General features: G+C 62.6%; 113 protein-coding genes, 1 tRNA gene and 2 pseudogenes. 47 read left to right on the top strand and 69 right to left on the bottom strand.

What is annotated here, in order from left to right:
- Window positions 1-121 precede the first annotated feature (121 nt).
- From NKH03_RS17505 to NKH03_RS17490, 4 genes are all read right to left on the bottom strand, one after another.
- Window positions 122-367 carry a Trm112 family protein gene (locus NKH03_RS17505; protein WP_352866488.1) on the bottom strand — a complete coding sequence of 82 codons (246 nt, stop codon included), beginning with the start codon at window positions 365-367 and terminating at the stop codon, window positions 122-124.
- Between the two features lie 209 nt (window positions 368-576).
- Complete coding sequence (locus NKH03_RS17500) at window positions 577-1248, bottom strand: LON peptidase substrate-binding domain-containing protein (RefSeq protein ID WP_352866490.1); 672 nt, start codon at window positions 1246-1248, stop codon at window positions 577-579.
- Between the two features lie 207 nt (window positions 1249-1455).
- Window positions 1456-2469, bottom strand: a complete 1014-nt coding sequence (gene trxA / locus NKH03_RS17495; RefSeq protein WP_352969520.1) for a thioredoxin — start codon at window positions 2467-2469, stop codon at window positions 1456-1458.
- Window positions 2470-2552: 83 nt separating this feature from the next.
- On the bottom strand, window positions 2553-3050 hold the full coding sequence (locus tag NKH03_RS17490; protein WP_352866495.1) for a prolyl-tRNA synthetase associated domain-containing protein: 498 nt from the start codon (window positions 3048-3050) through the stop codon (window positions 2553-2555).
- A gap of 254 nt (window positions 3051-3304) precedes the next feature.
- On the opposite strand from NKH03_RS17490, the gene NKH03_RS17485 reads away from it, so the two are divergent.
- Window positions 3305-3379, top strand: a tRNA-Gly gene (locus NKH03_RS17485).
- A gap of 92 nt (window positions 3380-3471) precedes the next feature.
- On the opposite strand, the gene NKH03_RS17480 is transcribed toward NKH03_RS17485, so the two are convergent.
- The 5 genes from NKH03_RS17480 to NKH03_RS17460 form a co-directional block, all read right to left on the bottom strand.
- Complete coding sequence (locus tag NKH03_RS17480) at window positions 3472-3720, bottom strand: hypothetical protein (protein WP_352969518.1); 249 nt, start codon at window positions 3718-3720, stop codon at window positions 3472-3474.
- Between the two features lie 13 nt (window positions 3721-3733).
- Window positions 3734-4414 carry a hypothetical protein gene (locus NKH03_RS17475; protein ID WP_352969516.1) on the bottom strand — a complete coding sequence of 227 codons (681 nt, stop codon included), beginning with the start codon at window positions 4412-4414 and terminating at the stop codon, window positions 3734-3736.
- A gap of 66 nt (window positions 4415-4480) precedes the next feature.
- Window positions 4481-5272 carry an excalibur calcium-binding domain-containing protein gene (locus NKH03_RS17470; RefSeq protein WP_352969514.1) on the bottom strand — a complete coding sequence of 264 codons (792 nt, stop codon included), beginning with the start codon at window positions 5270-5272 and terminating at the stop codon, window positions 4481-4483.
- Between the two features lies 1 nt (window position 5273).
- Window positions 5274-5660, bottom strand: coding sequence for a hypothetical protein (locus NKH03_RS17465; protein WP_352969512.1), 387 nt, complete (start codon window positions 5658-5660; stop codon window positions 5274-5276).
- A 93-nt stretch (window positions 5661-5753) separates the two neighbouring features.
- The gene (locus NKH03_RS17460; RefSeq protein WP_352969510.1) at window positions 5754-5939 is read right to left on the bottom strand and encodes a hypothetical protein; all 186 of its coding nucleotides are present in this window, start codon (window positions 5937-5939) and stop codon (window positions 5754-5756) included.
- A gap of 84 nt (window positions 5940-6023) precedes the next feature.
- Between NKH03_RS17460 and NKH03_RS17455 the strand changes: the two genes are divergently transcribed.
- The 3 genes from NKH03_RS17455 (at window position 6024) to NKH03_RS17445 (ending at window position 7714) form a co-directional block, all read left to right on the top strand.
- Entirely contained in the window at window positions 6024-6884 is an 861-nt protein-coding gene (locus NKH03_RS17455; protein ID WP_352969508.1) for an ATP-dependent DNA ligase, read from the top strand.
- 115 nt (window positions 6885-6999) lie between these two features.
- Window positions 7000-7311 (top strand): hypothetical protein, encoded by a 312-nt coding sequence (locus tag NKH03_RS17450; protein WP_352969506.1) that lies wholly within the window; start codon window positions 7000-7002, stop codon window positions 7309-7311.
- A 109-nt stretch (window positions 7312-7420) separates the two neighbouring features.
- Complete coding sequence (locus NKH03_RS17445; protein ID WP_352969504.1) at window positions 7421-7714, top strand: hypothetical protein; 294 nt, start codon at window positions 7421-7423, stop codon at window positions 7712-7714.
- Window positions 7715-8047: 333 nt separating this feature from the next.
- Here NKH03_RS17445 and NKH03_RS17440 read toward each other — a convergent pair whose 3' ends face one another.
- The 13 genes from NKH03_RS17440 to NKH03_RS17380 form a co-directional block, all read right to left on the bottom strand.
- Entirely contained in the window at window positions 8048-8878 is an 831-nt protein-coding gene (locus NKH03_RS17440) for a glycosyltransferase domain-containing protein (protein ID WP_352969502.1), read from the bottom strand.
- A gap of 345 nt (window positions 8879-9223) precedes the next feature.
- The gene (locus NKH03_RS17435) at window positions 9224-9550 is read right to left on the bottom strand and encodes a hypothetical protein (protein WP_352969500.1); all 327 of its coding nucleotides are present in this window, start codon (window positions 9548-9550) and stop codon (window positions 9224-9226) included.
- A 48-nt stretch (window positions 9551-9598) separates the two neighbouring features.
- The gene (locus NKH03_RS17430) at window positions 9599-11209 is read right to left on the bottom strand and encodes a hypothetical protein (RefSeq protein WP_352969498.1); all 1611 of its coding nucleotides are present in this window, start codon (window positions 11207-11209) and stop codon (window positions 9599-9601) included.
- A 208-nt stretch (window positions 11210-11417) separates the two neighbouring features.
- Window positions 11418-11723 (bottom strand): hypothetical protein, encoded by a 306-nt coding sequence (locus NKH03_RS17425; RefSeq protein ID WP_352969496.1) that lies wholly within the window; start codon window positions 11721-11723, stop codon window positions 11418-11420.
- 227 nt (window positions 11724-11950) lie between these two features.
- Entirely contained in the window at window positions 11951-12412 is a 462-nt protein-coding gene (locus tag NKH03_RS17420; protein WP_352969495.1) for a hypothetical protein, read from the bottom strand.
- A gap of 38 nt (window positions 12413-12450) precedes the next feature.
- Window positions 12451-13134 carry a hypothetical protein gene (locus NKH03_RS17415; protein WP_352969493.1) on the bottom strand — a complete coding sequence of 228 codons (684 nt, stop codon included), beginning with the start codon at window positions 13132-13134 and terminating at the stop codon, window positions 12451-12453.
- A complete protein-coding gene (locus tag NKH03_RS17410; RefSeq protein WP_352969491.1) occupies window positions 13134-13859 on the bottom strand; it encodes a hypothetical protein in 726 nt (241 codons plus the stop codon). The genes NKH03_RS17415 and NKH03_RS17410 overlap by 1 nt, the downstream gene beginning before the upstream one ends.
- A 103-nt stretch (window positions 13860-13962) precedes the next feature.
- Window positions 13963-14385: a hypothetical protein gene (locus tag NKH03_RS17405; RefSeq protein ID WP_352969490.1), complete on the bottom strand. Its 423-nt coding sequence runs from the start codon at window positions 14383-14385 to the stop codon at window positions 13963-13965.
- Between the two features lie 267 nt (window positions 14386-14652).
- Window positions 14653-15186, bottom strand: a complete 534-nt coding sequence (locus tag NKH03_RS17400) for a hypothetical protein (RefSeq protein WP_352969488.1) — start codon at window positions 15184-15186, stop codon at window positions 14653-14655.
- A complete protein-coding gene (locus NKH03_RS17395; RefSeq protein ID WP_352969486.1) occupies window positions 15183-15671 on the bottom strand; it encodes a hypothetical protein in 489 nt (162 codons plus the stop codon). Before NKH03_RS17395 ends, NKH03_RS17400 begins: the two co-directional genes overlap by 4 nt.
- A 211-nt stretch (window positions 15672-15882) precedes the next feature.
- The gene (locus tag NKH03_RS17390; RefSeq protein ID WP_352969484.1) at window positions 15883-16836 is read right to left on the bottom strand and encodes a hypothetical protein; all 954 of its coding nucleotides are present in this window, start codon (window positions 16834-16836) and stop codon (window positions 15883-15885) included.
- 173 nt (window positions 16837-17009) lie between these two features.
- Window positions 17010-17747 (bottom strand): hypothetical protein, encoded by a 738-nt coding sequence (locus NKH03_RS17385; protein ID WP_352969483.1) that lies wholly within the window; start codon window positions 17745-17747, stop codon window positions 17010-17012.
- A 230-nt stretch (window positions 17748-17977) separates the two neighbouring features.
- Window positions 17978-18214 (bottom strand): hypothetical protein, encoded by a 237-nt coding sequence (locus tag NKH03_RS17380; protein ID WP_352969482.1) that lies wholly within the window; start codon window positions 18212-18214, stop codon window positions 17978-17980.
- A gap of 502 nt (window positions 18215-18716) precedes the next feature.
- Between NKH03_RS17380 and NKH03_RS17375 the strand changes: the two genes are divergently transcribed.
- Window positions 18717-19070, top strand: a complete 354-nt coding sequence (locus NKH03_RS17375; protein WP_352969481.1) for a hypothetical protein — start codon at window positions 18717-18719, stop codon at window positions 19068-19070.
- Here the strand turns inward: NKH03_RS17375 and NKH03_RS17370 are convergent.
- From NKH03_RS17370 to NKH03_RS17315, 12 genes and pseudogenes are all read right to left on the bottom strand, one after another.
- On the bottom strand, window positions 19067-19411 hold the full coding sequence (locus tag NKH03_RS17370) for a hypothetical protein (RefSeq protein ID WP_352969480.1): 345 nt from the start codon (window positions 19409-19411) through the stop codon (window positions 19067-19069). The genes NKH03_RS17375 and NKH03_RS17370 overlap by 4 nt on opposite strands.
- Entirely contained in the window at window positions 19408-19986 is a 579-nt protein-coding gene (locus tag NKH03_RS17365; RefSeq protein ID WP_352969479.1) for a hypothetical protein, read from the bottom strand. The genes NKH03_RS17370 and NKH03_RS17365 overlap by 4 nt, the downstream gene beginning before the upstream one ends.
- Before the next feature lie 130 nt (window positions 19987-20116).
- On the bottom strand, window positions 20117-20260 hold the full coding sequence (locus tag NKH03_RS17360) for a hypothetical protein (protein WP_352969478.1): 144 nt from the start codon (window positions 20258-20260) through the stop codon (window positions 20117-20119).
- Window positions 20257-22911, bottom strand: a complete 2655-nt coding sequence (locus NKH03_RS17355) for an AAA family ATPase (RefSeq protein ID WP_352969477.1) — start codon at window positions 22909-22911, stop codon at window positions 20257-20259. The genes NKH03_RS17360 and NKH03_RS17355 overlap by 4 nt, the downstream gene beginning before the upstream one ends.
- A gap of 54 nt (window positions 22912-22965) precedes the next feature.
- Window positions 22966-23226 carry a hypothetical protein gene (locus NKH03_RS17350; RefSeq protein ID WP_352969476.1) on the bottom strand — a complete coding sequence of 87 codons (261 nt, stop codon included), beginning with the start codon at window positions 23224-23226 and terminating at the stop codon, window positions 22966-22968.
- A 27-nt stretch (window positions 23227-23253) separates the two neighbouring features.
- Window positions 23254-23841, bottom strand: a complete 588-nt coding sequence (locus NKH03_RS17345) for a hypothetical protein (protein ID WP_352969475.1) — start codon at window positions 23839-23841, stop codon at window positions 23254-23256.
- A gap of 292 nt (window positions 23842-24133) precedes the next feature.
- Complete coding sequence (locus NKH03_RS17340) at window positions 24134-24577, bottom strand: hypothetical protein (RefSeq protein ID WP_352969473.1); 444 nt, start codon at window positions 24575-24577, stop codon at window positions 24134-24136.
- A complete protein-coding gene (locus tag NKH03_RS17335; RefSeq protein WP_352969471.1) occupies window positions 24574-25809 on the bottom strand; it encodes a tyrosine-type recombinase/integrase in 1236 nt (411 codons plus the stop codon). The genes NKH03_RS17340 and NKH03_RS17335 overlap by 4 nt, the downstream gene beginning before the upstream one ends.
- Window positions 25810-26570: 761 nt before the next feature.
- Window positions 26571-26768: pseudogene (locus NKH03_RS17330) on the bottom strand (transposase); the annotation flags it as partial.
- Window positions 26769-26917: 149 nt separating this feature from the next.
- Entirely contained in the window at window positions 26918-27841 is a 924-nt protein-coding gene (gene kdgD, locus NKH03_RS17325; protein WP_352969469.1) for a 5-dehydro-4-deoxyglucarate dehydratase, read from the bottom strand.
- Window positions 27842-27887: 46 nt separating this feature from the next.
- Complete coding sequence (locus NKH03_RS17320; protein WP_352969522.1) at window positions 27888-28868, bottom strand: mannonate dehydratase; 981 nt, start codon at window positions 28866-28868, stop codon at window positions 27888-27890.
- Window positions 28869-28935: 67 nt separating this feature from the next.
- A complete protein-coding gene (locus tag NKH03_RS17315; protein WP_352969467.1) occupies window positions 28936-29661 on the bottom strand; it encodes a FadR/GntR family transcriptional regulator in 726 nt (241 codons plus the stop codon).
- 120 nt (window positions 29662-29781) lie between these two features.
- Here NKH03_RS17315 and NKH03_RS17310 point away from each other — a divergent pair, with 120 nt between their 5' ends.
- The 10 genes from NKH03_RS17310 (at window position 29782) to NKH03_RS17265 (ending at window position 38657) form a co-directional block, all read left to right on the top strand.
- Window positions 29782-31383, top strand: coding sequence for an ABC transporter substrate-binding protein (locus tag NKH03_RS17310; protein WP_352969465.1), 1602 nt, complete (start codon window positions 29782-29784; stop codon window positions 31381-31383).
- Between the two features lie 18 nt (window positions 31384-31401).
- Complete coding sequence (locus NKH03_RS17305; protein ID WP_352882511.1) at window positions 31402-32430, top strand: ABC transporter permease; 1029 nt, start codon at window positions 31402-31404, stop codon at window positions 32428-32430.
- Window positions 32427-33329, top strand: a complete 903-nt coding sequence (locus NKH03_RS17300; RefSeq protein ID WP_352882512.1) for an ABC transporter permease — start codon at window positions 32427-32429, stop codon at window positions 33327-33329. The genes NKH03_RS17305 and NKH03_RS17300 overlap by 4 nt, the downstream gene beginning before the upstream one ends.
- Window positions 33316-34167, top strand: a complete 852-nt coding sequence (locus tag NKH03_RS17295; protein ID WP_352969463.1) for an ABC transporter ATP-binding protein — start codon at window positions 33316-33318, stop codon at window positions 34165-34167. Before NKH03_RS17300 ends, NKH03_RS17295 begins: the two co-directional genes overlap by 14 nt.
- Window positions 34164-34901 carry an ABC transporter ATP-binding protein gene (locus NKH03_RS17290; protein WP_352969462.1) on the top strand — a complete coding sequence of 246 codons (738 nt, stop codon included), beginning with the start codon at window positions 34164-34166 and terminating at the stop codon, window positions 34899-34901. Before NKH03_RS17295 ends, NKH03_RS17290 begins: the two co-directional genes overlap by 4 nt.
- A gap of 152 nt (window positions 34902-35053) precedes the next feature.
- A complete protein-coding gene (locus NKH03_RS17285) occupies window positions 35054-35215 on the top strand; it encodes a hypothetical protein (RefSeq protein ID WP_352866515.1) in 162 nt (53 codons plus the stop codon).
- A 317-nt stretch (window positions 35216-35532) separates the two neighbouring features.
- A complete protein-coding gene (locus tag NKH03_RS17280; protein ID WP_352969460.1) occupies window positions 35533-36171 on the top strand; it encodes a DUF1326 domain-containing protein in 639 nt (212 codons plus the stop codon).
- A 60-nt stretch (window positions 36172-36231) separates the two neighbouring features.
- Window positions 36232-37041: a DUF2182 domain-containing protein gene (locus NKH03_RS17275; protein ID WP_352969458.1), complete on the top strand. Its 810-nt coding sequence runs from the start codon at window positions 36232-36234 to the stop codon at window positions 37039-37041.
- Window positions 37042-37170: 129 nt separating this feature from the next.
- Window positions 37171-37917, top strand: coding sequence for a glycosyltransferase family 25 protein (locus tag NKH03_RS17270; protein WP_352969456.1), 747 nt, complete (start codon window positions 37171-37173; stop codon window positions 37915-37917).
- A gap of 176 nt (window positions 37918-38093) precedes the next feature.
- Window positions 38094-38657, top strand: a complete 564-nt coding sequence (locus tag NKH03_RS17265; RefSeq protein WP_352866526.1) for a type 1 glutamine amidotransferase domain-containing protein — start codon at window positions 38094-38096, stop codon at window positions 38655-38657.
- Here the strand turns inward: NKH03_RS17265 and NKH03_RS17260 are convergent.
- A complete protein-coding gene (locus tag NKH03_RS17260) occupies window positions 38654-39049 on the bottom strand; it encodes a SapC family protein (RefSeq protein WP_352969454.1) in 396 nt (131 codons plus the stop codon). The genes NKH03_RS17265 and NKH03_RS17260 overlap by 4 nt on opposite strands.
- 155 nt (window positions 39050-39204) lie before the next feature.
- On the opposite strand from NKH03_RS17260, the gene NKH03_RS17255 reads away from it, so the two are divergent.
- The 4 genes from NKH03_RS17255 (at window position 39205) to NKH03_RS17240 (ending at window position 43560) form a co-directional block, all read left to right on the top strand.
- Window positions 39205-41079: an adenylate/guanylate cyclase domain-containing protein gene (locus NKH03_RS17255; protein ID WP_352866532.1), complete on the top strand. Its 1875-nt coding sequence runs from the start codon at window positions 39205-39207 to the stop codon at window positions 41077-41079.
- A 136-nt stretch (window positions 41080-41215) separates the two neighbouring features.
- Window positions 41216-42547 carry a gluzincin family metallopeptidase gene (locus NKH03_RS17250; RefSeq protein WP_352969452.1) on the top strand — a complete coding sequence of 444 codons (1332 nt, stop codon included), beginning with the start codon at window positions 41216-41218 and terminating at the stop codon, window positions 42545-42547.
- Window positions 42548-42636: 89 nt separating this feature from the next.
- Window positions 42637-43170 carry a hypothetical protein gene (locus NKH03_RS17245; RefSeq protein ID WP_352969450.1) on the top strand — a complete coding sequence of 178 codons (534 nt, stop codon included), beginning with the start codon at window positions 42637-42639 and terminating at the stop codon, window positions 43168-43170.
- A 42-nt stretch (window positions 43171-43212) separates the two neighbouring features.
- Complete coding sequence (locus NKH03_RS17240) at window positions 43213-43560, top strand: hypothetical protein (RefSeq protein ID WP_352969449.1); 348 nt, start codon at window positions 43213-43215, stop codon at window positions 43558-43560.
- Between the two features lie 26 nt (window positions 43561-43586).
- Here the strand turns inward: NKH03_RS17240 and NKH03_RS17235 are convergent, their stop codons facing one another.
- On the bottom strand, window positions 43587-43862 hold the full coding sequence (locus tag NKH03_RS17235; protein WP_352969447.1) for a hypothetical protein: 276 nt from the start codon (window positions 43860-43862) through the stop codon (window positions 43587-43589).
- A 188-nt stretch (window positions 43863-44050) separates the two neighbouring features.
- Here NKH03_RS17235 and NKH03_RS17230 point away from each other — a divergent pair, with 188 nt between their 5' ends.
- The 3 genes from NKH03_RS17230 (at window position 44051) to NKH03_RS17220 (ending at window position 48306) form a co-directional block, all read left to right on the top strand.
- Window positions 44051-45295, top strand: coding sequence for a M24 family metallopeptidase (locus tag NKH03_RS17230; RefSeq protein WP_352969445.1), 1245 nt, complete (start codon window positions 44051-44053; stop codon window positions 45293-45295).
- Window positions 45296-45441: 146 nt separating this feature from the next.
- Window positions 45442-46386, top strand: coding sequence for a MurR/RpiR family transcriptional regulator (locus NKH03_RS17225; RefSeq protein WP_352969443.1), 945 nt, complete (start codon window positions 45442-45444; stop codon window positions 46384-46386).
- 129 nt (window positions 46387-46515) lie between these two features.
- Window positions 46516-48306 (top strand): flavin-containing monooxygenase, encoded by a 1791-nt coding sequence (locus NKH03_RS17220; protein WP_352969441.1) that lies wholly within the window; start codon window positions 46516-46518, stop codon window positions 48304-48306.
- 156 nt (window positions 48307-48462) lie between these two features.
- Here NKH03_RS17220 and NKH03_RS17215 read toward each other — a convergent pair whose 3' ends face one another.
- Both NKH03_RS17215 and NKH03_RS17210 read right to left on the bottom strand, forming a co-directional pair.
- Complete coding sequence (locus tag NKH03_RS17215; protein ID WP_352969439.1) at window positions 48463-49695, bottom strand: amidohydrolase/deacetylase family metallohydrolase; 1233 nt, start codon at window positions 49693-49695, stop codon at window positions 48463-48465.
- Between the two features lie 31 nt (window positions 49696-49726).
- The gene (locus NKH03_RS17210) at window positions 49727-50092 is read right to left on the bottom strand and encodes a RidA family protein (RefSeq protein ID WP_352969437.1); all 366 of its coding nucleotides are present in this window, start codon (window positions 50090-50092) and stop codon (window positions 49727-49729) included.
- A 219-nt stretch (window positions 50093-50311) separates the two neighbouring features.
- Between NKH03_RS17210 and NKH03_RS17205 the strand changes: the two genes are divergently transcribed.
- Window positions 50312-50809 carry a hypothetical protein gene (locus NKH03_RS17205; RefSeq protein WP_352882530.1) on the top strand — a complete coding sequence of 166 codons (498 nt, stop codon included), beginning with the start codon at window positions 50312-50314 and terminating at the stop codon, window positions 50807-50809.
- Between the two features lie 171 nt (window positions 50810-50980).
- Here NKH03_RS17205 and NKH03_RS17195 read toward each other — a convergent pair whose 3' ends face one another.
- A complete protein-coding gene (locus NKH03_RS17195; protein ID WP_352866558.1) occupies window positions 50981-51409 on the bottom strand; it encodes an Lrp/AsnC family transcriptional regulator in 429 nt (142 codons plus the stop codon).
- A gap of 156 nt (window positions 51410-51565) precedes the next feature.
- Here NKH03_RS17195 and NKH03_RS17190 point away from each other — a divergent pair, with 156 nt between their 5' ends.
- Window positions 51566-52669 carry a saccharopine dehydrogenase family protein gene (locus NKH03_RS17190; protein ID WP_352969435.1) on the top strand — a complete coding sequence of 368 codons (1104 nt, stop codon included), beginning with the start codon at window positions 51566-51568 and terminating at the stop codon, window positions 52667-52669.
- Between the two features lie 41 nt (window positions 52670-52710).
- Here the strand turns inward: NKH03_RS17190 and lpdA are convergent, their stop codons facing one another.
- The 4 genes from lpdA to NKH03_RS17170 form a co-directional block, all read right to left on the bottom strand.
- Window positions 52711-54102: a dihydrolipoyl dehydrogenase gene (lpdA, locus tag NKH03_RS17185; protein ID WP_352969433.1), complete on the bottom strand. Its 1392-nt coding sequence runs from the start codon at window positions 54100-54102 to the stop codon at window positions 52711-52713.
- Window positions 54103-54358: 256 nt separating this feature from the next.
- Window positions 54359-55768, bottom strand: coding sequence for a dihydrolipoamide acetyltransferase family protein (locus tag NKH03_RS17180; protein ID WP_352969431.1), 1410 nt, complete (start codon window positions 55766-55768; stop codon window positions 54359-54361).
- Between the two features lies 1 nt (window position 55769).
- Window positions 55770-56783 carry an alpha-ketoacid dehydrogenase subunit beta gene (locus NKH03_RS17175; RefSeq protein WP_352969429.1) on the bottom strand — a complete coding sequence of 338 codons (1014 nt, stop codon included), beginning with the start codon at window positions 56781-56783 and terminating at the stop codon, window positions 55770-55772.
- A 3-nt stretch (window positions 56784-56786) separates the two neighbouring features.
- Window positions 56787-58019: a 3-methyl-2-oxobutanoate dehydrogenase (2-methylpropanoyl-transferring) subunit alpha gene (locus NKH03_RS17170; protein ID WP_352882540.1), complete on the bottom strand. Its 1233-nt coding sequence runs from the start codon at window positions 58017-58019 to the stop codon at window positions 56787-56789.
- 337 nt (window positions 58020-58356) lie between these two features.
- Between NKH03_RS17170 and holA the strand changes: the two genes are divergently transcribed.
- Window positions 58357-59400 carry a DNA polymerase III subunit delta gene (holA, locus tag NKH03_RS17165; RefSeq protein ID WP_352969427.1) on the top strand — a complete coding sequence of 348 codons (1044 nt, stop codon included), beginning with the start codon at window positions 58357-58359 and terminating at the stop codon, window positions 59398-59400.
- Between the two features lie 301 nt (window positions 59401-59701).
- Here the strand turns inward: holA and NKH03_RS17160 are convergent, their stop codons facing one another.
- From NKH03_RS17160 to mnmE, 5 genes are all read right to left on the bottom strand, one after another.
- Complete coding sequence (locus NKH03_RS17160; RefSeq protein ID WP_352882543.1) at window positions 59702-60586, bottom strand: ParB/RepB/Spo0J family partition protein; 885 nt, start codon at window positions 60584-60586, stop codon at window positions 59702-59704.
- 78 nt (window positions 60587-60664) lie between these two features.
- Window positions 60665-61465: a ParA family protein gene (locus NKH03_RS17155; RefSeq protein WP_352874015.1), complete on the bottom strand. Its 801-nt coding sequence runs from the start codon at window positions 61463-61465 to the stop codon at window positions 60665-60667.
- Between the two features lie 45 nt (window positions 61466-61510).
- Window positions 61511-62143: a 16S rRNA (guanine(527)-N(7))-methyltransferase RsmG gene (gene rsmG / locus NKH03_RS17150; protein ID WP_352874013.1), complete on the bottom strand. Its 633-nt coding sequence runs from the start codon at window positions 62141-62143 to the stop codon at window positions 61511-61513.
- Complete coding sequence (mnmG, locus tag NKH03_RS17145) at window positions 62140-64020, bottom strand: tRNA uridine-5-carboxymethylaminomethyl(34) synthesis enzyme MnmG (RefSeq protein WP_352969425.1); 1881 nt, start codon at window positions 64018-64020, stop codon at window positions 62140-62142. Before mnmG ends, rsmG begins: the two co-directional genes overlap by 4 nt.
- A gap of 410 nt (window positions 64021-64430) precedes the next feature.
- Window positions 64431-65762 (bottom strand): tRNA uridine-5-carboxymethylaminomethyl(34) synthesis GTPase MnmE, encoded by a 1332-nt coding sequence (mnmE, locus tag NKH03_RS17140; RefSeq protein WP_352969423.1) that lies wholly within the window; start codon window positions 65760-65762, stop codon window positions 64431-64433.
- A 67-nt stretch (window positions 65763-65829) separates the two neighbouring features.
- Here mnmE and NKH03_RS17135 point away from each other — a divergent pair, with 67 nt between their 5' ends.
- Window positions 65830-67848, top strand: coding sequence for a thioredoxin domain-containing protein (locus NKH03_RS17135; protein WP_352969421.1), 2019 nt, complete (start codon window positions 65830-65832; stop codon window positions 67846-67848).
- A gap of 311 nt (window positions 67849-68159) precedes the next feature.
- Here NKH03_RS17135 and rho read toward each other — a convergent pair whose 3' ends face one another.
- From rho to hemE, 3 genes are all read right to left on the bottom strand, one after another.
- Window positions 68160-69425, bottom strand: coding sequence for a transcription termination factor Rho (rho, locus tag NKH03_RS17130; protein ID WP_352873654.1), 1266 nt, complete (start codon window positions 69423-69425; stop codon window positions 68160-68162).
- Window positions 69426-69598: 173 nt separating this feature from the next.
- A complete protein-coding gene (hemJ, locus tag NKH03_RS17125; RefSeq protein ID WP_352969419.1) occupies window positions 69599-70135 on the bottom strand; it encodes a protoporphyrinogen oxidase HemJ in 537 nt (178 codons plus the stop codon).
- The gene (gene hemE, locus NKH03_RS17120; protein ID WP_352969417.1) at window positions 70135-71166 is read right to left on the bottom strand and encodes a uroporphyrinogen decarboxylase; all 1032 of its coding nucleotides are present in this window, start codon (window positions 71164-71166) and stop codon (window positions 70135-70137) included. The genes hemJ and hemE overlap by 1 nt, the downstream gene beginning before the upstream one ends.
- Window positions 71167-71571: 405 nt before the next feature.
- On the opposite strand from hemE, the gene NKH03_RS17115 reads away from it, so the two are divergent.
- From NKH03_RS17115 to dnaQ, 5 genes are all read left to right on the top strand, one after another.
- Entirely contained in the window at window positions 71572-72393 is an 822-nt protein-coding gene (locus NKH03_RS17115) for a pyruvate, water dikinase regulatory protein (protein WP_352969415.1), read from the top strand.
- A 238-nt stretch (window positions 72394-72631) separates the two neighbouring features.
- Entirely contained in the window at window positions 72632-73231 is a 600-nt protein-coding gene (locus tag NKH03_RS17110) for a Maf-like protein (RefSeq protein ID WP_352969413.1), read from the top strand.
- Window positions 73224-74066, top strand: a complete 843-nt coding sequence (locus NKH03_RS17105) for a shikimate dehydrogenase (protein ID WP_352969412.1) — start codon at window positions 73224-73226, stop codon at window positions 74064-74066. Before NKH03_RS17110 ends, NKH03_RS17105 begins: the two co-directional genes overlap by 8 nt.
- On the top strand, window positions 74063-74662 hold the full coding sequence (coaE, locus tag NKH03_RS17100) for a dephospho-CoA kinase (RefSeq protein WP_352969410.1): 600 nt from the start codon (window positions 74063-74065) through the stop codon (window positions 74660-74662). The genes NKH03_RS17105 and coaE overlap by 4 nt, the downstream gene beginning before the upstream one ends.
- A gap of 286 nt (window positions 74663-74948) precedes the next feature.
- A complete protein-coding gene (dnaQ, locus tag NKH03_RS17095) occupies window positions 74949-75653 on the top strand; it encodes a DNA polymerase III subunit epsilon (RefSeq protein ID WP_352969408.1) in 705 nt (234 codons plus the stop codon).
- 171 nt (window positions 75654-75824) lie between these two features.
- On the opposite strand, the gene NKH03_RS17090 is transcribed toward dnaQ, so the two are convergent.
- The 3 genes from NKH03_RS17090 to NKH03_RS17080 form a co-directional block, all read right to left on the bottom strand.
- Complete coding sequence (locus NKH03_RS17090; protein ID WP_352969406.1) at window positions 75825-76112, bottom strand: GIY-YIG nuclease family protein; 288 nt, start codon at window positions 76110-76112, stop codon at window positions 75825-75827.
- Between the two features lie 233 nt (window positions 76113-76345).
- Window positions 76346-76846, bottom strand: coding sequence for a protein-export chaperone SecB (gene secB / locus NKH03_RS17085; protein ID WP_352873639.1), 501 nt, complete (start codon window positions 76844-76846; stop codon window positions 76346-76348).
- Window positions 76847-76975: 129 nt separating this feature from the next.
- The gene (locus tag NKH03_RS17080) at window positions 76976-77476 is read right to left on the bottom strand and encodes an FxsA family protein (protein ID WP_352873638.1); all 501 of its coding nucleotides are present in this window, start codon (window positions 77474-77476) and stop codon (window positions 76976-76978) included.
- A 212-nt stretch (window positions 77477-77688) separates the two neighbouring features.
- Here NKH03_RS17080 and NKH03_RS17075 point away from each other — a divergent pair, with 212 nt between their 5' ends.
- The 4 genes from NKH03_RS17075 to NKH03_RS17060 are packed head-to-tail and all read left to right on the top strand — an operon-like array spanning window position 77689 to window position 80478.
- Complete coding sequence (locus NKH03_RS17075; RefSeq protein WP_352753887.1) at window positions 77689-78396, top strand: Tim44/TimA family putative adaptor protein; 708 nt, start codon at window positions 77689-77691, stop codon at window positions 78394-78396.
- A gap of 21 nt (window positions 78397-78417) precedes the next feature.
- Window positions 78418-79542, top strand: a complete 1125-nt coding sequence (gene mltA, locus NKH03_RS17070; RefSeq protein ID WP_352969405.1) for a murein transglycosylase A — start codon at window positions 78418-78420, stop codon at window positions 79540-79542.
- Window positions 79539-80084: a Smr/MutS family protein gene (locus NKH03_RS17065; RefSeq protein ID WP_352969403.1), complete on the top strand. Its 546-nt coding sequence runs from the start codon at window positions 79539-79541 to the stop codon at window positions 80082-80084. The genes mltA and NKH03_RS17065 overlap by 4 nt, the downstream gene beginning before the upstream one ends.
- A gap of 25 nt (window positions 80085-80109) precedes the next feature.
- Window positions 80110-80478, top strand: coding sequence for a helix-turn-helix domain-containing protein (locus tag NKH03_RS17060; RefSeq protein ID WP_352873632.1), 369 nt, complete (start codon window positions 80110-80112; stop codon window positions 80476-80478).
- Window positions 80479-80587: 109 nt separating this feature from the next.
- On the opposite strand, the gene NKH03_RS17055 is transcribed toward NKH03_RS17060, so the two are convergent.
- The 4 genes from NKH03_RS17055 to NKH03_RS17040 all read right to left on the bottom strand — a co-directional run bounded on the left by NKH03_RS17055 (window position 80588) and on the right by NKH03_RS17040 (window position 83946).
- Window positions 80588-80824 carry a hypothetical protein gene (locus NKH03_RS17055; protein WP_352883181.1) on the bottom strand — a complete coding sequence of 79 codons (237 nt, stop codon included), beginning with the start codon at window positions 80822-80824 and terminating at the stop codon, window positions 80588-80590.
- 401 nt (window positions 80825-81225) lie between these two features.
- Entirely contained in the window at window positions 81226-81843 is a 618-nt protein-coding gene (locus NKH03_RS17050) for a transglutaminase-like cysteine peptidase (RefSeq protein WP_352969401.1), read from the bottom strand.
- A gap of 233 nt (window positions 81844-82076) precedes the next feature.
- On the bottom strand, window positions 82077-83354 hold the full coding sequence (locus tag NKH03_RS17045) for a polyhydroxyalkanoate depolymerase (protein ID WP_352873627.1): 1278 nt from the start codon (window positions 83352-83354) through the stop codon (window positions 82077-82079).
- A 232-nt stretch (window positions 83355-83586) separates the two neighbouring features.
- Entirely contained in the window at window positions 83587-83946 is a 360-nt protein-coding gene (locus NKH03_RS17040; protein WP_352873625.1) for a septal ring lytic transglycosylase RlpA family protein, read from the bottom strand.
- 309 nt (window positions 83947-84255) lie between these two features.
- On the opposite strand from NKH03_RS17040, the gene NKH03_RS17035 reads away from it, so the two are divergent.
- Window positions 84256-84441 carry a hypothetical protein gene (locus NKH03_RS17035; protein WP_352969399.1) on the top strand — a complete coding sequence of 62 codons (186 nt, stop codon included), beginning with the start codon at window positions 84256-84258 and terminating at the stop codon, window positions 84439-84441.
- Window positions 84442-84771: 330 nt separating this feature from the next.
- Here NKH03_RS17035 and NKH03_RS17030 read toward each other — a convergent pair whose 3' ends face one another.
- From NKH03_RS17030 to NKH03_RS17015, 4 genes are all read right to left on the bottom strand, one after another.
- Window positions 84772-85563: an ATP-binding cassette domain-containing protein gene (locus NKH03_RS17030; RefSeq protein ID WP_352969397.1), complete on the bottom strand. Its 792-nt coding sequence runs from the start codon at window positions 85561-85563 to the stop codon at window positions 84772-84774.
- A 10-nt stretch (window positions 85564-85573) separates the two neighbouring features.
- Complete coding sequence (locus tag NKH03_RS17025) at window positions 85574-86350, bottom strand: ABC transporter permease subunit (RefSeq protein ID WP_352874078.1); 777 nt, start codon at window positions 86348-86350, stop codon at window positions 85574-85576.
- Window positions 86347-87510 (bottom strand): FMNH2-dependent alkanesulfonate monooxygenase, encoded by a 1164-nt coding sequence (gene ssuD, locus NKH03_RS17020; RefSeq protein WP_352969395.1) that lies wholly within the window; start codon window positions 87508-87510, stop codon window positions 86347-86349. Before ssuD ends, NKH03_RS17025 begins: the two co-directional genes overlap by 4 nt.
- Window positions 87511-87581: 71 nt before the next feature.
- Window positions 87582-88553, bottom strand: a complete 972-nt coding sequence (locus tag NKH03_RS17015; RefSeq protein ID WP_352969393.1) for a sulfonate ABC transporter substrate-binding protein — start codon at window positions 88551-88553, stop codon at window positions 87582-87584.
- 287 nt (window positions 88554-88840) lie between these two features.
- Here NKH03_RS17015 and NKH03_RS17010 point away from each other — a divergent pair, with 287 nt between their 5' ends.
- A complete protein-coding gene (locus tag NKH03_RS17010) occupies window positions 88841-89128 on the top strand; it encodes a GIY-YIG nuclease family protein (RefSeq protein ID WP_352969391.1) in 288 nt (95 codons plus the stop codon).
- 184 nt (window positions 89129-89312) lie between these two features.
- On the opposite strand, the gene NKH03_RS17005 is transcribed toward NKH03_RS17010, so the two are convergent.
- From NKH03_RS17005 to NKH03_RS16985, 5 genes and pseudogenes are all read right to left on the bottom strand, one after another.
- A complete protein-coding gene (locus tag NKH03_RS17005) occupies window positions 89313-89498 on the bottom strand; it encodes a hypothetical protein (protein ID WP_352969389.1) in 186 nt (61 codons plus the stop codon).
- 30 nt (window positions 89499-89528) lie between these two features.
- Window positions 89529-90389, bottom strand: coding sequence for an ABC transporter permease subunit (locus tag NKH03_RS17000; RefSeq protein ID WP_352969387.1), 861 nt, complete (start codon window positions 90387-90389; stop codon window positions 89529-89531).
- Window positions 90386-91159 carry a taurine ABC transporter ATP-binding protein gene (locus NKH03_RS16995; RefSeq protein ID WP_352969385.1) on the bottom strand — a complete coding sequence of 258 codons (774 nt, stop codon included), beginning with the start codon at window positions 91157-91159 and terminating at the stop codon, window positions 90386-90388. Before NKH03_RS16995 ends, NKH03_RS17000 begins: the two co-directional genes overlap by 4 nt.
- A gap of 126 nt (window positions 91160-91285) precedes the next feature.
- Window positions 91286-92300 (bottom strand): annotated as a pseudogene (tauA, locus tag NKH03_RS16990) (taurine ABC transporter substrate-binding protein).
- A gap of 588 nt (window positions 92301-92888) precedes the next feature.
- Window positions 92889-93026: a hypothetical protein gene (locus tag NKH03_RS16985; protein ID WP_352883170.1), complete on the bottom strand. Its 138-nt coding sequence runs from the start codon at window positions 93024-93026 to the stop codon at window positions 92889-92891.
- A gap of 127 nt (window positions 93027-93153) precedes the next feature.
- Here NKH03_RS16985 and NKH03_RS16980 point away from each other — a divergent pair, with 127 nt between their 5' ends.
- From NKH03_RS16980 to NKH03_RS16945, 8 genes are all read left to right on the top strand, one after another.
- Window positions 93154-93627, top strand: a complete 474-nt coding sequence (locus tag NKH03_RS16980; protein WP_352873518.1) for an RrF2 family transcriptional regulator — start codon at window positions 93154-93156, stop codon at window positions 93625-93627.
- A 31-nt stretch (window positions 93628-93658) separates the two neighbouring features.
- Window positions 93659-94993: an FAD/NAD(P)-binding protein gene (locus NKH03_RS16975; protein ID WP_352969383.1), complete on the top strand. Its 1335-nt coding sequence runs from the start codon at window positions 93659-93661 to the stop codon at window positions 94991-94993.
- Between the two features lie 339 nt (window positions 94994-95332).
- Complete coding sequence (locus NKH03_RS16970; protein WP_352969381.1) at window positions 95333-96754, top strand: pyridoxal-phosphate dependent enzyme; 1422 nt, start codon at window positions 95333-95335, stop codon at window positions 96752-96754.
- Window positions 96751-97923: a trans-sulfuration enzyme family protein gene (locus NKH03_RS16965; protein ID WP_352969379.1), complete on the top strand. Its 1173-nt coding sequence runs from the start codon at window positions 96751-96753 to the stop codon at window positions 97921-97923. Before NKH03_RS16970 ends, NKH03_RS16965 begins: the two co-directional genes overlap by 4 nt.
- 837 nt (window positions 97924-98760) lie before the next feature.
- On the top strand, window positions 98761-100065 hold the full coding sequence (locus tag NKH03_RS16960; RefSeq protein ID WP_352969377.1) for a M24 family metallopeptidase: 1305 nt from the start codon (window positions 98761-98763) through the stop codon (window positions 100063-100065).
- Window positions 100066-100411: 346 nt separating this feature from the next.
- Window positions 100412-101092, top strand: coding sequence for an isochorismatase family protein (locus tag NKH03_RS16955; RefSeq protein ID WP_352969375.1), 681 nt, complete (start codon window positions 100412-100414; stop codon window positions 101090-101092).
- A gap of 11 nt (window positions 101093-101103) precedes the next feature.
- Complete coding sequence (locus NKH03_RS16950) at window positions 101104-102051, top strand: alpha/beta hydrolase (RefSeq protein ID WP_352969373.1); 948 nt, start codon at window positions 101104-101106, stop codon at window positions 102049-102051.
- A 388-nt stretch (window positions 102052-102439) separates the two neighbouring features.
- Window positions 102440-104080, top strand: a complete 1641-nt coding sequence (locus tag NKH03_RS16945) for an ABC transporter substrate-binding protein (protein ID WP_352969371.1) — start codon at window positions 102440-102442, stop codon at window positions 104078-104080.
- A 1029-nt stretch (window positions 104081-105109) separates the two neighbouring features.
- Here the strand turns inward: NKH03_RS16945 and NKH03_RS16940 are convergent.
- Together NKH03_RS16940 and lepA are read right to left on the bottom strand one after the other, a co-directional pair.
- Window positions 105110-105622 (bottom strand): hypothetical protein, encoded by a 513-nt coding sequence (locus NKH03_RS16940; protein ID WP_352969369.1) that lies wholly within the window; start codon window positions 105620-105622, stop codon window positions 105110-105112.
- Window positions 105623-106460: 838 nt separating this feature from the next.
- On the bottom strand, window positions 106461-108266 hold the full coding sequence (lepA, locus tag NKH03_RS16935) for a translation elongation factor 4 (RefSeq protein ID WP_352969367.1): 1806 nt from the start codon (window positions 108264-108266) through the stop codon (window positions 106461-106463).
- Window positions 108267-108500: 234 nt separating this feature from the next.
- Here lepA and NKH03_RS16930 point away from each other — a divergent pair, with 234 nt between their 5' ends.
- Both NKH03_RS16930 and NKH03_RS16925 read left to right on the top strand, forming a co-directional pair.
- Window positions 108501-109673, top strand: coding sequence for a TadE/TadG family type IV pilus assembly protein (locus NKH03_RS16930; RefSeq protein WP_352969365.1), 1173 nt, complete (start codon window positions 108501-108503; stop codon window positions 109671-109673).
- A gap of 107 nt (window positions 109674-109780) precedes the next feature.
- The gene (locus tag NKH03_RS16925) at window positions 109781-110152 is read left to right on the top strand and encodes an endonuclease domain-containing protein (protein ID WP_352969363.1); all 372 of its coding nucleotides are present in this window, start codon (window positions 109781-109783) and stop codon (window positions 110150-110152) included.
- Window positions 110153-110321: the final 169 nt, after the last annotated feature.

The following is a 110321-nucleotide window of genomic DNA, read 5'->3' as shown; positions in this document are numbered from 1 at the left end:
GAACAAGTGATGCCCAAGGGGCGTAATTTTCAGTAGTGGCAAAAAACTTCGATGACAGCGGGACAGCACCCCCCTCTGGCCTGCCAGCCGCGGCAATTTCTGCGCCGCAGTGGCGCACTCTTCAACCCGGTCCGCCCAAGCGAGGCGGCGGCGGGGCCAGCACATCCTCCACGGAGAGCGTCCGCGCTTCCGAGGGCAGCATGATCGGGATGCCGTCGCGCACCGGATAGGCGAGCTTGGCAACCCGCGAGACCAGCTCACCGCGCTCCGGATCCCAGGTCAGCGGCCCCTTGGTCAGCGGGCAGGCCAGCAGCTCCAGCAGCTTGGGGTCGACATTGACCTTCTTCCCGTCACGTCCGTCCGCCATTCCGTCCGTCCTCTTTAGCCTCGGATTATCCGAACGTTGGCGCTGCCCTCACCCTACCCTTTCCCCGTGAAGAACTGGGAGAGGGGATCGCCAGCGTTGCGGCCAAGTCCCTTCTCCCCGTCCTTCACGGGGAGAAGATGCCGGCAGGCAGATGAGGGGTAGCACCGCCATTGACAATTAACCCGCTGCACTGCGTCCTTCGGCACACCTTACTGCAGGCTCGAACCAAAATCCTCATTCTCGCGCGCCAGCGCCATTTCGGTGATGGCGATCAGCGTCTCGGCCCGGGTTTTCAGGTCGGCTGCTTCGAGCAGCGCCTGTTTCTCGGCCGGCCCGTAGGGCGCCATCATCGACAGCGCGTTGACCAGCATGGCATTTTCGGCCCGGCTGACGCTTTCCCAGTCGGCCTCCAGGTCGTTGGCCTGCAGATAGGCGCGGAAAGCCTTGAGCAGCGATGGCCGGTCGATCTCGTTGGCCGCCTGATCCTCATCGAGATCGGCGAGGAAGGGCGCCAGCTTGGCCTGTCGAAACGGCGTCTTGACCGTCAATTCGCTTGCAATGCGGAACCGGCACACGCCCTGCAGGGAAATCAGATAGCGGCCGTCACCGGTCTCGGAAAAGGCGATGATGCGCCCGGCGCAGCCGACATTGCAGAGCTCCGGCTCGCCGTCGTCGCGCAAGGCTCCGTCGAGACTGGGCTGGATGACGCCGATGAGCCGCGAGCCGGTGATGGCCTCGTCCACCATCTGCAGGTAGCGCGGCTCGAAGATGTTGAGCGGCATGCGGCCTCCCGGCAGCAAAAGCGCACCTTCGAGCGGGAAGATCGGGATCGTCGACGGCAAATGCTTGGCGAGCCGGTAATGCGCGTTTCCCGCTTGCACCTCATTCCTCCGATCGCGCCACCAAGAAGCGCGTCAATTCTTTATCCCAGAGCAGCTCACCGTTTCACGGAAACGCCCAACCGCTCCATCTCTTTGTTTCATGCATGTCGTTCTCCCAAAGCCGGGACTACTTTTGGGCGACATGCATTAATCTGGCGCAGTCATCGCCGACGCCAAGCCCGTGCGGCAAAACAACCGGTAACCGGCTCAGGAAAACAGCAGCGCCGACAATTTGCGCCGCGCCGCGAGCGTCGCCTCGTCGGTCATGCCCCAGGCCTCGAACAGCTGCAGCAATTGCGTCCTGGCGCCGTCCTCGTTCCATGCGCGGTCGGCCTTGATGATGGCCAGCAGATTGTCGGCCGCCGCGGTGCGATCACCATTGGCGTTCTGGATCATGGCCAGATCGAAACGCGCCTGATGGTCGTTGGGGTTCTCAGCAAGGCGCCGCTCGAGCTCGGCCGGATTGCCAAGCGCGGCCGCTTGCGCGGCGACCGCCATCTTGGCGCGCAGGGCGGCCAGCGGCGGCGCATCCTTCTTGGCTTCCGGCGCTGTTGCCAAAAGTGCCTCGGCGCCTTGCACGTCACCAGCCTCGAACAGCAGCTCGCCCAGGCCGGCGATCGCCTCGATCGTCTCCGGCGCCTGCGCCAGGATGGCATCATAGATGTCGGCGGCACCCTGCATGTCGCCGGCCTCGCGCGCTTGCGCGGCGGCGGCCAGCGCCTCGGCCACCGGCGGCGCGCCATCGCCCTTGCCGCCGACCTTGGTGATGAATTCGGCGATCTGGCTCTCGGGGATGGCGCCCATGAAGCCGTCGACCGGCTGGCCGTCCTTGAAGGCGATGACCGCGGGAATCGACTGGATGCCGAGCTGGCCGGCGATCGAGGGATGATCGTCGATGTTCATCTTGACCAGCTTGACCCTGCCGCCGGCGGCCTTGACCGCCTTTTCCAGCTGCGGCGTAAGTTGCTTACATGGCCCGCACCAGGGCGCCCAGAAATCGACCAGCACCGGCTGGCGGCGCGATTCCTGGATGACGTCGGCGGCAAAGGCGGCGGTCGTCGTATCCTTGATGACATTGGCACCCGGGGCGCCGGTAGCAGCGGGCGCATCGCCAAGCGCGACTTTCGCCGGCGCGGGGGCGGTCCCACCATACTGCACCGATGTGGTGTACTGGCCGCCATTGCCCCCGAAGGGGCCGCCAAACGGATTGTTGTCGCTCATCTCTTTAACCCTTCCATGGCGCGGCCGGCCGGCAGCTAGACGCCACACGCTTCAGACCATCGGTTCAAGCCACCATGTGGCGATCACGCGGAGACTTTCAAGATAGCAGCATCGTGCCCGGTTGCCTCGACGAATTTGATCAGGTCGCTCGCTGCGATCGATGTCGTCGCCTCATTGGTCAGCGGATGCCCGTTGATCACCGCATGCTCCATCAAATCCTTGTCGAGCACGAGCTTGACCCTGTTTGCCGTATCGTTGATGACGCCAAAGACCGTGACGGCACCCGGCGTGACGCCGAGCAGCTCCATAAGCATCTCCGGCTTTCCGAAGGAAACGCGGCTGGCGGCGCCGATCACCTGGTGGATCTGCTTCAGGTCGACAACCGCGTCCTCGCCGACGGTGACCAGGAAGAAATTGTCCTTCTTGTCCTTCAGGAACAGGTTTTTCGTGTGCCCGCCGGCGATTTCGCCGCGCAGCGCCTGCGAATCGGCGACCGTATAGAGCGGCGGATGACGCTTCGTCGAGGCGGCAATCCCGAGTTCGGCAAGAAAGGCCATCAGGTCGGCTTCGGTCTTCGGCATCGGTTTGTCTTCGTCCCGTTTCTCAGCCCATGCCGTTTACGGCCAATGGGGCGGCCGGCACAAGACCGTCATGCGACATCGCGGTGAACGGCACCGCCTTCGCGGTGGCGGCTCCGCCACTCGCGCGCCCGCCACAGTGCCGGCGGCTTGCCGGCATCGCCCGCCGCGTTGCAAAAAAAGCCTGCGATTTCCCTGTTGCAATCGCCGCGCTCTTCAGCCATATAGGCCCGGCTTGCGGCCAAGACGCCGTGCGAGCGGGTGTAGCTCAGGGGTAGAGCACAACCTTGCCAAGGTTGGGGTCGAGCGTTCGAATCGCTTCACCCGCTCCAATTTCCTCAAAGGAAATCAAGCTTTACGAAGAAAGGCCGGACATTGATCCGGCCTTTTCGCTTTTTGGGGCAGCACCGGGGCAGCACGGCTGTCAATCGAGTGCCTGGATTTTTCTCCAACCCGCTTCCGTTAGGGCGACCGATCCTTTTGGGGTTCCGTCGACCCAAACATTCTCAAAAGCTTCATTTATACCTTCCGCCACCTCTTTGGCGCTCATATCGTAGATGGCTGAGGCGTGAAGTAGCGTCTTCTGCTGGAGAACATCGCCGGGCTTCATTCCCTGACCCTTGAATATCAACAGGATGAATTGCGCCTTCTCACGCATCGACAGTTCTTGCATTCTAAGCCTCCAATTAGACGTTAGCTATCGTCCCGCCGGTGCCTAGACCGATCCAGAACCCCAATAAGCGATCCAAATTCTGGCGTGCCGACTCTTGCTTCTTTTTGTCGGACGACCACGCATTTATCATTCCGAAATACACTGCCCCCAACACGCTCAGACCAATTGACACCCAAATTATATTCCCGGGCGTCGTAATCCACGTTTGGCTAGGCTTGGGCTTTTTAGCGGCCGCCTCAGCGGGGCTGACAAGCGACATTGAATAGTTCGGCGCCGCCAGATCCATAAAGGGACGCGCCTTGAATTTTTCAAGTACGGCCCCGAGCGATTGATTTTGCAATTCTGCTTGGCCAACGAGGGTATTGATCTGCGAAATCAGAGCCGACTTTGCCTTATCATCGGCCGTTGGAAGGGCTTCCGCTTGGGCAGAAAGTGCTCTCAGCACGGCCAACGATTGACTATTTCGAGCGTAGAGACTCGAGACGTCCTCTGTGATGAGCGAAGCGTACTGTGACTGCCCCAGCAGTGCATCTCTCAGTTCGCCTTTAGTAGGTTCCGAACTGATGACATAGCCCGTGTAGGTAGCCCAAATCAGCGAAAGCACGCCGAAAAAGATGCGCGCGCCCGTGCCGGAATCCGGTGTTCGACCGGTTGGGGCGCCGCCAGATCCCTGCTGCGATGCAATGTCAGTCATAGTGATCCCCCGCTCTTTGGGGAACGATATCCGAAATGCCGGATTTTACATCGTTCCAATGTTTTTTCAGCAAAGCGACTCGCACGGAATGCCATCCTTGTCGCGGTCGAGCTTCCCGCCCCATGGGCAGTTCTGCAGATACCAATCGGCTTCCTCGCAAGACCCAATCTGCGGACACGTCCGCCGCGGCTCGCACGAATAACCGCTCTGTGCGACCAGTCGCCGGGTGATGATGCCTAGCGGCTGGCCGGTTGTCGTCCGTACGCCGCCGTCCCCATGTCCAGCGCGCCACTCCCAGGGCGTCTGAAACGTTCCGGCCCAAAGGCCGACCTTCGCTGCCTCTGCCTTCGCTTGCTGTCCTGCGTAGGCGGCGTGGCTGTATTTCGGCCAGTCAAGCGCCTGGCCGTGCTCGACCATCCAGGCGGCCGCACTGGCGCCGTCCGCGCGCCGGCAGTCGCCCACGAATCGGTTGTAGCGTTCCCACGCGACAAAGGTGCATCTGACCGGCCTCGAGGCAGCCAAGAACCCGTCGAGCGCTGCTGCGGCCTTCGCACCGCAGCGGTAGCGAAAGCCCTTGGCGTCGTCGCATTGTTGGGCTGACTCGGGAGCGTCGATGCCGTTGAAGCGGATGCGCTGCCCGTGGATCTCAATCGTGTCGCCATCGATGACCGAAGCGACGCCGGTGATGGGCTCCGGCTTCGGCGCGATCCAGTTGGAAACGTGGAGGTCAGCCGCGACGTCACTATGCTGAACGATGAACTGCGTCACGTAGGCCGCCATCGCTGCCACCATCACGAAGACAAGGCGCAGCGGCGCGGTGGCCCTCTTTCGTTTATCGGATCTTCCGATGCGAGCCATCTTAGTCGGCTTCGTGGCCGGTTCGGCCGCCCGGTTTCGCTTCAGCGGAACGCTCGCCGCAACTTCTCCCGGCGCTGTCAGTTTGGGTTCGCAGGTCGCAGGGGTGTTCGCCGCTATCGCCTACATTCACGACCGTGCCGCCAGAAGCCGGGGGCGCCAAAGTCGTACCGCGATATCGTTGAACGACGCCGGCTATCCGCTGCCCGTCGCTTTCGATGTGGGTGTTTTTGCTATTCGAATTAAAGGGATCGACGGTCTGCAAAAGCATGTTCGCATGGTTCGCATCGCCTGCCGCGAGCGTCACCGAGTCATAGTTGTTCAAATAGTCGGCGGCGCAGCCCGAAACAAGCACCGCCAAAACAGTAGAAAAACACGAACGCCAATGCATGTAGGTATCCCCCGACACCAAATCTGACCATGCACTGTTTATGCGTTGCTGTCGAATCGCCTAGACGGCCATACCGTCGAAAGGTCGCGGGCTCTAATCCACCAGAACGAGGAGCGGCTTGTGCTTTGGCCGTTCGTGCCACATGACTTGGCGCAGGTCCCGCATGTCGACCTGTTGCCCGCAAGTCGGGCAGGTATAGAAATTGTCCAGCTCATCGGCCGGCTCGCCGCCGTGCTGCTTGCCGGGAATCGGTGGCCCAATGTCGGATAGCTTCGTCATGGCTATCAAACATTCAATTCGTCTAAAATGTTCCGGAACTATTTTAGCGGAAGCTGATTGAATCGCGGCTTGAGAGTCCAGTGCATGCGTTTGAAGTTCGTCCCGCCTTTGATGCCGACCCTTGTCGAGCAACCGCCGGAAGGTGACGACTGGATTCACGAGGTGAAGTTCGATGGCTATCGCTCGCAACTGATCATCGATGAGGACAGCACCCGAATCTACACCCGCAACGGCCACGACTGGACCGCAAAATATCGCGACTTGGTGAAAGAGGCCGACAGCCTCGGCGCCGAAAGCGCCATTTTGGATGGCGAGATCATCGTCCTGAACGACGCCGGCCTTTCCGACTTCGGGGAGTTGCGCAAGGCAATCACCCGCCGGCAGCATGATCTCTATTTCGTTGCCTTCGATCTGCTCCATCTCAACGGCCACGATCTGCGCGACATGGCGCTGGAGGAGCGGCGCGAGATCCTGGCCAGCATGATCGAGCCTGGCGGCCGGATCCAGTTCAGCGAGCCGTTGCCGGGCGAGGCCAAAGCCATCTTCCATCTGCTCGACCAAGCCGGCCTCGAGGGCATGGTGTCGAAGCGACGCGACAGCAAATACCGCAGCGGACCGTCGACCAACTGGCTGAAGGCGAAATGCTATTCGGTCGACGAATATGAGTTGCTGGGTGTCGAGCGCGAGGCGGGCAAGCCGGCCTTTGCCCTGATGGCTGACCGGGCAACCAGGCGATATGTCGGTTCGGCCTTCATCAACTCCAGCCGCGCCATCCGCGAGCGGCTATGGAAGCGCGTCCAGGAGCACGCCGGGCCGGCGCCGAAGGGCATGAAGCGGCCGGCAACGCAATGGGTCAAGCCTGGGATCATCGGCCGTGTGAAGCACTTGCGCGGCGAGGAGGATTTGCGGCACGCCTCACTTCAGGACTTCCGGGAGGAAGATTGAACGGCCGTCGCCAAGAACAAAAGGTGGGACTCGAGTTTGCAACGCCGATCTATCTTGTTGAATGTGATTTACTGCGTTAGTCTCCCGATGCGATATAATTCCAAGGGAGGATCAAATGGGGAAATCGCTTTTTCTGGCAGCCGGTCTAATCATCAGCGCTGTATCCACTTCGGATGCTATAACTTTAAAGGATTGCTCTCAGTTTAGCCAAGAAAAGAAGGTCGCCTGCCTTGGCGACAATGTCATTTCGCTTAATGATGAGTTAGATCGTGTAAGCAAAGCGCCGCCGAATCTGGGGAACGTTGTTATTCAATGGGCCGACCATTCCAATAGCTGTTTGACGTATCTGGGAAATAACTTGATACAAGTTGTCGATACTTGTACTGATCCCAACAGAAATCGATTTGTGGTCCGGCCATTCAACTGACGCCCTAGTCAAAAGTCTAGAAGGGGTGGCCGCGAGCCGCCCCTTTTTATCTGTCCGCTTCCACACAGGTAGGCTTGACGACCAAGAGAAATGTTCTTTATTCGTTCTCATGGCGCACGATCCGATCGACACGCTGGGGAAGGCGACCCGGCACAACATGTTTGTGAAAGCGGAATGCAGTTGCGGCAATGTCCGCTACTGCCGATCGGCCGATTTGATGATGGTCTACGGCGGCGGCGGCGATCCGCAGACTCTGAAGTTCGATTGCAGCCGGTGCAAACCTCAGATCAAGATCACGCTCCTCGAGGTGCACCCGGAACACTTGCCCGAACGCCTGATGATCCACAAGCCGATGAAGATCGACGGCAAAATCACTTGGTACACCGAGCGCTTCAAAGGATGACCAAGACCCTCGCTTACACGTTGGCCGCCTTGACAGGCCGCTACGTCGGCTCGGCGTCCATCACCCTGAACCGGGAGATGCGGGAACGGTATGGAAGCGCGTGCAGGAGCATGCCGGGCCAGCGCCGAAGGACCTAAAGCGGCCGGCAACGCAATGGGTCAAGCTGGGGCACCCTTCGCTGTTAGATTTCAGGGCATCAGCAGCGCCGAGATCGAGGAGGGACACCGGTAGCGTCTGCGAGGCAATTCAAGACGCGATCGTGCATCATGATGCTGGCGTGGGCGGACTGATCAGTTCTATCTTGGAGCAGGTCCAAAACTGCCAGCACCCGATTTACTCCCAACGTCTGCCCTCGGACGCTCCGTGTAGCAAATAATGCTGGCGTGGGTTCATACCGGCAGCTTTGATGTCAGGATTCAGTGCCAGATAAACGTCGTCTCGAAACTTGCGGGGCAAGCGTGGGCCTACCACGACAGGCCACTTCATAATGTCGTTGTCATGGCTATTCCCCTTCAACAGCGCCGGCTGGAAATCCCTTCGCCTGGCTACGTAGTTGAAGGACAATTGATCGCGGTAGGAGTGGGCTTGCACTTCGGCGAACCAATCCTCCATGACAGATTTGACCGTGGGGTCATTGTGTCTTCTGAACAGCGTCGATCCAGTAATTAGCCCCGCTTTCTCAGGGTGGCCGGTTGCCCGATATCGTGACATTTGGCTTTCGATCGTCGGGCGATTGTCGTAGTTCAGGGCGACCACCTCCTTGGCCTCCTCGTAAATGCAATTGCGAATGTTGTGTGCAAAACACATCATAGGCACGGCCGATGCGTCCAGCATCTCAAACAGCGTCGAAACCGGCGCCACGAGCTTGACCGTGTTGTCGATGTAAAGACTGCGTGAGTAGGTTGCGAGATAGCGGTGCGGTAATATTTTCGCTTTCTTGGAGGTTCTAACCGGACCAAGCTCAGTGGAATCCAGGTAGCGAAAGCGCCAGAAATCAGACGTGAGGCTTTTGTCATCGGTGAAACACAAGAAGTCGGTCTCATCATCTCGTTCGTAGTGGTGGTCGACGAAATGCTCGGAGTAGCCGAACAGGCACGTATAGACCACTCGGCGCGGTCTTTGCAGGCGCGCCCACGTCGCGATTTTGCCGAATAGTTTTCTCAAGGGCTGTCCATTGGTTTTGGAGTGAGCAAAGTGGCGAGGCGTCCATATTAGAGGCCGCGCATGCCCGACACCAGCCCGCCTGGGTCGCACAGTGATCCGTTGGCCTTAGAGAAACCTCTCGCCAGTTTGGCGATTGAGATGAGCCCGCGTCATCCTCTGGCGATGGCGAAAGAGATCGGCGACAAAGGTTAGGATTGAGGAGAAGATCACGCCGAAACCGAATCTCGTAAATAAACAGGGAGAGGATGGCCGGCGCCGCAAGGGCGGGTTGGGGTGCCTAGGTGGGATAGGCGCCCAGCCAAGCGGAATTTGGGTCCGCCGCAGGATGCGACGGCAAGGACGCGCTTAGTGCAGGACCTCTATCGAATAGGCTTCGATCGTGATGGTGTCCGCGCTATTCGCCAGTTCGCCGGTGATCAGCATGGTGACAGCGTTGGCCGTATTGACCACCGCAGTGGTCACGGCTGCGCCACCATTGCCAATACCATTGAAGGCGGATTGCGCACCCACCTGGCTTGACACACTGTTCCGGTTGCGGATCTCCAGAAGGCACTGGCACATGACGCCCGTCGTGATCGGCACGGCGTAGAACGTCGAGCCACCAAACTTGAAGCGGACGGTCTTCGCGTTGGCGTTGTTCGTTGCGCTCCACAGGAGCATCACCCGCGTCACGCCGATGACCGAGGTTTACATTCTGCGAAAGCCGGGGGCTACGGTTTCTTAAGTGCGCAGCAGGCCATAGCCTGCCGTCTGGTGAAGATCGTCCTTCAAGGCCTTGACTGTCTGCGACAGATCGCGGACGGCGTTCATAAGCGTCTGTATCGTCGCTTGGGTATAGGCGGCCTCAGCCGTGGCTGAATAGGTCGCGTTGGCGGTGCGCTTGGCCGTGCCGGTATCGACAGACCAGCCCGTCATGTTGCGAGGCACTGTTCCACCAAAGCCAACACCGTTGACGTTCCACATGATCTTGCTGGACGACGCGCCGTCTTGCAGCGCACCACCAGAGGTACCCTTGCCGCGTGCGATGAAGTCTATGTTGGTGTCAGAACCTGCAGTAAGCAGAACCGGCTGTACACCAGTCGCGCCGGGCTGCATCGTGAAGGAATTGACGGCACTCGCCACCCACGCGACCCGAAATAGGTTCGCACCACCAACATTCGCGATGGCGAAACCCGTGTCCGAAACCACGAAGCGCTGCTGGTTGGCTAGTGCAGACACCTCACCGTGAACGCTGAACCCAACGTTACCCAGTGCGTCACTCGTGTACCACTCAATGAGGTTCTTGTCGGGCAGGAGGATGGCGTGCTGGTAGTTGGTCGTGGCGTCCTTGGTAAGGCCATTGCGGAAGAACACGAGGCCTACGCGGAACTTAGCCCCATTGGGGCCAATTGCTTGAGCCCAGTCGGCATCATAGGGGGCCGCATTACCGCCGCCAGATGCTAGCAAGAGGCCGAAACTGCGGCTGGCCTCTGGGGTGGCCACCGGGTTAACCGGCGTGGAGTTGAGGTTTGTTATCTTAAGTTCCATGCCGTTCATGGTGCTATTCGAGCCGGGCCGCTTCACCGCCTCCACATAGAGACCCCAGCCGACACTTCCCAAGCTGGTGCCGTGGCCAGACGCGTAGAAGGATCCACCCATGAAGCTATGGTTGGTTGCACCATCTGGCGATTTGGCCGCACCGAAAATTCCAGTGCCGGCATGCCCCGCTACACCCGAAGTGACGGACGCCACTTGGGCAGAGGTCAAGAGATACGACATCGCATAGGCGGAACCGGGCGCGATTTCATCGCCAAGCCACGAGCCCATGCCGGTTGATCCCAATGTGCCGGAGTGGTCTCCCATCCACCCGGTCGCACCGAGGCCGACCAGGAGGCGATCATTGAAACGATGGTAATTTGCCCGGCTAATGCCGATGTCCTGCGCAGCTTGGGACTTCACCCAGGCGCCCCCCGATCCGTCCACAGACCCGCCGGTCTTGATGACATAGACATCCTGAAGCGGATCGCGGATCTGCTTCAGCGTGAAATTTGTCGTGCCTGTCAGATCGACTACCGGCGTTCCGGCATAAGCATTTTCCGGAGTCGCGGCGAGCTTGAAATTATCGTCATCGACCTTGATGGCGTAATAGACGGTATTCGCTGTCGCACCGTTGACGGTTGTGGTCGGCACAAGACCTGATCCGGTCGACAGCAGGTGCCCGACTTTCGTAATCGTGTCGGTGGCGCTGCTGACCGTGGCCGACGTGATGCTCTGAATGACGGTGCGCGATGACAGATCTGCGCTGCTCCACTTATACCACGCCTCGTTGCCGAAATCGGTTGTGTAAGCCAACCCGAATTTTGACGTATCAAGGCCGGGGAGAAGTGCCGGCGTCGTGTACGCGGGTGCCGTCAGGGCCAGGCTAACGTCAGCCGCGGTCTTGGCGTCGTAGGCCGTGTTGCCGGAATTACGCTGGAGGAATGTCGAAGCGACAGCCGTCGGAAAACCGCTCGCCTCCGGGCCGGTTGGCCCCGTGGCGCCTGCCGGGCCAGCGGCCCCGCTAGGCCCTGTCGGACCCGTTGCGCCGGTTCCTGCCGGGCCGGATGGCCCCCGTGGGGCCGGTTGCGCCCTCGCCCGTGATCAGCGCCAGCGTCGCCGGCGTGAGACTGTCGGGCGTGACGCTCTGGTTCTGCAGCTTGCCGTCACTGCGCCGAACGTCGGCCAGTGCGTCGATCGTCTCGTCGACCCCTTTTTTGAGATTGGCCAGGTCGTTCTTGAGTTGCGAACCGGGAAATGGGTTTTGCTGTTGTTCCTGTTGGAACGCCACGTAGTCGTAAGCGATCGGCGGCTTCTGGGGAGAAGGCATTTTGATGCACCAAAAACGTCGCTTCCAGATCGCATCGTGGCGCCGGAGCCGTGCTCCGCGCTCAGATTTCAGATGCTTGTTGGAAGTCCGTTGACGTTAGCCCCGGTGTGATCCGAAGCGGTTGGTGCAGAGGCCCGAGTTCTGCTCTGTTCCGGCGCGCACCATTGTAGAATTGTTGGTCAGAAAATGCCAGACCGTGGGCGGAAATCCTGTCTGGATAGAAATAATTAGCCGAAAGACCAATCCTCCCAACCTCGCCGACTTTTCGAGAACAAGAGCAGCAGATTACCCCGAGCAGCTTCGCGCTGGTTTGCCAATTTATTACCATCATAGCCCTCTGGAGCTTTGGAATAACCTAGCACCGCATGAGCCTTGAAATCTTCGAGGCCGTCATCAACCACGCAAAACGCCCCGATATCGAGGCCTGTAAGTCTGATTGCCCTGATGTCTTTTGCGGGAGTCCAAGCGTAGCCCTCGTCCGTTCTAGTGGCTATTTTCTCTAGCTGTTTTGCCACTATATACGCGCGGGCTTCCTCAGCACTCGCGTCCCAAGCCCGGCAGACACTAAGTTCAGACTTCTTCAAGCGCTCTTTCTTGAAGTCCTTTATTCCTCCGCCTTCGATTTGATCTGGGTCTATCAAAGCATAGACGATGGGCTCGTTATTTTTAATCAAGCCGGACGAATGCACGCTCTGAATAACCAGTTCTCTAGGACACTCATTTCTCGCTATTTCATGCTTAGGTAATTGAGGAGATCCTGCGGCAGCTTCTCTTGAGTAGCTACCTCTCCGCCAGGGAAAAACTGCCCATCCGAGTACATTGCGTAGCCAATCGCGCCATCTTCCTCGAGACTCAAGATCGCGTGGCGATCCCCCCATTTCCATTCGAAAGCAATCTCCCCCTCATCCGCCCAAACCGAAGGTGTCCTGGTGCCCGCCTCTATCGAGTTCCAAAGCATAGCTGCTCTTGCCTTAAGCTCCACAGGAGCGGCAATATTAGGAAAAGCACCAGACTGCTGAGCAGTCGTTGTCTGCCCGTAGTTCGTGTTGGCAGGAGCCAGTGCTCCGCTGCTCACCGGAACAAGCGCGAGCCGGGAGGCCCATGACTGAAAATCGGTCGCGCCTGAGGCAATCTGAAAGGGATGCAGTCCGCTCGGCTGCGGCATATAATTGGTTATAGCCACCGGGAGCGCTGTGTTATTTTTGGAATCAATCGAGTGCTCGCTCCCAAAGCCGGCCGCCCAACCCATCATGTCCGCGGCCTGTTGCAATTCGATACCGAAAGGCAAAAAGTCGAAGGGTGGCGAGCGCAACTTCGTCTCGGGCGATAGTGGAGGATTGTAGGCCCTGACTGTGGGCACGTAAAAAGGCCTTGTGCCAGCGTCGTCAAACTCCAAGGCCACAGCACTCATCACATTTCACCAATCTCAGCGTTTTCACGCGCGAGGCCTATAAGCTCATTCCATATAGGAACTACCAAATTAGAATCAAACGGGCTAGCCCTCTGCGCGCTGGTGCTGTGATCTAGTTCCAGTCGCGCCGCGAATGCCTCATCGCCGAGAATGATCGGCGGCTCTACACTCCCAAGCTTAAACGCTCCGGTTTGTATCTTCAATGATGCAAAGTTGGTTATTCTATTTATCTTTCCGCCATCAACAATACTAACAACAGGAGAATTTACCCGATAAAGTACATCTTCATATCGTTCGTTTATTTTTACAGCCTTAATATAGGTCTGAAGCAATGCATTCACTTCAGCCTCACTGGCGGCGTGTTGCAGCAGCACTGCTCCAAACGCTATACGCGTTACCGGACGAGAGAAATTGCCTAGAAACCTTGAGGTCAGTTCTTGAAATTCTTCAAGAGCGACGAGCCACTTCGCAAATACGGGGAGGCCAGGGTGGTCCGGCGTAGCGGCCTTATTCCCCAATACAACATCTACCCGACCGGGGCCAAACCCCAGCGTAAGGCGGCCAAGGCCCCACTCGCCCACGTACACTTTCCCGCCTGGTACATTCTGGCGTGTTTCAGCCTCTTCTTGTCCAGTAAGCTCGGTCCAATCTGCGTCGGTCCCCTTCGGAACTTCGCTGCTGAAAAGCGAAAACCGCAGGGACTCCACCGACCAGTCGTCGCCCATTCTGACATCCCCCACCATTCGCGCCTACCTTAGACGGTTCGGGTTGCAGCGCAATCCATGGCTAGGATAGGCAAAATAGTGCAGATTCCATGAACGCACCTTATTAGCGCGATCCCTGCGCATCGTAAAAGCCGCCAGTTTCGGCACCGGTGCGTGCCAGAGCTTCGCCAAGGCCAATCCTGGCGCCGCGGTTGTTGGCGTTTCGGATTAGCTCGACAGACTGCGGATCGATGAACATGTCGGCCAAGGCTTTGAGGTTGCTGCGTAGCGCGGCCCGCTTGGCGACATCGCCGGCTTTCACGACCGATGTGCCCAAAGACTTCACGAGGTTGACTGCCATGCCGGCGGGAGATGCGGCGCCGCCCAGGTCCGCATTCATCGATCGATTGAACTCCGTCGCGCTGCCGATCTGCTTGCGCCGTCCGGTGGCCTGGAGGACGTCCAGCAGTTCCGGCATCCTGTCGGCGGCCCGCCCACCCCGGAATTTGGCGCAGAACGGCATCGAGCACTTCTTGACGGGCGTCATTGCCGGCGACGTCCTTGTGGAACTTGGCGCCAGCGAAGTCCCGAACGCCCTCCTGCGTTTCGGTATTGGCCTTTGAAAATCGGTCGGCCAGGTTCTGCCGCACAAGAGCGGCCGTTGTCTCGGGATCTCCGGCCACCAGGCGACGGGTCGCATCCGCAGCCTCGCCACCGGAGCCGGTGAGCGGGTTCTGCGGCAGGATGGCATTACCGGCGGTCTGCGTGTCACCAGCGACGGCCACGCGCCCGACCGGGCCTTGCTCGAGCGGGTTCAACTGCGTGCGGCGTCGACGACCGCAATCGAGTTGTCGGGCATGCCTGCATAGTCCGGCGCGAGCTCGGCGTTGCCGCGCAGCCGCGCCAAGCCGGCGGCGAAGCGCGGGTCTGCGGCGATCGGAGCGAACTGCGCCTGCGGGACGACTTGCGGCGCCGTGGGGCCGGCAGGGCCGACCGGACCAGTTGCGTCGTAGAGCGGGCGCGTCTGCGCGTTGATGTCCTGGCGGGTGTTGTCGATCACATTGCCCGCGGCTTCCGCAGCGCGCGGGCCAAGCGTCGACGGCTGCGCGCTCTGCGGGGCGATCTGGTCCAGCACATTGCCGACGGCGGTATCGACCTGGCCGGGGCGCTGTGAGAAGAACGGCGCGGTGCGCGCACGCCCGTCTACCGAGCCCTCCACGACACGAAGAAGGTTCGGAAGCGCGCTCTCTCCATCAGTCGCCTGGGCGATGGCTTCTGACCCCGTGAGCCGAACGCCTGTGGTGTTGCCCTGGAGATCGAGCGCGCGCTGCCAATCGGCATCTGTCATTTCGCTGGTCGCACGCCGCACCACACTCTCCGGCGTGTTGTAGGCAGCCCGACGGCCGTCCCTGCGTTGCCGAACAGCGCGCCGAGAAAGCGTGACAACCCTTCGTACTGGGTCCCTTCGGTCGCCTGCCCGGCCGCCTCGGAAGCGACCGCCGGCATCACGACATTGCCGAACATGTCTTCCGCCATGTGGCGAGCAATCTCGCGACCGGTCCCGGCGAGCCGCGCCGCTTTGCTTGGCAAGCCGCCAGGCGTGGCGAACTCGCCGATCCTGCCGGCGTACTTTCCTGCCGTCGTTTCCGGCTTATGCAGCACTGCGTCCATGACTTCGCGCGTCCGGTCCTGCGCGTCGTAGATCCCGGCGCGCACATCTGCGTTGTCATTGCCGGTGATCGTTCGAAGGCCGTAGTTCACAGAGCCTGTGAGAGGGTTGATCAGGAAATCCTTGAACCGGTCACGCTCAGGCCCAGGCGTTGCCGGCTCCATGCCAAGCGCGGACCGCACCGGCCCCTCCGCTTTGTCGAACAGCCAACTTCCAATGCCTTCGCCAACCCGGTTGAGGGTATCGGCGTCATTGCCGTTTCAACAGCCCCCCGTGGAACACCGGATGCAAAGGAAAGGCCGACATCCTTTGCAGTGGAGTGCGTCGGCTCTGCGCTGACAGGCACACCCGGAAACCACGGCTTGCTTATGGGCTTCAGGGACGCCAGCGAGTCGGAAATCTCCGCGTCCGAGAAGTCCGCAGGGAATTCAACGCGCTGACCTTCGAATTCAATGTCTTAACACCAGGGCGAATGGCTTGTGCGGCATCTGGAAAAGCGGCCCACGGATCGCTGTTGTCGAGCGCCGCCGTGGTTTGCTTCCCGTACTTTGTCCACGGCCCTTCTGGGCTCGACAACGATTTGGCGATTTCGTCGACAGTGGCATCTTGCTGCTCTCGCGCCATCGACCGGAAACCTTCGTCGACCTCAACCTTCCGTCCGTTGATCTCGAGGATTACAGGCTGGCTGCCAGCAGTTGATCCGAATGCACCGTTGCCTACTCGCGCCCCTTTGGCAGTGGCTGGATGTGAGATGATCTTGAAGCCTGGCGGTATGTCGTCGAACTGATCGAACACGTTTTCCGTTTGCGCCTGTGCCTGCGCGCCGTAATGCTGGTCCTGCGCCTTGTGGAGCGCTTCCGCGTACATATCGGCGTGGGCTGGCGTGTCGAATTTGCCGAGGTTCTGCCCGGTCCTGCCGTATTGGTCAGCAGCGGCGCCGTCTTCGATGATCTTGCCGTCTTGCGAGACGGTCGGCACCAGGATTTCACGGCCGCTGTCGTCCCCGAACGACATCGACCGCACAGTGCTGTAGGAGCCGTCAGCGTTCTTGACGATCGGGCGCGCGTTCAGGTCAATGTTGCCCTGCTCCAGCATGCCGGGGAACGGCCCGATGGGGCTGGCCGGCGGCTGCTTCGCCGCCGGAGCGTCGAACTGGTCGAAGATGTTCGCCGCCGGCGCGTCGGGAAACTGCGCCCACGGGTCACTTGTCGGGGCTGCGTCTACCGGAACGCCAGGGAACCGAGGTTTAGCCGGCGCCGGCTGCGACACGATGCGGAAGCCGGGCGGCACGTCAGGCGTCGTCTGATATTTTTCCCAAGGACCGGCCACTGGAACACTCCGTCAATTCGAACCATCGGCGCGTGCGAGCAATGCTCTGCGGAAGTCGCGATCTGGATGTGTTCGGTTGAACTTACGGGCGAGCCCGTGGCGGAGCGGCTGCCCGAGGTCCGCGTGTGTTCCGGCGACGAAAATATACACGGATGCTGCGTCGAAAACCAGCATCAAGCGGCGACCTTCTCGGCACCAACCTGACCGATGGCCGTTGCGACCAAATCGCGAACGACCTCCTGCTGGCGCTGCGCCTTGCGCTGCTGGAGCCAGGCGTAATCCGAGATGTTGCGGAGGTCGCGTTCGAACATTCTCACGTGCAGCCAAGCGTCCTCGATCCGGTGTGGATGATGGGCCTCCTGCTGTTGCTCGTCTTCGGCCCAATGCTCGACGATGACCGCCACCGCGCTCATGCAAACGATGATGTTGCCAGGCTGATAGTTCGGAAGCCGGCGAACGACCGAGACGGCGGCGTCAGCGATTGCCTTGATCAGTTTGTCCCTGCGCTCGACGTCCAACTGGAACGGCGCCCGAAATTTGCGGAGGCAGCCCAAGACCCAGGACAGTTCGAAAGCGACGTCGACGTGTGGCAGCGTCACCTTCCAGAAGCTGAAAATAAACCGGTCGATCTGCTCATCGAACTCGATCACGTCACGGCTCGGCGGATCGCCTTCAGCGTGTCCGTCATCGGCGTAAGGAATGATGTATTCGGTCGGCATCGGCTCGGATCCAGTTGTCCGATGATGACGATACGGCGGTCCATAGCGCGGAAAAATCGGAAATATCGAGCGACTTTCGGCGAGGTTTTGCGTTCGAAGTTTGAATTGACCGCAAATTCCTGCGGCCCTCCGCCGGGGTTCTGGCCGCGCGATTGGGAGTATGCCGAGGGGTGGCACCGGGGCTGCGGCCACATGGCGGCCAGGGCGCGGCCCTGCCGCGCTCGCCAGATCGACCCTAACCCTTTTGCCTTTCGTCTGCCGTGGCGCACCTAGCCGGGGCGTGGAGTTGTCGCCCCGCCGAGAGGGTAGAGCGCTACCAACTGCATTATTGATACTGTTCGCTGGCCAATGATATCAGGGGCTTAGATTGTCGACATGGTAGCGGCTTGCAAGCAGAGCCGTGTTTTGTGCCATTTTTCGGGTCAACGCCCGTCCAGATAACGGTCGATCGCAGCTTCAACCTCGTATGAACCTACTTTTGGCTCGAGCGGCGCCAAGGCCTCCGCGAGCTTGCCGCGCTCATATTCTCGCTGCGCATCCATCCGAGCATAGCGCGCGACCTCGCGGTTCATGAAGAACGACGGCGCGAAGAATCGCCACGCCAGATAGGCCACGCACAGCCCCAGCGGCACATAAACTGTTGGTTCATCCGAGATCAACGACCTATCACCAAGATCAACATTTTTCCACTCTCATCACCCCACAAAGCATTCCCGCCAATGCTTTGCGCGAGTTGTGTGCGACGGCTTCCGTGATCAATAACGATCAACAAAATCTACGAAAAATAGCTGTTGACGGACGTTGGCCAACGGCTCGTTATTATCATCGCTAAACAAAAAAACGGAGAGAAACGATGATCACGAGTACATGCCAGAACGAAGCGATTTTGTTCTTTCAGATTGCGTCAGAGTTGCGCCGTGCTGAAAGGGAATGCGCCGATCCGGAGGCAATGGGGGAGCTAATCGATGAAGTCGACGCGATGCAGCGGCATTCGTCGAGCGCACTCATCAGGGAGCGCTGCTCCAATCTGCTTCGCCGGCACGAGAATTTGAAGGCCGGGGCCGCCAGTTAGGCGCGCCCTCGCTGAGATCAACAAGTTTCTACAGCCCGCTGCTCCCCGCAGCGGGCCTCAACGTGTGTTGTAGCGTAAGGAGTACAGAAATGCCCGAGTTGTCACGTTTCACGATGCACAAGCCCGGAACGGCTCAATGGGACATTCTTCATCCGTCCCAAATCCCCGAAACCGGGGTTCAGATGATGCTGGTGCAGCTAGTGTTCCCAGCGGAGCAGCTTCCGCGCTACCGCGCTTTGGCACGAGAGTTCAGGGCGCAGTACGCAGAAACAGCGGGGATGGATCTCGCGCGCATGTGGGACGTGAGAATCGATCACCGCTTGAACCCGCCAGGCTTGGCCTCACTCCACTTGTTCGCGATGATCTTGCCCGCATCGCTCATGGAAACGTCGATCAAGGCCTATCTGCAGGATTGGAGCATGGCCGCGTTGGAGCCAAACTAATCGAAGGCGCCGCCGGTCGGCTTTGAAGCGGCGACGGTACGCTGCCGTTTCCGCAAGACAGCTTCAGTTGCCTGTCTCAACTCGTCGCCGTCCATTTCGGACACATCCTTCACGGCGCTGGCGTTGCGGTCTGCTCGGTCGAGCATGCCGCCGATCTGCAACAGCGTGCGTTGCGACGAGGCCCTGGCGACCGCCGTCTGTGCCTTGTCGCGGCATATCTCCAGCGCGCTTTCATATGCGACCTTGATGCCTTCAACCCTCGCGCGGCGGATTATCTCAGCCCGCACGGCCTCATCGTCGCCGCCGAAATCGTCAAGCTCGTTGTCGTCGTTGTTGCTCATGCGAATGCCCCAGTTGGTTTCTGTGGATCGACGCGGCGCGCCTCGAGCTCAGCCCGCAACGCCGCTATCTGTTTTGCAAGCTCGGCAGTCTCTGCCGACGGGGCCGGCTGCGGCCGCTCCAACATGGCGCGGATCTCCGCGGCCTGTTTGCGCTCATCGCGCTTTCGCTGGCGCGCGGCCGCGCTGCCGGGTGTGCGGGCAGCGTGCCATGCGTCGTGTTGGTCCCTTTCCTCGGGCGACATTGCGGCCAGGCGCGTTGAGCGCTTCCTTGCCGCGCGCTCCCGCTCAGCCAATTTCTTCCGAAGCTTCTTTTCGGCATCAGGCGATTTTCCGTCGGGCCATTGCGTTCGATGCCACTCTTCGCCGCGCGGGGTCCGGCCGCCGTGGATGAAACACTTGCCGTTCTCCATCGCGATATGCCGGCACGGCTCGCGGTCGCTCTTCCGAGCGGCATTGCATTTCGGAAGGTTGAACCGCTTGGCGTTCCACTCGCGGATGGCCGCCGATCCGATCATCCGCCATTGCGCGGATGTTTGCCACGCCGTTGGCGCGTGTTGCGGCCGCTTTCTCTTCATGGCTGGATTTCTGCGAAGAGTGCATGAGGTATTCCGAAAACCGATCGCCTACCGTACGGGGGTCGGGCTTGTCGGTCCGACAACCCCCTACGTAGTAGCGACAAGCAAAAACAAGAAACAAGCGTTGAAATCATTGGGTTTTTCGACGTCTTGTTTCTTGTTTCCAGAAAACAAGCACCGACAAGCTGGCGACATACAGCGTAAGTGCCTGTTTCCGCTGCTTGTTTTGCTTGTCGCCGATAAGCTGGCGATAAGGACCGACAAGCATCTTCATAACGCACCAGCCTCGACCGGCTCACGGCGAACAAACCACGGCGCCGTATCGCCATCCTTCTTTTTGAACACGCGAAGTCGGACATCTTGTCCACCGCGCTGGATTACGCGTCCGGCTCCCGTAATGATTGCGGTCACGTACCCCGTAACAGCCGGCCGCTGTTTGGCCTTGATTAGGCCCTCCCGCCGAAGATGTTCGCCCAACGTCGCCCAGATGCCGGACAGATTGCACTCGTCGAAACCGGCCATCACCGAGTCGACTATCCGGGCGACAGTCAGCGCCTCGTCGTCGGAAACGTCGCGTGCGGCTCCAACACGGCTCTTCACGTCGACCAATTCTAGCACCGGGGCGAAGTCGCCCTCGGCTTTCAGCCTTTCGGCGGGATCGTCTTGAAAGAGCGCCGCCGCTGCACCCTGCGGAATATCGGACCCATTGTTCACCGGGACGCTCAGCCGGCGAAACACGGTTGGCTCTGTCGGCTTCCGATTGTGAGACACCTTGGCGTAATCGAGCCGGATCAGCTGATCGGCGGGCGACACGCCCCAGGCCTTCTCATCGTCCTCGCCAGTGACGTTGGTCAGGGTGAAGGCACTGCGTACTTTGCCGACGGCAGCAAAGGCCCCGCGGCCGGCGCCCATATCGCCCCGGTGATCGCGGCTTGCCTTGCTCGTATGGTGCAGGATCTCAATGCAGCAGCCATGCTTGGCGGCTATGTTGGCGATCTCCTGCAGAAGGGCGTTGACGTCGTCATTGCTGTTTTCGGCGCCGCCCGACATCAGACTCACCTGCGGGTCGAGAACGACCAGGAGCGGCTTGTGCTCGACAATTCTCGCCTCCAGCAGATCCGCACCTGGCGCGCGGCACAGCGGCTTACGGGCGTCCGGTCGATGCATGATCGTCAGCGTTTCGGCGTCAACACCAGACCACAGGATAATCGGGTGCTTCATGTCCTCGGGCTTCAGCCGCAGATATTGCTGGCAGGCTGCCAGTCGGCGCTCCATCTCGCTCAGCCGATCTTCGGCATTGTAGACCAAGACGGCGCCGGCCTTGTGCAGTAGTTCGTGGCATTCGCCGTTGGCGCCGCGAAGCACATCGCGCTTCCCTGTCGCTACGATCACCGCGTCACGGATGGCGAAAGTCGATTTGCTGATTCCAGGCTCGCCGACACATTGCGTGACGTCGCCGACTGGCAACCGCGGCTCAATCAAGAAGGTGCGGACCGGCAGCGACTTGGGGTCAACCAACCCTGTTACGACGCTTAGACCGCCGCGAGGGGGCTTTTCAAAGTAGAGCACGGCGAAGTCCGGCACCAGTCGATAGTCCGCGCCCCCGTGCGCCTGGCTGGCAATGTGGGGATAAGCGCCGTCGGTGTAGATGATCGCTTTGTTCCGACCGCCGCCATACTCGGGCTCGATCGGATCCGCACAAGTCTTGCGGTGGAACTCCTCAGGGTCTGCCAAGATCTCCGCGACCGTCACGCGCCGGCCATCATCAAGATTGATCTGGAAGCCGCCCATCAGGTCGGACCGCTCCAATGCAGCCAAGACGATGCGCTCTGCCGTGACGCGCGTCTCGCCAGCCGAAACGTACCGCTCAACCTCGTCGGCGCGATAGCGGCCCGCAATTGCCTTAGCCTCTGATGCGCAAGAACTCTTGATCTCGTCGACCCGCCGAGCAAACTCCGAGTCTTCTTCCGGCGAGAGCGCAGCAAATTTTCGGGTGTCCAAGAAACTGCCGTTGGGATTGATTATGCGGGGCTCGCGAGCTCCCGGCATGTAGGCAAGCCGCACGTCGTCGAGCAGCGCGTCTGCCTCATACCAAAGTCGCTCCGGTCCTTTCGTCGCCACCTTGTCGATGAGCGTGCGGACTGACACGGCGCCATTCCTCGTAATGAACGGGAAGCCAAATCCAGCGAGCACCAGCCGCGCGAAGAGCCTATCGGCAAAGGACGCGATATCAGATCCGTCGGCGACAAAAAGATACCGGTGCTGCCCGCTGTTGGCGCCCGTCGTCAGCCCGTTCTGCGAGTTAACGACCCCGGTCGATGATGAAGGCCGAAGAACCGTGCAGACTGCCCCGAACTCGGGAAACACCGACGCGAGAACGCCGGTAATTTGACTTGGCGTTGCCGCCACACGATCCCTGATCGTGGCGGGCCAGTCCTTCACATCGAAGTCGAGGCCGAGCACGGCCGGACACTCCTGGTGCACGAAGAAGCTCTTGCTTCGCGAGATCGCGTCCGACCCGGCGTCCATCATGGCCGCAGTGACAATCTGTGCGGTTTCCGCTCCCGCCGGCGGCGGAACTAGGACGAGGGCTTCGCGAGGGCCAAGGCTCCTCAACTGCTCCGCAAATGCTGTGGCGATCTCTGGCGCGCTGCCGGCAAGCGATATGCGGCGGGCATGCCCGGTTGCCACGCCGGGGCTCCGCGAACTGACAGGCTTACCCGTCGAGATATCGACGCTGAATGTTTTCGCGAGCGCGCCGCTACTCTCCAGTACCGAGAACGAAATTTCCTTTTGCTCGACGGGATCGGGAGCAGCAGGAAACAACTCTCGAATTTTGTCGTGTTGGCGGTCTGGGATCCGCGTCTTCAGGATATCGCCGAAGACACTCGGTTGCGCGGAAGGTGGCTTTTGAGCTATGTTCACGGCGCTGATACCTTCTTGGCCGGTTCCGTTGGCGCGGGGCCGGCTTTTGCTTTTCTAGGTGTTATCGACGGCCAGGTAGAGACGCGGCCCGCGCACTGGCGGCGTGGCAAGCAAAGCACTGTCAACGAGATCGACGAGGCTGCGAACGCTAACGACGAGCGGGCCGCCTGCCGTCACGCGGCAGCCGCAAAGCCTACCTTCGGCAACGCGGTTTCGAACCCAGTCGGAAGATCGGGCAACGATCTCGCCCGCCTCCGGGATTGAAACAAACGCGCGGTCGCGCCAAGGCACGTATTCGGATTTCTGGATCTGCATGATGGTCGCCTTCCTTGTTGAGGGCGATCAATTTGCCGGCGATAGTTGCGCCGAAAAAGACGCATGGCGGGTAGTCTTTTTGGCGCGAGCTCCAGCGGCTCGCTCGGCCGCCATCTTGGCGTCCAACCTCTCGAGGTCGAGGATCACGTCAAGCAGGAGTTGGGCGGGTCGCTCAACCCCGATCGCGCGCGAAAGCCCGACATGCTCATACACCCGGGCAAAGATTCGCCTGAACTTCTGGTCGCGCTTTTCGACCTTGTCTTTTGTCGCGGGCTCACCCAACCACTTCGCGGCGACTGCGGCGGGGTTTCTGATCGTGCCCCTGAAGCGGTACAGCGCCGCTGTGTAGATGATGGTTTCGAAAAGGTCTGTGCGCGGTCGCCCCTGGCTGGCTGGTTCGGAGGACTTCTGCCACTCTCTCAGCCACGGTTCGACGTCGACTTTGGCCGCATATCCGATTAGCCGCTCGACAGTTTCGGGGTCGCTCTCGAGCGCACATCCCGTGGCTTTTAACGCGGCGATGGTGATCTCTCGCACCCTGGCCGGTCCGAACAACTCGACGATGTCATCGGGGCCGCGGGGCATTTCGACTAGGGCGCGCCGCAAGAGGCTCATTGGGTGGCCCCAAGCCAAGCGCGGGCATCAGCAACGCGATAACGAGGCCGACCCTCGATGACCGTGACGTTGGGACCGCGCCGGAGGCGTGCCCATTTTTTGAAGGCTTGCTCGGTGAAGCCTGACAGTGCCGACATCTGCTTTCGGGTAAGCAGGGCATCCGCCGGCAGGGCGGCGAGATTGGGGGCATTTTGCGGCATCGATGGCATAGGGCGGTCCAGTTGATCGTTTGTTGATTGATCAAGCGTAGCCGAGAGGAACCCCCGGTAGCAGGGACAGAAACCGCCGCAAATTATGTCCCCTCCGGCGGCCGCTCCATGTAAAGCAACTGAAGGGTGGCGATCGAGCCCCACCGTTTGAATTGGCGCTTGAACCGCCTACGGGCATTGCCTTCGGCAGATGCTTTTTCGTTCTCGCCCCCGTTTACCGCGACCCATTCGCGGATTGCCTGATTAAGGCTCGCGCGGTGTAGGAGACGATATTCGATAACGAAGCGAAACAGGCGCCAGTTCAGATCGTCGTCCGGCTCGCGCCCGGGGCCTTTCTGTGAACCAGGAAGACCCAACACATCACGACATATCTTTGCCAACACATCTGACCCTGAGAGCCGCTCCAAGAGATCGGCGGGCTCAACGTCGTATCGGGCAGCCAGCGCGATCAACATATCGAATCCATCGCTCGGCGCTGGTGCTGGTAATTTCCCCTCCCCAACGATGTCGCCAAACTTCGCCGTCATCCAAAAGCTCCGGGAGAGGCCTTTGCACCTTGTATGACGCGATCGACATGGGTTGACCAGGCTTCGAACGCAGCGCGGACACGCTCCGCGCCGTTGTCCCTGTCGTAGATTTCGATCAGGTTTTCCCGAGCATGGCCCAATGACAATTCTGCCGTCTCCGTGTCGATCCCCAGATGGCTCAGACCGGTGCGGAATGTCCGGCGAAGATCGTGGAAGGTGAAGTCGACGCCGCTATCCTTCACCAGAGCGGCCGTCATCTTATTCCAACCGCTCATCGGCCCACCGGTGCGGGCAGATGGAAACATCAGGTCGGACCGCGAGTCGACTGGGCAGATAGCGAACAGCGCGTCCAACTGCTTCGACACGCCGATGGTGTGGCCGCGCCCTTGCTTCACGAATGTCGCCGGCAGATTGATGACGACCTTCTTTGGGTCCGTCCGGTCGACCATCTTCCGCTCGAGCCCTGCACCCTCGCCGCGGCGACAGCCCGTAATAATGAGGAAGCGAACGAAGCGGCCGAAAACTGTGCCCTTCTTCGCGGCGTTCCATACCCGAACGATCTCATTGTCTGATAGAGCTCGCCCGTGCCGCTGTTTGGTCAGGCGGTCCGACCTGGTGGCGCGCTGCCGGCGGTAGCCGTAGAGCGGATTGCTGTCGATCACCTTCGCCTTGACCTGGCAAAAGGCCAGGAACGCGCGGCAGCGCGAGCGGAATTCATCGGCAGCACCTTGCATGCCGGCTCGCTCCAAGGCCTCGATGATGGCTGCAAAATCGGTGCCCTTAAGCTGGGCAATGTCCTTTTCAGCATGTTTCTTCAGCCGTCTCCGCAGGACGCTCAGGACCATCTTCCAGGCGACGTAGTTGCGCCGCTTCAAGTCGGCCTCGTAGCGATCGAGCAGCTTCGACACCCGCGCCTTGTCGCGACGCTTTTCCTCCGCTCGATCTTTCGATGGATCCCCCCCCGCGGCAACCTTGCCCAAGGTTGCGAACGCAAGCTTCCGCGCGTCCGCCACGGTCCGAATAGTTTCCGGGGTGCCGAGCCTGATGCGCTTGGTGTTGACCGCCCGACCCAGGCCGGCGGGTCTATACGCAACAATGTAGGTGCGGGCGCCGCCACGGAGCCGTAGGCCAAAGCCGGTCACTTCGGTGTCCCAAATCACCGCCTCCGATCTGCCAGGAGGCAGCGCGGCGCGGGCAACAACAGCGTCGGTAAGCTTGGTCTTGGACAGCACGGCAAATCTCGGGGCAGCACGCGGGCAGCACCGATTGCGTGAACCGGCGTACCCCACTATAACCCGGAGAAACCCGTTAAGCTATTGCTTTTCTGCGAAATCGGAGGCTTTGTAAACTCCGCTATCCACCGGTTACCTTCGGAGCACACACTTGCCAAGGTTGGGGTCGAGCGTTCGAATCGCTTCACCCGCTCCAGTTTCCTCAGGGAAATCAAGCGACTAAGAGACGCCCTCCGGGGCATCTCTTGCTTACACGGCAATGCAATGTAAGCACAATGTAAGCAGCAGAGATAGCAGGCGAAGCGTTTGCCGGATGCCCCGTGCCAGACACCGGTTATCTGTATGCGGAGAAATCAATGGCTTATCGCTTTATTCTGCCAAGGTTCGGATCGCGCTACGGGAGGTGCCACGCGGGAATTGCCGGATGACATTAGGATGCGGTGATTGCAGTCGGCCGATATCTCGATGACCACGCCAAAGGCCACCGCAGTTTCGATATCTGAAGCGCTTCGTACAATCGGACGTCGCGTCGCCACATCTCGGGTCGGAGATATGTGGCTGGAGGAGCTAATCATAGGAAACGTCGCAGCCAGGCGGCTTGTCGCCTTGTTGGATAGCCATGACGATTAGCTTGCTCGGAGCAGGCATCCCGCGCCGGCTGACGACGAACGGCCATCGGCATCTTCTTGGGAAGGCGGCACGGTTGCGCCAAGAACCGACATTAGGTGCGAAGTCTCCGCCGGACAGGTGCCAGATTGTACCTAGGACATGGGTGACAACCTCGCGCCGAACGGGTTGTCGATGGTCTGCAATATCCTCTGTTCCAGATAGATATAGCCCAGATCATAATGCATGAAGCTTACGAGCCAAATGCCGTCGTCGATCTTCTTGATGCCGAGCCTTTGACCGGCCATGACGGTTGAGATGTTGATCTTCCTGCGGTGCATGCAGATTCGGCCGCGAAGCCACGCCCATCAGCGGGTCGAGGATCGACGGCCGGAACAGGGCCATCTCCGCCCGGTGGCTAACGAGAGGAAGCGGTGGCAGTCCTGCGCGTGGCCGGGGCTGAGCAGGCGGTGCAACCTTCGTCGAGGCAACTGAAAGCAGTTTACTCGGCGGCGATCTTTGCCACGTCGTTGACCTGGATCAGCCGTTCAAGCAGCTTCAGTTCTTCCGCCGTCAGGTCGGTCAGTGGCGGGCGAACCGGGCCCGGTTGCTGGCCAAGCGCTCTCAGTCCAGCCTTGATGATCGAGACGGCATAGCCCTTCTTTCGATTGCGTAGCGCAACGAATGGGAAGAAGAAATCCTTCAGGATCTGATCGACCACTGGCTGGTTCCCGGTTCGAAGCGCCTGATAGAAACGCTGGGCCAGTTCCGGCACGAAGTTGAACACCGCCGAGGAATAGGTCGTCACACCGGCTGCAAAATAGGCCTGTGCGTAGACTTCGTGCGTCGGCATGCCGCCGACATAGACCAGCCGGTCGCCGATCCGCGCGGTGATCTCGATGACCTTGTCGACATCGCCGACGCCATCCTTGAAGCCGATCAGGTTCGGGCATTCATCGCAGAGCCTGGCGATGCTGTCCGCCGTGAGAACGGCGTTGTCCCTATTATAGACGATCACGCCGATGCCGACGGACTGACACACGGCCTTGACGTGGGCGACAAGTCCAGCCTGTTCAGCAAACATCAGATAAGGCGGCAAAAGGAGCAGGCCGTCGGCGTCGGCCTTCTCGGCCGCTGTTGCAATCTCGATAGCCAGTGCCGTGCCGTAACCGGTACCCGATACGATCGGCGTCGTTCCGGCGGACGCTTTGGCGGCACGGATGACATCGGGGATTTCTGACGGCGTGAGCGAGAAGAATTCGCCGGTGCCTCCGGCGGCGAACAGTACGGACGCGTCGTAGCCGGCCAGCCATTCGACATGCTTGCGATACGCGGGCTCGTTGAATTTCAGGTCTGCAGTAAAATGCGTGATGGGAAAGGAAAGCAGTCCGTTGCCGACGGCTTTTTTGAGTTCAATCGGGTCCATGTGATATCCTTGTCTTCTTGAACCAGCGGGTGGAGAGATCGCATTTTCAGGTCGGCGACGTTTCGAGCGCCTCTAGTAGCGCGGCGATGTAGCCGTAACAAAAGGCGAAGGCGACGCCGTCCGGGTCGCGGCCGCTGATCGCAGGCACATGGTCGGGCATCACCATGTACCGGTAGCCGACCTCCTTGTAGACCTTCATCGAGCGGACCATGTCCATGTCGCCTTCATCAGGGAAGGTTTCCATGAAGGAGAGCTTGCCGCCTCGGATATTGCGGTAGTGGACATTGAAGAGCTTGCCGCGCGTCCCGAACCAGCGAATGATATCGTCGATTTCCTCGCTCGGATTGTCGAGCATCTCCCCGACGGATCCCTGACAGAAGTTCAGGCCGTGATAGGGGCTTTCCCGCATCATGACGAACTTCTTCAGGCCCTCGACGGTGCCGAGCACCCGCGTCACGCCGCGATAGCCAGGCGGCGTATAGGGATCGTGTGGATGGCAGGCGAGGCGCACGCGGTTGCTGGTCGCAACCGGCACAACGCGTTCCAGAAAATAGTCGATCCGCTCCCAGTTCTCGTCTTCGGAAAGCACGCCAGCCAGACCGGGCACTGCGTGCTGATCGGCTTTGTCCCAACGAAAGCTGGCGTTCAGGGAGCCGCCACGGCCCGGCTCGTGCGGGGTGCGCGGAATACCGATCAGATTGAGATTGTATTTCGCCGCGGGAATGCCGGCTTTCGCACAGTTCTCGATCATCCGGCAGACGGCATCAATCTGCCGGTCCCGATCCGGTCCCGCCAGCAGGATATCCGGGTAGGATGCCTTTTCTATCGGTTGAGAAGGAAGCGGAAGCTGGATCATATCGAGTATCAGGCCGAAACTTTCGACTTTGTCGCGATGGCGGTCCAGATCCTGCAACGACCAGTTCCCGGGATTGCCGGGCGGATCGGCTGAAATGTGCTTTACGCCGAGTTGGGCAAAGACTCTGTAGTCGTCATCGTCCCGTGCACCGACCTGTGTTCCCAGATACACAGCGATCTCCTTAAACAAAACTCATATCGTATGACGTAATATGAATTCTGGGACCTGTCGAGAGTATTTAATGGGTTTCTGCCAAAATCCTGTATCGCTTCTGGCTGGCCATCATGTGGGCGCGCATCGCCCGACGAGCCCGATCCGGGTCCTGATCGGCGATTGCCGACAGGATTTCCACATGCTCGGCATGGACCTTTGCGAGGTAGTCCGGATCGTTGGCGTCCGGCAGTGTCGGGAACTGCCCCCTGGGGATAGCGCGGGGCCCGAAATGGCGCAATACGTCAACATAGAACCTGTTGTTCGTGGCTGCCGCAATCGCCATATGGAAATCGAAATCAGCCTCCACCGTCGGCTTGCCCTGTTCGATCAATGTCGCCATTCTACGGTTAGCGGCGCGGATAGCTGCTTCCTGTTCGGCTGTCCGGCGGTAGGCGGCAATGGCTGCGGCCTCTCCCTCCGTGGACATTCTAAACTCGAGCAATTCAAGGGTTTCCGGGATGGTGCTGATTTCAATGGCGGTGAGCGCGAAACTCCGATGGCCCCTGGGGTCGCTGACGAACACTCCTTTTCCCTGGACCGGCTTCACATACCCTGCGGAACGCAAATCCGCGATCGCCTCCCGCACGACGGTACGGCTCACGCCAAAGCTCGCTGCCAGCTGCGGTTCGGTCGGCAGTTGATCGCCTTCCTTCAGCTTGCCCGTCTCGATCTGACCGCGCAGCTGGTCGATCAGCTGCTGCGCCAGTCGTTGCCGTTCCCGTGGTGGTGCCTGCCCGATTTCGTTTGCCATTACCCGCCTGTCTCACGTCCCGGCAAGGAGCCCTTGCCAATTCAATACAACACCTATAATCATAATACGACATACGAACGACATAGTATGTTCGGCATGATAGCGTAGGGAGGAGATTATATGAAGCATTTTTGCAAAGGGCTTTTCATCGGCGTTGCGATGGGCGTTCTGGCACTTGGCTCGCCTGCCGCCCGCGCGGAAACTCCCGAAAACCAATTGGTTATTGCAACATCGCTTGCGCAAGTCTTGTCGCTGGATCCGCAGCAGGCGACTGAGGCCAAGGCCGTCGAAATCATGGCCAATCTGTATGACCGGCTCGTTGCCACGGACCCGAGCGGCGCGGACAGGCTCGTGCCTCAGCTTGCCGAAAGCTGGGCGGTCGACGACAAGGGCGTCACCTTCAAGCTGCGCGACGCGAAATTCGCCTCCGGCAATCCTGTCACGGCAAACGATGTGGTCTATTCCCTCACGCGTCTGTTGAAGCTGGATCAGGCGGCAGCGGCAAATTTCAAGCGTATCGGCTACACTGGGGACAACATCGAAAAACTGGTCCGCGCGGAGGACGACAAGACGGTCCGCATCGATCTATCCGGCAAGGTTACCGCCGATCTGCTGCTTTTCCGTCTTGCGATGGTGGTTGCCAGCGTCGTCGACAGTGTCGAAGTGCAGGGCCATGTCGTCGACAACGATTTCGGCAATGGCTGGCTGCGCACCAAATCGGCCGGGTCGGGGCCGTTCACGCTCAGCCGCTGGACGCCGAACGAACTGGTCATCCTCGAGGCGAACCCTGATTACGCGACCGGTGCGCCGAAGATGCGCCGGGTCATCATGCGCCATGTGCCGGAAAGCCAGGTCGAGCGCCTCATGCTCGATCGTGGCGACGTCGATCTCGCTAATGCGCTGACCGCGCCGGATATTGCCACATTCAAGGACAAGAAGGGTTTTGAAATCCAGCGCATCCCTACCGGCGGCTTTTACGTCCTGTCGATGAATGCGGGCAACAAATACCTGTCCAATCCAAAGGTTCGCGAAGCCATTGCCTACGGCATTGATTACAAGGGGATGGAAACGGCGATCATGGGGCCTTATGGCAAGGTCAGGACCGTTCCGGTTCCTGAGACCTTCGAGTATGCCATTCCCAGCCCTGACTGGCAGCTGAATGTCGACAAGGCAAAGGGGCTGCTGGCAGAGGCCGGCTACAAGGACGGCTTCTCCCTCAATCTGAAGACCATCGCCCAGACGCCGCGCATCGATCTGGCGACCGCGATCCAGGCGACACTTGGGCAAATCGGCATCACCGTGAATATCCAGCAGGGCAACGGCGCGGAGATCATCGCCGCCCACCGGGCCCGCGATTTCGATCTGCTCATCCCGCAGACCGGCGCCTACATGCCGAACGTGCTCGGATCGATGGAACAGTTTTCCAGCAATCCGGACAATTCCCTGGAGGCCAACAATGCCGGCAACTTCGTCTGGCGCTCGGCCTGGGACATTCCCGAGCTGACGGATTTGACGGCCAAGGCATCGATGGAGCGGGACCCGAAAAAGCGCGGTGAACTCTATGTCGAGATGCAAAAGATGTTCGTCGATCAGAAACCGGCCGTGTTGCCCCTGTTCGAGCGGTTCGAACCGATCGTTCTCAGCACCCGTGTGAAGGGTTATGTCGGTCACCCAAGCCAGGCGACGCGCCTTGAAGGCGTGACCAAGGCAGCATCCGAATAACCTGCCAGGCATCCGATCATGAAGGAACTATCCGCAAGCGAGCTGGGACGGCGTCTTCTTCACCTGTTGCTCAGCCTGTTCATCCTGTTGTGCGTCACCTTCGTGATCGGCCGGGTTCTCCCCGCCGACCCGGTGGGCGCCATTGTCGGCGAACTTGCCGATCCTGCCGCCTACGAGGCGATGCGGACCCGCCTCGGCCTCGACCTGCCGCTGTATCAGCAGTTCTTCATCTACCTGAATAACCTGCTTCACGGCGATTTCGGAACGGCGATCCTTACCGGCAATCCGGTCTCGCAGGATCTGTCCCGGGCCTTTCCGGCCACCTTGGAGCTCGCCACCCTCGCTGTGCTGATCTCGACGTTTGTCGGCGTGCCCCTCGGGCTCGCCGCTGCGCTTTTCCGTGATACTTTCATCGACAAGATCGCCCGCGTGGTATCGCTCGTCGGTCACTCCATTCCTGTCTTCTGGTTCGGCATCGTCGGTCTTGTGGTCTTCTACGCCACGCTGAACTGGGTCGGCGGACCGGGCAGGGTGGATGTCTACTATGAGGGGATCGTCACACCAGCCACGGGCCTGTTGCTGGTCGACAGCCTGCTCGAAGGCGAGACGGAAATCTTCTGGAACGCGCTGTCGCACATCATCCTGCCGGCCATCATTCTTGCCTATGCGGCGATGGCCTACATCACACGCATGACCCGCAGCTTCACGCTGGAACAGCTCGGACAGGACTATGTGATTGCCGCGCGTGCGAAGGGCGTCGGCCCGGCGCGCACGGTCGTCAGCCACGTCCTGCCGAACATAGCCGTTCAACTGATCACGGTTCTCGCCATTTCCTACGGCAACCTGCTGGAGGGCGCTGTAGTCACGGAGATCGTCTTCTCCTGGCCCGGGATCGGCCAGTACATGACCAATGCGCTGATGATAGGCGACATGAACGCGATCCTTGCCGCCACGATCGTCGTCGGACTCGTCTTCATGCTTTTGAATTTCATCGCGGACATCGCCTCCGCGATTCTTGATCCGCGCACTCGGGAGGCCACCCGATGAGTCAGGTTCTTCACAATGACGCCATCGTCAAGCCGCCGGGCATTCTCGCTCGTCTGCAGGCATCGGCGGGCCGCACGATCCGCAAGCTTGCCGAAGAACCGCTCGGAATGGCCGGGTTCCTCATTCTGGCTATGCTGGTCGTCGTTGCGGTTTTCGCGCCGTTGATCTCGCCCTACGGCCCGAATGTCCAGATGCTCAGCGATGCGCTGAAGCCGCCGAGCCTTGCTCATCTTGCAGGGACCGACGAGTTCGGCCGTGACATCGTCAGCCGGCTGGTCTGGGGTACGCGCATCACCATCCAGACCGTGCTGTCCGTCTCTGTCATCGTCGGCCCCGTCGGCCTGATCATCGGCGTTGTCGCCGGGTTCTTCGGCGGGCGTACCGATGCGATCTTGATGCGGGCAACCGATATCGTGCTGTCCTTCCCGTCGCTGATCCTGGCCCTGGCTTTCGCCGCCGCTCTCGGCGCCGGTCTCAACACCGCCATAATCGCGATCTCACTCACCGCCTGGCCGCCGATCGCCCGTCTGGCTCGAGCTGAGTCGCTTGTCGTGCGCAATGCGGACTATGTTGCCGCCGCGCGGCTTTACGGCGCCTCGCCTGTACGCATTCTGCTTCTCTACATCGCGCCTATGTGCATTCCGTCCGTCATCGTGCGCCTGACATTGAACATGGCCGGTATCATTCTAACGGCCGCTTCCCTCGGCTTCCTCGGTCTCGGTGCCCAGCCTCCGTCGCCCGAATGGGGCGCGATGATTTCGAGCGGGCGCAAGTTCATGCTTGACTACTGGTGGGTCGCGGTCATGCCCGGCATTGCCATTCTCCTGACGAGCCTTGCCTTCAACATCGTCGGCGACACGCTGCGCGACCTTCTGGATCCCCGCCATGCCCGATCGTAATCCATCTACCATCCTGTCGGTATGTGACCTGAATGTGCGCTTTGGCAAGAATTCCATTGCCGCCGTTTCGAACGTCAGCTTCGATCTCGGCCGCGAGCGGATCGGCATCGTCGGCGAGTCCGGCTCCGGGAAATCCACCACCGGGCGCGCCATCATGCGGCTGCTTGCGCCCAGCGCCCACATCTCGGCCGAGCGCCTGGATCTGGACGGAAGTCCGCTGCTGGAAAAGACCGAACGGCAGATGGGCGCTTTACGCGGCAAGGACATGGCACTGATCATGCAAGATCCGCGCTATTCTCTGAACCCGGTTCTCAACATCGGCAGGCAGGTTGCCGAAGCAGCACGATTGCATCTCGGGTCCAGCAAGAAGCAGGCGCTCGATGCGGCCCGCGCCATGCTGCAGCGCGTCCGGATCAACGACGCGGATCGCGTCATGAAACTGTATCCACACCAGATCTCTGGCGGCATGGGTCAGCGCGTAATGACCGCCATGATGCTTCTGGCCAAGCCAAAGCTGGTCATCGCCGACGAACCCACATCGGCCCTCGATGTCAGCGTGCGAAAGGACGTGCTGATCCTGCTGGACGAATTGGTTCGCGAAAACAATTCGGGCCTGATCCTGATCAGCCACGATATCCGCATGGTCGCCGCCTTCTGCGAACGCATTCTGGTGATGTATGCCGGCCGCGTGGTCGAGACGCTGACCAGACTGGACGAGGCCGAACATGCCTATACACGCGGCTTGATCGCCGCCTTGCCCGATCCGCGAAACCCTGTCCGGCGCCTGCAGGTCCTCGACCGGCGCACGCTTGAAACGACACCGGAAGCAACGGAATGATCAAGGTCGACAAACTGGACGTAGTCTATGGTACCGGCAAGGCGCGCAACCATGCCGTCCGCGGCGTCAGCTTCTCGGTTGCCAAGGGCGAGACCCTCGGTATCGTCGGCGAATCCGGTTGCGGCAAATCCACCGTGCTGCGCTCGCTGGCAGGCATCGAGCAGGGCTGGACGGGCTCGGTCGAGTTCAATGGAAAGCCGATCGGAAAGCTGCGCTCGCGCGACGAATTGAAGCTATCGCAGATGGTATTTCAGGATCCCTACGGATCGCTTCATCCGCGCCATCGGATCGGCACGGCCTTGGCTGAACCGATCCGCTCCATGGGGCTTGGCGACGGCTGGTCGAAGGTGCCGCAAGCCCTGAAGCAGGTCGGATTGCCGGAGGATTTCGCCAATCGTTTCCCGCACGAACTATCCGGTGGTCAACGACAGCGCGTCGCCATCGCCCGCGCGCTGATCCTGTCGCCACCCATTCTCCTTCTCGATGAGCCAACCTCCGCGCTCGATGTTTCGATCCAGGCGGAAATTCTCAACCTGCTCGACGACCAGCGCGACGAACGCGGCCTGACCTTTGTCCTCGTCAGCCATGATCTGTCGGTCATCGCCCATATGTGCGACCGTGTTCTGGTGATGCAAAATGGGGTTTTTCTCGATGAGATGACGAAAGCGGATCTGCGTGCGGGAACAACCCATGCCGCCTATTCGCAAGAGTTGTTCGAAGCCAATTTTCTGTGATCGGTCGGGGCCTAAACATGGGCGGATTTGTTGACGGGGCTAACTGTCGAATTGGCCGTAGCTTCTGTCCGTCAGAGCACGCTCCTTCAAGCAACTGCCGCTGTGAGAACCGCACGGTCAGCCGCAGCAGCGGAGCCTGAACTGATGATTCGATGACGCTTTACATGCATGTCTTCGGCAAGGGCGACCCCGTCGCGCTCGCCACGGCGATACATGCCGGGTTGGCGCTGAGCAAGACACCGATGGTGAACGCCACATCTAGTGCCACACAGCCGCCAATCGCCGAGGACCAGCGTATCCGACGGCAAGCATGAGGACTTCTTAGAGCCTCTATCGTTTCGTGCCGCCGGATGCAGCGTGGATTTTCCCCAATTCCAGGCATCAAATCGACCTGAGGGCCGCGCCAGCTGAGAGGCCCGGGCTGCGCTTCCGCTGAGCGGCTACATTTCGCCACGCCGGTGTCGGTCTGGAACAGCGTCTTCACGCCTGGCGTGTCGCAAGGGTGGACGCACGTGCCATCGCAAGACCGGACTTCCGGGTTGAGCTGGAAGTCACGGAGTGACGCACGAACTGCTGGCGTGCGCCTGGCCTTCGGCGTATAAATACCCTCGAATTTCGGGAGGAAAGAGCCATGGACGCAGTGCCTCAATGGCGCCTCGCGGGCGATTGGTTCGACATCTGCAGTTGCGACATCCCTTGCCCGTGCGAGTTCGCCCAGCGGCCAACCGGCAATCACTGCCAGGGCGTGCTCGCCTGGCATGTGCGCGAGGGTCAGTATGGCGACGTGAAGCTCGACGGCCTGACTCTGGTGGCGCTCGGCGAGTTCGAAGGCAATCTATGGGCCGGCGAGGCAAAGGCCGTGATGGGCATGTACCTCGACGAGAAGGCGAACGAGTCGCAGCGCGAAGCCCTGCAGGCGATCTTCGGCGGCCACGCCGGCGGCTGGCCGGCGGGCTTTGCCGCCAATATCGGCGAGATGCGTGGCATGGAGTTTGTGCCAATCACGTTCGAGGTGGCGGGCGACCTCGCCACCTGGCGAGTCGAAATTCCCGGCCTCGTCGTCGGCCGCGCGGAAGCGCTTTCCGGTCCTACAACACCGCCCGGCAAGCGGGTGCAGACAATCAACCCGCCGGGCTCGGAGGTCGGCCCGGGCCAGGTTGCCACCTGGGGGCGTTCTGTCGAGGTGAGCACCAAGGGCTTCGGGCTGGACTGGACGGGCACGGCCCGCTCGAGCAAGCACATTCCATTCGACTGGACCGGCCCGAACTAGGGCGTGCCGATGCCCAACGCATTCCCCGGGAAAACGTGGCGGCTCGGGAATTTGCGTGGCATGCCGCTCGGCCTTCTCGCATCGCTCATCGTGCTGACAGCGGCGGCATGGGCGCTCACCCTCTACCAGACATTCAGCATGGATATGCCCATGGGCATTGCGGTGCGCGGCGGGATGGAGGGAATGGAAGGCATGGCCGGCATGGCGATGGCCGGAATTGCGGCCGACGGCTGGTCACTCGCCGGCGTCGCCGCCTTTCTCGCCGTATGGACTGTGATGATGGCCGCTATGATGCTGCCGGCCGCGGCGCCCATGATCTTTATGTTCGCGGCGGCGCAGGCCAGGCGCGGACGGCGGGTGGCCGTTCCAACCTGGATTTTCGTCGCGGGCTACATGCTCGTCTGGGCGGCGGCGGGCCTTCTCGTATATGTCCTGGTCCAGTTCGGCAGCGAGTTTGCGACGAGCCTCGATCCGCCTCGACGTTCGAAATGGGCGCCGCTCGCGCTCGGTGTCACGCTTGGCGTCGCCGGACTCTACCAATTCACGGCCCTCAAGCACATTTGCCTCAGCCATTGCCGTTCGCCGCTCGCCTTCGTTGCCCAGCACTGGCGCGACGGGCGGGTTGGCGCGCTCGGGATGGGGCTGCGCCACGGGCTGTATTGCTTCGGTTGCTGCTGGGCGCTGTTCGCCGTGCTGGTCGCGGCGGGCGTCATGAGCCTCGCCTGGATGCTGCTTTTGACACTGATCGTCTTCGTCGAGAAGCTGATGCGGCGTGGGCGACGCTTCGAAATTGCTTTGGGCATTGCGCTAATTGCCCTCGGGGTCGTCGTATCGCTCGGGGCGATCGAGATGCCTTGGACAAGCGGCTAGAGCCGGATGGCTTCAGGTCGATTCGACCTGAAATTTGAATCCGCCACTAAATCAAAGAGCTTCAGCATGGCCCCTAATAGGAAGCTGTGTCCCGTGACCGTTCAAGGGGCGTAGACTTGCAAAAAGCCGATGGGCTATACACGGCAAATGCCGACGTTTCCTGCCGACCAGGTCTATGTGCGTGTTTGCCACGTCAAGCAGGGCTATGAGGACCGCGAACAGCATATTGCAAGGCAGATCGGCCGCCATGGTATCCCGGCCACCTGGTATCTTCACTGGGATGTTGCAGATATTACCGATGAAGAGGTCGAAAGGCTTACCGTGCCAGGCGCTCTCAAACTGGCGGAACTGTCCTGCTCCTTAAAACACATCGGGATCTGGCGTGATTTCCTGAAGACCGATAAGCCCTATTGTCTGGTGCTTGAGGACGACGTCTTCCTGGCCGCCAATTTCAATACAAAATTCAACGCGGCTCTGGCGGAACTCGGCGATCCAAACCGCAAAGCCGCCATCTATATCGGCAATGCCGGCACCTATTACATTTCGGCGTTCAAGTTGAAGCGCGGACAGCATCTCTATCCAGCCCCTCACGGCAGATCCACCGATTCCTATATCATTACCCGCTCCGTGGCAGCCGAGAGGTGCGCCTGGTTTGATGCACGCAAGATGTCCGCGCCGATCGGCCATGAGATCGACCGTGCGGATGCGGCGCTCGGGGTGGAGGTGCTTTGGTTCGAGAGACCCTTTGTTGAGCAGGGCACGCACAACGGGGCCTTCTTGACGTCGATAAATCCCGACAGTCAAAGGCCGCTTTGGTATAAGCGCATGGAATGGCGGTATAAGAAATATCGCCGACAGCTGGTTGGCCATATGTAGCGATCGCTGCGACCGCGGCCGAACCCGGCTTTGGGTCGACAACGCTGACCCGGCTGGTGGGGGTACTTGCCCGAAATCCCCTGATCCATCCTCCAGATGTCACATAAGGTTACAGCGGGGAACGCTTCCCGCTGGGCCTCGTTAGCCCTCCATCAACCCAACGATGGAGAAAACCAATGCAGGACATTTCCGGCAAGCGCGTCGCTATCCTTGCGACAAACGGTTTCGAGCAGTCCGAACTTGAGGTGCCGCTCAAGAAATTGCGCGAGTCAGGCGCTGAAGTCGATGTCGTGTCGCTCGCAAGCGGCAAGATCAAAGGCTGGGACCACAAGGATTGGGGCCGCGAGGTTCCCGTCGATAGGATTTTGGCTGAGACGCGGGCGGATGACTACGACGCGATCGTGCTGCCCGGCGGCGTTATCAACCCCGATCTGCTGCGGATCGAGCCGAAAGTCCTCAACTTCATCAAATCGTTCTGGTCGGCCAACAAGGTTGTGGGCGCGATCTGCCATGCGCCCTGGCTTCTCGTCGAGACCGGAATTGTGAAGGGCCGCCGGGTCACATCCTACAAATCGATCAAGACCGACGTGATCAATGCCGGTGGTGTCTGGGAAGACAGCGCGGTGGTCACCGACCAGGGACTTGTCACCAGCCGCAACCCAGGCGATCTCGACGCGTTCTGCGACAAGCTCGCCGAGGAAATCAGGGAAGGGCGGCACGACAGGCGGGCTGCGGCTTAGCCGGTCCTTGCGCGACTTTCGCTTTCAGGCGCTCTTCGTACCGTCCGCTTTCCGCAGCGATGCCTGATGCACCAGCGAGGCCAGCTGCTGGTCGAGGCGAGGTGGCAGTAGAGCAGGCCGAACGCGCCTGATTTGCGCAGGTCGAGAAACGCCTCGTCGCTGAGCTTGTTGAAGGCCGGCTCGTCGATCACTTGGAAATCGATGAGGTTGAGCTCTTCGCCGCCTTCCAGCGTCACCTTGCTCTGGCGCGGCGAAAACAGGCCGCGCACGTCGATCCTTTCGATCATCGCGCGGGTGGCGCTGAAGTCGATCTGGAACCGATTGCGGAAGGCGAGTGCCTGCCTGGTCGCCTCGGTGCCGATTCCTATTCCCGTGAACGACGTCGACCGCACGGCCGGATCGCTTAGGTTGCGACTGGTGCTGCGCCACCTGGTTTGGCAACCGTATGGGACCGGCGCGAGCGACCATTCCAGCGGCGTTGGCGCAGAGCAGCTAAATCAGATAGAACTAAATCAGGCAGAACCATTTTGTAATTTCAGGAGACGACATGTCTGACGAGCATGTTGAGCGTCGGCTGGCGGCGATCCTGGCCGCGGATGTGGTCGGCTATAGCCGTCTTATGGAGGTCGACGAAGAGCACACGCTCAATCTCCTTCGGCAGCATCGGCGGGAGTTCTTCGATCCGACCGTCACCAAGCACGGTGGGCGCATCTTTAAGGTGATGGGTGACGGCTTCCTGGTGGAGTTCGGCAGCGTAATCAGTGCGGCTCGCTGCGCGGTCGAGATCCAACGCGGCATGTCCGAGCGGAATGCCGGCATCCCCGAGGACCGGCATTTCAAGTTTCGCATGGGCATCAACCTTGGCGACATCATCGTCGACGGTGATGATTTCCATGGCGATGGCGTCAATCTTGCGGTGCGGCTGCAGGGCCTCGCGATACCCGGCGGCATCGCCTGCTCGGAGGCGGTGCGCCATGAGGTCGGCAACAAGCTGGGCGTCGACTTCGCCGATCAGGGCGCCAGGACCGTCAAGAACATTGCTCAGCCGGTGCACGTCTATTTCGCCAACTGGCAGGGCGTCCCGCATGTCGAGACGCATATTGCGGCCAGGAGCGTCCAGACGCTGGTGCGGTCCGACAAGCCGTCGGTGGCGATCCTACCCTTCGCCAATCTGAGCAATGATCCCGACCAGCAGTATTTCAGCGACGGCATCACTGAAGATATCATAACCGACCTCTCGAACGTCTCCGGCCTGTTCGTACTCAGCCGCAATACGGTCTTCGCCTTCAAGGGCAGGACCGACAAGATGGAACGCATCGCCAGGGAGCTTGGCGTCGGCTACATTGTCGAGGGTAGCGTCCGCAAGGCGGGAAACCGGGTCAGGATCAATGCCGAGCTGATCGAGGGGGCCACGGACGGACACGTCTGGGCTGCCCGCTATGACCGCGACCTCACCGACATCTTCGCCGTGCAGGACGAAATCGCCAAGGCGGTCGTGGCGCAGCTCAGGGTCAGGCTCCTGCCCGAGGAGAAGAAGGCTATTGAGCAGGCGCCGACGGACAATGTGGAAGCCTATACGCATTATCTTCGAGGGCGCGATTACAGTCACATCGCGACCAGGGCGAACCACCTGATGGCCAGACAAAGTTATATCAGGGCCATCGAGCTTGATCCGGGATATGCCCGCGCATATGCAGGCTTGGCGGTCTGCGACGTACGCCTTCAGTCGAGCTACGGCTCGCCGATCCAGGTGGACGACATTCTCGCGACCGCCGACAAGGCCCTGGCGCTGGACCCGAATTTGGCCGAGGCGCATTCAGCCAGGGGCTTCGCCCTGTCCCTCGCCGACCGCCGTTCCGAGGCCGCGGCGGCGTTCGAACAGGCTCTCGCGCTCGACCCGAATTGCCACGAGGCCAACCGCTACTATGCCGAGTTCTGCGTAACCGGCGGCCAGTTCGAGCTCGCCGCGACGTACTTCATGCGCGCGATGGAGATCAAACCGACCGACTACGGCGCACCGGTCATGCTGGTGAACGTCTTCCGCACTCTCGGCCAGCAGAACGACGCCGAGCTTTATGCGCGGATCGCATTGGAGAGAGCTGAAGAGGAACTCCGTCTGCATCCGGAGAACGCCAATTGTGCCTGCCTTGGGGCTATCGTACTGGCCTTCCTTGGTGAACGCGATAGGGCGGCGAAGTGGCTTGACCGGTCTCTGGCGATCGACCCTAGCGATATCAACGTCCAGTACAACGCCGCTTGTACCTATGCGTTGCTGGGGGAGTTCGAACGCTCGATCGACCTCTTGGAAGCGTGGTTGCCGCAGGCTGGCGCCGAGATGAGACTCTGGTTCAAGAACGATTCCGATTTCGCCTCTGTTCGCAGTCATCCTCGCTACCAGAAGTTGCTCCAGCTCCTGCGATAGCGATACGCATTGTTCTTGAGGCAATTTTATTGCCGATAATCAAGAACCGGCCTTCAGGAAGATTACCTGACAAACCAACGCTCTCGCCATCCCACAGGCATTATGTTACGTTACTAATGTAACCGAGAGGTGGGGAATGGGTACCCGGTTCAGGCTGTTCGTTCAGCCTCCGTTCGAAGACCCTGCGTCAAGCCCTGAAATCATTACGGTTTCTTCCCCGCGAGGCAGCCTCGGACCCGGCCCGTCCGACGATCGTATGTATGTCGTCGAGCCGGTCGACAAGACGCGGCCCTATGGCGTCGACCACGGCCCGTTGGGCACGCCCTTCATCTCCCTGCCGCCCTGGACGCGAGCGATCCTCGACCCGGCAGTTCCCGACGAGGAAGGCAATTTCGATCACTATCAGCCCTCGACGCCCGGCTTCGAAGCAGCGCACGCGTTCGGTTGCGTGCGCTTCACGCTCGACGTTTGGGAGCGTTACATCGGCCAACCGCTCATCTGGCACTTCCGCGATCACTACGACCGTCTGGAAATCTCGATCCTGCCGGGTTGGGATAACGCCCAATACGGCTATGGCTTCCTCGAGCTCGGCGGCCAATTCGTGAAAGACGGACGCGCGCTCCCCTTCAGCCTCGACTTCGATATTATCGCGCACGAGGTTGGCCATGCGTTCGTCTACGGCGTCCTCGGCATACCGGACCCGGGAGCCGAGCTCCCCGAATATCTGGGCTTTCAGGAGGCCTTTTCCGACTGCGTTTCGTTGATCGCGGCCATGCATTTTCCCTCCGTGATCGAAAATGTCCTGACGGTGACGCGCGGGAATCTCTACATCGCCAACCAACTCTCTCGCTTCTCGGAATTTTCGCCGCACCGCCAGATACGCGAGGCCAGCAACAAACTGACGATGGCCGATTTCGCGGACGGCTGGACCGACGAGCATGCACTGTCGCAACCTCTCACGGGTGCCGTCTTCGACATTCTGGTCGATGTCTTTCACGAGAGCCTGGTGGCTCGAGGACTGATCTCGCCGGGGGCCGAAAATCTTGCCGACCTCGCCGAGATCGACCCAGCAGCCGAGCTGCCGGTCCAGGAAGTCTTTGACCGCGATTTCGCTCGCAATCCGGAAGGTTTCGTCGACGCGCTGCTCGACGCGCGGGATATCGTGGGTACCTATCTCGCCGAGACGCTGTGGGCTCTCGCCCCGGATTTCCTGGACTATGGTGACGTGGCGAGAACGATGCTCGCGGTCGACGACAGTGTGACCGGAGGAGAACTATCAAGGATCATCTTCCGGGATTTCGACCGAAGAGGGGTTTTTCGCTACCGTGCCGGGCCCCGCCTGACGAAGCCAACCCGAAAGAGCCATTTTCATGAGGGTCGAATCGCTCTTCCCCTGGACCAGGCGCGTCTGCCGGACATGAGCTATTTCGAGAAATATTGGATGTCCAGAAGGGGCGCCGATCTTTGATCGACATGCAGGAGATGGGGTGATCCATGATAACTGAAACCATTCTAAATACCTCGGCCATACATTTGTTCGGTAGGGTTCTTGAAGATTTGAAACTCAAGAAGAGGATCGACGGGGGACGGCCCCCAAGGCCTGGCAACAACAGATTCCTGCAGAACCAGATCGACGCCTCCGGTAGCCTGCTGGCAAGGATCTATGCGTTCACCTTCGAGGCGCAGTTCTACGAACTCGCCCGACCGACCATACTTCTTGTCCATGGGCCTGGCACTGCCGTTGATTATCCGGCCCCGGCGGACACCGATCTCAAGGTCATGAGCCGCGGTCCAAGCGACCCTGCCTATACCGGACTGTCATCGCAGATAGGCTCGTTCGCGCGCGGAATGCTTGTCTGGGTGTACGACAAGAGTGACCTGACAATGCGGCTGGAACTCGACACCGGAACGCTCGAGGATGTCCTGTTGGGTGCCGAGTTGGACCCGCGTTCGTTTGGTCGGTCGGGTGGAGCAATGGGCAGATCCGGTGGTGCGATGGGGCGATCCGGCGGCGCCATGGGCAGGTCTGGCGGTGCGATGGGACGGTCCGGTGGCGCCATGAACCGCAACGGGCGCGGCGATCTCGACTAGCGTTTCCGATCGTTGATTGAGAATGCCAAAGGGAGATGGATCATGGCAAAAGTAGATATAGTGCGTGTCGATACACCTGAAGGGAACGCTGTAAGGGCCGGAGAGCCGGTTACGGTCAGTGTGACGGTGGCTCCAGATCGCGGTTGGTTTAACGACACACAATACTTAGTAATTGACTTCATTTATACCGAGACTTTAGACATCGCCGCAAATCTATCGGTAGTCGACGACGATGTGACCATCGAGGATACGTCAACAATCAACTTTAAGGTTAAGGCAGAATCTGACGCTTCAACTGGGGAATACTACGTCCAGATCACGAATAATTACTTCGAGCAAACCATCGTAAGTGGCCCTGAGGACGGAACTATCACTGTGTCCTCAAGCTAATCACTTGCGCTTTGTCACGGCCAGCCTCATGCGGGCCAGCGAGAAATCGGCCCGCCGGCTGCCCCGCCGCCCGCAGCGATGCCTGATGCACCAGCGAGGTCCAGCTGTTGGTCGAGGCGAGGTGGCAGTAGAGCAGGCCGAGCGCGCCTGATTTGCGCAGGTCGAGCCTCGTCGCTGAGCTTGTTGAAGGCCGGCTCGTCGATGACCTGGAAATCGGTGAGGTTGAGCACCTCGCCGCCTTCGAGCGTCAGCGGCGGACACCAGCGGTCAACAGAATCGACCGCATCAAAGGCCGAATACATGACCGCTCCAGACTTGCGCCGTATCTGCCAATTGCCTCTTGCTCTAAGAGGGCCGTCCATACATGACGAAGTGAAAAGCGTCTTCGCCAGTCTTCAAGGCATGCGGCGCATCAATACAAGCGAGGAACTCGCTTGATTGTCCATACCCGGAATGCTCCGTTACCACTTTGGACGTCCGGAGAAGATTGATGGCAGGCTTTGTCGACCGCCAGCGCGCGGCGCAACTGATGGACCGCGCCGGCATCGAGGCGCTGGTGCTATGCGCGCCCGAGGCCTTCCACTATGCGACCGGCGCCTCGATCGGCCCGGCGGGGCTGTTCCGGCGCGCCGGCGCCGGCTTCGTCGTCATTCCCGCTGGCCACGACCTGCCGATCGGCGTGGTGGTGGCGGATTTCAATGCGGCGCAGCTGCAACGGGTCCTGCCGGACGCTGTCGTCCGCAGCCATCCGATCTGGATCGAATCGGCCACGCTTGACGCATCGATGTCAGGGCAAGGGCTGGCGCAACGCATAGAGGCCGGCCTTGGAGGGTCCGGCCGGGCGCCTGGTTTTTCACGACCGGCAACATTCGACCTGACCAATTCCGTCGGCGAGCTGAAGCAGATCCTTGCCGGCTTCGGTCTCGAGCGCGCAACGATCGGCGTCGATCTCGATTTTGTCGCCGCCGCCGATTTCTCGTCCATGCAGGCATTGCTGCCGGCCTGCATCATGGTCGATGGCTCGGCCGTCCTCGATCGGTTGCGGGCCATCAAGTCGCAACGCGAGATCGACTTTCTCCAGCAAGGCATCATCCTATCGGAAGCCGGCCTGGACCGGCTGCAGGTGGATGCCATGGCAGGCATGCGCCAGGCCGATCTCATTGCCCTCTACCGGCAAGGCGTCGCCACGGCGGCATCCGGCCTGTCCCATCCGGTCGCCATGGCAGAATATGTGACGCTGGGCGCCAGGGCCAAAGGCGCCGATGCGAAAGCCATGCCCGGCGATCCGCTGAAGTGCGACATGGTCTGCACGGTCGGCGGCTACGCCTCCGATATGTCGCGCAACTTCACCTTCGGGCCGCCATCCGCCGAGCAGGCCGAGCTGCATGCCATCGCCGAACAGGCCTTCGAGGACGGACTGGCATCCCTTGTTCCCGGCAACACCCTCGCCCATGTGCATCAGGTGGCCACCGGCAGTCTGGCGCGGCAGGGGCTGCGCTCCTACCGCCGCGGCCATTTCGGCCATGGCGTCGGCCAGTCGGTGTTTTCCGAACAATGGCCGTTCATCGCGGCCGACAGCGATGTCGTGATCGAAGCCGGCATGGTGCTGGCTTTCGAGATCCCGCTATACATCGACGGCCTCGCCAGCTTCAATCTCGAGGACCAGTTCCTGATCACGCCGGGCGGGCCAGTTGCCATGAACCGACTGCCGAGGCGGCTGGAGAGGATTGGATAGCGAGGGCCTTTGGAACGCTTTGCGGTCGGCCTGCTTCTGGGTGTCATATTGCGTCGTGGTCGTCATCCAGAATGGCCCACGTGGAGCCACAGCGTGCGAACATGCTAAGACATCAGCCTCGCAACTCAGGGAAAGACCGGAACCTCATGACCGAAGCTGGCAGCCAGGACGAGCCTGATTCAGGCCACGATATGGCGGGGCGCGAGCCTGTACGCCGCATCCCCGACATCATCTCGCTGATCAAGGATTCCTACGGGGAATTGCGGCCGGCCGAGCGCCGTGTCGCCGATGTCGTGCTCGACGATGTCAAATACGCCGTCGACGCCTCAAACCCCGCCCTTGCCCAGCGCGCCGGGGTCAGCGAACCGACGGTGACCCGGTTCTGCCGCGCCATAGGCTGCGAGGGCGTGCGCGACTTCAAGCTGAAGCTGGCGCAGAGCCTCGTCGTCGGTGCGCTCTATCTGGCCAAGTCACCTTCCGTCAGCAACGACAATGGCATGCCGTTCTGGAACGCCGTGTTCGGCGAGGCGCGCCGGGCGCTCCAGGAGGCCGAGCGGCAGCTCGATCCGGCGCAGTTGCAGAAGGCGGCCGAGCTGATCGCCAAGGCGCGCCAGGTCACGGTCTTCGGCCTCGGCGGCAGCTCCTCGGCGCTGGCGCAGGAAACCCAGTACCGGCTGTTCCGCTATGGTATATCGATCAGCGCCCAGTGTGACCCCTATCTGATGCGCATGACCGCCTCGACGCTCAAGCCTGGCGACCTGGTGATCGCCATTTCGGCGACGGGACGCACCCGCGAAGTGATCGAGGCCGTCGAGCTCGCCAAGCATTACCGCGCCAATGCGATCGCCGTGACCGCGCCCGACACCGAGCTCGCGCGCGCCTGCGACGTCAGGCTGACGGTGGCGGTATCAGAATATCCCGACACGCTGAAGCCGACGGCGTCGCGCTTCGCCTTCCTGGCGGCGATCGACCTTTTGGCGGTGGCCTCCGCCTACAAGCTCGACGGCTCGGCCCGCGAGACCGTCCGCCGCATCAAGTACAACGCCCAGATCCACCGCACCGGCAAGGAAATGGAACCGCTCGGGGATTAGTTCTTTCCTTCTCCCCGTTCACGGGGAGAAGGTGGATTGGCGCGCAGCGCCAAGACGGATGAGGGGCAGCGCCGGGTCCGACAGTTACCGTTCCAACACCGATTGGACGCACGCAGCAAGAGGAAAGAAATGCTCGAAATAGCACCGACGAAACAGGCCGCCGCATGGCTCGAATCCCTGGCGCGCGCGCTCGAAGCTGGCGACGCCGCGGCGGCGAGCAACCTGTTTGTCGATGACTGCTACTGGCGCGATCTCCTGACCTTCACCTGGAACATCACCACCATGGAAGACCGCGAGGCGATCGCCGCCATGCTCAAGTCAACGCTGGCGACGACCAGGCCGACGGCCTGGCAGCTTACCGGCGAGGCGACCTCGGACGAGAGCACCGTCGAGGCCTGGTTCAGCTTCGAAACCGCTGTCGCTTCGGGAGAGGGCGTCATGCGGCTGCGCGACGGACGCTGCCGGACGCTGTTCACGGCGATGACCGACCTCAAAGGGTTCGAGGAGCGCAAGGGGGCGGAACGGCCGCTGGGCGTGCGCCACAAGGCCGATCCCAGGCGCGAGACCTGGTCGGAAGCGCGGGCGCGCGAGACGCGCGAGCTTGGCACTGACGAACAGCCCTACTGCCTGGTCATCGGCGGCGGCCAGGGCGGCATCATGCTGGGCGCGCGGCTGCGCCAGCTCGGCGTGCCCACCATCGTCATCGAGAAGAATGCACGACCCGGCGATTCCTGGCGCAACCGCTACCGCACGCTCGTTCTGCACGACCCGGTCTGGTACGACCATCTGCCCTACATTCCCTTCCCGGAGAACTGGCCGGTGTTCACGCCCAAGGACAAGATGGGCGACTGGCTGGAAATGTACACGCGCGTCATGGAGCTCAACTATTGGGTCGCCACCAAGTGCCTCAGCGCCTCCTATGACGAGGCCGAGAAAGTCTGGACCGTGGTGGTCGACCGCGTCGGCCGGCACATCACGCTGAAGCCGAAGCACATCGTCTTCGCCACCGGCGCCTATGGCCCGCCACGGCGGATCGATCTGCCGGGCGCCGACCAGTTCAAGGGCGAGTTGCTGCACTCCAGCCAATATGCCAGCGGCGAGAAATTCCGCGGCAGACGCGTCGCCGTCATCGGCGCGGCAAGCTCCGGTCACGATGTCTGCGTCGACCTCTGGGAAAGCGGCGCCGAGGTGACCATGATCCAGCGTTCGCCGACCACCGTGGTCAAGTCGGACACGCTGATGGAGGTCGGTTTCGAGATCTTCTCGGAGAAGGCATTGGCGCGCGGCATCACCACCGAGAAGGCCGACATGATCGTCGCCTCGACGCCGTTCGCGCTGGTGCCCAAGGGCCAGCGAGCGCTCTACGAGGTGATCAAGGCGCGCGACGCGGCCTTCTACGACCGCCTGCGCGCCGCCGGCTTCGCCATCGATTTCGGCGACGACGAGACCGGCCTTTTGATGAAGGCCTACCGCACCGGCTCCGGCTACTACATCGATGTCGGCGCCTCCGACCTGATCATCGACGGCGAGATCGGCCTCCGCGGCGGCGTCGCCATCAGATCGCTGACGCCGAGCGGCATCCTGTTCGAGGACGGCTCCGAACTCGCCGCGGACGCAATCATCGCCTGCACCGGCTATCAGTCGATGAACGAGACGGTGGCGGCGATCGTCTCTCGCGAGGTCGCCGACAAGGTAGGCCCCTGCTGGGGCCTCGGCTCGGGCGTGAAGGGCGACCCCGGCCCATGGCAAGGCGAGCTGCGCAACATGTGGAAACCGACCGCGCAGGAAGCGCTGTGGTTCCACGGCGGCAACCTCGCGCTGTCGCGCTTCTACTCGAAATTCGTGGCGCTGCAGATCAAGGCACGGATGGAGGGAATAGCGACGCCGGTTTATGGGGCGGTGAGCAATTCGAGGCGGTAATCTCCCCCCTCGAGGGGGAGATGGCCGGCAGGCCAGAGGGGGTCGGTTCGACTGGATGCGACCTCCTTGCAACAAGAGGAGGTTGGCGCTCCATGCGCGGCGACCCCCTCTGTCGCCTTCGGCGACATCTCCCCCTCAAGGGGGGAGATCAGCTAATCATGCCGACGCCCCGAAATGCCTCGCCGCAACCTCGACATGCGTATGCGACGCATGCGCCCCGAAACGCTCGGTCTCGCTGACATCGTTGACCGTCTCGTTCGGCCACCAGGTGCCGCCGATGGCGATGCCCTCGCAGACCAGCCGCTGATCGGCGACCAAAGACGCGCCGGCCGCGTCGACGAAGGTGAAGCGGCCCGGCCGTTGCCGCAGCACCGCGACGTCGCCGACGGTGCCGACCGCCAGCGTGCCCAGATCGGGCCTTGCGATCGCCCGTGCCGGCGCTTGTGTCGCGGCGCGCAAGACCTCGACCAGCGGCATGCCGAGCGCCAGCAGCTTCGACATGCAGACCAGGATGTCGAAGGCCGGCCCGTCGACGCAGTAGAGATGCACGTCGCTGCTGATCACGTCGGGCGCCAGCCCTTCCTCGAGCATGGCCCGGGCAACGGCGAAATCGAAGGAACCCATGCCGTGGCCGATATCGAAGATGACGCCGCGCTCGCGCGCCAGCCGCATGTCCGGCCGCACCGCGCCGGAGGCGAACACCGGCGCATTGGGAAACGGCCGGAAGCAGTGGGTGAGGATATCGCCCTTGCGCAGGCGCGGCAGCACTTCCGAGCGCCCGGGCGGCGGCTCGTCGATATGCGCCATCAGCGGCAGGCCGGCCTGGTCGGCGGCCTCCAGCGCCAGGTCGACCGGAGCGATGCCGCTGGTGCCGCCGGCGTGCTTGCCGGAGCGAACTTTTACGCCGACCACGACGTCGCGGTGCTCGCGCACCGCGGCCACAACCTCGCGCGGTTCGCAGAGCCTGAGATCGCTGCATTCGCCGACCGAAACCGTCCGCGAGAAGCCGAAAATGCCGGCGAAGGAAATGTTGACATAGGCCAGGATGCGAACCTTCGAGCGCTCCATGACGTGGCGGCGGAAGCCGAGGAAATTGCCGGCGCCCGCACTGCCCGCATCGATGAAGGTGGTGGTGCCGCTCTTGGCGGCCAACCTATCGGCATCGACGCCGAGCGAGGTGCCGCCCCAGTAGACGTGGCTGTGCAGGTCGACGAGGCCCGATGTGACGATGCAGCCTGCGGCATCGACGACCCGCGCAGCGTTGGTCACCGGGATATCGGTATCGATCGCGGCGACCCGGCCATTGGCAATGGCGACATCGCGCGGCGCGTCGATGCCGGCCGCCGGATCGATAAGCCGTCCACCCTTCAGCAGGAGGTCGAATTGCATTGAGGTCACCTCCGGTTCGTTGTTTTGCTTCTCAGAGAGGCCGGTACGCGACTGCCTCGACCTCGATCTTGATGTCGATCATCAGCCGCGATTCGACCGTGCTGCGGGCCGGCGGGTTCTTCGGAAAGTGCCTCGCATAGACGGCGTTGAAGGCGCCGAAATCGCGCGCGTCTTCCAGCCAGACCGTGGTCTTGACCACATCGTCCAGGGTGCAGCCCGCGAGCGCCAGTGCGGCCTTGATATTGGCGAGCACCTGCTCGGTCTGTTCCGTTATGCCGCCCTTGACCACGATGCCGTCGCTGCCGACGGGAACCTGGCCCGAGACATAGACGAGATCACCGGCCCGCACGGCCGGCGACAACGGTACATGCGACGTTCCAAAACATTGCTTGGGCAAGGGAGGGCCTCCTCTGATGGCAGGGCGGGATGCCGTGGCGGCGCCCGCTTCGATCGACATTTACCCCGATCGGGGCGATCCTCATAGAGGCCTTGTTGGAAAGCAACATTCTTCCAAATCCATGTTGCTTTATTACAGAAGCGCTTGCATCGTGCGCGCTGGGGGCCCGCCTTGCGGCCGCAACGCCCAGACGCATTTGCCGGACCGGAGACAGCAGGAATGACTTACGACAAGAACCCGTTTCCATCAGGCGATGCCGACCGCCACGCGCTCTGGGAAATGCTGGTTCGGCGCGACATCGACGCCTTCATCGGCCAAGACTGGCCCATGGTCGAGGGTGATTTCGTCGCTGACAGCTTCTTCGGCATGCACGCGCATTTCCTTAGCAACGCCGATTCATGGCGGCTGCAGTTTCCGAGGCTGGACATCTACCGCGACGAGTGGCTGCGCCAGGCCAAGGAGACGGCGGCCACGAAATTCGCCGAACCGCTGCGCGAGGCGCTGTTTCGCGTCACCAACATGCGCGACATCGATGTCGACGGCGACCGCGCCGTGCTGCACAAGAAGTTCGACGGCTCGGTCGCCAAGGCGGACGGCAGCGTCGACAGGCTGAAATGGCAGACGCTGTATTTCTGCACCAAGGTCGCCGGCAGATGGAAGATTGCTGGCTTTGTCGGCTACATGCCGTATCCGCTGGGCGAACCCGCGACATCCTAGGAACAAGCCCGCGCCGGTGGTGGCCGCGAATTGTTGACGCAAATGTTCGCCAATCTGGTCGAGAACGCGCTGCGCCATTGTCCACCGGGCACGTCCATCAGACTGTCGGTGACGCGCCGGGGCGAGCGCGTTAGGAGCCGATCTCCCCCGCAAGGGGGAGATGGCAGCCACTCAGCGGTCGATGCGCGTCGACAGGATGATCGAAGACAGGGTCCGCTCGACCCCGTCCATGGCGCCGATCTGGTCGAGCAGCAGGTCGAGATCGCGGATCGACGGCGCGTCGACGATGACGATCATGTCGAAATTGCCGCTGACTGAATGCAGGGTCCTGACTGGTGCCAGCGCGCGCAGGCCGCGCACTACCTTGTCGGCGAGTTTGGGTGTCACGGTGAGCAGCACATGCGCCCGTACCAGCCCCTGCTCATAGTCCGGCGCCAGCCGCACGCCATAGCCTATGATGATGCCGCGTTGCTCCAGCCGCTCCAGCCGGCTCTGCACGGTCGTCCGTGACACGCCGAGCCGCCGCGCCAGTTCGGCGGTCGAGGCGCGCGCGTTCTCGCGCAGCAGCGAAAGCAGGGCCTGTTCGGCGTCACTGAGCATTTCAACGATTTCCGTCGGCGGATTGCGTAATCAGAGTTTCGTTTCGAACAATTCCACGCTTCCTTTCGACGGGCAAGCTGCAAAACTCATGCATGTCGCCCAAAAGTGTGCAGCGGTTTTGGGACAACGAGATGCAAAAGACGCGAGGGATCGGTCATGAAGAAAATTGTCGTTGTCGGTGCCGGCAAGATAGGCTCGACCATTGCCGAGATGCTCGCCGCCACCGGGGATTATCAGGTCACGCTCGTCGACCGCTCGGCGGAGCAGCTCGCTGCCGCCGAACTGCCGGCCACGGTTGCGACGCTGGAACTCGACATCGAAGCCGCCGGCACGCTGGAAGCGGCCCTCGCCGGCAAGTTCGCGGTGCTGAGTGCCGCCCCCTTCCACCTGACCACGCGCATCGCCGAGGCGGCGGCAAGTGCCGGCGTGCACTATCTCGATCTCACCGAGGACGTCGTCTCGACCCGCCGGGTCAAGGAACTGGCGCGTTCGGGCAAGAGCGCCTTCATCCCGCAATGCGGCCTGGCGCCGGGCTTCATCTCGATCGTCGCCAACGACGTCGCCAGCCGCTTCGACACGCTGGAAAGCGTGCGCATGCGCGTCGGCGCGCTGCCGCAATACCCGTCCAACGCGCTGAACTACAATCTGACCTGGAGCACCGACGGCGTCATCAACGAATATTGCGAGCCCTGCGAAGCGATCGTCGAGGGCGAGCTGGTCGAAGTGCCGCCGCTGGAGGAGCGCGAGGAATTCTCGCTCGATGGCGTCACCTACGAGGCCTTCAACACCTCCGGCGGCCTCGGCACGCTGGCCGAGACGCTGAAGGGCAAGGTGCGCACGCTGAACTACCGCACCATCCGCTACCCCGGCCACGCCGCGATCATGAAGGCACTGCTCAACGACCTTGGCCTGCGCCACCGCCGCGATGTGCTGAAGGACATCTTTGAAAGCGCCCTGCCGGCGACGCTGCAGGACGTGGTCATCGTCTTCGTCACCGTCTCGGGCCGCAAGAACGGCCGCCTGCTGCAGGAGACCTACGCCAACAAGATCTACTCGAAGCGCATTGGCGACACGGTGCGCAGCGCCATCCAGATCACCACCGCTTCCGGGATCTGTGCCGTGCTCGACATGCTGGCCGACGGCAGCCTGCCGGCGACCGGCTTCATCAAGCAGGAAGACATCGCCCTCGACGCCTTCCTCGCCAACCGCTTCGGCCGCGCCTATGCGCAACATGAGATGGTTAGCCGGCTCGCGAGCTGAACGCGTAAATCTCCCCCCTTGAGGGGGGAGATCACACCCCCTCAAATATGCAGCGCGTGCCCCAGCGCCTTCAGCGCTGCTTCCTGGAAGCCTTCGCCCTGGGTCGGATGGGCATGGATGGTGCCGGCGATGTCCTCCAGCCTTGCGCCCATTTCGAGCGCCAGCCCGAAGGCCGCCGCCAGTTCCGACACACCCTGCCCGACCGCCTGGATGCCGAGCACCAGATGGTTGTCGGCCCGCGCGACGACGCGGACGAAACCGTCCTCGCCGAGCTTCGTCATGGCGCGGCCGTTGGCGGCGAACGGGAACATGCCGATCTTGAGCTCGCCGCCGAGCGCCTTGGCCTCTTCCGGCGACAGGCCTGCCGTCACCAGCTCGGGATCGGTGAAGCAGACGGCGGGAATGGAGCGCTTGTCCCAGTTGCGTTTGTGGCCGGCAACGATCTCGGCGACCATTTCGCCCTGCGCCATCGCCCGGTGCGCCAGCATCGGCTCGCCGGTGACGTCGCCGATGGCAAAAATGCCGCGCATCGAGGTGCGGCACTGGTCGTCGATGCGGATGAATGTGCCCGTCCTATCGAGGTCGATCTGCTCGAGCCCCCAGCCTTCGGTCACCGGCTTGCGGCCGACCGTCACCAGGATCTTGTCGGCGGCGACCTTGGCGCTCTTGCCGTCCGACGTCTCGACCAGCAGCGCGTCGCCCTTGGCCCCTTTGGCCTTGGCACCGGTCATCATTTCGACGCCGAGCGCGTTGAGCCGCTTGACCACCGGTCGGGTAAGCTCTGCATCATACAGCGCCAGCACGCGCGGCAAGGCCTCGACCACGGTCACCTCGGCGCCCATTTTCGCGAAGGCAATGCCGAGTTCCAGCCCGATATAGCCGCCACCGACCACCGCGAGCTTTTTTGGAACCTCGCTTAGCGCCAGCGCCTCGGTGGACGAAATCACCGGCCCGCCGAAGGGCAGGAACGGCAGTTCGACCGGCGCCGAGCCGGTGGCGATGACGATCGCCTCGGCGCGGATCACTTGGCTACCCGTCTCGGTCTCGACCGCGACCGTCTTGCCGTCACGAAAGGTCGCCCAGCCATGCACGGTCTTCACGCCGGCCTTCTTGAGCAGTCCGGCGACGCCGCTGTTGAGCCGGCTGACGATGCCGTCCTTCCAGGCGACTGTTTTGGCAAGATCGAGCCTCGGCGTTGTGACCGAGATGCCGAGCGGGCTCTTGCCGCCGGCCATATGCGAGACCTTCACGAACTCTTCCGCCGCATGGATCAGCGCCTTGGACGGGATGCAGCCGACATTGAGGCAGGTGCCGCCCGGTTTGCCGGCTTCCACGATCACCGTATCGACGCCGAGCTGCCCGGCACGGATGGCGCAGATATAGCCGCCGGGACCGGCGCCGATGACGAGCAGCTTGCAGGAGATTTCTTTCATGACGGCTGCTTCCTTTCGGCGAAGGTCGCCGCGCGCCTTTCCCTTCTCCCCTTGTGGGAGAAGGTGGATCGGCGCGTTAGCGCCGAGACGGATGAGGGGTGTTCCAGCGGAGTGAGGCGTTGGCGTTCCCTGGAACACCCCTCATCCGTCGCCTTCGGCGACACCTTCTCCCACAAGGGGAGAAGGGGGAGCCCACATTCCAACGCCGGCAACTTCCGACGATCCGTCTTAAGCATCGCCATCAACACCATCCCCCTCAATCCACGAAAATCAGCGCCGGCGTTTCCAGCAGCGTCTTGATGCGCTGGATGAACACCGCCGCGTCCCAGCCGTCGATGACGCGATGGTCGAAGCTGGACGACAGGTTCATCATCTTGCGCGGGATGAACTGGGTGCCGTCCCACACCGGCCGCACCATCATCTTGTTGACGCCGATGATCGCCACTTCCGGATGGTTGATGACCGGTGTCGTCGCCACGCCGCCCATGGCGCCGAGCGAGGTGATGGTGATGGTCGAGCCGGACAGCTCATCGCGCGTCGCCGTGCCGGACTTGGCCGCCTCGGCCAGCCTGACGACCTCAGTGCCGCATTCCCAGATGTCGCGCGCCTCGGCGTGCTTGACCACCGGCACCACAAGCCCCGACGGCGTCTGGGCCGCGATGCCGATATGGATGCCGCCATGCTGGTGGATGACGCCGGCCTCGTCGTCGAACAGCGAATTGAGATTGGGCTGGTCCGATATCGCCTTGACCATCGCCCGCATCAGGAACGGCAGCAGCGTCAGCTTCGGCCTCTCCACGCCCGGGCGCTTCTCCTTGTTGAGCGCGGCGCGCAAATCTTCCAGCGCGGTGACGTCGATCTCCTCGACATAGGTGATGTGAGGGATGCGCGACTTGGACAGCGTCATCTTCTCGGCGATCTTGCGCCTCAAGCCCACCACCTTGATGTCCTCGACGGCATCGTTGCGAGCGAGGCCCGGTGCCCCGGCAACCCGCGGTCCGCGTGCCAGGAAAGCCTCGATGTCCTCATGACCGATGCGACCGGCCGGGCCGCTTCCCGCAACCTGCCTCAGATCGACGCCGGCCTCCTTCGCCCGCAGGCGAACAGCCGGCGAGGCCAGCGGCTTTTCGCCTTCGGGACGCGGCGCGCCGACAGCCCCGACAACTGCGGATGTCGGCGCAGTACCCCCACCCCTAGCCCCTCCCCACAAGGGGGAGGGGGACTCGGTCTCTGCCACCCGTATACCGGTATCTGATTCCCTGGCGCCCGTGGTTCTTGGCGCATTCTTGGATGTGGCTGACTTGGCGTCGGCCTTCGTGGTTGAAACGCGTCCCCCTCCCCCTTGTGGGGAGGGGTTAGGGGTGGGGGTGCTCTTGGCGCCCGCTTCAGCTTCTTGCGGCCCCGCACCCTCCGCATTGCCCTCGCCCGCCACCTTCAGCCGCACGATCGGCGAGCCGATCGCCACCGTGTCGCCGATCTCGGCGCCCAGCCACAGGATTTCGCCATCGACGGGGGACGGGATTTCGACCGTAGCCTTGTCGGTCATGACGGCGGCAAGCACGCTGTCCTCGCGCACGATGTCGCCGACCTTGACGTGCCATTCGACGAGCTCGGCCTCGGCGACACCCTCGCCGACATCGGGCAGCTTGATGATGTGCTCGCCCATGTCAGGCCTCCATGGTTTCGATGAGGGCGCGGCCGACACGGGCGGGACCGGGGAAATAGTCCCATTCCTGCGCATGCGGATAGGGCGTGTCCCAGCCGGCGACCCGCGCCACCGGCGCCTCCAGATGGTAGAAGCAGTTTTCCTGCACCAGAGCCGACAGCTCGGCGCCGAAGCCGGAGGTCAGCGTCGCCTCGTGCACGATGACGCAGCGTCCGGTTTTTTTCACTGAAGCCACGATGGTGTCGAGGTCGAGCGGCAGCAGGGTCCGGAGGTCGATGATCTCGGCATCGATACCGGTTTCCTCGACCGCGGCCTGCGCGACATAGACCATGGTACCGTAGGCCAGCACGGTGATCGCCGAGCCCGCCCGCCGGATCGCCGCCTTGCCGAGCGGCACCGTGTAGTGGCCGTCGGCGACCTCGCCGAGCTCGTGCTTCGACCATGGCGTCACCGGCCGGTCGTGATGGCCGTCGAACGGACCGTTGTAGAGCCGCTTCGGCTCCAGGAAGATCACCGGGTCCGGATCCTCGATCGCCGCGATCAAAAGCCCCTTGGCGTCATGCGGGTTGGACGGCACCACCGTCTTCAGTCCGGACACATGGGTGAACAGCGCTTCCGGGCTCTGGCTGTGCGTCTGGCCGCCGAAAATGCCGCCGCCGGTCGGCATGCGCACCACGATCGGGCAGGTGAAATCGCCGTTGGAGCGGTAGCGCAGCCGCGCCGCTTCCTGGGTCAGCTGGTCGTAGGCCGGATACATGTAGTCGGCAAACTGAATCTCCACGCACGGCCTCAAGCCATAGGCCGCCATGCCGATGGCCGAGCCGACAATGCCGGATTCGCTGATCGGCGTATCGAAGCAGCGGCTCTTGCCGTATTTGGCCTGCAGGCCTTGCGTGCAGCGGAAGACGCCGCCGAAAAAGCCGACATCCTCGCCGTACACGACGACGCGGTCGTCGCGCGCCATCGACACGTCCATGGCGTCCCGAATGGCCTCGATCATGGTCCGTCTCGGCATGGCTCAGACTCCCGCCTGCTGGCGCTGGCGCCGCAGATGCGGCGGCATTTCGGCGTAGAGCCCTTCGAACATGTCGCGCGTCGACGGCTTGCCGCCGGCATGCAGCGTGCCGTGGCTTTCCGCTTCCTTCTGCGCCGCGATCACCGTGTCGAGGATCTCCGCCTCGGCCTGCGCGTGCCGCTCCTCCGACCAGACGCCGAGCGCGATGAGATGGTTCTTCAGCCTCACGATCGGATCGCCAAGCGGCCAGGCGTCGGATTCGGTCTTCGGCCGGTAGGCGGACGGGTCGTCCGAGCTCGAATGCGCGCCGGCGCGGTAGGTGACATATTCGACCAGCGTCGGCCCGAGATTGCTGCGCGCCCGCTCCGCCGCCCATTTGGCCACCGCATGGACGGCGAGATAGTCGTTACCGTCGACACGCAAGGACGGGATGCCGAAGCCAAGGCCTCTGGCGGCGAACGTGCCCGAGCCGCCGCGCGCGATGCCCTGGAAGGTCGAGATCGCCCACTGGTTGTTGACGACGTTGAGCACGACGGGCGCCTTGTAGGTGGAGGCGAACACCAGCGCCGAATGGAAGTCGGACTCGGCCGTCGAGCCGTCGCCGATCCAGGCGGCGGCGATCTTCGAATCGTTCGAGATCGCCGAGGCCATCGCCCAGCCAACCGCCTGGATGTACTGCGTCGCCAGATTGCCGGAGATCGAGAAGAAGCCGTGCTCCTTCGACGAATACATGATCGGCAATTGCCGGCCCTTCAGCGGGTCGGCCTCGTTGGAATAGATCTGGTTCATCATCGTGACCATCGGATAGCCGTCGGCGATGAGCAGGCCGGCCTGCCGGTAGGTCGGGAAATTCATGTCGCCGGGTTCGAGCGCCTTGCGGAAGGCACAAGCCACGGCCTCTTCGCCCAGATGCTGCATGTAGAACGAGGTCTTGCCCTGGCGCTGCGCCATCTGCATGCGGGCGTCGAAGGTTCGCAGCGTCATCATGTGGCGCAGGCCCGCCAAAAGCTCGTCGCTGGAAAGCAGGCCGGCCCAAGGGCCGACGGCTTCGCCGGCGCGGTTCAGCACGCGGATGATCGAGAAGGCATGATCGCGGATCGCGCGCGGATCGACAGAGATTTCGGGGCGCGGCACCGAGCCGGCCTTCGGGATCGGCACATTGGAAAAGTCAGGCGTTCCGCCCGGCCGCACTTCCGGCTCCGGAACGTGAAACCGCAACATCCCAGCATCGGCCATGACCTTTGTCCTCCAATGTTGCCTGGCGCGGATAGTTGCATATCTGCACGGCCAGACCAGTGCGAATTCGTCGGGCAAGCCTGCGCAAGTCGGTCCCGGACGCGCCGGCCGATCTAGCCTCCCGCGCACCAGGATGAAGATATGTCGCCGAAATTTCTTGTCGATGTTGGGCGGTGAAGCGCAATTAAGGGGAAGGTTGGGCTGGGTTTGTCGCCAGATAAGGCGATTTAGGGGGCAGAGCCTAGCAGCCTTCCTTCTCCCCTTGTGGGAGAAGGAAAAGTGCGGTCAGTGCCAATCGTCGTTCACCCCGCCCCCGCATCATGCTAACCAACCCGCCATGGCACAGAAGAAAGCTTACGAGGTCGATGGGTGGCTGGCGCGGCCGGACCAGCGCATCTCCATTGTCCTGCTTTATGGTCCCGATCGCGGCCTCGTCTCGGAGCGGGCGAAGGCTTTTGCCGGCAAGACCGGCCTGCCGCTCGATGATCCCTTCTCGGTGGTCCGGCTCGAGGGCTCGGAGGTCGACCGCGACGAGGGCCGCCTGCTCGACGAAGCCCGCACCGTGCCGATGTTTTCAGACCGGCGGCTGCTCTGGGTGCGCAATGCCAGCGGCCAGAAGGCGCTGGCCGACGACGTCAAGGCGCTGACGGCGGAGCCCGCGCGGGACGCGATCATTCTCATTGAGGCCGGCGACCTCAAGAAGGGCGTCGGGCTGCGCGCCATCGTCGAGGCGGCGGACAACGCCATGGCGCTGCCATGCTACGCCGATGAAGCCCGCGACATCGACGCCGTCATCGACGACGAACTGCGCAAGGCCGGCATGTCGATGACCATGGAGGCGAGACAGGCGCTGCGCCGCAATCTTGGCGGCGACCGGCTGGCCTCGCGCGGCGAGATCGAAAAGCTCATTCTTTACGCCCACGGCCAGCAGGAAATCGGACTGGAAGAGGTCAAGGCGATGTCGGGCGACGTGTCCGGCGCCTCTTTCGACGACGCGGTCGACGCGCTGCTCGAAGGCAAGATCGGCGACTTCGATACCGCCTTCACCCGCCATTGCCAGTCCGGTGGGCAGCCCTTCCTGGTGCTGTCCTCGGCGATGCGGCAGCTGCAGCAAATCCAGGTCATGCGCGGCCAGATGGATTCGGGCGGCCGCAATGCAGCGTCCGTCGTTGCCGCCGCCCGGCCGCCGGTCTTCTTCTCGCGCCGCAAGCTGGTGGAGAAGGCGCTGGAGCGCTGGAACACCGACGCGCTCGGCCGTGCGCTGACCCGGCTGCAGACGGCGGTCCTGCAGACACGACGGCGGCCCGATCTTGCCGTGGCGCTGGCAAGACAGGCGCTGCTTGGTATCGCCGTGGAAAGCAGCCGGCTGGCGCAGAGGTAGTTCGTTGAGGCAGGCCGCTGACTATCGATGTCAGCGCCGCCCCTCATTGCCCTGCCGGGCATTTCTCCCCGTATAGTGACGGGGAGAAAGACGCTGGCCGCAACGCCGACGCCCTTCTTGCAAGGCGGACGATTGGGCGAAGTCGCCGATGACAGCGTCCCTCGCCCCGTTTACGGGGAGAGGATGCCGGCAGGCAGGTGAGGGGCAGCGCAAACGCTCCAAATGCAAGGGATGAGAGGAGTCCGTGCGCGGGAGCGCCTACTCTCGGGAGTCCAACAGTTGCCAATAATGCGCCGGCTAATTACCGCTCCTGCTTCAGCCGTCTGCACAGTTCGTCAAGCTGCTCAAGCGACCGATATGCTATGCGCAGCACGCCGCCCTTGCCCTTGTGATCGACCGACACGATCATGCCGATCGTATCGGTCAACAGCTTCTCCAGCGCCAGCGTGTCGGCGTCTTTCTGCTCCGGACTCGGCGCCGGCTTGGCCTCCTTCGCGCCGCCGGCCGGCATCTGCGCCAGTGCTTCGGCCTGGCGTACCGAAAGTCCCTCTTCGACGATGCGCTTGGCAAGGCCGGCCGGATCTTCCGCCGTCACCAGCGTGCGGGCGTGCCCCGCCGACAGCGCGCCGTCGACGAGCATGTCGCGGATCACGTCCGGCAGCTTGAGCAGCCGCAGCGTGTTGGCGACATGGCTGCGGCTCTTGCCGATCACCTGGCCGAGATCGGCCTGGGTGTAGCCGTGCTCGTCGATGAGCTGCTGATAACCAAGCGCCTCCTCGACCGCGTTGAGGTCGGTGCGCTGCACGTTCTCGATGATCGCCAGTTCCAGCGCCGTGCGGTCGTTGACCTCGCGGATGATGACCGGGATCTCGGACAGCCCGGCGCGCTGCGCCGCGCGCCACCGGCGCTCGCCGGCGATGATCTCGTAGCGGCCGGCCTGTGTCGGCGACGGCCGCGCCACCACCGGCTGGACGACACCATGCTCTCGGATCGACTGGGCAAGGTCCGTCAGCTCGGCGTCGCCGAAATGGCGGCGTGGATTTTTCGGATTGGGGGTCAGGAACTCGATCGGGACCTTGCCGTCGGCGCTCATGCCAGGCTTTTCCGGTGCTTCCGGACGGTCGATCTCGCCGATCAGTGCTGCCAGCCCGCGGCCCAGTCTCTTTCTCGAAAGGTCGTCGCTCATCTTTGTTCCAAAGCCCCGTCTATTCCAGAAGCGATCGTTTCGGTATCGAATTGGTTTTTAGCCATGCATCCGATCCAATCAAGCGGCGCGCAATTTACGCTCGCGGCGGATCACTTCCGACGCCAGCTGCAGATAGGCCTGGCTGCCCGAGCATTTCAGATCGTAGAGGATAGCCGGCTTGCCGTAGGACGGCGCCTCGGACACACGCACATTGCGCGGAATGACGGTCTCATAGACCTTGTCACCCATATGCGCGCGAACATCCTGCACCACCTGGTTGGCGAGATTGTTGCGGCCGTCATACATGGTCAGCACGATGCCCTGGATAATAAGGTCCGGATTGATCGAGCGACGCACCTGTTCGACCGTCTCCAGCAATTGGCTGAGGCCCTCCAGCGCGAAGAACTCGCACTGCAGCGGCACAAGGACAGAATCGGCGGCTGCCATTGAATTCAACGTCAGAAGGTTGAGCGAAGGCGGGCAATCGATCAGCACATAGCCGAAGGGCGCCCCGCGCTCGGTCGCGGCGCGCAGCGCATTGCGCAGCTTGAGCACCCGGTCCGGCGCCGAGGCTATTTCCATTTCGATGCCGAGCAGGTCGAGCGTCGACGGCACGATCGACAGGCCAGGCACCGCCGTCGGGATGGCTGCGGCTTCCAGTTCCAGCTCCCCCGTCAGCACATCATAGGACGAGACCGTCCGATCCTTGCGGTCGATGCCGAGGCCGGTGCTGGCATTGCCTTGCGGATCGAGATCGACGATCAGCACCTGTTCGCCGATCGCGGCCAGCGCGGTCGCCAGGTTGATGGCGGTGGTCGTCTTGCCGACGCCGCCCTTCTGGTTGGCTACGGTGATGATTCGGGGGCCATTCTTCATCATGGGTCTATGCCAGAAATTCATTTTTGAGTCGTCGCCTGGAGCAGATCAGACAGGTCGCAAGTTCGACAATTCGAGGATGACGCCGCTGGCGTCGGTCACACTTGGATGTTCTACCAGATCGAAGGACCATCGGTGAACGCTTTCTTCCACTTCGGCGCGGTAATCCCGGCCTTTGTGGAACAGGCCGCGCGCGCCTGACGTCAGCCAGGGCGCCGACAGGTCCAGCAACGTCGAAAGCGAGGCCAACGCCCGCGCCGTGACGATTTGCGGTGTCGAAACAAGCGCATGGCTGTCATCGATGCGGCGCGCCACGACCCGCGCCGGCAGGCTGAACTGCCCGACGACAGCCTGCAGGAAGGATGCTTTTTTACGATTGCTTTCAACCAGATCGATGCTGGCGCCGTCGCGCTCAACAAGCAGGAAAGCCATGACAAGGCCTGGGAATCCGCCGCCCGAACCGAGATCGACCCAGCGCGTCGCCCGAGGCTCGATTCGCGCCAACTGCGCGCTGTCCAGGATATGGCGCCGCCAGACATCGCCAGCCGTCGATTGCGCAACGAGATTGATGCTGCGATTCCATTTCTGGAACAACTGCTCGAACGCCACCAGCCGATCGAATGTTTCACGTGAAACCGGGCCTGCCGCGTCTTGCAGGCTCTCTAGGGAAAAAGAACTCACGCAACATCCTTTTGCAGGCGCTGGGCGCTCTCCGCGTGGCGCACATGCGCGACAATGATCGCCAGCGCCGCCGGCGTCATGCCTTCCATGCGCTGGGCATCGGCGATGGAGCGCGGCCGTCGCGCCTGCATCTTCTGCTTCAACTCGTTGGACAGGCCTGGCACACCGGCGAAATCGACTGTTTCAGGGATCAACCGGCTCTCCTCATGCCGGATCTGCGCCACATCGGTCTTCTGGCGATCCAGATAGACGGAATATTTCGCTTCCGTTTCAAGGCGTTCCGCCGTCCTGGCGTCAATTTCCGCAAAACGTGGATCGACACGAACCAGCCAGGCCACATCGACGTCGGGATAGGACAGCAACTCGTAGCCAGAGCGGCGCACGCCGTCCCGGTTGATCTCCAACCCATGCCGCGCCGCTTCATTGGGGGTCAGGGTGAGCGACTTCACCAGCTCTCGCGCCTCATCGAGGCGCCGCATGACACTCTCGTAGCGCTGCATCCGCTGCGTCGAGGCAATGCCCAGTTTCGCGGCCAAGGGCGTCAGCCGCTCGTCCGCATTGTCGGCGCGCAGCGACAGCCGGAACTCGGCCCGCGAGGTGAACATCCGGTAGGGTTCGCTGATGCCGCGGCTGGTCAGGTCGTCGACCATCACGCCGATATAGGCTTCGGTGCGGCTGAGCACGATCTGCTCGCTGCCTGACGCGCGCCGTGCCGCATTGAGGCCGGCGAGCAGGCCTTGCCCGGCCGCCTCTTCATAGCCGGTCGTGCCGTTGATCTGCCCGGCGAGGAAAAGACCACCGATGCGCTTCGTCTCCAGCGTCTGATGCAGTTCGCGCGGATCGACATGGTCATATTCGATGGCATAGCCGGGCTGCAGCATGACTGATCCCTCCAGCCCCGGAATGGTCTTGAGGATATCGAGTTGCACATCCTCAGGCAGCGAGGTCGAAATCCCGTTGGGATAGACCGTATCGTCGTCGAGCCCTTCCGGCTCGAGAAAGATCTGATGGCCGTCCCTGTCGCCGAACTTGACGATCTTGTCCTCGATCGACGGACAATAGCGCGGACCCACGCCTTCGATCGAGCCGGAATACATGGCGGAGCGACCGAGATTGGCGCGGATCAGTTCATGCGTGGCCGTCGTCGTGCGCGTGATGCCGCAATCGATCTGCGGTGTCTCGATGCGGTCGGTCATCAGCGAAAACGGCACCGGATCCACGTCCGCGGCCTGCTTTTCCAGCGATGCCCAATCGATGGTCCGACCATCGAGCCGTGGCGGCGTGCCGGTCTTCAGCCGGCCGAGCTTGAAGCCCGCGCGACCCATCGTCGCCGACAGTCCGATGCTCGCCTGCTCGTTCATTCGGCCGGCGACAATCTTCTTCTCGCCAATATGGATAAGCCCGCGCAGAAACGTTCCGGTCGTCAGAACGACCGCCCCACAAGCGAGCCGTCGGCCGTCGGCCAGGAGAACGGCCGCTATCTGGCCATCGGCGATGTCGAAGTCCAAAACTTCGCCTTCGACCACGTCGAGGTCGTTCTGCTGCCGAATCGCTTCCTGCATGGCAAGGCGATAGAGCTTTCTGTCGGCCTGGGTGCGCGGTCCGCGCACCGCGGGACCCTTGCGGCGATTGAGCAGGCGGAACTGGATTCCGGCAGCATCCGCCACCCGACCCATCAGGCCGTCCATGGCATCGATTTCGCGAACCAGATGGCCCTTGCCGAGCCCGCCGATCGCCGGATTGCAGGACATCACCCCGATCGTGTCGAAGCGCAGCGTTACAAGCGCGGTCTTCGCACCCGCGCGCGCGGCCGCGCTCGCCGCCTCGCACCCCGCGTGGCCGCCGCCCACCACAACCACATCATAGTGATCGGTCATTTCCAAACGTCCCTGACTCAAATGAATGAGGGACACATGTCCCCGTAGGGCGATGCTGTCAAGAAAACTCCGCGATGCGTTTCACGTGAAACAGCCTTGAACCTGCTGTCGCGCGCGTTTCACGTGAGTCATCGCGCGACCGAGACACCCCTGGTCAGCGCTGCCCCTCACCTGCCTGCCGGCATCCTCTCCCCGTATAGTGACGGGGAGAGGGACGATGTCTTCGCCGCTTTCGCCAATCTCCAGCGTTGCAGGAAAGCGCCGGCGATGCCGCCAGCTCCTTTCTCCCCGTCACTATACGGGGAGAAATGCCCGGCAGGGCAATGAGGGGCAGCGCCGACGCCCGTCGATATGTTTCACGTGAGTCACAGGCAATGTTGGCATCGTACTCGACCCGCTATTCACGTGAGTCATTTCCCAATGCAGAACTGCGAGAAAATCACGTCCAGCATATCCTCGACGTCGATGGCGCCAACGATTCGGCCGAGGCGGTCGGCGGCGAGCCGCAGTTCCTCGGCGCGCAATTCCTGTCCGACAGCCCGACCGTCGGTGGCGCGAAGCAGATGGCGGTTGGTCTCGCCAAGCAATTCCACGTGGCGCAGGCGCGACGGAAGGATATCGCCGGCGTTGCCGGCCGCCTCCGCGGCACGCCGACCGATTTCGGCCAGCAATGCCTCCACGCCGGTCCCGTTCTTCACCGAGATGACAAGATCATAGCTCCCGGCCGCATCGCTTGCCGCGCGACTCTCCGGGAGATCGATCTTGGTGCCGACGCGCAAGCTCGGGGCCCCGGTCGGCAGCGAACCGATGGGCCTCGGATCCGCGACGTCCTGAAGCAGCAGCAAGAGATCGGCGCCATGTGCCTTCGCCCTGGCCTTCTCGATGCCGATCGCCTCGACCTTGCCAGGGGCTTCGCGCAGCCCGGCCGTATCCGTAAGCCTGACGCGCAGCCCCTGAAGATCAAGTGTCACTTCAAGCAGATCCCGCGTCGTGCCAGGTTCATCCGTTACTATAGCGGCATCCCGCCGCGCCAGGGCGTTGAACAGACTCGACTTACCGGCATTTGGCGCACCAAGGATAACGACCTCAAAGCCGTCGCGAATGATCTCGGCAGCGCGAAACCCGGCGATGTGCCGATCGATTTCACCGATCATCGTCCGGACATCGGACCAGACCGTATCCGAAACGGAACCGGGGACGTCGTCCTCGTCGGCGAAATCGATCTCGGCCTCTATCATGGCGCGGGCGTGGATCAGCCTGCGCCGCCAGCCGAGATAGAGTTCGCTCTGGACACCCTCGGCGCTTTGCACCGCGAAGCGCCGCTGCGCCTCGGTCTCGGCATTGACGAGATCAGCCAATGCCTCGGTCTCGACCAGGTCGACCTTGCCATTGAGGAAGGCGCGGCGCGTGAATTCGCCGGATTCGGCGTGCCTGACGCCGTCGAAACAGGTGATCACCTCCAGCATCCTGGCCACCACGGCGCGCCCGCCATGGACGTGGAATTCCGCGACATCCTCGCCGGTAAAGCTGCCCGGCCCCGGAAAGAAGACAACTAAGCCCGTATCCAGCGCTGTCCCATCGGGTGCCCGCAACCTGCGCAAAACCGCCGCGCGGTCCTTAACCATAGCGCCGGCGATTGTTTCGACTACGAATCGAGTCTGCGGGCCTGAAATACGTATGACGGCGACGCCGGCCGGCAGCCGACCGCTTGATAACGCAACGATGGAATCGACTGAAATCATTTGCCCGCTCTGCCGAACCGCCCTAGCTCTACGTCCATATGACAACTCCCAACCGAGTTTGCCCATCGTGACGCTACCCGCCCAAAACCTGCTTGCCGAAGAAGCCAGCCCCTATCTGCAGCAGCACAGCGGCAATCCGGTGCACTGGCGGGCCTGGTCGCCGGCTTCGCTCGAAGAGGCAAAGGCACTGGACAGGCCGATCCTGCTCTCGGTCGGCTATGCCGCCTGCCATTGGTGCCATGTCATGGCGCACGAAAGCTTCGAGAACGACGGCGTCGCCGCCGTCATGAACCGTCTGTTCGTCAATATCAAGGTCGACCGCGAGGAGCGGCCGGACATCGACCAGATCTACATGGCCGCACTCTCCTCGATGGGCGAGCAAGGCGGCTGGCCGCTGACCATGTTCCTGACCCCGGACGGCAAGCCATTCTGGGGCGGTACCTATTTCCCGCGCGAGCCGCGCTATGGCCGCTCCGGTTTCATCCAGGTGATGGAGGCTGTGGACAAGGCGTGGCGGGAGAAGAGGGCAAGCCTGAACCAGAGCGCCGACGGCCTGACGTCCCATGTCGAGGCGCGCCTCGCCGGTTCGCATGCGAGAACAGCGCTCGACCGCGCGACGCTGGCGGAGCTTGCAAAGGGCATAGACGGCATGGTCGACCAAGATCTCGGCGGCCTTCGCGGCGCGCCGAAGTTTCCCAATGCGCCCTTCATGCAAACCCTCTGGCTGTCCTGGCTGCGCGACGGCAACGCCGGCCATCGCGACGACGTCCTGCTCAGCCTCGAACGGATGCTGAGCGGCGGCATCTACGATCATATCGGCGGCGGGCTCAGCCGCTATTCGACCGATGCCGAATGGCTGGTGCCGCATTTCGAAAAAATGCTCTACGACAACGCCCAGCTGATCCGCCTCTGCAATTGGGCCTACGCGGCGAGCGGTAATGAATTGTTCCGGCCGCGAATCGAAGAGACGGTTGACTGGCTGTTGCGCGAAATGCGCGTTGCGGGCGGCGCCTTTGCCGCCAGTCTCGACGCCGACAGCGATGGCGAGGAAGGGCTGTTCTACACCTGGAGCAGGGACGAGGTAGAAGCCGCTCTCGGTGGCGATTCCGCCTTGTTTTTCAAACACTTCACCCTGTCGAGCCCGCACGGATGGGAAGGCAAGCCAATCGTCCACCAAACCCGCCCCCAGCAGACGCAAAGTGTGATAGATCGGGAAGACCTCAGCCCGCTCAAGGCGAAACTTCTCGCCGTCCGGGAAGAGCGGGTCAGGCCCGGCCTCGACGCAAAGACGCTCACCGACTGGAACGGCCTGATGATTGCAGCGCTTGCCGAGGCCGGCCGGTCGCTGGCGCGGCCTGACTGGATCGACGCGGCGGCAAAAGCCTTTGCCCATATCAGCGCCGCCGCCCGCGAGGACCGCTTGCAGCATTCGATGCTCGGCGCTAGGAAATTGTTCCCTGCTCTGTCGAGCGACTACGCCGCCATGACCAACGCAGCGATCTCGCTGTTCGAAGCATCCGGCGATTGGAGCTATGTCGACCAAGCCAGCCAGTTCATCGGGCAGCTCGATCGTTGGCACGCCGACACCGAGAGGACAGGCTACTACCTGACCGCCTCGGACAGCGCCGACGTGCCGATCCGCATCAGGGGCGATGTCGACGAGGCCATTCCTTCAGCGACGGGCCAGATCATCGAAGCGCTGGTACGCCTCGCCTCCGCCACCGGCGATCTTGCGCTGCAAGAAAGAGCTTGGGAAGTCGCCGAACACGCGGCCGGCCGCGCGGCACAGCAGGCTTATGGCCAGGCCGGTATCGTCAACGCCTGCGCGCTGGCCATTGAGCCGATCAAGCTGGTCATCGTGGATGAACCGGACGATCCGAAGCTCGTTCCGGTCGCGAATCGAAACCCGGACCTGCGTCGCGTCGACATTGTCGTGCCGATCGGTACGGCAGCGAATCGATCCTTGCTGCCCGGCGGAATCCTGCCGCCGTCCGACAGAGCGGGTGCGTGGTTGTGTACGGGGCAGGTTTGCCTGCCGGTGGTTGCGGATGCTGGAGAGCTCGAGCAGTTGTTGCGACGGCGATAGGCGAGGCGCCACATACGGGCGACTGCCTCAGGTCTACTTCGCCATATGTTTCAAGCGCCGGTGCCGCCCCTCACCTGCCTGCCGGCATCCTCTCCCCGTATAGGGACGGGGAGAGGGACGCTGTGATCGACGGTTTCGCAAATAGCCTGCGTGGCAAGGAAAGTGCCGGCGTCGCGGCCAGCTTCTTTCTCCCCGTCACTATACGGGGAGAAATGCCCGGCAGGGCAATGAGGGGCGGCACCGACGTTTGCGATAAGTCGCGAAGGCAGTGCAGAGGTTGACGAGGGCAGGTCCGCCCTCGAATCCACCGCTTACGTGTTCATCGAATCGAAGAAATCCGCGTTGGTCTTGGTCTGCTTGAGCTTGTCGATCAGGAACTCGATCGCATCGGTGGTTCCCATCGGCGCCAGGATGCGGCGCAGCACGAAGATCTTCTGCAGATCCTGCTTGGAAACCAGCAGGTCTTCCTTGCGGGTGCCCGACTTCAATATGTCCATGGCCGGGTAGATGCGCTTGTCGGCCACCTTGCGGTCGAGCTGGATTTCGCAGTTGCCGGTGCCCTTGAACTCTTCGAAGATGACTTCGTCCATGCGGCTGCCGGTATCGATCAGCGCGGTGGCGATGATGGTCAGCGAACCGCCTTCCTCGATGTTTCTGGCGGCACCGAAGAAGCGCTTCGGCCGCTGCAGCGCGTTGGCGTCGACACCGCCGGTCAGCACCTTGCCGGATGACGGCACCACGGTGTTGTAGGCGCGGCCGAGGCGGGTGATGGAATCGAGCAGGATGACGACGTCGCGGCCATGTTCGACAAGGCGCTTGGCCTTCTCGATGACCATTTCGGCGACCTGCACGTGGCGAACGGCCGGCTCGTCGAAAGTCGAGGAGATCACCTCGCCCTTCACCGAGCGCTGCATGTCGGTCACTTCTTCCGGCCGCTCGTCGATCAGAAGCACGATCAGATAGCATTCCGGATGGTTGGCGGTGATCGAGTGGGCGATGTTCTGCATCAGAACCGTCTTGCCGGTGCGCGGCTGCGCGTTGATCAGCGCGCGCTGGCCCTTGCCGATCGGCGCGACCAGGTCGATCACGCGCGCCGAGATATCCTTGGTGGTCGGATTGTCGATCTCCATCTTCAGCCGCTTGGTCGGATAGAGCGGCGTCAGATTATCGAAGTGGATCTTGTGACGGATCTTCTCGGGATCGTCGAAATTGATGGTGTTGACCTTGAGCAGGGCGAAATAGCGCTCGCCCTCTTTCGGACTGCGGATCGGCCCTTCGACCGTATCGCCGGTCTTCAGCGAAAAGCGCCGGATCTGCGACGGCGAAATGTAGATGTCGTCGGGACCTGGCAGATAATTGGCGTTGGCTGAGCGCAGGAAGCCAAAACCGTCCTGCAGCACCTCGACCACGCCATCGCCGATGATCTCGATCTCCTGGGCGGCCAGTTTCTTCAGGATCGCGAACATCAGCTCCTGCTTGCGCATGACGCTGGCGTTCTCGACCTCGAGCGATTCGGCATAAGCGATCAGCTCTGGCGGTTTCTTGTTCTTGAACTCGGCGAGTTTCATTTCTTGCATAGACGGACCTTGAATAGATGGAGTCTGGGTAAGCTTTGGGAAAATATCGGCGGGATGCGACAAATGCCGGGCGCGGCCGAAATATTGAAGGGCGGCGCATGACGGGAAGGAAGACCCGTCTTTTATCGTCGGTCTGGTGAAAGAGCAAGCTGAGTTTTGCGAGCTAGAAAGCCTTAGAACGGCTTGACGACAACCAGGATGACGATTGCGATCATCAGCAATGTGGGGATCTCGTTGACGATTCGCCAGTGCTTGGCGGGCTTCTCGTTGCGGTCCTCGGCGAATTCGCGCACCGCGCCGGCCAGATAGCCATGGACGGCGGACAATAAAAGCACCGCCCCGATCTTGGCGTGCAGCCAGCCGCCCTGGAAACCAAAGCCTTTCCAGGCGAGCCACAGGCCGAACACCCAGGTGACGATCATCGCCGGATTGATGATGCCGCGCAGCAGGCGCCGCTCCATCACCTTGAAGGTCTCCGACTGCACCGAGCCCTTCTCGGCATCGGCGTGGTAGACCAGCAGCCGCGGCAGATAGAGCATGCCGGCCATCCACGAGATGACGGCGAGGATATGGATCGCCTTGGCCCACGGATAAAAACTATCGGGTGCCGCGAAATACAAAAGCGCGGTGAGCAGGGCCAGCACGGCGATACCTGACATCATGCGCATCATCGCCTGACCGGTGCTGTTCGCGTTTTTCATCTCGGCCATCAGCGTGTCGCGCTCCGCACTTGTCTCACCATTGCTTCGACATGGGCGATCGGCGTCTCCGGCGTGATGCCGTGACCGAGATTGAAAATCAACGGCCCCTCTCCCAGCGCTTTCAGGATCGCTTCGACGCCGTCGGACAGCGCCTTGCCGCCAGCCACGAGGCGCAAGGGATCGAGGTTCCCCTGAACCGCGCCTAAGCGCTGCAAATCCCTCGCCGCCTCCAAGGGCACCGTCCAGTCGATCCCCAGACCCGTTACGCCGGTCCTCTGGCGATAGGTCTGGTAGCGGGCGCCGGCGCCCTTGGGAAAACCGATGATCGGAACATCGGGATGAACAGCTCGAACCTGCCTGACGATCTCCGCCACCGGCTGCACACAGAACAGGTCGAAGGACGCGTCATCGAGCACGCCGGACCAGGAATCGAAAATCTGCACCACATCCGCACCCGCCTCGATCTGGCGGATGAGATAGGCGGCCGAATGATCGGCAAGCACTTTCAGCAAGTGCTGGAATACCGCCGGTTCACGATAGGCGAACAACCGCGCCGGCGCCTGGTCGGGCGTGCCATGGCCAGCGATCATATAGGTCGCCACCGTCCACGGCGCACCGCAGAAGCCGATCAGGGTCGTCTCGTCGGGCAGTTTGGCCCGCAGCCGGCGAACCGTCTCGTAGACCGGTTCGAGATTCACGTGAAACACCTTGCTTTCCAGAGCCGCAATCTCCGGCGCCGTGATCGGCGTCAGCAGCGGCCCTCGCCCCTCTTCGAAGCGGACGTCGCGGCCAAGCGCGTGCGGAACGACGAGGATGTCCGAGAACAGGATCGATGCATCGAAACCAAAACGCTCGATCGGCTGCAAGGTCACCTCGACGGCAAGGTCGGGATCATAGCAGAGATCGAGAAACGATCCGGCGCGTCTGCGTGTCTCCCGATACTCAGGCAGATAGCGCCCGGCCTGACGCATCATCCAGAGCGGAGGCGGAAAGTGAGCCTTGCCCTTCAGCACGTCCAGCATGATCCGGTTCTGGGGCATCGAGCGCTCGCTTCTCCCAGCCTCTTCTATAATCAAAGATTCTTATATCTAAGATTCTTCTGATTCTAAGAGTCTGTTGGTTCTGGTGGTTGTCACCTGTCCCGCTTTGCTCCGGAAAAAACCAGCGAACATATTGTCGCGCGCTTCTTTTGCCTGAATGTAGGGTTCTGGGGACGAACAGGAATCCGCCACTGGAGTCAAAGCATTACGAGACGCGGGGCAAAGCCCGCCCTGTGGACGGGCGAGAAGCAAGAGAAGCCGTCCCCAGACTTGTCCCCAGCCGCCCGACGAAGCTGACAGGGCAACGAATTGTGGACAAACCACCTTCTGATACAGTCACCTCCCATCGGCCCGTCTTTTCATCCCGCTTTATCCACAGAAGCCCACAGCCTCAGGTGACCCCCTGTGAACAAACCCCAAAGCTTCTTCCATCTGCACCTGATTTCCGACGCGACCGGCGAAACGCTGCTCGCCGCCGGCCGGGCGGCTTCGGCGCAATACAAGGATGCGCGCGCCATCGAGCACATCTACCCGCTCATCCGCACCGAAAAGCAGGTGGCAAAAGTGTTCGAGGACATCGAGGAGGAGCCAGGCATCATCCTCTACACGGTCGTCGACCAGAAGCTGGCGCGCGGCATCGACGAGCGCTGCGCGACGATGGGTCTGCCCTGTGTGTCGGTGCTGGAGCCGGTGCTGACCGTGTTCCAGTCCTATCTCGGCACGCCGGCCGGCCGCCGCGTCGGCGCCCAGCATGTTCTCGACGCCGAATATTTCCGCCGCATCGACGCACTCAATTTCACCATGGACCATGATGACGGTCAGCTGCCGATCAACATGGACGATGCCGATGTCGTGCTGATCGGCATCTCGCGCACCTCGAAGACGCCGACCAGCATCTATCTCGCCAACCGCGGCATCAAGACCGCCAACATTCCGATCGTGCTCGGCGTGCCGGTGCCGGAAAGCCTGGTCAACGCCAGCAAGCCGCTCATCGTCGGGCTGATCGCCACCGCCGAGCGCATCTCGCATGTCAGGCAAAACCGCCTCCTCGGCAACAGCAGTTCTTATGAGGCATCGGACTATGTCGACCGCGCCGCCATCAGCGAAGAGCTCGCTTATGCCCGCAAGATCTGCACGCGCCACGGCTGGCCGATGATCGACGTCAGCCGCCGCTCGATCGAGGAAACGGCGGCTGCCATCGTTGCCCTGAGAGGGAAGTCGCGCTAGGGCAGGTAAGATAAGTGAGCACCAACACCCCTCATCCGACCTCGCTTCGCGAGGCCACCTTCTCCCACAAGGGGAGAAGGAAGGACGTGGCGCCGTCGTCTCCGCAAGATACCGCCAGTTGGCGATCTGCAGCAGCGTACGCGCGGGACTTCCCTTCTCCCCTTGTGGGAGAAGGTGGCCGAGCGAAGCTCGGTCGGATGAGGGGTGCGTGACGGAACGCCAACCTGGGTGAATCAGCATGACCGAGAAAATCATCCTCGCTTCCGGCAGCCCGTTCCGCAAGGCGATGCTCGTCGATGCCGGCGTCGATGTCGAGGCGGTTCCGGCCGATGTCGACGAGCGGGCGCTCGAGGCGCCCTTGCAGGACAGCGGTGTCTCGCCCGAGGATGTCGCCCTGGTGCTGGCCGAGGCCAAGGCCACCGAAGTCAGCGAGCGCAGGCCGGGCGCCCTGGTGCTCGGCTGCGACCAGACGCTGTCGCTCGGCGACGAGGTGTTCCACAAGCCGGCCGATAGGGAAGGCGCGCGCCGTCATCTGCTGGCGCTGTCGGGCAAGACCCATCAACTCAACAGCGCTGCCGTGCTGGTCCGCGACGGCGCGGTGCTGTGGCGGCATGTCGGCATCGCTTCGATGACCATGCGCAAGCTCGACCCGGCCTTCATCGGCCGCCATCTCGCCCGCGTCGGTGCCAAGGCGCTCGGAAGCGTCGGCGCCTACCAGATCGAAGGCGAAGGCGTTCAGCTCTTCGACAAAATCGAGGGCGACCATTTCACCATTGTCGGCCTGCCGCTGCTGCCGCTGCTGGCCGAACTGCGCACGCTCGGAGCGATCGATGGCTGAGGCGTCGAAAAAGGCCTTCGTCACCGGCCACCCGGTCAAGCATTCGCGCTCGCCGAAGATCCACGGCTATTGGCTGGCCAGGCATGGCATCGACGGCAGCTACCAGGCCATCGATATCGCGCCGGAAAACTTTGCCGAGTTCGTGAAGACGCTGCAGGCGAACGGCTATAGCGGCGGCAACGTCACCATCCCGCACAAGGAGGCGGCCTTCGCGATGGCCGAACGCCGCGACCAGGCGGCGCAAGAGATCGGCGCCGTCAACACGCTGTGGTTCGAGGACGGCGCCTTGTGGGGCGGCAACACCGACGCGCACGGCTTCGCCGCCAATCTCGACGATCATGCGCCGGGCTGGGCGAGCAACGGCCCGGCGGTCGTGCTCGGCGCCGGCGGCGCATCGCGCGCCGTCGTCCATGCGCTGAAGGAGTGCGGCGTCGCCGACATCCGCATCGTCAACCGGACACTCGCCCGGGCTATGGAATTGCGCGATCGTTTCGGCGCCGGCGTCTCGGCGCATGGCATGGCGGCGACCGGCGAATTGCTTGGCGATGCCGGCCTGCTGATAAACACCACGGCGCTCGGCATGCACGGCAATGAAGGCCTGCCGGCCGATCCCGCTATGTTGCCGGACCACGCCATCGTCACCGATATCGTCTACGTGCCGCTGGAGACGCCGCTGCTTGCGGCGGCCCGCGCGAGAAACCTGAAGACGGTCGACGGCCTCGGCATGCTGCTGCATCAGGCGGTGCCCGGCTTCGAGCGCTGGTTCGGCGTCAGGCCGCAAGTCACGGCTGAACTGCGCGCGATCGTCGTTGCCGATCTGGTGCCGAAGCCATGATCGTCCTCGGCCTCACCGGCTCGATCGGCATGGGCAAGTCGACCACGGCGAAGATGTTCGCCGAGGCCGGCGTGCCGGTTCACGATTCCGACGAGACGGTGCATCGCCTCTATGCCGGCAAGGCCGCGCCCCTGGTCGAGGCGGCCTTTCCCGGCACAACATCCGCCGGCGTGGTCGACCGTGCAAAACTTGGCCAGCGCGTGCTCGGCGACGCCGCCGCGCTGAAGCGGCTGGAAGCGATCATTCATCCGCTGGTGCGCGCCGATGCCGATGCCTTCCTGGCGCTTCATCGTGCCGCCGGCGCGCCGATCGCCGTCCTCGACATTCCGCTGCTGTTCGAAACCGGCGGCCGCGACCGCGTCGACAAGGTCGTCGTCGTCACCGCGCCGGCCGAAATCCAGCGCGAACGCGTGCTGGCGCGGCCCGGCATGACGGAGGAGAAACTGGCGTCGATCCTGGCCAAGCAGGTGCCGGATGCGGAAAAGCGCCGTCAGGCCGATTTCATCGTCGATACCGGCCAGGGATTCGACGCCGCGCGAGCTGAGGTGAATGCGATCATCAGGCAACTGACAGGGGTCGGCCAGACAGGCCACTGAAACTTGCTGATGTCGGCGCCGCCCCTCATCTGCCTGCCGGCATCTTCTCCCCGTATAGTGACGGGGAGAAGGACGCCTTCGCGAAGGATTTCGCCAATCTCCAACGTTGCGGAAAAGGTGCCAAGGTTGCGGCCAGCCCACTTCCCCCCGTCACTATACGGGGAGAAGTGCCCGGCAGGGCGATGAGGGGCGGCACAAACCTGAAGTGATTATTGTGACCAGCGCGGTTTCCCATTGCCATTTTGTTCCGGTCTCACGATTCTGCTCCCCAGGAGCAACTGATTCGATGCGTGAGATCATCTTCGACACGGAAACCACCGGCCTCGATTCGCGCGACGACCGCGTGATCGAGCTGGGCGCCGTCGAGCTGGTCAACCGCTTTCCGACCGGAAAGACCTTCCACCACTACATCAATCCTCAAGGACGCGCGATCCACGCCGAGGCGCAGGCCGTGCACGGCATCAGCGCGGCGGACCTCGCGGGCAAGCCGACCTTCGCCGAAATTGCGCGGGAATGGCTGGACTTCACCGAGGGCGCCAAGCTGGTCGCCCACAACGCCACCTTCGACGTCGGCTTCCTCAATGTCGAATTCGGTCGTCTCGGTCATCCCCTCATCGACAACGGTCTTGTCGTCGACACGCTGGCACTGGCGCGCCGCAAGCACCCGATGGGTCCCAATTCGCTCGACGCGCTCTGCCGGCGCTACGGCATCGACAACACAAGGCGCACCAAGCACGGCGCCCTGCTCGATTCCGAATTGCTGGCCGAGGTCTATATCGAGCTGATCGGCGGCAAGCAGGCAGCCCTCATCCTCGACAGCGCCACCGCGCCGGCGCAAGGCGGCGAGAATGTCCGCCAGATCGAGATTGTGGTAAGCCAGCGCCCGGCATCCTTGCCGCTCCGCCTGACCGAAGCCGAGCGCGCGGCGCACGCCGGCATGGTCGCGACGTTGGGCGAGAAGGCGTTGTGGTTGAAGGTTCTGGGGAATTAGCGACGGTTGGAGGTTGGTTGCAACGAGGTGCCAGCGCCAACCTCGGAGATTGGCCGAAGCCCTCCTCGTCTTCGTCATCCTAGGGCGGAGCAAGGAGCGAAGCGACGCGCGCAGACCCTAGGATCCATGCCGTGACGCAAGCGGCGGATCAAAACGGCCCAAGATCGAGCGCTACCACCCCGTCCCGCGAAACAGCTCGAACCATTCCGGATTGGCCTTTTCGATCAGGTCGATCTTCCATTGACGTGGCCAGCGCTTCAGCGACTTCTCGCGCTGGATGGCATCGGTGATATCGAAAAATTCTTCGTACCAGACCAGCCGCTGCACGCCGTAGCGGCCGGTGAAATGAGAGCCTTGGCCCGACTTGTGCTCCGGCATGCGGCGACCAAGATCGTTGGTAACACCGATATAGATGGTGCCACCCTTCTGGCTCGCAGTCATGTAGACATAGCCGGTCATGGTTTTAGCGTAGCGAGCATAGGCGCGGGGACAAGCGCCATTCTGATCCGTTGCATTCTAAGGCAAACGTCACGGCATGGATCCTAGGGTCTGCGTCGCTTCGCTCCTTGCTCCGCCCTAGGATGACGAAGACGCGAGGACTTCGGCTAACCTCGAAGATTCGCTATCCCACCCCCCTTCAACAAAAAACCCGGCGCGAGGCCGGGCTTTTCACAATCCGTCGCAGGCAGGCCTCAGCTCACCTTGACCTTGGACGCCGCCTGGTCCTCGGCCAGCTTCTGCTGGAACATCTGCGCGAAGTCGATCGGGTCGAGCATCAGCGGCGGGAAGCCGCCATTGCGGGTTGCCTCGGCGATGATCTGGCGGGCGAACGGGAACAAAAGGCGCGGGCATTCGATGAACAGGATCGGCAGCATGTGTTCCTGCGGGAAGCCCGCGACGGCGAACACGCCGCCATAGACCAGCTCGACGTTGAACAGCACTTCCTGGTCGAAGGACGCCTTGGCGTTCAGCGTCAGATTGACGTCGAACTGCTTGTCGGAGAGCGGGTTGGCGTTGACGTTGACGTTGATGGCGATGCCGGGCGCCTTATCGCGGCCGCGCAGCGAATTCGGCGCGCCGGGGCTCTCGAAGGAAAGGTCCTTAACATATTGCGCCAGAACGTTGAGCGACGGCTGCGCCGCGTTTCCGTTTCCATTGGCTGCGCCGACCGGCGCGTCATCTTTGCTGGCCATAAGCCTTGTCCTCTTGCCTGGGCAGCGTCGCTGACCGAATTGAAATCGGGCGTTCGCTACCATGGCGGGGATGACAAGACAAGGTTTGCCGCCTTCTTCTCCGTCCCGGGATGGCGCTAGGCGGCGGCCTCAATCGTCCTTGAGGCGGCGCCAGGGCGAGTTGTGGTCCGGTCCGCGCTTGAAGTCGTCTTCGCGCGAATAATCGCCATCGTCGAGGTCAATAGTCTTGTCGCGCCGCCGGCCGCGGAAGCCACCGGTCGAAAAATTCGTGGCCAGCACGACGCGGCCCTTCAAGGCCCGCCAGGCGAGGTCGCGGACCGGCGGCAGGAACAGCAGCAGGCCGATAATGTCCGTGATGAAACCGGGGATGATCAAAAGGATCGCCGCCAGCACGATCATGGCGCCATGCGCAAGCTGCCCGCTCGGATCGCGGCCGGCGTCCATTTCGGCGCGGATACGCGTCATGACGCCGAAACCCTGATGCCTGAGCAGCAGCGCGCCGGCGATACCAGACGCCAGCACCAGGCCGACCGTCGCCAAAGCGCCGACCTGGCGACCGACGACCACGAAGCCGGCGATTTCCAGCAGCGGAAGTGCCAGGACAAAAAGCGGAAGGAACGAAATGCGCAAGTCTTGGCAACCTTTCGGATCGTTGTGATCGTTTCGATTGTTTCGGCGGCGAGCAATCGCCGCTGGCACTGAGGCCGTCAGATAGGTATGCCTGCCTTTGATTTGAATGATTGCGCCTTGCGTTCTATATGCTTTGAATGTTGAACGCTATGCGACCGCGGCCATTGGGCCCGACGGTCCGGCCACAGGGCAGGGATTGATTGGCGGAAGATATGGGTTTCTTCGACTTCGGCACGATTTTCTTCCTGATTGCGGCGGTGGTCATCTTTTTCCAGCTGCGCAATGTGCTGGGCCGTCGCACCGGCAGCGAACGGCCGCCCTTCGATCCCTATACGGCGGCCCGCGGCGGCGACAAGGATGCCGCCCAGAAATCCGAGAACGTCGTCTCGCTGCCGCGCAAGCGTCTGCCGGGCGAGCCCGCGGCCGACACCTATGCGGCGATCGACGCCTTCGCCAAGCCCGACACCGACCTCAACAAGGGGCTGCGCGCGATCAAGGACAACGACCCTTCCTTCGAGCCGAAGAGTTTCGTCGACGGCGCCAAGATGGCCTATGAGATGATCGTCATGGCCTATGCCGACGGCGACCGCAAAACGCTGAAGAACCTGTTGTCGCGCGAGGTCTTTGACGGCTTTGTCGCGGCAATAGGCGAGCGCGAGGCCAAGGCGGAGAAGATCCAGTCGTCTTTCGTCGGCATCGACAAGGCCGACATCGTCTCGGCCGAGATGAAGGGCGGCGAGGCGCATGTCACGCTTCGCATCATCAGCGAGCTGATTTCGGCGACCCGCGACAAGGCCGGCGCGGTGATCGATGGCGACCCGGAAACCGTGGCCGAGGTCAAGGACGTCTGGACCTTCGCCCGCGACACACGCTCGCGCGATCCCAACTGGAAGCTCGTCGCCACCGAGGAAGAAGACTAGGGAACACGCGGCGAGGCTCCGGTGTCGCTATCGCCCCTCTTTGTCGGAAAATCTTTTGCCGACCTTCCCGGCTGGAACGATGACGATCATCTGGCGGCCTTCGCCGCCTTTCGCCGCTCGGCCTTTCACGTCCTGACCAAACCGTATCGCAGCGGTGCGCTCGGCATCGATTTTGGTGCCTTCGCCGATATCTACGCCGAGGCTCGCACCGTTTCGCCGGCGAATCGGTCGCCATTTCTGGATCGAAAGGAAGCCCGGGCTTTCTTCGAGCGCCATTTCTCGCCCGTGCATATCCCCGCCGAGAACGGCGGCGTCGGCCTCGTCACCGGTTTTTATGAGCCCGTCGTCGAAGCGTCGCCGGTGCGAACCGAGCGCTTTTCGGTGCCGCTGCTGTCGCGCCCGGCCGATCTCGTCGATATCGACGACGGCAACCGGCCGCCCGGCCTGGACCCTTACCTCGCCTTCGCTCGCCAGACCGGGGACCGGCTGGTCGAATATCCCGACCGTGGCGAGATCGAGCGCGGGGCGCTGACCGGCAAAGGCCTGGAAATCGCCTGGCTGGCCGACAAGGTCGATGCCTTTTTCATTCACGTGCAGGGTGCCGCACGACTGAACATGACCGACGGCCGGCTTTCCCGCGTCACCTATGCCGCCAAATCCGGCCAGCGCTTCACCGGGCCCGGCAAGGTGTTGAGCGAACTGGGAGAAATCCCGTTGGCGCAGGTGACGATGCAGTCAATCCGCGCCTGGTTCAAGGCGAATCCGGACCGCGTCGATGAGATCCTGCGGCGGAACCGCTCCTACATCTTCTTCCGCGAGGCCGATGTCGAGGACAGGTCGCTCGGTCCGATCGCCGCCGCCAAGGTGCCGCTGACGCCGGGCCGCTCCATCGCCGTCGACCGCCTGCTGCACACATTCGGCACGCCGTTCTATATCGATGCGCCGACGCTCACCGCCTTCGACGCCAAACCGTTCCGGCGCCTGATGATCGCGCAGGACACCGGCTCGGCCATCACCGGGCCGGCGCGGGGAGATCTCTTCGCCGGTTCGGGCGACGCCGCCGGCGCGATCGCCGGCGTGGTGCGCAACGCCGCTGATTTTTATGCGCTGGTGCCGCGCGCGCTCGTTTCGGGGTCGAATCGATGACCCGGCGCCCAAACAGACTCAGCGAAGCGAAGCTGAGCGAAGACGACCGGGTGCTGTGGAACCTAGTGGCGCGCACGGCCAAGCCGCTCAAGGGCAGGATCGCCGTCGACATTCCCGAAATTGCCACCGAGGCCAGGCCGACACCGCCGCAAGCGGCGCCGGCCGCCGCCAATCCGCCCGGCGCGGCAAAGCCGAAGACGCAGCATGTCGCGCATGCGCTCGACGAGCCGACGCTGGACAAGCTGTCGAAGGGCCGGCTGCCGATCGAAGGCCGGGTCGATCTGCACGGCCTGACCCAGGACGAGGCCTATTCGCTGCTGTTCTCGTTCCTGCACCGAGCGCATGCCGGCGGCATCCGCTATGTGCTGGTCATAACCGGCAAGGGATCGTCCTCAGGCGGCGATGGCGTCTTGCGACGCGCCGTACCGGCCTGGCTGTCGACGCCTGCTTTCCGCCCGCTGGTCTCCAGCCACGACCACGCCGCCCGCAACCATGGCGGTTCGGGCGCGCTTTATATCCGGCTGCGGCGGCTTCGATCGTGAGGAGTTCGCTCATGAAGGTGGGTACATGACCCCGTTCGGCGAGAAGCTGCGGGCGCTGCGAGGCGAACGCGGCGTCAGCCAGAAGGACATGGCGGCGGCGATCGGCGTCAGCGCCGCCTATCTGTCGGCGCTCGAGCATGGCAGGCGCGGCGCGCCGACCTGGACGCTGATCCAGAAGATCATCGGTTATTTCAACATCATCTGGGACGACGCCGAGGATCTGGCGCGGCTGGCCGAAGCCTCGCATCCCCGCGTCAAGCTCGACACGTCGGGTCTAAGCCCCGCCGCTACCGAGCTGGCCAATCTGCTGGCCGAGAACATCGAGAAACTCGACGAGGCGGAGCTTCGCCGCATCACCGCGTCGATCCGCGCGGCGCTCGGCCGGCGACCGTAGCTTCGCGATCCGCGCCGGAGGCGCGCCTTGGCGATTTTCTCGCGAAGGCGTTTCGCTTTACGTGAAGAGATGCCCGCCGGCGATCCGCCAGCAGGCATCTGTGGTGAGATCATTTCTTGCCGGCCGTGCCGCCATTGTTTCCCCGGCCGCCCTTGTCGTTATGGTCGTGGCCATTGTTTCCACCGCCCAGGCAGTTCGACTCGCCGACGCTGCAACAGCGGCCGCTCCACAAATCGTTGGTCGAGGTGTTGGCGCAGCTTGGGATGGTCTGGTTGGCCAAGGCGGGTCCGGCCAGTGCCGATAACGCGATGGCGGCGAGGAATGCATTTCGCAAAAGTAAAGTCATCTGAAGTCTCCATGATTGGTTTCCGTCTACGGCCATGTGTCGTCGGCCGGGAGGAAATGGTTCACGGAGAGATGTGAAATTCTGTCGGAGGTGGTGTCGCGAGCAGCGACAGGGATCCAGTTGGCAACGTCGCGCTGCCCCTCATCCGCCTGCCGGCACCTTCTCCCCGTATAGTGACGGGGAGAAGGGAACTGGTCGCGACCTCGTCGCTCTTCTTGCAACGTTGATGATTGGCGAAACTGTTGGTGACGGCGTCTTTCTCCCCGTCACTATACGGGGAGAAATGCCCGGCAGGGCAATGAGGGGCGGCGCCGACCTTGGCATTGTAAAACAACGGAGAAACGCATCCCATGGGAGGCGCGAGCGCCGTCACGCTTTGAAGCGGCTGCGTCCAGCCGCTACTACTGAACCGCGCCGACCAGGACCTGCTGGCCGCCGCGGATCGAGACCCAGCGGCCGGTGTTGTCGATCGCCTGCCGCTTGAGGAAGCGGTAGCCGGTCGCGTCCCACGCCCTGACCTTGTCGGTCAGATTGTCGAGCACGTAGTCGCCCTTGTCGGTGCGCACCGTCAGTACGGCGTGGCCCTCGCCGTCAGGCTTGCGCACGACGGTGATCAGCAAATCGGCAAGCGAGATGCTCATGCGCGAAAGCTGGCGCCGCTTCTCCAGCACGTAGTCCTCGCAATCGCCGACGTCCTTGTCAGGATAGGCCCAGACCTCGTCCTTGCCATAAATGTCCATGTCGCTCATCGGCTTGACGGCGGCGTTGACCCTGGCGGTGACGTTGAGAAGCTTGCGCATCAGCCCGTCGGTCATTGGGGCCGGCGCGAGATTGGATGGGCGGATCGAGCATTCGCTGGGATGCAGCTTGCAGAAATCATAGTGGCCGATCGGCTGCGAGGTGAGGCCCCCGGTCGCCATCGCTCCGGCCGCCAAAGCCGGTGCTATCCAGCCTCCCGTTACCGCCAGCCAAGCCGCCGCGCATGCGCGCAGCCTTCGCGCCACTGATGAGGAAATCATTGTCCCCGCTCACCCTTTGTTATTAACGAAAGGTTAAGGGGGATTTACAGTCCATGTCAATTACGACGACGGCCGGATTGTCGGCATGGTTACCCGAGGGGCTGGACAGCGGCACTTGTGCAACAGGATCGCCGGCGGTTTTGCCGACCGAATCGCCCGAATTGTCGCCTCCAGGCCTTGTTTTATGCATGTCGTGCCCCGAAGCCACTGCGACCTCGGGTCACGCCCGTGAATTATCTTTTGGCTGTACGGACCAGCTTCGGCTTCACCGCGACACGGTTCTGGCGGCCATAGCTGGTGATGAAGTCGACGATGCGCGGCACGATTTCGGAGCGGAAGCGCGAGCCGTTGAACACGCCGTAATGGCCGACCGCCGGCTGCATGTAGTGGGCATGCCGCTCAGTGGGGATGTTGGGGCACAAATCGTGCGCCGCCTTGGTCTGGCCAAGGCCGGAAATATCGTCGTTCTCGCCTTCGACCGTGAACAGCGCGACGTTGCGGATATCAGACGGATCGATCCTGGTGCCGCGATGCGTCATCTCGCCCTTGGGCAAGGCCTGGCGCACGAAGACGGTATCGACGGTCTGCAGGTAGAACTCCGCCGTCAGGTCCATGACAGCCAGATATTCGTCGTAGAAATCGCGGTGCTTCACGGCATTGTCGCCGTCATGCTTCACAAGGTGCATGAAGAAGTCCTTGTGGGCGATGATGTGGCGGTCGAGGTTCATGCTCATGAAGCCGGACAGCTGCAGGAAGCCCGGATAGACCTCGCGGCCGAAGCCCGGCACCGGCCACGGCGCGCTCATGATGACATTGTCGCGGAACCAGTCGATGCCCTTTTCCTGCGCCAGCAGATTGACCGCGGTCGGGTTGCGGCGAGTGTCGATCGGTCCGCCCATCAGGGTCATCGTCGAGGGCACGAAGGGATCGCCCTTGGTTTCCATCAGCGCCACGGCGGCCAGCACCGGCACCGAAGGCTGGCACACCGCCATCACATGCGTGTCGGGACCCAGCGCATGCAGCATGTCGATGATGTAGTCGATATAATCGTCGAGATCGAAGCTGCCGTCGGCCAGCGGAACCATGCGGGCATCGACCCAGTCGGTGATGTGCACGTCGGCATGGGGCAGCATGGCTTCCACCGTGCCGCGCAGCAGCGTCGCATAGTGGCCCGACATCGGCGCCACGATCAAAAGCTTTGGGTCGGGCTTGCGCCCGGCGGGAACGGAGCGTTCGAAGCGGACGAGATTGCAGAACGGCCGCGACCAGACGGTCTTCTCGGCGACCTCGACGCTCTTCCAGTCGACCACCGTCTTGTCGAGGCCGAAGGTCGGCTTGCCGTAGCGGCGCGTCGTGCGCTCGAACAATTCGGCGGTCGCCGCGATCGAACGGCCGAAGGACGTGTGCGAAAACGGATTGAGCGGATTTCTGTAGAACAGCCGCACCGCATCGGCATAGAGGCGCGCCGGCTGCAAGGCCGCGTGGTTCATTTCGTAGAGCTGGTAGAACATCGAGAACCCCGCTGCTGCTGCGACCGAAGGGACGACGAGCAGCGCCGAGCCTTAAATGTCTCGCGGCGAAGTTAACAACTAATTGCTGCGATGCAATACGTCACGCGGCGTGACCAATGCTTCTTTGGTTCAAGGCACTGGGAATCGGCCCTGAATGGCGCCAGCCGGCTCAGTGTGCGGCTGCGAAATGTGTAAGTAATGTGTCCGGCCCCTCTTGCCGGAAACAGGAAGCTCAGACGCGCGCCATGCACACGGAAGTGTGGCCGGAACCAATGAAGCCGAGCTGGCCGGCCGCACCCTTCGACAGGTCGAGCACGCGACCCCTGATGAACGGGCCGCGATCGTTGATGCGCACGACGACGCTGCGGCCGTTGTTCTTGTTGGTTACCCTGAGCTTGGTGCCGAAAGGCAAAGTGCGGTGGGCGGCGGTCATTGCCGACGGGTTCATGCGCTCGCCCGATGCGGTCTTCGAGTGCAGGGCATACCACGAGGCGCGGCCGCACTGGCTGGCGGCGGTTGCCGAAGATGCGCCGACCATTAGGCCAGCAACGATCGTTACCGCGACAAGCGCGGTCTGTTTTGAGTTCTTCATATTTGAGGGATGGCTCCGTTTTCGACAGACCCCAGCCGTTAGGAGCCAAATAAGGCAGGAAATGCGGCAATCATCTGTCGGTTCCGTGGCGATGGCACACGTTTGGAGTCACTGGGTAACAGTCTGTCAGGGATTTTCCAGCGCGCGCTGATCAATTGATCATGATCTTCGACACGATATCCGGGATTTGTTTGACAAGATCGAGCGTTGATATCCAAGTAGAAGTGCGCGCGATCGGGTCCCTTCCTTTGGCTCTTTCATCGTGGCCGCAACCCCGCAACCGATCGACTTCAAAAGGGAGATCCGACAATGAGGCTAGCCAAAAATCTGCTGGCATTGATTGTGCTTGCCATTGGTGCGCTGTGGTCGCTGCAGGGCGTTGGCGTGATCGGCGGCAGCTTCATGACCGGCCAGTCGCAATGGCTCTATATCGGCCTCGTCACCATGCTGGTCGGCCTGATTGGGCTGGTGTGGGCGAACCGGTCAGGAGGGTAAGCTGCGATGGGAAGCGCTGGCGATCCGTCGCCTCGGCATCGCGAAGGATCGTGCGGAGCCGCCGGTTGCAATTGGCAAAAACGCCCATCCCTTCGTCATCCACGGGCGGAGCAAGGAGCGCAGCGACGCAGCGCAGACCCGAGGATCCATGCCGCGACTCAAACGCGTCGCCACGGTGGAGAATTCTGCTCTGCTGCATACTTCGGCCAAGGTCACGGCATGGATCCTCGGGTCTTCGCGTCCGCTTCGCTTCCGCTCCGCCCGTGGATGACGAAGTCGGGGAGGCCTCGGCCAAATCCCGAACGTTGAACTGCTTCTGCCCCGACAGCCTTACCCGAACAACCGATCCAGAATCTTGCCCTCAAGCCGCGCAAGCTCGACGGAACCGCGCCGGCGTGGCCGCTCCACGGGCACATCCAGATCGAGCGCGATCCGGCCTTCGCTGATCACCACGACCCGATCGGCGAGCGCGACCGCCTCGGCGACATCATGCGTGACCAGCACGGCGGTGAACCTCTGAGTCAGCCAGATGCGCTCCAGAAGCCGCTGCATCTCGATGCGGGTCAGCGCGTCGAGTGCGCCGAGCGGCTCATCGAGCGCCAGGATCTGCGGGTGGCCGACCAGAGCACGGGCCAGCGCCACGCGCTGCTTCTGGCCGCCGGACAGCACCGAGGGCCATTCGTCGGCACGATCGGCAAGCCCGACCGCGCCGAGAATGTCGAGCGCGCGTTGGCGCGCCTCCGCGCCGGAAGCTATCCCGGTCAGCCCGACCTGCACGTTTTTCACCACGCTGGCCCAGGGCAACAGCCGAGGTTCCTGGAACATGAAGCGGGTGCGGCCGTGGCCTTCCTCTTCCACTCCGAATGTCAGCGATCCTGACGTCGGCCGGTCGAGCCCGGCCAGCAGCCTGAGCAGCGTGCTCTTGCCGCAGCCGCTCTTGCCGATGACGGCCAGGAACTGCCCGGCCGGCACATCCAGATCGATGCCGTCGAGCACGATCTTGTCGCCGAAGCGCTTGCCGACATGCCTGAAGGCAAAGGCCCGCTGTCCTTCGACCGAGCCTATCGGCCGCGCCGGTGTGGCAACGAACGAGCGGGCGGCTGTCAGGCTGGTGGCTGTCATGGGCAATATCTCATTCGTTTTGGAAGGCCGGATGCCAGCCGAGCGACAGCCGCTCAAGCAGGCGGGCGAGGCTGTCGGCGAGCTTGCCGAGCAGCGCATAGATCAGGATCGACAGCACGACGACATCGATCAGCAGGAATTCTCGCGCCTGCATGGCCATGTAGCCGAGGCCGGAGCTGGCCGAGATGGTTTCGGCGACGATCAGCGTCAGCCACATGATGCCCAAGGCATAGCGCAGGCCGACGAAGATCGCCGGCAGCGCGCCAGGCAGGATCACGCGGAAGAACAGGGCGCGCCGATCCATGCCGTAGACGCGGCCCATCTCGACCAGCTGCGGATCGACGCTCTGGATGCCGAGCAGCGTGTTGACGTAGATCGGAAAGAACACGCCGAGCGCCACCAGGAACAGCTTTGCTTCCTCGTCGATGCCGAACCACAGGATGACCAGCGGGATCAGCGCCAGGTGCGGAATGTTGCGGATCATCTGCAGCGTCGTGTCGGTCAGGCCGCGGCTCAGCGTCGACAATCCGTTGGCGAGCCCAAGCGCAAAGCCGATCGAGCCGCCGACGGCGAAGCCGGCAAGCGCGCGTGCGGTGCTGATGCCGATGTTGCGGATCAGTTCGCCCGACAGCGTCAGCCGCCAGAAGGCCTCGGCGACGGCGCTTGGCGCCGGCAGCACGTTGGCCGGCATGACGCCCGCCCGTGATGCAATCTCCCAGCCGGCGATCACCAGCGCCGGCAGCAGCCAGCCGATGCCATTGCCGCGGAGGCCTGCGCCAAAGCTCATGACGAGGCCTGCAGGCGGTTGGCGCCATGGAAGCCGACCGAGAATTCGTTGGCGATGTTCTCATGCGCCCGCTGCCGCCTGGTGCCGAGCCCGAGTTTTGGGAATAGCAGCTCGGCGACGCGGTAGGCTTCCTCGAGATGCGGATAGCCGGAGCCGATGATGGTATCGATGCCGATCGCCTGATATTCGCGGATGCGCTCGGTGATCTGCTCCGGCGTGCCGACCAGAGCCGTGCCGGCGCCGCCGCGCACCAGCCCGACGCCGGCCCACAGATTGGGCGACACCACCAGCCTGTCGCGACGGCCGCCATGCAGTTCGGCCATGCGACGCTGGCCGACCGAGTCCATCTGGGTGAGGAAACGCGCCTGCGCGTTTTCGATCTGGGCGTCGGTGACGTGGCTGATCAGCCGGTCGGCGGCGCGCCAGGCTTCCTCCTCGGTCTCGCGCACGATGAAATGCAGCCGGATGCCGAAGCGCAGTTTTCTGCCGCGCAGCCCCGCTTTCCTGCGTGCCGCAGCAAGCTTCTCGGCCACCTGCGCCGGCGGCTCGCCCCAGGTCAGATACATGTCGACCAGATCGGCGGCGAGATCCTGCCCGGCATCCGACGACCCGCCGAAATAAAGCGGCGGCCGCTCTTGGCGCGGCAAAAGGTCGAGGCGGCCATTCTCGACGCGGTAATATTTGCCGTCGAAATTGACGCGCTCGCCCGACACCAGTCCGCGCCAGATGGTCAGGAATTCATGCGCCTGGGCATAGCGCTCGTCATGCGGCAGGAAGACGCCGTCGCCGGCGAGCTCGGTCGGATTGCCGCCGACCACGACATTGAGCAGAAGCCGGCCATTGCTCAGCCGGTCGAGGGCCGCCGTCTGGCGCGCGGCAAAGGTTGGCAGCGTCACGCCCGGCCGCAGCGCGACGAGGAATTTCAGTTTTTCGGTGAGCGTCGCAAGGCCCGTCGCGGTGATCCAGGAATCCTCGCAGTTTTGTCCGGTCGGCAACAGCACGCCGGGAAAGCCAAGCCTGTCGACCGCCTGCGCGATCTCCTTGAAGTAACCGAACTCCGGCGGCCGCTGCTGCTCCTCGGAACCGAGATAGGAGCCGTCGCCATGCGTCGGGATGAACCAGAAGAAAGCGAGCGGTGCGGTGCTGGCTGGCGCGGTCATGTCTGGCCTCTTGGAAGGTGCAAACGTCGAACGGTGCCGGGCGTTCTCGCCCGGCACCGTCGGAGAAAAAATCAATTGCCTGGCGCGGTCCACACCGCGTCGGAAATGCGGACCGCCTTCGGGATCAGCCCGAGCTTGAAGAAGCGGTCGGCGGTCGCCTGCTGGCCCGCGACGATCTCGTCGGTGATCGGAATGATGCCGAATTTGGTGCGGTTGGCGGCGATCGTCTGCGCGTCGAGCGGCACACCGGTCACCTCGTGCAGCGCCTCGGCCACCTTGTCGCGGTTCTGGTCGGCCCATTTCGCCGCCTCGCCGAGGGCCGCGATCGTCGTCGTGACGATCTCGGGGTGCGCCTTGGCGAAATCCTTGTTGGCGAGGAAATAGGTGTTGACCCTGAGCACCTCGCTGGAGCGGGCCAGCACACGCGGCTGGTAGCGGGTTTCGGCGATGGCGAAGAACGGATCCCAGACGGCCCAGGCGTCGATCTGGTCGCTGGCGAAGGCGGCGGCCGCATCCGCGGGGCTCAGATAGACCGGCGTGATCTGGTCGAACGGGATGCCGGCCTTTTCCAGCGCGGCGACGAGCAGATTGTGCGCACTGGTGCCCTTGCCGACGCCGACGCGTTTGCCTTTCAGGTCGGCGACCGACTGGATGGACGAGGCCGGCTTGACGAAGATCGCCTCGCCCTCGCCATTCGACGGCAGTGCCGCCGCATAGACGATATTGGCGCCGGCCGACTGGCCGAAGATCGGCGGCGCATCGCCGGTCCATCCGGCATCGATGGCGCCGACATTGAGGGCCTCGACCAGCGGCGGCCCGGCGGTGAACTCGACCCATTTGACGGTGACGCCCTTGTCTTCAAGCGCCTTTTCGATCACCTGCTGCTGCTTGGCGATCACCGGCAGGCCGGTCTTCTGATAGCCGATGCTGAACTGCTTCAGCTCCTGCGCGGCGGCGCCGAACGACACGGCAGCGCTTGCCGCCAGCAGCCCTATACCGAAAACTCGTCTGGTCAGATTGAAGTGCTTGGTAATATTGAACATGATCCCTCTCCTTCGATGCGGACCGGCGCCGGGAAAATGGCCTCGCCGGTTGGAAGATGGGATCAGGCTAGGTAGTTCTATAAACTTAGTAGAGGAATGATTTTGCGAGATGGGTTTGAAGAGCGGATTTGTTTTCTGCGGCAGCCCATCGCTTCGTCATCCTAGGGCGAAGCAAGGAGCGCAGCGACGCGGCGCAGACCCTAGGATCCATGCCGTGACATTTGCCTTAGAATGCAACGGATCAGAATGGCGCTTGTACACGCACCAACGCGGGCTACCCTTCAACCATGACCGGCTATGTCTACATGTCCGCAAGCCAGAAGGGCGGCACCATTTACATCGGCGTCACCAACGATCTCGGCCGCCGCATGCCGGAGCACAAATCCGGTGAAGGCTCGGGCTTCACCAGCCGCTACGGCGTTCAGCGGCTGGTCTGGTACGAAGAATATTTCGATATCACCGCTGCTATCCAGCGCGAGAAGTCGCTGAAACGTTGGCCGCGCCAATGGAAGATCGAATTGATCGAAAAGGCCAATCCGGAATGGTTCGAGCTGTTTCGCGGGACGGGGTGGTAGGCGTCCGGTTTCTTGCACCGCCGGAGCACTGCATCGCTGTCGCGGCATGGATCCTAGGGTCTGCGCCGCGTCGCTTCGCTCCTTGCTTCGCCCTAGGATGACGAAGGGAAGGGTTGTTTCGGCCAGCCTCGAGGCGTCCAATTGGGCTAAATGGCGATCAACTCGCCAAGCACCCGCCGCCCCCTCACTGCGACCAATATTGCCAGGCCCAGTAGAAACTCTCGTCGCGCGGCGGCAGCCGGTCGCGCTCGGCGTCCCAGTGCACCGGCGCCGGCGATTTCGGTTGCTGTTCAAGCGACTGTTTGTCCCTGGTCCGGGCGAGAAGCCAGTTGCCGACCTGGGCGAACAGCACGGCGGTGGAATGGGTCATCGTCATCCTCTCCTGCTCTTCCGGTTCCAGTCACTCCCGTCCCGCCCACGGGACAAGCACGCGTTCGATCCTGCGGATGGTGAATTCGAGCACGAAGGCGATGGCCGCGATCACCAATATGCCCATCACCACCACGTCGGTGACGAGGAACTGGGCGGCCGACTGGATCATGAAGCCGAGCCCGCGCGTCGCCGCGACCAGTTCGGCGGCGACCAGCGTCGACCAGCCGGCGCCGAGCGCGATGCGCAGGCCGGTCAGGATCGCGGGCAGCGCGCTGGGCAGGATGACGTGGCGGACTACCTGTCCTCGTGTCGCGCCAAGCGAGCGCGCCGCGTTGATGCGCTCCTGCGAGACGCCGCGAACGCCGGACGCGGTCGACAATGCCACCGGCGCCAGCATCGCGATCGCGATGACCAGGATCTTCGACGGCTCGCCGATGCCGAACCAGATGATGACCAGCGGCAGATAGGCGAGCGGCGGGATCGGCCGCAGGAATTCCAGCAGCGGATCGAAGATGCCGCGTCCTACCGTGCTGATGCCGATGGCCAGACCAACCGGCACGCCGACGAGGATGGCGGCGACCAGCGCGGCAAAGACTCGGCCCAGGCTGGCGACGACATGCTGCAGCAGCGTCGCATCGACGAAGCCGTCGCGAGCGACGACGATAAATTTGGTCCACACCGCGAGCGGCGAGGGCAGGAACACCGGCGACACCAATTGCAGGCGGGCCGACAGCGCCCACAGGGCCAGCACCATCAGGATGGTGACCGCGCTGACCGCCCGCGCCGAAATGCCTTTGCGTTTCGGGCTGGGCCGCGACCACGGCACCGACAGGCCGTCCGCTTCGTCGATCTTGTGTCCTGGCCGTTCCGTGTAGGAGGTAACGGTCATGCCGCCTCTCCTTCGAAGATCGCATCGGTCAGTTCGCCTCGAGCCGTGGCAAAAGCCGGATCGGCCTTGATGGTGCGAATGGCTTCGCCGGACGCGTAGCGCCTGGAGAAACCGGGCTCGAAGCTCCGCACCACGCGGCCCGGGCCGGGCGCCAGCACGACGATGCGGGTCGCGAGCACCAGCGCCTCCTCGATGCCGTGCGTCACCATCAGCACGCCGACATCGCTTGCCGTCCACAGATCGAGCAGCGTCGTCTGCATCCGCTCGCGCGTCAGCGCGTCGAGGGCGCCAAGCGGCTCGTCGAGCAGCAGGAATTCGGGTTCGGCGGCCAGGGCGCGAGCCAGGCCGACGCGCTGGCGCATGCCGCCGGAAAGCTCCCAGATGCGCTTGTCGCCGGCATCGTTGAGTTTCACCAGCGCCAAAAGTTCATCGGCGCGGCGCGCCCGCTCGGCCGGTCTGACACCGCGCAGCCGCAGCGCGAAGGCAACGTTTTCGCGCGCGGTCAGCCACGGAAACAGCGCATCGTTCTGGAACACCACCGCCCGGTCCGAGCCAGGTGCTGTGATCGGCCTGCCGTTGATGGAGGCACGCCCACGCGCCGGCGCGACAAGGCCGGCGGCGACATTGAGCAGCGAGGTCTTGCCGCAACCGGAACGGCCGACCAGCACGACGAAGTCGCCCCTGGCGATATCGATCGAAACCCGTTCGACGGCCGGTGCTGCCTGGCCGTCATATTGGATCGAGACCTTGTCCAGTACGAGATGCGGCATGGGTGCCTCGCCGATTTGGAAGGAAGATCCGACTGCCCCGGAACAGCTCCTCGTCAGCGGTTCCGGGGCGGGCAGCACGCGGCGTCAGGGAAGAAGATCCGCGCGTGTCCAGTGTGAGTCAGGCGCTCAGTTCGAGGCCAGCGCCTGGGTGACGTATTTCGACGACACGTATTTCGAATAGTCCGGCAGCACGGCGTCGATCTTGCCTTGCTCCTTGAGGAAGGCGGACGCTCGCTTCGATCGCCTTGACCGTGCTGCCGCCGAGGAATTTGTCCGAAGCCTGCTCTTCCAGCGTCGGGAAGACATAGCCCTTGAGCAGCTGCGGCACCTCTTCCAGCTTGGCGCCGGTGAGCTTGGCGATCGCGGCCGCCTGTGGCGACGAAACCGACCACGCATCAGGCTTGGCGAGGAATTCGGAATAGGCCGCACCCGTTACCTTGACGAAGTCGCGCACGGCCTCGGGGTTCTTTTCGGCAAAGTCGGTGCGCACGATCCAGGCGTCGAAGGTCGGCGCGCCCCAGGCCGCGACCTGCGAGGAATCCAGCACAACCTTGCCTGTCGTCTTGATCTGCCCGAGTGCCGGATCCCAGACATAGGCCGCGTCGATATCGCCGCGCGAGAAGGCCGCCGCGATCTCCGGTGGCCGCAGGTTGAGGATCTCGACCGACTTCGGATCGACGCCCTCATGCTTCAACGCGGCGAGCAGGCTGTAATGCGTCGTCGAGACGAAAGGCACAGCGACTTTCTTGCCGGCGAGGTCGGTGACTTTCTCGATACCGGCGCCGTTGCGCGCCACCAGCGCCTCGGATTGCCCGATCAGGCCGACGACGAAGATGGTCTGGATCGGCAGCTCGCGGCTTGCCGCCGCCGCCAGCGGGCTCGAGCCGACATAGCCTATGTCGACCGAGCCGGATGCGACCGCGGCGATGACATCGGCGCCGGAATCGAATTTGCGCCAATCGATCGCCGCCTTCGTCGCCTTTTCATAGGCGCCGTCGGCCTGCGGCACCTTCGAGGGTTCGACCACCGTCTGGTAGCCGATGGTGATGTTGAGGTCGTCGGCAAGGGCCGGGCCGAGGAAGGCGGCACCGGCAAGTGCCGCCGACGAGAGCAGAACAATGCGTCGCGAAATGGTGGACATGAAGGGCTCCTGAGAAGAGAAAAATCGGAATGCCCCATGATAGTCAGCTAATTCTATCGCTCTTGTAGAGTTAAATCCTTCCAACGAAGGCGGGCTTGTTAGAAAAAAGTCGTCGGTGGTGAGGTGGCGAGGCGGATAGGGCAGCTACGGCGGGCAAACATCAGGCGTCGCGCAGGGCGAACCTTTTAATGCCGGCGGGACAGCACGCCCCTCTGTCCTGCCGGACATCTCCCCCGCAAGGAGGGAGATCGGCTGTCATCCCGGCTTTCGCCAATCTCCACCGTTGCAAGAAGAGCGGAGCGCCGAAGCTGCCAATCTCCCCCCTTGCGGGGGAGATGCCCGGCAGGGCAGAGGGGGGTGCTGTCCCGCCAGCCTCTCAATTCTGCGCCGCCGATCACGAACCTAAATTCCTCCATCGATCCAAATCAGGCAAATCCATGCCTCGAACAGCCCTCGATTCGAAAACATCTTCCACGTGTTCGGGGGTAAGTATAGTATTCTTATCGACATGAGGTAGTTGGAGTCGACGATGAGCGGCCACCACATCACCATGATCGCTAGCGGCATGGATCGGCTTTCGCCGTCGCGTCAGTCGATGCCAGCCACATCCAGCCCTGGAGGACCATTTGCCATCCCGCTGCCGTCGAAGCGCAGTTTTGTGCTCTTAAGGGCACAAAGGCTGGTCAAAATGGCCGCAGCGGCTTGAAAACGAAGCAAAATCAACATTCCTCGGCTTGTACATCATGTCACTAGAATTTATGTGTCATGGCAGTCTGGACGCGGCGGGGACGCCCACCAGGCGTTGGGCAACCGATGGTTCCATGCCGTCGCATGACAGAGAAATTTTGATTTCATGCTCACGAAAAAGGGTAAGTACGGCCTCAAGGCGCTCGTCCACCTCGCGCGATTGCCGGCCGGACAGCTCGCCTTCGTCAACGACATCGCCATCGGCAACAACATCCCGAAGAAGTTTCTCGACGCCATCCTGGGCGAGCTGCGCAATGCCGGCTTCGTCCAGAGCCGCAAGGGCAAGGATGGCGGCTACCGCCTGGCGCGCCCCGCCGACGAGATCAAGGTCGGCCATGTCGTGCGCGTCCTCGATGGGCCGCTGGCGCCGATTCCTTGCGCCAGCCGCACCCAGTACCAGCGCTGTGAAGATTGCAACGAGGCGACATGCCAAGTCCGACATCTGATGCTCGAGGTCCGGCAGGCGATCGCCGAGGTGCTCGATCAGCGCAGCCTCGCCGAGATGCGCGACATCGCCCTCGACGACCTTCCGGTCGCGGGCGATATCGACCTGGCGGTCGACGTGAAGGTCCAGGCCTGACACTGGCGCCGCGCACATTGCGGGCAGGCTTATGACCGGGCGCGCCAACTCGATCATCATCGTCGGCGGCGGCGCCAGTGGCGTCGTGCTGGCCGCGCATCTGCTGAAATCGCCCAATCCCGACCTGCGCGTCACGCTGATCGAAAAGCGCCCGCATTTCGGCCAGGGCATCGCCTATTCGACGCTGCTGTCGGCGCATGTGCTCAATGTCAGTGCCGCCGGCATGAGCGCCTATGCCGACGATCCCGGCAATTTCTGGCGCTGGCTGCTGGAGCGCGGCCTGGCAAGTCAGGACCAGGCGCCGGTCTACGCGCCGCGCAGCATCTACGCCCGTTATCTCGGCGAGTTGCTCGACGAGCTGGAGGCGCGTGAAAAGCAGAGCGGCCGCCTGCGTCTGATCCACGAGGAAAGCCTGTCGATCACGCCCACCGCTTCCGGTGTCGAGGCCGCGCTGGCCAATGGCACCAGCGTCGTTGCGCATCTGGCCGTGCTGGCGACCGGCCATGACGAGGAGCCGGCGCAAGGCCATGCCATCAGGATGGGCTCGGAATCCGACACCGCGCTCCCCCCCGACAGGAGCGTCATGGTGCTGGGCACAGGCCTGAGCATGGTCGATGCCTTCCTGGCGCTGGAACAGCGTGGCCACCGCGGCGACATCATAGCCGTATCGCGGCGCGGCCTGCTGCCCTCGCCGCATCGCAAGGGCAATCCGATCAAGCTCGACGTCGCCGACATTCCGCTCGGCACCCAATTGTCCTATTTCGTCGGCTGGTTCCGCGACCTGATCAAGGAAAACCAGAAGGCCGGCATCGATTGGCGCGACGTCGTCGACGGCCTGCGGCCGTTCAACCAGAAGATCTGGCAGAACTGGCCGGCTTCCGCCAAGCGCCGCTTCGTCGAGCATACCAAGGCCTGGTGGGACATCCATCGCCATCGCATGGCGCCCGAGGTCTATGCGAGGGTGACGGAAGCCGTGCAATCCGGCCGCATCCGCCTGGTCGCCGGCCGCGTCGTGGACATCGCCAAGAATGGCGAATTCACCGTCCAGATCCAGTCGCGCCACACCCAGCGCCTCGAGACATTCGAGGTCGCCCGCATCTATGATTGCTCTGGTATCGTCAGGGACATCTCGACCTCGTCGAACAGCGTCGTGCGCTCGCTGGTCGATCGCGGCCTGGCGCGGCCGGATCCGCTGCGCATCGGCCTCGACGTGTCGGCCAATTGCGAGATCATCGCCGGCGACGGAACCGTTTCGGCCAAGATCCTCGCCGTCGGCCCGCTGACGCGCGGCACCTTCTTCGAGATCGACGCCATCCCGGACATCCGCGTGCAGTGTGCGAGGCTGAGCAAGCGGCTTTTGGGGTAGAGGCAGCGGTCCTATGGTTTCGTCATCCTAGGGCGAAGCAAGGAGCGAAGCGACGCGGCGAAGACCCTAGGATCCATGCCGCGACCTGCCCGCTTCGCAGCGGTGCGGAAGACTCCTGGGCGAGTTGGTGCGATAGTTCCGGATCGCTGCATTCCTCGGTCTCCGTCACGGCATGGATCCTCGGGTCAAGCCCGAGGATGACGAGGTTGAGGAGGAATTTCATTCCGCATCTGGCCGGTTGATTGGCACGATCTATCTTCTTTCCGACAGCAAAGGGCTGGAAAAGAGGATACGCTGCCGCTCTGCCTCGAGGCGGTCGCTTGGTCATGGAGCATCGATATGAGCGAGCACGAGATCGCCGCGGCCGACGCGTTGTCGCGCCTGCGTCCGCCCTATAAGTCGGTTCTCGACCTGATCGGCCAGACGCCGGTGGTCGAGCTGACCAAGTTCGACGCCGGCAAATGCCGGCTGTTCATCAAGCTCGAAAGCCAGAACCCCGGCGGCTCGATCAAGGACCGCATCGCATTGTCGATGATCGCCGCGGCGGAGAGAGAGGGAAAGCTCCGGCGCGGCGGCACCATCGTCGAGGCGACCGCCGGCAATACCGGCCTCGGCCTCGCCCAGGTCGGCATCCCCAAGGGCTACCGCATCGTGCTGGTGGTTCCCGACAAGATGTCGCGCGAGAAGATCCAGCATCTGCGCGCGCTCGGCGCCGAGGTGCGCATGACGCGCTCCGATGTCGGCAAGGGCCATGCGGAATATTACCAGGACATGGCCGAGAAGATCGCGGCGGAAACGCCCGGCGCCTTCTATGCCAACCAGTTCGCCAACCCTGCCAATCCGCTGGCGCATGAAACCACCACCGGTCCGGAAATCTTTTCGCAGCTCGACGGTGACGTCGACGCGGTGGTGGTCGGTGTCGGCTCGGGCGGCACGCTGACCGGGCTCGGCCGCTACTTCGCCAAGGTGTCGCCGAAGACAGAGATGGTGCTGGCCGATCCGGTCGGCTCTGTGCTGGCGCCGCTGATCAAGACCGGCAAGATGGAGGAGGCCGGCAGCTGGACCGTGGAAGGCATCGGCGAGGATTTCGTGCCGCCCAATGCCGATTTGTCGCTGGTCAAAAAGGCGTACTCCATTCCCGACAAGCAGAGCATGCTGGCAGTGCGCGACCTCCTGTCCAAGGAAGGCATCCTGGCCGGCTCGTCGTCGGGCACGCTGCTGTCGGCGGCCCTGCGCTATTGCCGCGAGCAGACCTCCGCGAAGCGTGTCGTCACCTTCGTCTGCGACAGCGGCAACAAATATCTGTCGAAAGTGTTCGACGATTTCTGGCTGGCCGAGCAGGGCCTTGCCGAGCACGAGCAGCATGGCGATCTGCGCGACCTGGTGATGCGCTCGCACCGCACCGGCGACACCGTCTATGTCGGTCCGGACGAAAGCCTGCTCAACGCCTATGGCCGCATGCGCCGCTCCGATGTTTCGCAGCTGCCGGTGCTCGACAATGGCACGCTCGTCGGCATCGTCGACGAAAGCGATATCCTGGCCAAGGTCGACGGCCCTTATGACGGCCGCTGGGAGCGTTTCAACGCCCCGGTGCGCACGGCCATGACCTCCAATTTGCACACGCTGCAGGCCAGCCAGACGCTGGATGCGCTGCTGCCGGTGTTCGACCGCAACGAGGTCGCCATCATCTTCGACGGCGACGAGTTCGTCGGCCTGATTACCCGCATCGACCTGATCAACCATCTGAGGCGCGCACGATGACTTCACCACCCGGCAAGAACCGCCTGGCCTTTTCGACGCGCACCATCCATGGCGGTCAGAGCCACGATCCGCTGACCGGCGCGGTGATGGTGCCGATCTACGCCACCTCGACCTTTGCCCAGCAGTCGCCCGGCGTGCACAAGGGCTTTGAGTATGCCCGCAGCCAGAACCCGACCCGCTTTGCCTTCGAGCGCGCCGTGGCCGACCTCGAAAGCGGCTCAGCCGCCTTCGCCTTCGCGTCCGGCCTGGCCTCGATCGCCACCGTGCTGGAGCTGCTCGATTCCGGCGCGCATATCGTCGCCACCGACGACATCTATGGCGGTTCCTTCCGCTTGATGGAGCGGGTGCGAAAACGCTCGGCCAATCTGCAGGTCAGCTTCGTCGACTTCACCGACCTCGCCGCTGTCGAAGCGGCAATCCGCCCGGAGACGAAATTGCTCTGGGTCGAGACGCCGACCAACCCGCTGCTGCGCATCGTCGACCTCGAAGGCGTCGCGGCCCTCGCCAGGCGCAAGGGGGTTCTCACGGTCGCCGACAACACGTTTTGCAGCCCCTATATTCAGCGGCCGCTGGAGCTCGGCATCGACATCGTCGTGCACTCGACGACCAAATATCTCAACGGCCATTCCGACATGGTCGGCGGCGTGGCTGTTGTCGGCGACAACAAGGACTTGGCCGCCCAGCTGAAATTCCTGCAGAACGCCGTCGGCGCCATTTCAGGCCCGTTCGACAGCTTTCTGGCGCTGCGCGGCCTGAAGACCCTGGCGCTCAGGATGGAGCGTCATTCGTCGAATGGCCTCAAGATCGCGCAGTGGCTGGAAGCGCGCCCCGACGTCCGCCGCGTCATCTATCCCGGCCTCGCCAGCCATCCGCAGCATGAGATCGCGATCAGGCAGATGCACGCCTTCGGCGGCATGATATCAGCCGTGCTGGATCGCGACCTTGCCGGCACCAAAAAGTTCCTTGAGCGCACGCAGCTGTTCACGCTCGCCGAAAGCCTCGGCGGTGTGGAGAGCCTGATCGAGCACCCGGCATTGATGACGCATGGGTCCATCCCGGCCGAGAAGCGCGACGAGATCGGCATATCGGATTCACTGGTAAGGTTGTCGGCAGGGATCGAGGATGGCGATGATCTGATCGCGGATCTGGAGCAGGCGCTGGGGGGTTGAGCGGCAAACCTTTGCAACGTTGGCTATTCGGCAGATTCGCGACGAGGAAAACGCGGCGGCGCAGAACCTTGTTCTGTAGCGATCCTTCACACCCCCCTCTGTCCTACCGGACATCTCCCCCGCAAGGGGGGAGATAGGCTTTCATCGTGGCTTTCGCCAATCTCCACCGTTGCAGGAGCGAGCGGAGCGCTGAAGCTGCCAATCTCCCTCCTTGCGGGGGAGATGGCCGGCAGGCCAGAGGGGGGTGCTGGCCCGCTGACATTTGACAGACCTCTTCGCAGCAGCGACGGTCAACGGCAAACCGCGCTTCGAACATCGCTCGCCAATTGCCGTTGACCCCGACCCGCATCTGCCCGAAGTGTAGCGCCCCATGGCCACGCGCGAACCACCCACGCAAACACCCCTCACCTTCGCGGTGCTGGTCTTCCCCGGGTGGCTTCGCCTCGATGTCGAGCTTTGCCCGGGCTTTTCGCGAGGAGCATGGCCATCCGCCGAAGCTGGCGAGGAGGCATTAGTTTGCGCTCGCTGACGCGATGAGATGTTGGCGGGACAGCACCCCCCTCTGTCCTACCGGACATCTCCCCCGCAAGGGGGGAGATCGGATGTCACCTCGACCTTCGCCAATCTCCAGTGTTGCAGGATGAGCGCCTGCGATCGAAGCTGCCAATCTCCCCACTTGAGGGGGAGATGGCCGGCAGGCCAGAGGGGGTGCTGTCCCTCCAGCGTTCCGCAATGGGTCCCAGCGGCATCCCGCACAACACCTGCGGTTTTCCGCACAATCCATCCGCCCCTCTTGCGCCATGCTCCGACCTCGCAACCCAGCCAAGGCCGTACCCCATGAGCATCGTCGTATTCGATCCCGACAGCACCGAGGACGTGGACTTCAAGGACCGCATGCGCCATCCCGCCGCGGCCGATCCGGCCGGCGGCATGTGGCTGTCGGACACCGAGCCGTCCTTCATCGACGCCGACGCCTTGCGCAAAGGCCGGCTGGCAAAACTGCGCGGCTGGATGCGCGAGGCCGGTTATGGCGGCGTGGTGCTGTTCGACCCCTACAACCAGCGCTACGCCACCGGCTCGCGCAACATGTTCGGCTATTTCCTGCGCAACTCGACCCGCTATTTCTTCATCCCGACCGAAGGGCCGATCGTGCTGTTCGAATACCCGCAGAGCTACCATGTCTCCATGGTGCTCGACACGATCGACGAGGCGCGGCCGTCCAAGCTGGTCTGGTCGTCGGTTTCCGGCCGCGACGACGAGACCGCCGGTCCCTTCGCCGACGAAATCGCCGAACTGTTGAAGCAGCATGGCGGCGGCTCGATGAAGCTCGGTCTCGACCGCTGCAGCCATCTGCAGGCGCTGGCCTTGGAAAAGCGCGGCTGCGACGTCCGTGATTGCCAGGGCGAAATCCTCGCGGTGCGCGCCGTCAAGACGCCGGAGGAAGTGAAGTGCCTGCAGGTGTCGATGGCCGGCGCCGAGGCCGCCGTCTACGCCGTGCGCGAGGCGATCAAGCCCGGCGTCTCCGAAAACGACCTGTTCGCCATCATGTATGGCGAGGTCATCCGCCAGGGCGGCGAGTTCATCGAGACCCGGCTGCTGACCTCAGGCCAGCGCACCAATCCGTGGTTCAACGAGGCCAGCGGCCGCAAGATCCGGCCTGGCGAACTGCTGGCGCTCGATACCGACACGATCGGCTGCTACGGCTATTATTCCGATTTCTCGCGCACCTTCCGCTGCGGGCCGGGCAAGCCGACCCCCTACCAGAAGTCGCTCTACCGCATGGCGCACGACCAGGTTCAGCACAACATCTCGATCGTCAAACCCGGCATGGCCTTCCGCGAGATCGCCGAAAAGGCCTGGAAGATCCCGGACCGTTTCGTCGACCAGCGCTACACCTCGGTCATGCACGGCGTCGGCATGCATGGCGAGACGCCGTTCATCGCGCATGCCATGGACTACGAAACCTATGGCCGCGACGGCCATATCGTGCCAGGCATGGTGGTGAGCGTCGAAAGCTATATCGGCGAGAAGGGCGGCCGCGAGGGCGTCAAGCTGGAGGACGAGATCCTGATCACCGACACCGGCACCGAACTCTTGTCGCGCTTTCCCTATGAGGACGAGTTTCTGGAGAAACAGGTTTGAGAGCGGCTGCTTATCTCAGCGAAGTATCGCGAACCTTCCCGGCTGGCGCAGCCTCCCATCACTTCGTCATCCTAGGGCGGAGCAAGGAGCGTAGCGACGTGGCGCAGACCCTAGGATCCATGCCGCGACTCCGACGCATCGCGACAGTGCGGAATCTGCTCCGTTGCACTCTTCGGCCAACCTCACGGCATGGATCCTCGGGTCTTCGCGTCCGCTTCGCTCCCGCTCCGCCCGTGGATGACGAAGTCGGGGGCGCTTCGGCCAATCACCACGGTTTGCGACAGCTCGATAAAGGAACGGCGTTGGCTTTTGACGAAGCGAGGCCGTCCGACGATGACGGGAAACCATGAAAACCCCCATCGCCATCAAGCGCGGCACGGTGGCCGCGATCTTCATCGACCTGCAGGAAGAGCACCGGCAGGACAAGCGCTATCTTGTCGAGGGCTTCAGCAACATCCTCGCCAACGTCCAGCGCCTGCAGGCGGCGGCGCGGCAAAACGATGTGCCGCTCTATCACTGGGCCTACATCGTCGACCTCGACAGCCAGGACCGGCCGTTCCATCCGGTCGGTGAGGACGGCAAGTCGGCCTTCTCCGACAAGAGCGATCGGCTGACCGAGATCTGCCATGAGGTGGCACCGATCAAGGGCGAGGCCCTGCTGATCAAAGCCGAGGCCAGCGCCTTCCGCACCGGGCCGGCGGCGCGCGACATCAAGTCGGCCGGCATCGAATGGCTGGTCGTATCAGGCGTCTGGACCGAGGCCTGCATCGACGCGTCGGTGAAGGATGCGGTGGCCAAGGGCTTTCGCGTGCTGCTGGTCAAGGATGCCTGCGGCAGCGGCAGTGCGGCCATGCACCAGACCGGCATCCTCAACCTCGCCAACCGGCTCTATGGCGGTGCCGTCACCGACACCGACGGCGCCTGCCGGCTGCTGGCCGGCGAGACCGTCACCGCCTGGCAGGTCGAAGGCTCGGTGCCGCTGCGCTTCACCTTCGACAACGCGGCCCAACTTTACGCCGACCTATGACTGCCGAACGCATGACTCGCGGCAAATACGAACTTCGGCTCGACCCAGATCTCTGGGCCTATATCGACGCGGTCAACGCCTGGTATCCGCCCGAGATCATCGGACTGCCGATCGACAAGCAGCGCGCCGTCTACGACCGGATGAGCCGCGCCTTCCATCAGGGCCGACCGCCCGGCGTCACGGCCAGCGACAGCCTGATCGCCGCCGCCGGCCGCGACATCCCGGTCCGCCGCTATCAGCTCGGCGGCACGGCCGCGAAGGCGCTGGTGGTCTACTATCACGGCGGCGGCTTCATCCTCGGCGGGCTCGAAAGCCATGACGACATCTGCGCCGAGATCTGCGCCGGCACCGGTTTCGACGTGCTGTCGGTCGACTACCGGCTGGCGCCGGAGCATGTGCACCCCGCCGCCTTCGACGATGCCGTCACCGCCTTCGAATGGGTGGCGGCCGCCACCGATCTGCCGCTTGTGCTGTGCGGCGAAAGCGCGGGCGGCAATCTCGCGGCAGCGGTCGCGCAGGCGACGCGCCGGCACGCCCGCGCCGCGATCGGCCAGGTGCTGATCTATCCCGAACTCGGCGGCGACGAGAGCACCGGCTCCTATGTCGAGCACGCCGATGCGCCGCTGCTGTCACTGCACGACGTCGCCTTCTATCGCGACGTCCGCTCCGCCAAGCGGCAATCACTGGACGATCCGACCTTCCAACCTTTGCGCGACACCGATTTCTCCGGCCTGCCGCCAACGGTGATCGTCACCGCCGAATGCGACCCGCTGTCCTCGGATGGCGAGGCCTATCGCGACCGCATCCTGGCCGCTGGCGGCAAGGCCTGGTGGCACGAGGAGCCGAAGCTGGTGCACAGCTTCCTGCGCGCCCGCACCACGGCGCCGGCGGCGGCGGAGGCGTTCGCGCGGTTCGTGGCGGCGGTCGCAGCGATGGGTAAGGGTGAGTGGTCGTATTGACCTTGAGAGGTCGGCGGGACAGCACCCCCCTCTGTCCTGCCGGACATCTCCCCCGCAAGGGGGGAGATCGGATGTCGCCTCGACCTTCGCTAATCTTCAACGTCTCTAAGCTGGCGGAACGCATGAACTGCCAATCTCCCCCCTTGCGGGGGAGATGTCCGGCAGGACAGAGGGGGGTGTGAAGGAACTCAACGGCTAGCCAATGCTGGGGCAGGACGCCACGAACCGGCTCCAACGCATTGCGGAGCACCGCACAATCACTGCGGAAAACCGAACACTCCCCAGCGTCACCCGGCTCTATCATTCCTTCAGGCAATGGCGTCCTGGCGATCGCATCCGCCCCCGAATCCGTCGATCGGCCGGGGCGCCCAACAACAGGGGAACGACGATGAAATTCATGCTGACCGACCGCAAATTGCACCCGCAAGCCAAACCCGTCGCCGACGATTTCAGGACGGGCGGCATCAACCGCCGCGAATATCTGGCCCTGATGGCCGGTCTCGGCGTCAGCGCCGCCGGCGCCCTGGCGCTGGGCGGTCTCGCCCCCACCCCTGCCCGCGCGGCCGAGCCCAAGAAGGGCGGCGTCTTGCGCGTCGCCATGAACGTCAAGGGCTTCAAGGACCCGCGCACCTTCGATGGTGTCGAGATGTCCAACGTCGCCCGCCACTGCAACGAATATCTGGTGCGCTGGAACACCGACTTCTCCTTCGAGCCCTGGCTGCTCGAAAGCTGGGAGGCGAGCGACGACGCCAAGACGCTGACGCTGCATGTGCGCAAGGGCATCTCCTGGTCGAACGGCGATGCCTTCAACGCCGACGATGTCATCCACAACCTCACCCGCTGGTGCGATGCCTCGGTGGCAGGCAATTCGGTCGCCGCGCGCATGGGCGCGCTGGTCAATGCCGACACCAAGAAGGTCGTCGATGGCGGCATCGCCAAGGTCGACGACTTCACCATCAAGCTGAACCTGCCGAAGCCCGACATTTCGCTGATCGCCGGCATGGCCGACTATCCGGCGCTGATCATGCACCGCTCCTATGAGGGTGACGGCGATCCGATGAAGGCGCTTGCAATCACCACCGGCCCCTGCGAGCTGGTCAGCTGGGATGCCGAGACGGGTGCGGAGGTGAAGCGCAAGGACAAGCCGTGGTGGAAGGGCGAGTTCCACCTCGACGGCATCAAATGGGTCGATTACGGCTCCGACCCCAACGCCATGCTGTCGGCCTTCGAATCCGGCGAGATCGACACCGACCACGAAACCGCCTCCGATGCCGTCTCGCAGACCGAGCAGATGGGGCTGATGAATTCCGAGATCGCCACCGGCTCCACCATCGTCGCCCGCTTCAATGTCGGCAACGCGCCCTATGACGACGTCAAGGTGCGCCGCGCCGCCCAGCTCGCCGTCGACAATTCCGCCGTGCTGGCGCTCGGCCTCGGCGGCCGCGGCAAGCCCGCCGACAACCATCATGTCGGCCCCATGCACCCCGAATATGCCGATATCGGCCCGGCCAAGCGCGACGTCGACCAGTCGAAGAAGCTGCTCACCGAAGCCGGCAAGACCGACCATGAGTTCGAGCTCATCTCCGTCGATGTCGAATGGCAAAAGAGCACCGGCGACGCCATCGGCGCGCAGATGCGCGAGGCCGGTCTCAAGATCAAGCGCACCGTGCTGCCGGCCGCCACCTTCTGGAACGACTGGAGCAAATACCCCTTCTCCTGCACCGAATGGCTCGGCCGCCCGCTCGGCGTCCAGGTGCTGGCGCTGGCGTATAAATCGGGCGCCGCCTGGAACGAAAGCGCCTACGCCAACAAGGAGTTCGACGAGCTGCTCGACAAGGCGCTGGCAACCCCGGACGCCAAGGCGCGCAAGGAGATCATGGCCAAGATCGAGCAGAATCTGCGCGACTCAGGCATCATCATCCAACCCTACTGGCGCTCGGTCTACCGGACGTACCGCAAGGGTGTCGAAGGCTGCGAACAGCACCAGGCGCTGGAGCAGCACTTCGAGAAGGTGTGGTTGGAGGGGTGAGAGGCGCTCCGCGTTAGCGGACGGAAAGCCAATTGCTTGGCTTTCCGAGCCTCGAACGCCCTGAGCCAGCGAAGGGCCGGGCGACGGTGAAGCGCGTTACTTCCCTTCTCCCCCTTGTGGGAGAAGGTGGCCTCGCGAAGCGAGGTCGGATGAGGGGTGTTCCAGCTTGGCGCTTCGTCGACAGTCACCGAGGTAGGAAACACCACCGCCTCACTCCGCTGGAACACCCCTCATCCGTCTCGGCGCTGCGCGCCGATCCACCTTCTCCCACAAGGGGAGAAGGCCAGCAGCGTCGGCGCCGCCCTCATTGCCCTGCCGGGCATTTCTCCCCGTATGGTGACTGTATGATGACGGGGAGAAAGTAGCCGGCCGCATCGCTGGCGTTTCGCTTTGCAACGCTGGCGATTGGCGAAAGCGGCGATGACAGCGTCCTTCTCCCCGTTTCACGGGGAGAAGATGGCGGCAGCCTGATGAGGGGCGGCGCCAACATTGGCCTTCCGTTCTCCCACGGCGGAGAAGGCAAGGCTCGGCGATCCGCTCACCGCTCGCCCTTCACCAAAGTCCAGATCCAGCCGACGAAGGTCAGCACCAGGAACGGATAGCCGGCGGTGAGCCGCATCTACAGCGCGCAGGGCTGCGCAAGCGTCGGGGAGTCGAGAGGTCGCCTCACGCCCAGGCGATCGGGCCCAAGCCATACCGCGCCGCTCGGGTGTTGGGAAATGGCCGGCGCGAATGCCGGTGAGGCAGTTGCCTGAGCCCGCGCCGGCCACTGGCGAACTGATTAAGGTCCGCCGCCCGAGTTTTCTACCGCTCCGAATCCGCGCGATCAACCAACTCAGGGTTGGTGTGGATACGCATCGACGCTACCCGTCGCGTCATTTCCCGGTGCGGCATTTTTGGTGGCGGTCCTGGCGTCGACAATCGCCCGCTCGGGCATGCATGAAGGGACAGCGCCTGAAAGCCCGCCCCGCCGAGGCGGGCTTGGTCTCGCGCGATGTCAATGCGCGGGCGGAGCGCGTCCGGGCCCGCTCACCGCTCAGTCTTCACCAAAGTCCAGATCCATCCGGCGAAGGTCATCACCAGGAACGGATAGCCGGCGGCGGGCAGCGGCGACGAGGTCGGCAGCAAGGGCGCGCCCCAGATGATCATGCAAGCCGAGACGACAAACAGCACCGCGGCAACCAGCGCGGTCAGCCGCATCCACACGGCGAAGGTTTTCGGTGCGCTGACCATGACCAGTGCCGCCGCCCAAAGCGAGATGCCGCCGACATAGGAGGGAACGCTGGCCTCCAGCCCCGCCGCATTGCCGGCGAGCAGCAGGCTCTCGCCGGCGAGGAAGGTCAGGAACCCGGCGGCAACGCAATCATTGCCCAGCCGCTGATATTTCATCGTCAGCAGCGCCGTCGCCACCACCAGTGCCACGCCATCGATCGTCCACAGCGTTTCGCGCAGCGGAGCGCTGGCCACGAAGGTGCCGGCGAGGCCAAAAGCGCCGCCGATGGCGAGGCCAATCGCGGCGACGATGTCCGAAGTGGAACGCATTTGATGCCTCCCCAAGCCATCCGCAGGATACTCCCCGGCGGGGCGTTCTTAAAGCCCGGAGGGAAGCGCGAAGCGGAAAACGGGGAGGTGTCCAGAAGCCCTCGGGCGATCCGGCCTTGTCACGCCCTCGCCAGCGACCGGAGAGTGGCCGACGCGAATGCCGGTGAGGCAGTTGCCTGAGCCCGCGTCGGCCACTGGCGAACCGAGGTCCGCCGCCCGATTTTTCTAGCCCGCCATCGCGGCACGAGCAACTGAGCCAAGGCCGTCGGTACGGATTCGTACCAACCTTCGGCGTCACTTTTCTTGCGGGATCTGGGCGTCATCCGCCCGTCTGGCGCGCCGGTCACGGACGCCCGGCATCATCTGAACGGCTGTGTCAAATACGTCAGGGTGGGGTGTTCTTAAAGGGTGGCCGGTGACCAGATCTTTTTGAAGACGGTGAAGGACATCACCGTGGGATGCCCGTTCATTTCATAATGTGCATGGAACGGGCAATGAACTAACAGAGCCGCTGCGGGTTCATTTCACCAGTTCGCCACGGAATCGTTTCTAGAAATTGCGGTCTGGCAGATTTCATCCCGGCTGGTGGAGCAGGGGCGCTGCCGGCTACGGGCATCGTGTCTACAGTTTCCATCCGCAAGAAGCCGTCATTGGACACGTAAATGCAAAAAGACTTTGAACCCGCTAGGTTATGGAATGCTAGTCCTCGGAAGATCCGTTTAAAGGCGTGGCAAGCGAGCCGGACGGCGGGATACCAAGATTCTTGATACCCGGACGGAGACTAATCTCCACCGCACACCTTCAGCGCCGCGCTGCGTGCGGACGCCTGGCCGGCTTCTCAATCCCCCATCTTCAGCGCCTGGATAAACGCCTCCTGCGGGATATCGACCTTGCCGAACTGCCGCATCCGCTTCTTGCCTTCTTTCTGCTTGTCCAGCAGCTTGCGTTTGCGCGAGACGTCGCCGCCGTAGCATTTGGCGGTGACATCCTTGCGCAGCGCCGAGATGGTTTCGCGGGCGATGACCTTGCCGCCGATCGCGGCCTGGATCGGGATCTTGAACAGATGGTTCGGGATCAGCTCCTTCAGCTTCTCGCACATCTGCCTGCCGCGCTTTTCCGCCGCCGTGCGGTGCACCAGCATGGAAAGAGCGTCCACCGGCTCCTCATTGACCAGGATCGACATCTTGACGAGGTCGCCTTCCTTGTAGTCGGTGAGGTGATAGTCGAAGGAGGCGTAACCCTTGGAGATCGACTTCAGCCGGTCGTAGAAATCGAAGACGACCTCGTTGAGCGGCAGATCGTAGATCAGCATGGCGCGCTTGCCGACATAGGACAGGTCGGCCTGAATGCCGCGCCGGTCCTGGCAGAGTTTCAGGATACCGCCGAGATAGTCGTCGGGCGTCAGGATGGTGGCGCGGATCCACGGCTCCTCGATGGCCGAGATCTTCACCACGTCGGGCATGTCGGCCGGGTTGTGCAGCTCCTTCATCGAGCCGTCGGTCAGAGCCAGCCGGTAGACGACGCTGGGCGCCGTGGCGATCAGGTCGAGGTTGAACTCGCGCTCCAGCCGCTCCTGGATGATTTCGAGATGTAAAAGGCCCAGGAAGCCGCAGCGATAGCCGAAGCCGAGCGCGGCACTGGTTTCCATTTCATAGGAGAAACTGGCGTCGTTGAGGCGCAGCTTGCCGACGGCGGCGCGCAGATCCTCGAAATCGGCGGCGTCGACCGGGAACAGGCCGCAGAACACCACTGGCTGCGCCGGCTTGAAGCCGGGCAGCGCCTTGGCGGTGGAACGCTTGTCCTCGGTGATGGTGTCGCCGACGCGGGTGTCGGCCACTTCCTTGATCGAGCCGGTGAAGAAGCCGAACTCGCCGGGGCCGAGCTCGTCGACATTGATGCGGGCCGGCGTGAACACGCCCGTGCGTTCGACCAGGTGCTTGGCGCCGGTGCCCATCATGCGGATGGTCTGGCCCTTCTTCAAAACGCCGTCGATGACGCGCACCAAGACGATGACGCCGAGATAGGCGTCGTACCAGCTGTCGACCAGCATCGCCTTCAGCGGCGCCGAAGCATCACCCTCGCGCGGCGGCGGCAATTGATGGACGATTGCCTCCAGCACATCGGGAATGCCAAGCCCGGTCTTGGCCGAGATCAGCACGGCGTTGGAGGCGTCGATGCCGATCACCTCCTCGACCTGCTCGCGGATGCGCTCGGGCTCGGCGGCCGGCAGGTCGACCTTGTTCAGCACCACGACGATCTCGTGATTGTTGTCGATCGCCTGGTAGACATTGGCCAGCGTCTGCGCCTCGACGCCCTGGCTGGCGTCGACGACCAGCAGCGAGCCCTCGCAGGCGGCGAGCGAACGCGACACTTCATAGGCGAAGTCGACATGGCCGGGCGTGTCGATCAAATTGAGGATATAGTCCTCGCCATTGTTGGCGCGGTATTTCAGCCGCACCGTCTGCGCCTTGATGGTGATGCCGCGCTCGCGCTCGATGTCCATCGAGTCCAGCACCTGCTCCTTCATGTCGCGCAGCTCCAGCCCGCCGGTCAGCTGGATCAGCCGGTCGGCAAGCGTGGATTTGCCATGGTCGATATGGGCGACGATGGAGAAATTGCGGATGTGGTCGAGGGGCGTGCTCATGGCGCGCGTTTAGCAGGGGCGGGTTGTATCGGCAAGCGGCACGGCCACTGCCGGGCAAGCGGCACAGCCACTGCCGGGGCGAGCGGTGCGGCCCCGTTGCGGAGCAAGCGGTACGGCCACTTGTCGCTTATTACGCGCTTTTCGCGAAAATCGATAAATTAACCAAGTCCGTTAGAGCATAATTGGGGACTGCGATGTTAGCCGGTAGCGATATTCTGACATAAGGATCAAGGCATGCGGGGGCTTGCAGGCAGGTTTATCGAGTCGCGGAGCGGCGCGTTCGCACCGATACTCGTTCTCATCATGGTTCCGCTGATCACCGCGGTCGGCTTTTCGGTCGACTACACCTCGGCGGTCCAGACCAGGTCGACCGAGCAGGCGGCACTCGATGCCGCGATCCTGTCGATCACCACGATGGATACCGCCTCGACGAAGGCGCAGCGCCAGGTGGCGATGCAGGCCTCCTACTTGGCCAATGGCGGACAGGGCACCGCGACGCTGAACACCTTCGACGTCAGCGCCAACGGCACCGCCACCGCGCAGGCCTCGGCAAGCTACGCCATGCCGACCGTGTTCATGCAGATCGCCCGGATCACCACGGTGCCGGTTGGCGTCTCATCGGCGGTGAGCAAGACGCCCGCACTGGTGGAAGCCACATTCAACGTCGATCATGTTTCAGGCTACTGGAACAAGACCATGACCTTGTACGGCCTTCCCTACGGTTGGACCTCCACGACCACACCGACGGCCATGATGAAGGCCAACTATAACTACAAAGCGTATAGTTATTCCTATACGAGCGGGGGTAAGACCTATACCGCGGCCGAGCCGAAAGGCTACGGCACGACAACTATTTCCACGGGACCAACCGATACGCTGGTTCAGACCCAAGTGTGCACGACAGTAGGATCAACGACCGATTTCACTCCCACCGCGGGAGTTTACAGAAGCACCGCAGTGGCAAGAAGCGGAAAGACGAACGGCTCCACCGTCTATTTCAAGACGACGTGCGCGACCACGAATTCCGCCGGAAACAGCAGTGGCGCAACGGTCAACGTGAGCACGATGGACAAGCTCTATCTGCAGATGGATGTGCCGTCCGGACCGGTCAACCCGCTCAGGTCGAACAATACAGACACGTCGAACCGGCTCTACCTCGGCGCCGGGTACAGCACCGCGGCACAAAAGGCACTGGACCCTTCCAAATACCTCCCCGTCGAGGTTGCCAGCAACACGGACGTCGACATCTTCAAAGTGGTGCCTTGCAGCCAGACCAGCGACCAGGCATGGGAAGACGGCGGCAACAATCCTCCACTGCCAGATGTCACGAACGCCGACTTCTTCTACAGCGTGACCGGCAAGTGCGACTTCAACAAGCGGCCCTCCAACACGGTGCTGACACAGTAGACGTCGGGCTTCTTCCCTTCTCCGCTTGTGGGAGAAGGTGGATTGGCGCGCAGCGCCAAGACGGAAGGGGTGCTGGACGGAATACAACGGCCGGTTAATCTGGCCCCATGCCGCATCAACCTGTCCCGCCAACCAAACGAAGCTTCGCCCGTTCGCTCCGGCGCGAAATGACGGAGGCCGAAGACAGGCTGTGGCATGAACTGCGCGATCGGAGGCTCGACCGGACAAAATTTCGACGCCAGGTTCCCATTGGAAAATACATCGCCGATTTCGCTTGCTTCGAAGCTGGCCTGATCATCGAGATCGATGGCAGCCAGCACGCGGAGTCTGATTCTGACCGGATCCGCAAGGCTGACCTGGAGGCGAGAGGCTTTCGCATTCTGCGCTTCTGGAACGATGACGTTCTGAGAGACTTGAACGCGGTCTGCGATACCATCATCGCCTATGTACGGGATACGAGTCTCCAGCCGTGGCGATAGGGGCTCCGACTTCCCTTCTCCCCTTGTGGGCTAGCGTGCGCACACATTTGCTTCGTGCTGTGGTCAAGCGTGAAGAAGCGAGGCCGGAAAATGGCTTGATGCGGTTGAATCGTATGTGATTCTGTAGCTGCCATTGTTGATTCTGGAGGTTTCGACGATGGCTTCGTTG

This window comes from Mesorhizobium sp. M1406 (assembly GCF_040317555.1).
GTDB lineage: Bacteria > Pseudomonadota > Alphaproteobacteria > Rhizobiales > Rhizobiaceae > Mesorhizobium.
The sequence above is the reverse complement of the archived record's forward strand: the minus strand, read 5'-3'. Positions and strand labels throughout refer to the sequence as shown.

Excerpts from the sequence above, each read along its gene's own strand:
- NKH03_RS16925 (WP_352969363.1), top strand. The coding sequence starts at position 109,781 with ATGCCGCATCAACCTGTCCCGCCAACCAAACGAAGCTTCGCCCGTTCG.
- mnmG (WP_352969425.1), bottom strand. The coding sequence starts at position 64,020 with ATGACCGATCACTATGATGTGGTTGTGGTGGGCGGCGGCCACGCGGGG.
- rho (WP_352873654.1), bottom strand. The coding sequence starts at position 69,425 with ATGCAAGAAATGAAACTCGCCGAGTTCAAGAACAAGAAACCGCCAGAG.
- NKH03_RS17470 (WP_352969514.1), bottom strand. The coding sequence starts at position 5,272 with ATGGCTCGCATCGGAAGATCCGATAAACGAAAGAGGGCCACCGCGCCG.
- NKH03_RS17055 (WP_352883181.1), bottom strand. The coding sequence starts at position 80,824 with ATGACTTTACTTTTGCGAAATGCATTCCTCGCCGCCATCGCGTTATCG.
- mnmE (WP_352969423.1), bottom strand. The coding sequence starts at position 65,762 with ATGATTTCAGTCGATTCCATCGTTGCGTTATCAAGCGGTCGGCTGCCG.
- NKH03_RS17295 (WP_352969463.1), top strand. The coding sequence starts at position 33,316 with ATGCCCGATCGTAATCCATCTACCATCCTGTCGGTATGTGACCTGAAT.
- NKH03_RS16995 (WP_352969385.1), bottom strand. The coding sequence starts at position 91,159 with ATGCCGCATCTCGTACTGGACAAGGTCTCGATCCAATATGACGGCCAG.
- NKH03_RS17270 (WP_352969456.1), top strand. The coding sequence starts at position 37,171 with ATGGGCTATACACGGCAAATGCCGACGTTTCCTGCCGACCAGGTCTAT.
- NKH03_RS17075 (WP_352753887.1), top strand. The coding sequence starts at position 77,689 with ATGGGTTTCTTCGACTTCGGCACGATTTTCTTCCTGATTGCGGCGGTG.
- NKH03_RS17450 (WP_352969506.1), top strand. The coding sequence starts at position 7,000 with ATGGGGAAATCGCTTTTTCTGGCAGCCGGTCTAATCATCAGCGCTGTA.
- NKH03_RS17310 (WP_352969465.1), top strand. The coding sequence starts at position 29,782 with ATGAAGCATTTTTGCAAAGGGCTTTTCATCGGCGTTGCGATGGGCGTT.
- ssuD (WP_352969395.1), bottom strand. The coding sequence starts at position 87,510 with ATGACCGCGCCAGCCAGCACCGCACCGCTCGCTTTCTTCTGGTTCATC.
- NKH03_RS17160 (WP_352882543.1), bottom strand. The coding sequence starts at position 60,586 with ATGAGCGACGACCTTTCGAGAAAGAGACTGGGCCGCGGGCTGGCAGCA.
- NKH03_RS17190 (WP_352969435.1), top strand. The coding sequence starts at position 51,566 with ATGAAGAAAATTGTCGTTGTCGGTGCCGGCAAGATAGGCTCGACCATT.
- NKH03_RS17415 (WP_352969493.1), bottom strand. The coding sequence starts at position 13,134 with ATGAGTGCTGTGGCCTTGGAGTTTGACGACGCTGGCACAAGGCCTTTT.
- NKH03_RS17465 (WP_352969512.1), bottom strand. The coding sequence starts at position 5,660 with ATGCATTGGCGTTCGTGTTTTTCTACTGTTTTGGCGGTGCTTGTTTCG.
- NKH03_RS17345 (WP_352969475.1), bottom strand. The coding sequence starts at position 23,841 with ATGAGCCTCTTGCGGCGCGCCCTAGTCGAAATGCCCCGCGGCCCCGAT.
- coaE (WP_352969410.1), top strand. The coding sequence starts at position 74,063 with ATGATCGTCCTCGGCCTCACCGGCTCGATCGGCATGGGCAAGTCGACC.
- NKH03_RS17375 (WP_352969481.1), top strand. The coding sequence starts at position 18,717 with ATGCCCGAGTTGTCACGTTTCACGATGCACAAGCCCGGAACGGCTCAA.
- NKH03_RS17305 (WP_352882511.1), top strand. The coding sequence starts at position 31,402 with ATGAAGGAACTATCCGCAAGCGAGCTGGGACGGCGTCTTCTTCACCTG.
- NKH03_RS17040 (WP_352873625.1), bottom strand. The coding sequence starts at position 83,946 with ATGAAGAACTCAAAACAGACCGCGCTTGTCGCGGTAACGATCGTTGCT.
- NKH03_RS17240 (WP_352969449.1), top strand. The coding sequence starts at position 43,213 with ATGGCAAAAGTAGATATAGTGCGTGTCGATACACCTGAAGGGAACGCT.
- NKH03_RS17250 (WP_352969452.1), top strand. The coding sequence starts at position 41,216 with ATGGGTACCCGGTTCAGGCTGTTCGTTCAGCCTCCGTTCGAAGACCCT.
- NKH03_RS17175 (WP_352969429.1), bottom strand. The coding sequence starts at position 56,783 with ATGCCGAGACGGACCATGATCGAGGCCATTCGGGACGCCATGGACGTG.
- NKH03_RS16975 (WP_352969383.1), top strand. The coding sequence starts at position 93,659 with ATGACCGGGCGCGCCAACTCGATCATCATCGTCGGCGGCGGCGCCAGT.
- NKH03_RS17445 (WP_352969504.1), top strand. The coding sequence starts at position 7,421 with ATGGCGCACGATCCGATCGACACGCTGGGGAAGGCGACCCGGCACAAC.
- NKH03_RS17255 (WP_352866532.1), top strand. The coding sequence starts at position 39,205 with ATGTCTGACGAGCATGTTGAGCGTCGGCTGGCGGCGATCCTGGCCGCG.
- NKH03_RS17400 (WP_352969488.1), bottom strand. The coding sequence starts at position 15,186 with ATGACAGATGCCGATTGGCAGCGCGCGCTCGATCTCCAGGGCAACACC.
- NKH03_RS17285 (WP_352866515.1), top strand. The coding sequence starts at position 35,054 with ATGACGCTTTACATGCATGTCTTCGGCAAGGGCGACCCCGTCGCGCTC.
- dnaQ (WP_352969408.1), top strand. The coding sequence starts at position 74,949 with ATGCGTGAGATCATCTTCGACACGGAAACCACCGGCCTCGATTCGCGC.
- NKH03_RS17225 (WP_352969443.1), top strand. The coding sequence starts at position 45,442 with ATGACCGAAGCTGGCAGCCAGGACGAGCCTGATTCAGGCCACGATATG.
- lepA (WP_352969367.1), bottom strand. The coding sequence starts at position 108,266 with ATGAGCACGCCCCTCGACCACATCCGCAATTTCTCCATCGTCGCCCAT.
- NKH03_RS16950 (WP_352969373.1), top strand. The coding sequence starts at position 101,104 with ATGACTCGCGGCAAATACGAACTTCGGCTCGACCCAGATCTCTGGGCC.
- NKH03_RS17050 (WP_352969401.1), bottom strand. The coding sequence starts at position 81,843 with ATGATTTCCTCATCAGTGGCGCGAAGGCTGCGCGCATGCGCGGCGGCT.
- NKH03_RS17025 (WP_352874078.1), bottom strand. The coding sequence starts at position 86,350 with ATGAGCTTTGGCGCAGGCCTCCGCGGCAATGGCATCGGCTGGCTGCTG.
- NKH03_RS17425 (WP_352969496.1), bottom strand. The coding sequence starts at position 11,723 with ATGCCTTCTCCCCAGAAGCCGCCGATCGCTTACGACTACGTGGCGTTC.
- NKH03_RS17110 (WP_352969413.1), top strand. The coding sequence starts at position 72,632 with ATGACCGAGAAAATCATCCTCGCTTCCGGCAGCCCGTTCCGCAAGGCG.
- NKH03_RS17455 (WP_352969508.1), top strand. The coding sequence starts at position 6,024 with ATGCGTTTGAAGTTCGTCCCGCCTTTGATGCCGACCCTTGTCGAGCAA.
- NKH03_RS17005 (WP_352969389.1), bottom strand. The coding sequence starts at position 89,498 with ATGACCCATTCCACCGCCGTGCTGTTCGCCCAGGTCGGCAACTGGCTT.
- kdgD (WP_352969469.1), bottom strand. The coding sequence starts at position 27,841 with ATGGACCCGATTGAACTCAAAAAAGCCGTCGGCAACGGACTGCTTTCC.
- NKH03_RS17230 (WP_352969445.1), top strand. The coding sequence starts at position 44,051 with ATGGCAGGCTTTGTCGACCGCCAGCGCGCGGCGCAACTGATGGACCGC.
- NKH03_RS17300 (WP_352882512.1), top strand. The coding sequence starts at position 32,427 with ATGAGTCAGGTTCTTCACAATGACGCCATCGTCAAGCCGCCGGGCATT.
- NKH03_RS17015 (WP_352969393.1), bottom strand. The coding sequence starts at position 88,553 with ATGTTCAATATTACCAAGCACTTCAATCTGACCAGACGAGTTTTCGGT.
- NKH03_RS17410 (WP_352969491.1), bottom strand. The coding sequence starts at position 13,859 with ATGGGCGACGACTGGTCGGTGGAGTCCCTGCGGTTTTCGCTTTTCAGC.
- NKH03_RS16980 (WP_352873518.1), top strand. The coding sequence starts at position 93,154 with ATGCTCACGAAAAAGGGTAAGTACGGCCTCAAGGCGCTCGTCCACCTC.
- NKH03_RS17105 (WP_352969412.1), top strand. The coding sequence starts at position 73,224 with ATGGCTGAGGCGTCGAAAAAGGCCTTCGTCACCGGCCACCCGGTCAAG.
- NKH03_RS16945 (WP_352969371.1), top strand. The coding sequence starts at position 102,440 with ATGAAATTCATGCTGACCGACCGCAAATTGCACCCGCAAGCCAAACCC.
- lpdA (WP_352969433.1), bottom strand. The coding sequence starts at position 54,102 with ATGAAAGAAATCTCCTGCAAGCTGCTCGTCATCGGCGCCGGTCCCGGC.
- NKH03_RS17265 (WP_352866526.1), top strand. The coding sequence starts at position 38,094 with ATGCAGGACATTTCCGGCAAGCGCGTCGCTATCCTTGCGACAAACGGT.
- NKH03_RS17340 (WP_352969473.1), bottom strand. The coding sequence starts at position 24,577 with ATGACGGCGAAGTTTGGCGACATCGTTGGGGAGGGGAAATTACCAGCA.
- NKH03_RS17045 (WP_352873627.1), bottom strand. The coding sequence starts at position 83,354 with ATGTTCTACCAGCTCTACGAAATGAACCACGCGGCCTTGCAGCCGGCG.
- NKH03_RS17350 (WP_352969476.1), bottom strand. The coding sequence starts at position 23,226 with ATGCAGATCCAGAAATCCGAATACGTGCCTTGGCGCGACCGCGCGTTT.
- NKH03_RS17180 (WP_352969431.1), bottom strand. The coding sequence starts at position 55,768 with ATGGGCGAGCACATCATCAAGCTGCCCGATGTCGGCGAGGGTGTCGCC.
- NKH03_RS17370 (WP_352969480.1), bottom strand. The coding sequence starts at position 19,411 with ATGAGCAACAACGACGACAACGAGCTTGACGATTTCGGCGGCGACGAT.
- NKH03_RS17195 (WP_352866558.1), bottom strand. The coding sequence starts at position 51,409 with ATGCTCAGTGACGCCGAACAGGCCCTGCTTTCGCTGCTGCGCGAGAAC.
- holA (WP_352969427.1), top strand. The coding sequence starts at position 58,357 with ATGGCACAGAAGAAAGCTTACGAGGTCGATGGGTGGCTGGCGCGGCCG.
- NKH03_RS17000 (WP_352969387.1), bottom strand. The coding sequence starts at position 90,389 with ATGACCGTTACCTCCTACACGGAACGGCCAGGACACAAGATCGACGAA.
- trxA (WP_352969520.1), bottom strand. The coding sequence starts at position 2,469 with ATGAGCGACAACAATCCGTTTGGCGGCCCCTTCGGGGGCAATGGCGGC.
- NKH03_RS17475 (WP_352969516.1), bottom strand. The coding sequence starts at position 4,414 with ATGACTGACATTGCATCGCAGCAGGGATCTGGCGGCGCCCCAACCGGT.
- NKH03_RS17275 (WP_352969458.1), top strand. The coding sequence starts at position 36,232 with ATGCCGCTCGGCCTTCTCGCATCGCTCATCGTGCTGACAGCGGCGGCA.
- hemJ (WP_352969419.1), bottom strand. The coding sequence starts at position 70,135 with ATGGCCGAGATGAAAAACGCGAACAGCACCGGTCAGGCGATGATGCGC.
- NKH03_RS16955 (WP_352969375.1), top strand. The coding sequence starts at position 100,412 with ATGAAAACCCCCATCGCCATCAAGCGCGGCACGGTGGCCGCGATCTTC.
- hemE (WP_352969417.1), bottom strand. The coding sequence starts at position 71,166 with ATGCCCCAGAACCGGATCATGCTGGACGTGCTGAAGGGCAAGGCTCAC.
- NKH03_RS17360 (WP_352969478.1), bottom strand. The coding sequence starts at position 20,260 with ATGAAGATGCTTGTCGGTCCTTATCGCCAGCTTATCGGCGACAAGCAA.
- NKH03_RS17290 (WP_352969462.1), top strand. The coding sequence starts at position 34,164 with ATGATCAAGGTCGACAAACTGGACGTAGTCTATGGTACCGGCAAGGCG.
- NKH03_RS17215 (WP_352969439.1), bottom strand. The coding sequence starts at position 49,695 with ATGCAATTCGACCTCCTGCTGAAGGGTGGACGGCTTATCGATCCGGCG.
- NKH03_RS17155 (WP_352874015.1), bottom strand. The coding sequence starts at position 61,465 with ATGATGAAGAATGGCCCCCGAATCATCACCGTAGCCAACCAGAAGGGC.
- NKH03_RS17315 (WP_352969467.1), bottom strand. The coding sequence starts at position 29,661 with ATGGCAAACGAAATCGGGCAGGCACCACCACGGGAACGGCAACGACTG.
- NKH03_RS17065 (WP_352969403.1), top strand. The coding sequence starts at position 79,539 with ATGACCCGGCGCCCAAACAGACTCAGCGAAGCGAAGCTGAGCGAAGAC.
- NKH03_RS17405 (WP_352969490.1), bottom strand. The coding sequence starts at position 14,385 with ATGACGCCCGTCAAGAAGTGCTCGATGCCGTTCTGCGCCAAATTCCGG.
- NKH03_RS17280 (WP_352969460.1), top strand. The coding sequence starts at position 35,533 with ATGGACGCAGTGCCTCAATGGCGCCTCGCGGGCGATTGGTTCGACATC.
- NKH03_RS17220 (WP_352969441.1), top strand. The coding sequence starts at position 46,516 with ATGCTCGAAATAGCACCGACGAAACAGGCCGCCGCATGGCTCGAATCC.
- NKH03_RS16985 (WP_352883170.1), bottom strand. The coding sequence starts at position 93,026 with ATGTTGATTTTGCTTCGTTTTCAAGCCGCTGCGGCCATTTTGACCAGC.
- NKH03_RS17010 (WP_352969391.1), top strand. The coding sequence starts at position 88,841 with ATGACCGGCTATGTCTACATGTCCGCAAGCCAGAAGGGCGGCACCATT.
- NKH03_RS17480 (WP_352969518.1), bottom strand. The coding sequence starts at position 3,720 with ATGCAAGAACTGTCGATGCGTGAGAAGGCGCAATTCATCCTGTTGATA.
- NKH03_RS17170 (WP_352882540.1), bottom strand. The coding sequence starts at position 58,019 with ATGGCCGATGCTGGGATGTTGCGGTTTCACGTTCCGGAGCCGGAAGTG.
- NKH03_RS17490 (WP_352866495.1), bottom strand. The coding sequence starts at position 3,050 with ATGCCGAAGACCGAAGCCGACCTGATGGCCTTTCTTGCCGAACTCGGG.
- NKH03_RS16960 (WP_352969377.1), top strand. The coding sequence starts at position 98,761 with ATGAGCATCGTCGTATTCGATCCCGACAGCACCGAGGACGTGGACTTC.
- NKH03_RS17460 (WP_352969510.1), bottom strand. The coding sequence starts at position 5,939 with ATGACGAAGCTATCCGACATTGGGCCACCGATTCCCGGCAAGCAGCAC.
- NKH03_RS17365 (WP_352969479.1), bottom strand. The coding sequence starts at position 19,986 with ATGAAGAGAAAGCGGCCGCAACACGCGCCAACGGCGTGGCAAACATCC.
- NKH03_RS16965 (WP_352969379.1), top strand. The coding sequence starts at position 96,751 with ATGACTTCACCACCCGGCAAGAACCGCCTGGCCTTTTCGACGCGCACC.
- NKH03_RS16930 (WP_352969365.1), top strand. The coding sequence starts at position 108,501 with ATGCGGGGGCTTGCAGGCAGGTTTATCGAGTCGCGGAGCGGCGCGTTC.
- NKH03_RS17090 (WP_352969406.1), bottom strand. The coding sequence starts at position 76,112 with ATGACCGGCTATGTCTACATGACTGCGAGCCAGAAGGGTGGCACCATC.
- NKH03_RS17205 (WP_352882530.1), top strand. The coding sequence starts at position 50,312 with ATGACTTACGACAAGAACCCGTTTCCATCAGGCGATGCCGACCGCCAC.
- NKH03_RS16940 (WP_352969369.1), bottom strand. The coding sequence starts at position 105,622 with ATGCGTTCCACTTCGGACATCGTCGCCGCGATTGGCCTCGCCATCGGC.
- NKH03_RS17060 (WP_352873632.1), top strand. The coding sequence starts at position 80,110 with ATGACCCCGTTCGGCGAGAAGCTGCGGGCGCTGCGAGGCGAACGCGGC.
- NKH03_RS17235 (WP_352969447.1), bottom strand. The coding sequence starts at position 43,862 with ATGTATTCGGCCTTTGATGCGGTCGATTCTGTTGACCGCTGGTGTCCG.
- NKH03_RS16970 (WP_352969381.1), top strand. The coding sequence starts at position 95,333 with ATGAGCGAGCACGAGATCGCCGCGGCCGACGCGTTGTCGCGCCTGCGT.
- NKH03_RS17505 (WP_352866488.1), bottom strand. The coding sequence starts at position 367 with ATGGCGGACGGACGTGACGGGAAGAAGGTCAATGTCGACCCCAAGCTG.
- NKH03_RS17395 (WP_352969486.1), bottom strand. The coding sequence starts at position 15,671 with ATGGAGCCGGCAACGCCTGGGCCTGAGCGTGACCGGTTCAAGGATTTC.
- NKH03_RS17030 (WP_352969397.1), bottom strand. The coding sequence starts at position 85,563 with ATGACAGCCACCAGCCTGACAGCCGCCCGCTCGTTCGTTGCCACACCG.
- secB (WP_352873639.1), bottom strand. The coding sequence starts at position 76,846 with ATGGCCAGCAAAGATGACGCGCCGGTCGGCGCAGCCAATGGAAACGGA.
- NKH03_RS17035 (WP_352969399.1), top strand. The coding sequence starts at position 84,256 with ATGAGGCTAGCCAAAAATCTGCTGGCATTGATTGTGCTTGCCATTGGT.